At 71.9% G+C, this 114,935-nt stretch carries 102 protein-coding genes (1 of these 102 running past the window's edge); 59 read left to right on the top strand and 43 right to left on the bottom strand.

Going from position 1 to position 114,935, the window contains the following annotated elements:
• Positions 1 to 175 precede the first annotated feature (175 nt).
• A complete protein-coding gene (gene rpsT, locus AQI95_RS17480; RefSeq protein WP_067123920.1) occupies positions 176 to 442 on the bottom strand; it encodes a 30S ribosomal protein S20 in 267 nt (88 codons plus the stop codon).
• Positions 443 to 668: 226 nt separating this feature from the next.
• Between rpsT and lepA the strand changes: the two genes are divergently transcribed.
• The 4 genes from lepA to hemW all read left to right on the top strand — a co-directional run bounded on the left by lepA (position 669) and on the right by hemW (position 7,972).
• The gene (gene lepA, locus AQI95_RS17475; RefSeq protein ID WP_067123918.1) at positions 669 to 2,543 is read left to right on the top strand and encodes a translation elongation factor 4; all 1,875 of its coding nucleotides are present in this window, start codon (positions 669 to 671) and stop codon (positions 2,541 to 2,543) included.
• A gap of 260 nt (positions 2,544 to 2,803) precedes the next feature.
• Entirely contained in the window at positions 2,804 to 4,678 is a 1,875-nt protein-coding gene (locus AQI95_RS17470) for an AMP-dependent synthetase/ligase (RefSeq protein WP_067123912.1), read from the top strand.
• A gap of 176 nt (positions 4,679 to 4,854) precedes the next feature.
• A complete protein-coding gene (locus AQI95_RS17465; RefSeq protein WP_208614205.1) occupies positions 4,855 to 6,675 on the top strand; it encodes a SpoIIE family protein phosphatase in 1,821 nt (606 codons plus the stop codon).
• Between the two features lie 64 nt (positions 6,676 to 6,739).
• Positions 6,740 to 7,972 (top strand): radical SAM family heme chaperone HemW, encoded by a 1,233-nt coding sequence (hemW, locus tag AQI95_RS17460; protein WP_067123910.1) that lies wholly within the window; start codon positions 6,740 to 6,742, stop codon positions 7,970 to 7,972.
• 28 nt (positions 7,973 to 8,000) lie between these two features.
• Here the strand turns inward: hemW and AQI95_RS17455 are convergent, their stop codons facing one another.
• Both AQI95_RS17455 and AQI95_RS17450 read right to left on the bottom strand, forming a co-directional pair.
• Positions 8,001 to 8,870, bottom strand: a complete 870-nt coding sequence (locus AQI95_RS17455) for a DUF3097 domain-containing protein (protein ID WP_425264882.1) — start codon at positions 8,868 to 8,870, stop codon at positions 8,001 to 8,003.
• Positions 8,871 to 8,904: 34 nt separating this feature from the next.
• Positions 8,905 to 9,627 (bottom strand): MBL fold metallo-hydrolase, encoded by a 723-nt coding sequence (locus AQI95_RS17450; protein ID WP_067123906.1) that lies wholly within the window; start codon positions 9,625 to 9,627, stop codon positions 8,905 to 8,907.
• A 162-nt stretch (positions 9,628 to 9,789) separates the two neighbouring features.
• On the opposite strand from AQI95_RS17450, the gene hrcA reads away from it, so the two are divergent.
• From hrcA to AQI95_RS17365, 17 genes are all read left to right on the top strand, one after another.
• On the top strand, positions 9,790 to 10,806 hold the full coding sequence (gene hrcA, locus AQI95_RS17445; protein ID WP_067123904.1) for a heat-inducible transcriptional repressor HrcA: 1,017 nt from the start codon (positions 9,790 to 9,792) through the stop codon (positions 10,804 to 10,806).
• Positions 10,807 to 11,943, top strand: a complete 1,137-nt coding sequence (gene dnaJ, locus AQI95_RS17440) for a molecular chaperone DnaJ (protein ID WP_067123900.1) — start codon at positions 10,807 to 10,809, stop codon at positions 11,941 to 11,943. It begins immediately after the preceding gene.
• Between the two features lie 112 nt (positions 11,944 to 12,055).
• Positions 12,056 to 13,132 carry a nitronate monooxygenase gene (locus AQI95_RS17435; protein WP_067123898.1) on the top strand — a complete coding sequence of 359 codons (1,077 nt, stop codon included), beginning with the start codon at positions 12,056 to 12,058 and terminating at the stop codon, positions 13,130 to 13,132.
• Positions 13,129 to 13,881, top strand: a complete 753-nt coding sequence (locus AQI95_RS17430) for a 16S rRNA (uracil(1498)-N(3))-methyltransferase (RefSeq protein WP_067123896.1) — start codon at positions 13,129 to 13,131, stop codon at positions 13,879 to 13,881. Before AQI95_RS17435 ends, AQI95_RS17430 begins: the two co-directional genes overlap by 4 nt.
• A gap of 15 nt (positions 13,882 to 13,896) precedes the next feature.
• Positions 13,897 to 14,289: a VOC family protein gene (locus AQI95_RS17425; RefSeq protein ID WP_067123893.1), complete on the top strand. Its 393-nt coding sequence runs from the start codon at positions 13,897 to 13,899 to the stop codon at positions 14,287 to 14,289.
• A gap of 102 nt (positions 14,290 to 14,391) precedes the next feature.
• A complete protein-coding gene (locus tag AQI95_RS17420) occupies positions 14,392 to 14,949 on the top strand; it encodes a hypothetical protein (RefSeq protein ID WP_067123891.1) in 558 nt (185 codons plus the stop codon).
• A gap of 59 nt (positions 14,950 to 15,008) precedes the next feature.
• On the top strand, positions 15,009 to 18,245 hold the full coding sequence (locus AQI95_RS17415; RefSeq protein ID WP_244188762.1) for a S41 family peptidase: 3,237 nt from the start codon (positions 15,009 to 15,011) through the stop codon (positions 18,243 to 18,245).
• Positions 18,246 to 18,369: 124 nt separating this feature from the next.
• Entirely contained in the window at positions 18,370 to 18,723 is a 354-nt protein-coding gene (locus AQI95_RS17410; protein WP_067123887.1) for a histidine triad nucleotide-binding protein, read from the top strand.
• Positions 18,724 to 18,729: 6 nt separating this feature from the next.
• A complete protein-coding gene (locus AQI95_RS17405; protein ID WP_067123885.1) occupies positions 18,730 to 19,635 on the top strand; it encodes a ribonuclease Z in 906 nt (301 codons plus the stop codon).
• A 20-nt stretch (positions 19,636 to 19,655) separates the two neighbouring features.
• Positions 19,656 to 20,660 (top strand): adenosine deaminase, encoded by a 1,005-nt coding sequence (locus tag AQI95_RS17400; protein WP_067123883.1) that lies wholly within the window; start codon positions 19,656 to 19,658, stop codon positions 20,658 to 20,660.
• Between the two features lie 131 nt (positions 20,661 to 20,791).
• Positions 20,792 to 21,745, top strand: coding sequence for a 5-dehydro-4-deoxyglucarate dehydratase (locus AQI95_RS17395; RefSeq protein WP_107121667.1), 954 nt, complete (start codon positions 20,792 to 20,794; stop codon positions 21,743 to 21,745).
• A complete protein-coding gene (locus AQI95_RS17390) occupies positions 21,742 to 23,031 on the top strand; it encodes a glucarate dehydratase family protein (protein ID WP_067123879.1) in 1,290 nt (429 codons plus the stop codon). The genes AQI95_RS17395 and AQI95_RS17390 overlap by 4 nt, the downstream gene beginning before the upstream one ends.
• A gap of 64 nt (positions 23,032 to 23,095) precedes the next feature.
• Positions 23,096 to 24,253, top strand: a complete 1,158-nt coding sequence (locus AQI95_RS17385) for a carbohydrate kinase family protein (RefSeq protein ID WP_067123877.1) — start codon at positions 23,096 to 23,098, stop codon at positions 24,251 to 24,253.
• A 133-nt stretch (positions 24,254 to 24,386) separates the two neighbouring features.
• Entirely contained in the window at positions 24,387 to 25,469 is a 1,083-nt protein-coding gene (locus AQI95_RS17380) for a PhoH family protein (RefSeq protein WP_067123875.1), read from the top strand.
• 12 nt (positions 25,470 to 25,481) lie between these two features.
• Positions 25,482 to 25,979, top strand: a complete 498-nt coding sequence (gene ybeY / locus AQI95_RS17375; RefSeq protein WP_067123873.1) for an rRNA maturation RNase YbeY — start codon at positions 25,482 to 25,484, stop codon at positions 25,977 to 25,979.
• A gap of 9 nt (positions 25,980 to 25,988) precedes the next feature.
• Positions 25,989 to 27,275 carry a hemolysin family protein gene (locus AQI95_RS17370; RefSeq protein WP_067123871.1) on the top strand — a complete coding sequence of 429 codons (1,287 nt, stop codon included), beginning with the start codon at positions 25,989 to 25,991 and terminating at the stop codon, positions 27,273 to 27,275.
• A complete protein-coding gene (locus AQI95_RS17365; RefSeq protein ID WP_067123869.1) occupies positions 27,272 to 27,631 on the top strand; it encodes an MmcQ/YjbR family DNA-binding protein in 360 nt (119 codons plus the stop codon). The genes AQI95_RS17370 and AQI95_RS17365 overlap by 4 nt, the downstream gene beginning before the upstream one ends.
• 58 nt (positions 27,632 to 27,689) lie before the next feature.
• On the opposite strand, the gene AQI95_RS17360 is transcribed toward AQI95_RS17365, so the two are convergent.
• Entirely contained in the window at positions 27,690 to 29,111 is a 1,422-nt protein-coding gene (locus AQI95_RS17360; RefSeq protein WP_067123867.1) for an MFS transporter, read from the bottom strand.
• A 110-nt stretch (positions 29,112 to 29,221) separates the two neighbouring features.
• On the opposite strand from AQI95_RS17360, the gene AQI95_RS17355 reads away from it, so the two are divergent.
• The 6 genes from AQI95_RS17355 (at position 29,222) to era (ending at position 34,866) form a co-directional block, all read left to right on the top strand.
• Positions 29,222 to 30,082: a helix-turn-helix transcriptional regulator gene (locus AQI95_RS17355; protein WP_067123866.1), complete on the top strand. Its 861-nt coding sequence runs from the start codon at positions 29,222 to 29,224 to the stop codon at positions 30,080 to 30,082.
• Positions 30,083 to 30,110: 28 nt separating this feature from the next.
• Positions 30,111 to 30,464 (top strand): cytidine deaminase, encoded by a 354-nt coding sequence (locus tag AQI95_RS17350; protein ID WP_067123864.1) that lies wholly within the window; start codon positions 30,111 to 30,113, stop codon positions 30,462 to 30,464.
• A gap of 231 nt (positions 30,465 to 30,695) precedes the next feature.
• Entirely contained in the window at positions 30,696 to 31,172 is a 477-nt protein-coding gene (locus AQI95_RS17345) for a hypothetical protein (protein WP_067123862.1), read from the top strand.
• A 189-nt stretch (positions 31,173 to 31,361) separates the two neighbouring features.
• Positions 31,362 to 32,690: a beta-xylosidase gene (locus tag AQI95_RS17340; protein WP_067123860.1), complete on the top strand. Its 1,329-nt coding sequence runs from the start codon at positions 31,362 to 31,364 to the stop codon at positions 32,688 to 32,690.
• 60 nt (positions 32,691 to 32,750) lie between these two features.
• Positions 32,751 to 33,761 (top strand): WxL protein peptidoglycan domain-containing protein, encoded by a 1,011-nt coding sequence (locus AQI95_RS50135; RefSeq protein WP_067123858.1) that lies wholly within the window; start codon positions 32,751 to 32,753, stop codon positions 33,759 to 33,761.
• Between the two features lie 151 nt (positions 33,762 to 33,912).
• Complete coding sequence (era, locus tag AQI95_RS17330; RefSeq protein ID WP_067124109.1) at positions 33,913 to 34,866, top strand: GTPase Era; 954 nt, start codon at positions 33,913 to 33,915, stop codon at positions 34,864 to 34,866.
• A gap of 239 nt (positions 34,867 to 35,105) precedes the next feature.
• On the opposite strand, the gene AQI95_RS17325 is transcribed toward era, so the two are convergent.
• On the bottom strand, positions 35,106 to 35,951 hold the full coding sequence (locus AQI95_RS17325) for a helix-turn-helix transcriptional regulator (protein ID WP_067123856.1): 846 nt from the start codon (positions 35,949 to 35,951) through the stop codon (positions 35,106 to 35,108).
• A gap of 123 nt (positions 35,952 to 36,074) precedes the next feature.
• Between AQI95_RS17325 and AQI95_RS17320 the strand changes: the two genes are divergently transcribed.
• Entirely contained in the window at positions 36,075 to 36,932 is an 858-nt protein-coding gene (locus AQI95_RS17320) for an NAD-dependent epimerase/dehydratase family protein (protein WP_067123854.1), read from the top strand.
• 12 nt (positions 36,933 to 36,944) lie between these two features.
• Here AQI95_RS17320 and AQI95_RS17315 read toward each other — a convergent pair whose 3' ends face one another.
• From AQI95_RS17315 to AQI95_RS17300, 4 genes are read right to left on the bottom strand one after another with little or no spacing between them, the layout of a single operon-like run.
• Complete coding sequence (locus AQI95_RS17315; protein WP_067123853.1) at positions 36,945 to 38,201, bottom strand: MFS transporter; 1,257 nt, start codon at positions 38,199 to 38,201, stop codon at positions 36,945 to 36,947.
• A 10-nt stretch (positions 38,202 to 38,211) separates the two neighbouring features.
• A complete protein-coding gene (locus AQI95_RS17310) occupies positions 38,212 to 39,525 on the bottom strand; it encodes a GH1 family beta-glucosidase (protein WP_067123851.1) in 1,314 nt (437 codons plus the stop codon).
• 58 nt (positions 39,526 to 39,583) lie between these two features.
• Positions 39,584 to 39,850 carry a protealysin inhibitor emfourin gene (locus AQI95_RS17305; protein ID WP_067123849.1) on the bottom strand — a complete coding sequence of 89 codons (267 nt, stop codon included), beginning with the start codon at positions 39,848 to 39,850 and terminating at the stop codon, positions 39,584 to 39,586.
• Positions 39,851 to 39,871: 21 nt separating this feature from the next.
• Positions 39,872 to 40,933 carry a M4 family metallopeptidase gene (locus AQI95_RS17300; protein WP_067123847.1) on the bottom strand — a complete coding sequence of 354 codons (1,062 nt, stop codon included), beginning with the start codon at positions 40,931 to 40,933 and terminating at the stop codon, positions 39,872 to 39,874.
• Positions 40,934 to 41,280: 347 nt separating this feature from the next.
• Here AQI95_RS17300 and leuA point away from each other — a divergent pair, with 347 nt between their 5' ends.
• Positions 41,281 to 43,002, top strand: a complete 1,722-nt coding sequence (gene leuA / locus AQI95_RS17295) for a 2-isopropylmalate synthase (protein WP_067123845.1) — start codon at positions 41,281 to 41,283, stop codon at positions 43,000 to 43,002.
• Positions 43,003 to 43,186: 184 nt separating this feature from the next.
• Positions 43,187 to 43,882: a TerB family tellurite resistance protein gene (locus AQI95_RS17290; RefSeq protein ID WP_067123843.1), complete on the top strand. Its 696-nt coding sequence runs from the start codon at positions 43,187 to 43,189 to the stop codon at positions 43,880 to 43,882.
• 60 nt (positions 43,883 to 43,942) lie between these two features.
• On the opposite strand, the gene AQI95_RS17285 is transcribed toward AQI95_RS17290, so the two are convergent.
• A complete protein-coding gene (locus AQI95_RS17285) occupies positions 43,943 to 44,578 on the bottom strand; it encodes a response regulator (RefSeq protein WP_067123840.1) in 636 nt (211 codons plus the stop codon).
• The gene (locus tag AQI95_RS17280) at positions 44,575 to 45,849 is read right to left on the bottom strand and encodes a sensor histidine kinase (protein WP_067123838.1); all 1,275 of its coding nucleotides are present in this window, start codon (positions 45,847 to 45,849) and stop codon (positions 44,575 to 44,577) included. Before AQI95_RS17280 ends, AQI95_RS17285 begins: the two co-directional genes overlap by 4 nt.
• A 202-nt stretch (positions 45,850 to 46,051) precedes the next feature.
• Here AQI95_RS17280 and AQI95_RS17275 point away from each other — a divergent pair, with 202 nt between their 5' ends.
• The 3 genes from AQI95_RS17275 to AQI95_RS17265 all read left to right on the top strand — a co-directional run bounded on the left by AQI95_RS17275 (position 46,052) and on the right by AQI95_RS17265 (position 49,226).
• Entirely contained in the window at positions 46,052 to 47,140 is a 1,089-nt protein-coding gene (locus AQI95_RS17275; RefSeq protein WP_067123836.1) for an ABC transporter permease, read from the top strand.
• Positions 47,137 to 47,820, top strand: a complete 684-nt coding sequence (locus AQI95_RS17270; RefSeq protein ID WP_067123834.1) for an ABC transporter ATP-binding protein — start codon at positions 47,137 to 47,139, stop codon at positions 47,818 to 47,820. Before AQI95_RS17275 ends, AQI95_RS17270 begins: the two co-directional genes overlap by 4 nt.
• A gap of 98 nt (positions 47,821 to 47,918) precedes the next feature.
• The gene (locus AQI95_RS17265; RefSeq protein WP_244188761.1) at positions 47,919 to 49,226 is read left to right on the top strand and encodes a sialidase family protein; all 1,308 of its coding nucleotides are present in this window, start codon (positions 47,919 to 47,921) and stop codon (positions 49,224 to 49,226) included.
• An 18-nt stretch (positions 49,227 to 49,244) separates the two neighbouring features.
• On the opposite strand, the gene AQI95_RS17260 is transcribed toward AQI95_RS17265, so the two are convergent.
• From AQI95_RS17260 to AQI95_RS17235, 6 genes are all read right to left on the bottom strand, one after another.
• Positions 49,245 to 50,171 (bottom strand): dihydrodipicolinate synthase family protein, encoded by a 927-nt coding sequence (locus AQI95_RS17260; protein WP_067123832.1) that lies wholly within the window; start codon positions 50,169 to 50,171, stop codon positions 49,245 to 49,247.
• A complete protein-coding gene (locus AQI95_RS17255) occupies positions 50,172 to 51,176 on the bottom strand; it encodes an oligopeptide/dipeptide ABC transporter ATP-binding protein (protein ID WP_067123830.1) in 1,005 nt (334 codons plus the stop codon).
• Entirely contained in the window at positions 51,173 to 53,143 is a 1,971-nt protein-coding gene (locus AQI95_RS17250) for a dipeptide/oligopeptide/nickel ABC transporter permease/ATP-binding protein (RefSeq protein WP_067123828.1), read from the bottom strand. Before AQI95_RS17250 ends, AQI95_RS17255 begins: the two co-directional genes overlap by 4 nt.
• Complete coding sequence (locus tag AQI95_RS17245; RefSeq protein WP_067123826.1) at positions 53,143 to 54,099, bottom strand: ABC transporter permease; 957 nt, start codon at positions 54,097 to 54,099, stop codon at positions 53,143 to 53,145. Before AQI95_RS17245 ends, AQI95_RS17250 begins: the two co-directional genes overlap by 1 nt.
• A 4-nt stretch (positions 54,100 to 54,103) precedes the next feature.
• Positions 54,104 to 55,738, bottom strand: a complete 1,635-nt coding sequence (locus tag AQI95_RS17240) for an ABC transporter substrate-binding protein (protein WP_067123824.1) — start codon at positions 55,736 to 55,738, stop codon at positions 54,104 to 54,106.
• Between the two features lie 167 nt (positions 55,739 to 55,905).
• The gene (locus tag AQI95_RS17235) at positions 55,906 to 57,273 is read right to left on the bottom strand and encodes an AMP-binding protein (protein ID WP_067123822.1); all 1,368 of its coding nucleotides are present in this window, start codon (positions 57,271 to 57,273) and stop codon (positions 55,906 to 55,908) included.
• A 293-nt stretch (positions 57,274 to 57,566) separates the two neighbouring features.
• Between AQI95_RS17235 and AQI95_RS17230 the strand changes: the two genes are divergently transcribed.
• From AQI95_RS17230 to AQI95_RS17215, 4 genes are all read left to right on the top strand, one after another.
• Positions 57,567 to 57,782: a hypothetical protein gene (locus tag AQI95_RS17230; protein WP_067123821.1), complete on the top strand. Its 216-nt coding sequence runs from the start codon at positions 57,567 to 57,569 to the stop codon at positions 57,780 to 57,782.
• A gap of 30 nt (positions 57,783 to 57,812) precedes the next feature.
• On the top strand, positions 57,813 to 58,559 hold the full coding sequence (gene recO, locus AQI95_RS17225; RefSeq protein WP_067124107.1) for a DNA repair protein RecO: 747 nt from the start codon (positions 57,813 to 57,815) through the stop codon (positions 58,557 to 58,559).
• A gap of 24 nt (positions 58,560 to 58,583) precedes the next feature.
• Entirely contained in the window at positions 58,584 to 59,432 is an 849-nt protein-coding gene (locus AQI95_RS17220) for an isoprenyl transferase (protein WP_067123819.1), read from the top strand.
• 63 nt (positions 59,433 to 59,495) lie between these two features.
• Positions 59,496 to 60,821: a histidine-type phosphatase gene (locus tag AQI95_RS17215; protein ID WP_067123817.1), complete on the top strand. Its 1,326-nt coding sequence runs from the start codon at positions 59,496 to 59,498 to the stop codon at positions 60,819 to 60,821.
• A gap of 17 nt (positions 60,822 to 60,838) precedes the next feature.
• On the opposite strand, the gene AQI95_RS17210 is transcribed toward AQI95_RS17215, so the two are convergent.
• From AQI95_RS17210 to AQI95_RS17195, 4 genes are read right to left on the bottom strand one after another with little or no spacing between them, the layout of a single operon-like run.
• Positions 60,839 to 61,249 (bottom strand): Fur family transcriptional regulator, encoded by a 411-nt coding sequence (locus tag AQI95_RS17210; RefSeq protein ID WP_067123815.1) that lies wholly within the window; start codon positions 61,247 to 61,249, stop codon positions 60,839 to 60,841.
• A 60-nt stretch (positions 61,250 to 61,309) separates the two neighbouring features.
• Positions 61,310 to 62,212, bottom strand: a complete 903-nt coding sequence (locus AQI95_RS17205; RefSeq protein WP_067123813.1) for a metal ABC transporter permease — start codon at positions 62,210 to 62,212, stop codon at positions 61,310 to 61,312.
• On the bottom strand, positions 62,212 to 62,982 hold the full coding sequence (locus AQI95_RS17200; protein ID WP_067123811.1) for a metal ABC transporter ATP-binding protein: 771 nt from the start codon (positions 62,980 to 62,982) through the stop codon (positions 62,212 to 62,214). Before AQI95_RS17200 ends, AQI95_RS17205 begins: the two co-directional genes overlap by 1 nt.
• A gap of 17 nt (positions 62,983 to 62,999) precedes the next feature.
• Complete coding sequence (locus AQI95_RS17195) at positions 63,000 to 63,959, bottom strand: metal ABC transporter substrate-binding protein (RefSeq protein WP_067123809.1); 960 nt, start codon at positions 63,957 to 63,959, stop codon at positions 63,000 to 63,002.
• Between the two features lie 149 nt (positions 63,960 to 64,108).
• Here AQI95_RS17195 and AQI95_RS17190 point away from each other — a divergent pair, with 149 nt between their 5' ends.
• Positions 64,109 to 65,491: a glycine--tRNA ligase gene (locus tag AQI95_RS17190; protein ID WP_067123807.1), complete on the top strand. Its 1,383-nt coding sequence runs from the start codon at positions 64,109 to 64,111 to the stop codon at positions 65,489 to 65,491.
• A 57-nt stretch (positions 65,492 to 65,548) separates the two neighbouring features.
• Here AQI95_RS17190 and AQI95_RS17185 read toward each other — a convergent pair whose 3' ends face one another.
• Complete coding sequence (locus AQI95_RS17185; RefSeq protein WP_067123805.1) at positions 65,549 to 66,592, bottom strand: chitinase; 1,044 nt, start codon at positions 66,590 to 66,592, stop codon at positions 65,549 to 65,551.
• A 170-nt stretch (positions 66,593 to 66,762) separates the two neighbouring features.
• Here AQI95_RS17185 and AQI95_RS17180 point away from each other — a divergent pair, with 170 nt between their 5' ends.
• Both AQI95_RS17180 and AQI95_RS17175 read left to right on the top strand, forming a co-directional pair.
• Positions 66,763 to 67,779 (top strand): aldo/keto reductase, encoded by a 1,017-nt coding sequence (locus AQI95_RS17180; RefSeq protein ID WP_067123803.1) that lies wholly within the window; start codon positions 66,763 to 66,765, stop codon positions 67,777 to 67,779.
• Between the two features lie 20 nt (positions 67,780 to 67,799).
• Positions 67,800 to 68,396, top strand: coding sequence for a TetR/AcrR family transcriptional regulator (locus AQI95_RS17175; RefSeq protein ID WP_067123801.1), 597 nt, complete (start codon positions 67,800 to 67,802; stop codon positions 68,394 to 68,396).
• Here the strand turns inward: AQI95_RS17175 and AQI95_RS17170 are convergent.
• The 4 genes from AQI95_RS17170 to AQI95_RS17155 all read right to left on the bottom strand — a co-directional run bounded on the left by AQI95_RS17170 (position 68,377) and on the right by AQI95_RS17155 (position 71,322).
• Positions 68,377 to 68,811 (bottom strand): hypothetical protein, encoded by a 435-nt coding sequence (locus tag AQI95_RS17170; RefSeq protein ID WP_067123799.1) that lies wholly within the window; start codon positions 68,809 to 68,811, stop codon positions 68,377 to 68,379. The genes AQI95_RS17175 and AQI95_RS17170 overlap by 20 nt on opposite strands.
• A gap of 136 nt (positions 68,812 to 68,947) precedes the next feature.
• Entirely contained in the window at positions 68,948 to 69,172 is a 225-nt protein-coding gene (locus tag AQI95_RS17165; RefSeq protein WP_067123797.1) for a hypothetical protein, read from the bottom strand.
• A 113-nt stretch (positions 69,173 to 69,285) separates the two neighbouring features.
• Complete coding sequence (locus AQI95_RS17160; protein ID WP_067123795.1) at positions 69,286 to 70,713, bottom strand: MFS transporter; 1,428 nt, start codon at positions 70,711 to 70,713, stop codon at positions 69,286 to 69,288.
• A gap of 105 nt (positions 70,714 to 70,818) precedes the next feature.
• Positions 70,819 to 71,322, bottom strand: a complete 504-nt coding sequence (locus tag AQI95_RS17155) for a hypothetical protein (RefSeq protein WP_159056534.1) — start codon at positions 71,320 to 71,322, stop codon at positions 70,819 to 70,821.
• A gap of 149 nt (positions 71,323 to 71,471) precedes the next feature.
• Here AQI95_RS17155 and AQI95_RS17150 point away from each other — a divergent pair, with 149 nt between their 5' ends.
• Complete coding sequence (locus AQI95_RS17150) at positions 71,472 to 72,359, top strand: helix-turn-helix transcriptional regulator (RefSeq protein WP_067123789.1); 888 nt, start codon at positions 71,472 to 71,474, stop codon at positions 72,357 to 72,359.
• A gap of 89 nt (positions 72,360 to 72,448) precedes the next feature.
• Positions 72,449 to 73,012 carry a DUF4232 domain-containing protein gene (locus AQI95_RS17145; RefSeq protein ID WP_067123787.1) on the top strand — a complete coding sequence of 188 codons (564 nt, stop codon included), beginning with the start codon at positions 72,449 to 72,451 and terminating at the stop codon, positions 73,010 to 73,012.
• A gap of 21 nt (positions 73,013 to 73,033) precedes the next feature.
• Here the strand turns inward: AQI95_RS17145 and AQI95_RS17140 are convergent, their stop codons facing one another.
• Entirely contained in the window at positions 73,034 to 74,485 is a 1,452-nt protein-coding gene (locus tag AQI95_RS17140) for an MFS transporter (RefSeq protein ID WP_067123785.1), read from the bottom strand.
• Positions 74,486 to 74,672: 187 nt separating this feature from the next.
• On the opposite strand from AQI95_RS17140, the gene dusB reads away from it, so the two are divergent.
• Positions 74,673 to 75,806, top strand: a complete 1,134-nt coding sequence (gene dusB / locus AQI95_RS17135; RefSeq protein WP_067123783.1) for a tRNA dihydrouridine synthase DusB — start codon at positions 74,673 to 74,675, stop codon at positions 75,804 to 75,806.
• Here the strand turns inward: dusB and AQI95_RS17130 are convergent, their stop codons facing one another.
• From AQI95_RS17130 to AQI95_RS17120, 3 genes are all read right to left on the bottom strand, one after another.
• A complete protein-coding gene (locus AQI95_RS17130) occupies positions 75,807 to 77,630 on the bottom strand; it encodes an alkaline phosphatase family protein (RefSeq protein WP_425264881.1) in 1,824 nt (607 codons plus the stop codon).
• Between the two features lie 163 nt (positions 77,631 to 77,793).
• Complete coding sequence (locus tag AQI95_RS17125) at positions 77,794 to 79,731, bottom strand: amylo-alpha-1,6-glucosidase (RefSeq protein ID WP_067123780.1); 1,938 nt, start codon at positions 79,729 to 79,731, stop codon at positions 77,794 to 77,796.
• Entirely contained in the window at positions 79,728 to 81,239 is a 1,512-nt protein-coding gene (locus AQI95_RS17120; protein WP_079071297.1) for an MGH1-like glycoside hydrolase domain-containing protein, read from the bottom strand. The genes AQI95_RS17125 and AQI95_RS17120 overlap by 4 nt, the downstream gene beginning before the upstream one ends.
• 131 nt (positions 81,240 to 81,370) lie before the next feature.
• Between AQI95_RS17120 and AQI95_RS17115 the strand changes: the two genes are divergently transcribed.
• The 10 genes from AQI95_RS17115 (at position 81,371) to AQI95_RS17070 (ending at position 94,216) form a co-directional block, all read left to right on the top strand.
• Positions 81,371 to 82,591 carry an ROK family protein gene (locus tag AQI95_RS17115; protein ID WP_208614197.1) on the top strand — a complete coding sequence of 407 codons (1,221 nt, stop codon included), beginning with the start codon at positions 81,371 to 81,373 and terminating at the stop codon, positions 82,589 to 82,591.
• A 438-nt stretch (positions 82,592 to 83,029) separates the two neighbouring features.
• Positions 83,030 to 85,750 (top strand): pyruvate, phosphate dikinase, encoded by a 2,721-nt coding sequence (ppdK, locus tag AQI95_RS17110; protein ID WP_067123776.1) that lies wholly within the window; start codon positions 83,030 to 83,032, stop codon positions 85,748 to 85,750.
• Positions 85,751 to 86,138: 388 nt separating this feature from the next.
• On the top strand, positions 86,139 to 86,450 hold the full coding sequence (locus tag AQI95_RS49005; protein ID WP_244188760.1) for a hypothetical protein: 312 nt from the start codon (positions 86,139 to 86,141) through the stop codon (positions 86,448 to 86,450).
• An 11-nt stretch (positions 86,451 to 86,461) separates the two neighbouring features.
• Complete coding sequence (locus tag AQI95_RS17100) at positions 86,462 to 87,142, top strand: ABC transporter ATP-binding protein (RefSeq protein ID WP_067123774.1); 681 nt, start codon at positions 86,462 to 86,464, stop codon at positions 87,140 to 87,142.
• A gap of 209 nt (positions 87,143 to 87,351) precedes the next feature.
• Positions 87,352 to 89,418 carry an FtsX-like permease family protein gene (locus AQI95_RS17095; protein WP_341849468.1) on the top strand — a complete coding sequence of 689 codons (2,067 nt, stop codon included), beginning with the start codon at positions 87,352 to 87,354 and terminating at the stop codon, positions 89,416 to 89,418.
• Between the two features lie 507 nt (positions 89,419 to 89,925).
• The gene (locus AQI95_RS17090; RefSeq protein WP_067123770.1) at positions 89,926 to 90,585 is read left to right on the top strand and encodes a hypothetical protein; all 660 of its coding nucleotides are present in this window, start codon (positions 89,926 to 89,928) and stop codon (positions 90,583 to 90,585) included.
• A 61-nt stretch (positions 90,586 to 90,646) separates the two neighbouring features.
• Positions 90,647 to 91,102, top strand: coding sequence for a hypothetical protein (locus tag AQI95_RS17085; RefSeq protein ID WP_067123768.1), 456 nt, complete (start codon positions 90,647 to 90,649; stop codon positions 91,100 to 91,102).
• A gap of 117 nt (positions 91,103 to 91,219) precedes the next feature.
• Positions 91,220 to 92,491: an ABC transporter substrate-binding protein gene (locus AQI95_RS17080; RefSeq protein WP_208614196.1), complete on the top strand. Its 1,272-nt coding sequence runs from the start codon at positions 91,220 to 91,222 to the stop codon at positions 92,489 to 92,491.
• Positions 92,488 to 93,390: a carbohydrate ABC transporter permease gene (locus AQI95_RS17075; RefSeq protein ID WP_067123766.1), complete on the top strand. Its 903-nt coding sequence runs from the start codon at positions 92,488 to 92,490 to the stop codon at positions 93,388 to 93,390. The genes AQI95_RS17080 and AQI95_RS17075 overlap by 4 nt, the downstream gene beginning before the upstream one ends.
• Positions 93,383 to 94,216, top strand: coding sequence for a carbohydrate ABC transporter permease (locus AQI95_RS17070; RefSeq protein ID WP_067123764.1), 834 nt, complete (start codon positions 93,383 to 93,385; stop codon positions 94,214 to 94,216). The genes AQI95_RS17075 and AQI95_RS17070 overlap by 8 nt, the downstream gene beginning before the upstream one ends.
• A 6-nt stretch (positions 94,217 to 94,222) precedes the next feature.
• Here the strand turns inward: AQI95_RS17070 and AQI95_RS17065 are convergent, their stop codons facing one another.
• From AQI95_RS17065 to AQI95_RS17020, 10 genes are all read right to left on the bottom strand, one after another.
• Entirely contained in the window at positions 94,223 to 95,005 is a 783-nt protein-coding gene (locus AQI95_RS17065) for an SDR family NAD(P)-dependent oxidoreductase (RefSeq protein ID WP_067123762.1), read from the bottom strand.
• Between the two features lie 70 nt (positions 95,006 to 95,075).
• Positions 95,076 to 95,660: a TetR/AcrR family transcriptional regulator gene (locus AQI95_RS17060; protein ID WP_067123760.1), complete on the bottom strand. Its 585-nt coding sequence runs from the start codon at positions 95,658 to 95,660 to the stop codon at positions 95,076 to 95,078.
• 50 nt (positions 95,661 to 95,710) lie between these two features.
• Complete coding sequence (gene nirD, locus AQI95_RS17055; protein ID WP_067123757.1) at positions 95,711 to 96,061, bottom strand: nitrite reductase small subunit NirD; 351 nt, start codon at positions 96,059 to 96,061, stop codon at positions 95,711 to 95,713.
• Positions 96,058 to 98,667, bottom strand: coding sequence for a nitrite reductase large subunit NirB (nirB, locus tag AQI95_RS17050; RefSeq protein WP_067123755.1), 2,610 nt, complete (start codon positions 98,665 to 98,667; stop codon positions 96,058 to 96,060). The genes nirD and nirB overlap by 4 nt, the downstream gene beginning before the upstream one ends.
• On the bottom strand, positions 98,667 to 98,912 hold the full coding sequence (locus AQI95_RS17045; protein ID WP_107121666.1) for a hypothetical protein: 246 nt from the start codon (positions 98,910 to 98,912) through the stop codon (positions 98,667 to 98,669). Before AQI95_RS17045 ends, nirB begins: the two co-directional genes overlap by 1 nt.
• Before the next feature lie 123 nt (positions 98,913 to 99,035).
• Positions 99,036 to 99,686 (bottom strand): class F sortase, encoded by a 651-nt coding sequence (locus AQI95_RS17040; protein WP_067123751.1) that lies wholly within the window; start codon positions 99,684 to 99,686, stop codon positions 99,036 to 99,038.
• Positions 99,687 to 99,830: 144 nt separating this feature from the next.
• Positions 99,831 to 100,340 carry a hypothetical protein gene (locus tag AQI95_RS17035; protein ID WP_067123749.1) on the bottom strand — a complete coding sequence of 170 codons (510 nt, stop codon included), beginning with the start codon at positions 100,338 to 100,340 and terminating at the stop codon, positions 99,831 to 99,833.
• 291 nt (positions 100,341 to 100,631) lie between these two features.
• Positions 100,632 to 102,023 (bottom strand): ATP-binding protein, encoded by a 1,392-nt coding sequence (locus AQI95_RS17030; protein WP_079071296.1) that lies wholly within the window; start codon positions 102,021 to 102,023, stop codon positions 100,632 to 100,634.
• Positions 102,020 to 102,766, bottom strand: a complete 747-nt coding sequence (locus AQI95_RS17025) for a hypothetical protein (protein WP_067123746.1) — start codon at positions 102,764 to 102,766, stop codon at positions 102,020 to 102,022. The genes AQI95_RS17030 and AQI95_RS17025 overlap by 4 nt, the downstream gene beginning before the upstream one ends.
• Before the next feature lie 133 nt (positions 102,767 to 102,899).
• Entirely contained in the window at positions 102,900 to 104,555 is a 1,656-nt protein-coding gene (locus AQI95_RS17020) for a M4 family metallopeptidase (RefSeq protein ID WP_067123744.1), read from the bottom strand.
• Positions 104,556 to 104,697: 142 nt separating this feature from the next.
• Here AQI95_RS17020 and AQI95_RS17015 point away from each other — a divergent pair, with 142 nt between their 5' ends.
• On the top strand, positions 104,698 to 105,129 hold the full coding sequence (locus AQI95_RS17015; protein ID WP_067124097.1) for a gamma-glutamylcyclotransferase family protein: 432 nt from the start codon (positions 104,698 to 104,700) through the stop codon (positions 105,127 to 105,129).
• 39 nt (positions 105,130 to 105,168) lie between these two features.
• Here the strand turns inward: AQI95_RS17015 and AQI95_RS17010 are convergent, their stop codons facing one another.
• Both AQI95_RS17010 and AQI95_RS17005 read right to left on the bottom strand, forming a co-directional pair.
• The gene (locus tag AQI95_RS17010) at positions 105,169 to 105,993 is read right to left on the bottom strand and encodes an arylamine N-acetyltransferase family protein (RefSeq protein WP_067123742.1); all 825 of its coding nucleotides are present in this window, start codon (positions 105,991 to 105,993) and stop codon (positions 105,169 to 105,171) included.
• Positions 105,994 to 106,137: 144 nt separating this feature from the next.
• The gene (locus tag AQI95_RS17005; RefSeq protein WP_079071295.1) at positions 106,138 to 106,815 is read right to left on the bottom strand and encodes a SanA/YdcF family protein; all 678 of its coding nucleotides are present in this window, start codon (positions 106,813 to 106,815) and stop codon (positions 106,138 to 106,140) included.
• Positions 106,816 to 106,968: 153 nt separating this feature from the next.
• On the opposite strand from AQI95_RS17005, the gene AQI95_RS17000 reads away from it, so the two are divergent.
• From AQI95_RS17000 to AQI95_RS16980, 5 genes are all read left to right on the top strand, one after another.
• Positions 106,969 to 107,823 carry a sirohydrochlorin chelatase gene (locus AQI95_RS17000; RefSeq protein WP_067123738.1) on the top strand — a complete coding sequence of 285 codons (855 nt, stop codon included), beginning with the start codon at positions 106,969 to 106,971 and terminating at the stop codon, positions 107,821 to 107,823.
• An 87-nt stretch (positions 107,824 to 107,910) separates the two neighbouring features.
• Positions 107,911 to 109,188, top strand: coding sequence for a deoxyguanosinetriphosphate triphosphohydrolase (locus AQI95_RS16995; RefSeq protein WP_067123736.1), 1,278 nt, complete (start codon positions 107,911 to 107,913; stop codon positions 109,186 to 109,188).
• 104 nt (positions 109,189 to 109,292) lie between these two features.
• Positions 109,293 to 110,555 carry an NAD(P)/FAD-dependent oxidoreductase gene (locus AQI95_RS16990; protein ID WP_067123734.1) on the top strand — a complete coding sequence of 421 codons (1,263 nt, stop codon included), beginning with the start codon at positions 109,293 to 109,295 and terminating at the stop codon, positions 110,553 to 110,555.
• Positions 110,556 to 110,593: 38 nt separating this feature from the next.
• Positions 110,594 to 112,504: a DNA primase gene (gene dnaG / locus AQI95_RS16985; RefSeq protein WP_067123732.1), complete on the top strand. Its 1,911-nt coding sequence runs from the start codon at positions 110,594 to 110,596 to the stop codon at positions 112,502 to 112,504.
• A gap of 135 nt (positions 112,505 to 112,639) precedes the next feature.
• Positions 112,640 to 113,947: an RNA polymerase sigma factor gene (locus AQI95_RS16980; protein WP_244188759.1), complete on the top strand. Its 1,308-nt coding sequence runs from the start codon at positions 112,640 to 112,642 to the stop codon at positions 113,945 to 113,947.
• Positions 113,948 to 114,005: 58 nt separating this feature from the next.
• On the opposite strand, the gene AQI95_RS16975 is transcribed toward AQI95_RS16980, so the two are convergent.
• Positions 114,006 to 114,935: the 3' portion of an ABC transporter ATP-binding protein gene (locus AQI95_RS16975; protein ID WP_067123730.1), read on the bottom strand. 999 nt of this gene lie beyond the right edge of the window; the window shows 930 of its 1,929 coding nt (coding positions 1,000–1,929); the start codon falls outside the window, past its right edge; it ends in the stop codon at positions 114,006 to 114,008.

Here is a 114,935-nt window from a genome sequence, read left to right as displayed (position 1 = left end):
AGACCCCGGTGTCCGCCCTGGGGAAGGGTGGGACACCGGGGTCTTCGGTTCAAGACGGGCGGAGTCACACCCGCGTGGCGAACGCAGGCCGCGTGTGACTCCTGGGGTGCCGGGCGGGAGCGGATGAGAGAGGGCCCGCTCTGGGTCCGTCCGGCGGTCAGATCAGAAAGGGGGTTCAGCCCTGGAGGGTCGCGACCTTGGAAGCAAGCGCCGACTTCTTGTTGGCGGCCTGGTTCTTGTGGATGACGCCCTTGGAGACGGCCTTGTCGAGCTTGCGCGCGGCCTCGCGGGACAGCGCGGTGGCCTTCTCCACGTCACCCGCGGCAGCGGCCTCGCGGGCCTTGCGGATCGCGGTCTTCAGGGAGGACTTGACGGCCTTGTTGCGCAGCCGAGCCTTCTCGTTGGTCTTGATCCGCTTGATCTGGGACTTGATGTTCGCCACGAAGGAGCCTTTTCAGGTTCTGGTGCGGGGCCGTGCAGGTCCCGTACCGGTGATCCAAAATTTCTCTGACGTGCCTCGCGCTGAGAGGGCATGAGGCACAGCCATCTACAGTACCAGTGGCCCTGCGAGCGGCCCAAAACGGTCCTCGGTCCCTTCGCGTGGGACCATGGAGGCTACGTATCGATCCGACCCGAGGCATAAGGCGCCTCAAGAGACAGGACCCTGCGTGCCCGCGACCCCTAACCATGTGCCCGAGCCGAGCCGTACCGCCCCGGCTCTGATCCGCAATTTCTGCATCATCGCGCACATCGACCACGGCAAGTCCACGCTCGCCGACCGGATGCTCCAGCTGACCGGTGTGGTCGAGCAGCGGCAGATGCGTGCTCAGTACCTCGACCGGATGGACATCGAGCGCGAGCGCGGCATCACGATCAAGTCCCAGGCGGTGCGTCTGCCCTGGGCCCCGACCGAGGGCCCCGACCAGGGCACGACGCACATCCTCAACATGATCGACACCCCGGGGCACGTCGACTTCACCTACGAGGTCTCGCGGTCGCTCGCCGCCTGCGAGGGGACCATCCTCCTCGTCGACGCCGCCCAGGGCATCGAGGCGCAGACCCTCGCCAACCTCTACCTGGCGATGGAGAACGACCTCACGATCATCCCCGTGCTCAACAAGATCGACCTTCCCGCGGCCCAGCCCGAGAAGTTCGCCGAGGAGCTGGCCAACCTCGTCGGGTGCGACCCGTCCGACGTGCTGAAGGTCTCCGCCAAGACCGGTCTCGGTGTCGACGTGCTGCTGAACAAGGTCGTCAAGGAGATCCCGGCCCCGGTCGGGGTCGCCGACGCGCCGGCCCGCGCGATGATCTTCGACTCGGTCTACGACTCCTACCGCGGTGTCGTGACGTACGTCCGTGTGATCGACGGCCAGCTCAACAAGCGCGAGCGCATCAAGATGATGTCGACCGGCGCGACGCACGAGCTGCTGGAGATCGGTGTCAGCTCGCCCGAGATGCTGCCCGCCGACGGCCTCGGCGTCGGCGAGGTGGGCTACCTCATCACGGGTGTGAAGGACGTCCGCCAGTCCAAGGTCGGTGACACCGTCACCAGCCAGCAGAAGGGGGCCACGGAGGCGCTCGGGGGCTACAAGGACCCGAAGCCCATGGTCTTCTCCGGTCTGTATCCGCTCGACGGCTCCGACTACCCCGAGCTGCGCGAGGCCCTCGACAAGCTGCAGCTCAACGACGCCGCGCTGGTCTACGAGCCGGAGACCTCCGCCGCCCTCGGCTTCGGCTTCCGCGTCGGTTTCCTCGGCCTGCTGCACCTGGACGTGATCCGGGAGCGCCTGGAGCGCGAGTTCGGCCTCGACCTGATCGCCACCGCGCCGAACGTGGTCTACCGCGTGGTCATGGAGGACGGCAGGGAGCATGTCGTCACCAACCCGAGCGAGTTCCCCGAGGGGAAGATCGACGAGGTGTACGAGCCGGTCGTGCGCGCCACCATCCTGGCGCCGACCGAGTTCATCGGCTCGATCATGGAGCTGTGCCAGACCCGGCGCGGCACCCTGCTCGGCATGGACTACCTCTCCGAGGACCGCGTCGAGATCCGCTACACCCTCCCGCTCGCGGAGATCGTCTTCGACTTCTTCGACCAGCTGAAGTCCAAGACCCGCGGCTACGCGTCCCTCGACTACGAGCCCACCGGCGAGCAGACCTCCAGCCTGGTCAAGGTCGACATCCTGCTGCACGGCGACAAGGTGGACGCCTTCTCGGCGATCACCCACAAGGACGCCGCGTACGCGTACGGGGTGCGGCTCGTCGCCAAGCTGCGCGAGCTGATCCCGCGGCAGGCCTTCGAGGTGCCCATCCAGGCCGCCATCGGCTCCCGGGTGATCGCCCGCGAGACCATCCGCGCCATCCGCAAGGACGTCCTCGCCAAGTGCTACGGCGGTGACATCTCCCGTAAGCGGAAGCTGCTGGAGAAGCAGAAGGAAGGCAAGAAGCGGATGAAGATGGTGGGTTCCGTGGAGGTTCCGCAGGAGGCCTTCATCGCCGTCCTGTCCAGCGATGACAGCGCGGGGTCGGCCAAGGGCAAGAAGTAACCAGCGGTAACAGCGAGTTGCGTCCGCAACCCGGACACACGGGGGCCTGTCGTGCGAAAGCGCGGCGGGCCCCTACGCGTGGGTAGTGTCGCTCTCCGTGGAAAGTGACAGGCCGAAGCCCCTTACGCAGCGGCCGGTCGCGGCTTACCCTGATCCCTGCTCGATAGTTACTCGCGAGTTAAACAACAGCTCGAACCCCCACCGTGAGTGAACCCAGCCGCACCGAGTCAGCCGCACCGTCGCGGGCCCCGGAGGATGTCGTGAGCGACACACAGACCCTGATCGAGAACCGTCCGCCCTCCGTGGCGGCCCTCTTCCTGGAGCGCGTGGCGGCCACACCGGACGCCGAGGCCTACCGATACCCGGTGCCCCCAGCCTCCGGTCAGGGCCCCGACGAGTGGAAGTCGCTCAGCTGGGCGCAGGCGGCCGAGCGCGTGTACGCGATCGCGGCGGGGCTCGTCGAACTGGGCGTGCAGCCGGAGCAGCGGGTCGCGCTCGCCTCCTCCACCCGCGTCGAGTGGCTCCTCGCCGACCTCGGGATCATGTGCGCCGGCGGCGCGACGACGACCATCTACCCGCAGACCAACGAGGACGAGTCGGCCTTCATCCTCTCCGACTCCGAGAGCCGGGTGCTGATCGCCGAGGACGCGGCCCAGGTCGCCAAGGCGCTGCAGAAGCGCGACGAGCTGCCCGAGCTGACCAAGGTCGTCGTCATCGACCCGGCCGGCGTGGAGACCAGCGACTGGGTGACCACCCTCGCCGAGCTGGAGCAGCGCGGCGCCGCCTTCCTGGAGAAGCACCCGGAGCTGATCAAGGAGCGGGTCGGCGCGATCACCCGGGACCAGCTCGCCACCCTCATCTACACCTCCGGCACCACCGGCCGCCCCAAGGGCGTGCGCCTGCCGCACGACAACTGGTCGTACATGGCGAGGGCGATCGCCGCGACCGGCCTGGTCACCATCGACGACGTGCAGTACCTGTGGCTGCCGCTCGCGCACGTCTTCGGCAAGGTCCTCACCTCCGGGCAGATCGAGGTCGGGCACGTCACCGCCGTCGACGGCCGCGTCGACAAGATCATCGAGAATCTTCCGGTGGTGCGGCCGACGTACATGGCGGCCGTGCCGCGCATCTTCGAGAAGGTCTACAACGGCGTCGCCGCCAAGGCCCGCGAGGGCGGCCCGGCCAAGTACAAGATCTTCCAGTGGGCCGCCGACGTGGCCCGCGAGTACGCCAAGGCCACCCAGGACAACTTCCGCCGTACCGGCACCGCCTCGGCGCCGTTCGGGCTGGCCGCCAAGCACAAGGTCGCCGACACCCTCGTCTACGCCAAGCTCCGCGAGGCCTTCGGCGGCCGGCTGCGCGCCTGTGTCTCCGGCGCCTCCGCGCTCGCGCCCGAGATCGGCTACTTCTTCGCCGGCGCCGGCATCCACATCCTGGAGGGCTACGGCCTCACCGAGTCCTCCGCGGCCTCCTTCGTCAACCCCGGCGAGGCCTACCGCACCGGAACCGTGGGCAAGCCGCTGCCCGGCACGGAGGTGCGCATCGCCGACGACGGCGAGATCCTGCTGCGCGGCCCCGGCATCATGGAGGGCTACCACGGGCTGCCCGAGAAGACCGCCGAGGTGCTGGAGTCCGACGGCTGGTTCCACACCGGCGACATCGGCGAGCTGTCGCCCGACGGCTATCTGCGCATCACCGACCGCAAGAAGGACCTCATCAAGACCTCCGGCGGCAAGTACGTCGCACCGGCCGAGGTCGAGGGCCAGTTCAAGGCGGTGTGCCCGTACGTCTCCAACATCCTGGTGCACGGCGCCGACCGGAACTACTGCACCGCCCTCATCGCCCTGGACGAGATCGCGCTCCTGGACTGGGCGAAGGAGCACGGACTGGCGGGGCGGCCGTACGCGGAGATCGTCGCCGCGCCGCAGACCGTGGAGATGGTCGACGGATATGTGCGGCAGCTCAACGAGGGGCTGCAGCGGTGGCAGACGATCAAGAAGTTCCGGCTGCTGCCGCGGGACCTCGATGTGGAGCACGGGGAGATCACGCCGAGCCTGAAGCTGAAGCGGCCCGTGGTGGAGCGGGAGTACAAGCACCTCATCGATGACATGTACGCCGGGACGCGGGAGGCGTAGCGCGATCCCCCGAGGGGCGGCGGGGACCGTGGCGGCCGCGGGTCGTCCGTGGTTGCCCGCGCCGTTCCCCGCGCCCCTTTGGTGGCCACCGGTGCTCAAAAGGTTCCGTCTTCTGGCCACTTCGGTGACTCCACGCTTATGCGTACCCCCGGTCTGTCACCCTGGGCCGCATGGACATGGCGGCCATACCGACGCAGCGGGAGAGCGAGCCCCGGGCCAGGGGGGTGCGGGGGCGGGCCACGCTGCCCGGAAGCCCGCACGCGCCCGGCTCGGCCCGTGCGCTGGTGCAGGCCGCGCTGGCCGAGGCGTCCGATGTCTCGGCCCGGCTCGCCGACGACGCCCTGGCCGTCGTCAGCGAACTGGTCACCAACGCCGTCGTGCACGCCGGTACGGACGTGGAGGTCGACTGGCGCCTGGAGGAGGACGGCGCGTTCGTCGTGGAGGTCCACGACCGGCATCCCTCCCGCGCGCCGCGCGATCCCCTCGGCGGCGAGGCGGCGTACGACACCCCCGAGTACGGGCGCGGCCTGCGGCTGGTGACCACCCTCGCCGAGTCCTGGGGCGTCACCTACCGCACCGGCGCCAAGACGGTCTGGGCGCGGCTGCCCCCGGGCGGTGTCGAGGACCCGTACGCGCCCGCGCCGGACGCGGCCCTGGCGGTCGCCGAGGATCTCGCCCCGCAGCCGCACCGCTCCGTCGGCGACCGGGACTGGCTCGGCCGGGGCGCGCTGTCCTTCCTCGCCGAGGCCTCCGACCTGCTCGCCGGACAGCTCGACGAGAACCTGGTGACCGCCCTGACCGGCCAGCTCATCGTGCCCCGCCTCGCCGACTGGTGCGCGGTGTGGCTGGAGGACGAGGCGACCGTGCGCGGCGGCGCCGACGCGGGCCCCGACCGGGTCTGGCACGCCAGCGAGAACCGCATCGAGGAGCTGCGGTGCGCCCTGGAGAAGGAGCCGCCCTGCCCGCCCGACGGGATGCGCTCCGGCCCCGAGCCGTACCCGTGGCCCGGCCATGCGCTCGGCTCGCGGGGCGCCGACGGGACGGCGCTGGCGTACCGGCTGATCGCGGGCGGCCGGCCGCTCGGCACACTGGTCATCGGCCGGTGCGGGCTCGCCCGCTTCCCCGACGAGGTCACCGGGCTCGTCGAGGACCTCGGCCGCCGGGTGGCGCTCGCCATCGGCGCGGCGCGCCAGTACGCCCGCCAGGCCACCATCAGCGCCGTCCTGCAGCGCGGCCTGCTGCCCGGCGCGGTCGCCGAGATCCCCGGCCTGAGCAGCGCGCTCGTGTACGAGCCCTGCGACAAGGGCGGCCCCAGCGGCGACTTCTACGACCTCTTCCCGGCGGGCGACGGCCGCTGGTGCTTCGCCGTCGGCGACGTCCAGGGCAAGGGCCCCGAGGCGGCGGTCGTGATCGGCCTCGCCCGGCCCTGGCTGCGGCTGCTCGCCCGCGAGGGGTATCGCGTCGCCGACGTCCTCGACCGCCTCAACCAGCTCCTCCTCGACGACGCCACCGAGGCCGCCGACGCCGCCGCCCGCGCCCTGGTCGCCGCCGGCGGGCGGCCGGTGCTCCCCGGGGACGGCCCGCAGACCCGCTTCCTGTCGCTGCTCTACGGCGAGTTGACCCCGTACGACGGCGGAGTCCGCTGCACCCTCGCCTCCGCCGGGCATCCGCTGCCGCTCGTCCTCGGCCCCGACGGCACCGTGCGCACCGCCGCGGGCCCGCAGACCCTGCTCGGCGTGGTCGAGGACGAGACCTACACCAGCGAGACGCTCGACCTTCGGCCCGGCGACAGCCTGCTGTGCGTCACCGACGGGGTGACCGAGCGCCGCTCCGGCTCCCGCCAGTTCGACGACGCCGACGGGCTCGCCCTCGCCCTGTCCGGCTGCGCCGGGCTCACCGCCGAACTGATCGCGGAAAGGATCCGGCGCCTCGTGGACGACTTCGGCGACGGCCCTCTCGAGGACGATCTCGCGCTGCTGGTGCTCCAGGCGGAGTGAGCGCCGCCGTCGCGGCGGGCGTACGGGACGGTCGTACGGGCGGGCGTACGGGACAATGGAAGGCATGCCTTCCGCACTTCCCGACGGTGAGCCCGTCCCCGCCGACGGCGCGCTGCCCGCGCACGCGCTCGCCGGGGCCGCCGCCCGCCCGCTCGGCTTCTATCTGCACGTGCCGTACTGCGCGACCCGCTGCGGCTACTGCGATTTCAACACCTACACCGCGACCGAGCTGCGCGGCACGGGCGGCGTACTGGCCTCCCGCGACAACTACGCGGACACGCTGACCGACGAGGTCCGCCTCGCCCGCAAGGTGCTCGGCGACGATCCGCGTCAGGTTCGTACGGTGTTCGTCGGCGGCGGTACGCCGACCCTGCTGGCCGCGGACGACCTGGTACGGATGCTGGCCGCGATCCGGGACGAGTTCGGCCTCGCGCCCGACGCCGAGATCACCACCGAGGCGAACCCCGAGTCGGTGGACCCCGCGTATCTCGCCACGCTCCGGGAGGGCGGCTTCAACCGGATCTCCTTCGGCATGCAGAGCGCGAAGCGGCATGTGCTGCGCGTGCTCGACCGCACCCACACCCCGGGCCGCCCCGAGGCCTGCGTGGCGGAGGCGCGTGCCGCGGGCTTCGAGCACGTCAACCTCGACCTGATCTACGGCACGCCGGGGGAGAGCGACGACGACTGGCGGGCGTCGCTGGACGCGGCGATCGGAGCGGGCCCGGACCACGTCAGCGCGTACGCGCTGATCGTCGAGGAGGGCACCCAGCTCGCCCGCCGGATCCGCCGGGGCGAGGTCCCGATGACGGACGACGACGTGCACGCGGACCGCTATCTGATCGCCGAGGAGATGTTCCGCGCGGCGGGCTTCGACTGGTACGAGGTCTCCAACTGGGCCACCTCGGAGGCGGGCCGCTGCCTGCACAACGAGCTGTACTGGCGGGGCGCGGACTGGTGGGGCGCGGGCCCCGGGGCGCACTCGCACGTGGGCGGGGTGCGCTGGTGGAACGTCAAGCACCCCGGCGCGTACGCGGCGGCTCTCGCCTCCGGCCGCTCCCCGGGCGCGGGCCGCGAGCTGCTGTCCGAGGAGGACCGGCGCGTGGAGCGGATCCTGCTGGAGCTGAGGCTGCGGGAGGGCGTGCCGCTGTCGCTGCTGAAGGAGGAGGGCCTGGCGGCTTCCCGGCGGGCGCTGGCAGAGGGGCTGCTCCAGGAGGGGCCGTACGGGCAGGGGCGGGCCGTGCTGACGCTGCGGGGGCGGTTGCTGGCGGATGCGGTGGTCAGGGACCTGGTGGACTGATCCAGCGAGTTCGGCACCTTTCCCGGCGTCAGGCCCCAGCGCTGCCCGTGACGAAGTCGATCAGCTCCTCCACCCGCCCCAGCAGCTCCGGCTCCAGGTCCTTGTAGGAGCCCACCCGCTTCAGGATCGCCTGCCACACCGCCCCGGTGTTCTCCGACGGCCAGCCCAGGGCCCGGCACACGCCCGTCTTCCAGTCCTGGCCGTGCGGGACGCGCGGCCAGGACTCGATGCCCAGCGACGACGGCTTCACGGCCTCCCAGACGTCGATGTAGGGGTGGCCGACCACCAGCGCGTGTTCGCTGGTCACCGACTCGGCGATGCGCCACTCCTTCGTGCCCGGCACCAAGTGGTCCACGAGGACGCCCAGGCGTGCGTCCGGGCCCGGCGCGAAGGAGGACACGATCGAGGGGAGGTCGTCCACGCCCTCCAGGTACTCCACGACCACGCCCTCGATCCGCAGGTCGTCGCCCCACACCTTCTCGACCAGCTCGGCGTCGTGCCGGCCCTCGACGTAGATGCGGCCGGCGCGGGCCACCCGGGCGCGGGCGCCGGGGACGGCGACCGAGCCGGAGGCGGTGCGGGCGGGCCGTACCGGACCGGTGGCGGGCCGCACCAGGGTCACCACCCTGCCCTCCAGCAGGAACCCGCGAGGCTCCAGCGGGAACACCCGGTGCTTGCCGAAGCGGTCCTCCAGGGTCACCGTGCCGGCCTCGCAGCGGATCACCGCGCCGCAGAACCCGGTCCCGGGCTCCTCCACCACCAGGCCCGGCTCCGCGGTCACCTCCGGCGCGGGCTGCTGCTTCTTCCACGGCGGGGTGAGATCGGCGGAGTACACACGAGAGCGCGGGCCCGCAGGGCCCTCGTCGGAGGGGCGGTGACGGGAGACGGGTGGGCGCATTCGGACGACGATAGGAGAAGCTGCGCGGCCGTGCCTACGACACGCCGAAGCGCGTTGCCAGCTGGTCGCGTTGGCGTCGTACGAACGCCGCGTCGACCACCGCTCCGTGACCGGGCACGTACAGCGCGTCCTCGCCGCCCAGCGCGAGCAGCCGGTCGAGCGCGGCCGGCCAGCGGGTCGGGACGGCGTCGGGACCGGCTTGAGGCTCGCCGGACTCCTCGACCAGGTCGCCGCAGAAGACCACCTCCGGGGAGCCGGGGACCAGGACCGCGAGGTCGTGGGCGGTGTGCCCCGGTCCCACGTTCGCCAGCAGCGCCTGGCGGCCCGCGCCGAGGTCGAGGGTCCACTCGCCGCAGACCAGGTGCCGGGGCACGGTCAGCGCGTCCACCGCCTCGTCGGCGTCGGCGGCCGCAAGACCGTTCCTGATCGCGTCCAGGCGCAGTTCCTCGCGCTCGTGGGCGAAGACGGAGTCCAGGCCCACCGCCCCGTACGTCTCCGCGCCCGCGAAGGCCGCCGCCCCGAAGACGTGGTCGAAGTGGGAGTGGGTCAAAGCGAGATGGGTCACACGGCCGCCGGCCAGTTCCTCGGCCTGCGCCCGCAGCCGCGCGCCCTCGGCCAGGCCGGAACCGGCGTCCACGAGCAGGGCCGTGCCGTCCCCGACGACCAGCCCGGCCGTGCAGTCCCAGCCGGGCAGCCGGCACCGGCCGATCCCGGCGGCCAGCCGCTGCCACCCCAGCTCTTCCCAAGTCACCGTCATACCGCGACGCTAGCCTCACGAGCCGCCGTGACCGTACCGACCTTGCCCCGGGTGTACCGGACAGCCGTACACTGGGGCCGGGAACGCTGGCACTCGCATGCGAAGAGTGCCAGGCGGACGAATCGCGGGACAGAGGGGACGACGTGCTGGAGGTGCGCGCGAATGCTGAGTGAACGCAGGCTTCAGGTGCTGCGCGCCATCGTCCAGGACTATGTCGGCACCGAGGAGCCGGTCGGTTCGAAGGCCCTGACCGAGCGGCACAACCTCGGGGTCTCCCCGGCGACCGTCCGCAACGACATGGCGGCCCTGGAGGAGGAGGGGTTCATCGCCCAGCCGCACACGAGTGCCGGGCGCATCCCCACCGACAAGGGCTACCGCCTGTTCGTCGACAAGCTGGCGGGCGTCAAGCCGATGACCGCGCCGGAGCGGCGGGCGATCCAGAACTTCCTGGAGGGCGCCGTCGACCTCGACGACGTGGTGGCCAGGACCGTGCGGCTGCTCGCGCAGCTGACCCGGCAGGTCGCCGTCGTGCAGTACCCGTCCCTGACCCGGTCCACCGTCCGGCATGTGGAGCTGCTCTCACTCGCCCCCGCGCGTGTGATGCTCGTGCTGATCACGGACACCGGCCGGGTCGAGCAGCGGATGGTCGACTGCCCGGCGCCCTTCGGCGAGGCCTCCCTCGCCGACCTGCGCGCACGGCTGAACAGCCGGGTCGCGGGCCGCCGGTTCGCGGATGTGCCGCGGCTGGTGGAGGACCTGCCGGAGGCCTTCGAGGCCGAGGACCGCGGTACGGTCTCGATGGTGCTCTCCACTCTCCTGGAGACACTTGTCGAGGAGAACGAGGAGCGGTTGATGATCGGCGGCACCGCCAATCTCACCCGCTTCGGGCATGACTTTCCCCTCATGATCCGGCCCGTCCTGGAGGCCCTCGAGGAGCAGGTCGTGCTCCTCAAGCTCCTCGGCGAGGCGAAGGATCCGGGCGTGACGGTGCGCATCGGGCACGAGAACGCCCATGAGGGACTCAACTCCACCTCCGTCGTGTCGGTCGGCTACGGTTCGGGCGGCGAGGCGGTTGCCAAGCTCGGCGTGGTCGGACCGACCCGCATGGACTACCCGGGAACGATGGGAGCGGTACGCGCAGTGGCACGGTACGTCGGACAGATCCTGGCGGAGTCGTAAGTGGCCACGGACTACTACGCCGTTCTCGGCGTGCGCCGCGACGCGTCGCAGGATGAGATCAAGAAGGCGTTCCGTCGGCTCGCGCGCGAGCTGCACCCGGACGTCAACCCCGACCCGAAGACCCAGGAGCGGTTCAAGGAGATCAACGCCGCTTACGAGGTGCTCTCGGACCCGCAGAAGAAGCAGGTCTACGACCTCGGCGGCGATCCGCTCTCGCAGAGCGGCGGCGCGGGCGCGGGCGGCTTCGGGGCCGGTGGCTTCGGCAACTTCTCCGACATCATGGACGCGTTCTTCGGCACGGCGTCGCAGCGCGGCCCGCGCTCGCGCACCCGGCGCGGCCAGGACGCGATGATCCGCATCGAGATCGAGCTGGACGAGGCGGCCTTCGGGACGACCAAGGACATCCAGGTCGACACCGCGGTCGTCTGCAACACCTGCAACGGGGAGGGTGCCGCTCCGGGCACCACCGCCCAGACATGTGACATGTGCCGCGGTCGCGGTGAGGTCTCGCAGGTCACCCGGTCCTTCCTGGGCCAGGTCATGACCTCGCGGCCCTGCCCGCAGTGCCAGGGCTTCGGCACGGTCGTGCCGACCCCGTGCCCGGAGTGCGCCGGCGACGGCCGTGTCCGCTCCCGCCGGACGCTGACCGTGAAGATCCCGGCCGGTGTCGACAACGGCACGCGGATCCAGCTCGCCGGTGAGGGCGAGGTCGGGCCCGGTGGCGGTCCGGCCGGTGACCTCTACGTCGAGATCCACGAGCTGCCGCACTCGACCTTCCAGCGGCGCGGCGACGATCTGCACTGCACGGTCACCATCCCGATGACCGCGGCGTCCCTCGGCACCAAGGTCCCGCTGGAGACCCTGGACGGCATGGAGGAGGTCGACATCCGGCCCGGCACCCAGTCCGGCCAGTCGATCCCGCTGCACAACCGGGGTGTCACACATCTGCGCGGCGGCGGCCGGGGCGACCTGATCGTCCACGTCGAGGTGCAGACACCGACCAAGCTGGACCCGGAGCAGGAGCGGCTGCTGCGCGAGCTGGCCAAACTGCGCGGCGAAGAGCGCCCGCAGGGCCAGTTCCAGCCGGGGCAGCAGGGGTTGTTCTCCCGGCTGAAGGATGCCTTCAACGGTCGCTGAACCGATGGCGGGCAGGGGCGTACGGCGGCGCCTCGGCACCCGGTATGCCCCTGTCCTATGCCGTGGGAAGCCCCGATTCGGACTTGTTCTGAGGACGTGACAACATGCGGTCATGTCCTCCGCGCTGACCGATCTCTTCCCCCACCCGATCGTGCAGGCCCCCATGGCGGGCGGTGTCTCCGTCCCGCAGCTCGCCGCCGCTGTCTCCGAGGCCGGTGGCCTCGGGTTCCTCGCCGCCGGGTACAAGACCGCCGACGGCATGTACCAGGAGATCAAGCAGTTGCGGGGGCTCACGAGCCGTCCGTTCGGCGTGAACGTCTTCATACCGCAGCGCGAGCAGGCCGAGTCCGGTGCCGTCGAGGTCTACGCCCACCAGCTGGCCGGCGAGGCCGCCTGGTACGAGACCGAGCTGGGCGATCCGGACAGCGGCCGGGACGACGGGTACGACGCCAAGCTCGCCGTACTCCTCGACAACCCGGTGCCGGTGGTCTCCTTCCACTTCGGTGTGCCGAGCCGGGAGGTGTTCGACAAGCTGCGCCGGGCCGGCACCTTCACCCTGGTCACGGCCACGACCGCCGAGGAGGCCCGTGCGGTCGAGCAGGCCGGTGCGGACGCGGTGATCGCGCAGGGCGTGGAGGCCGGCGGACACCAGGGCACCCATCGGGACCTTCCCGAGAACGACGGCAGCGGCACGGGTCTGCTCGCGCTGGTCGCGCAGATCCGCGAGGCCGTCGGCATCCCGGTCGTCGCCGCCGGTGGCATCATGCGCGGCAGCCAGATCGCCGCCGTACTCGCGGCCGGCGCGAGCGCCGCCCAGCTGGGCACCGCCTTCCTCGCCACCCCCGAGTCCGGCGCCCACGCCCTGCACAAGCAGGCGCTGACCAACCCCCTCTTCGTCCGCACCGAGCTGACCCGCGCGTTCTCCGGCCGTCCGGCGCGCGTCCTGGTCAACCGCTTCGTGCGCGAGCACGGCCCCTACGCCCCCGCCGCCTACCCCGAGATCAACCACCTGACCTCGCCGTTGCGCAAGGCCGCCGCCAAGGCCGGGGACGCCCAGGGCATGTCGCTGTTCGCGGGGCAGGGCCACCGGATGGCCCGGGAGATCGCGGCCGGGCGCCTGGTGGAGGTCCTCGTCGGCGAACTCGACGCCGCGAGGACAGCGTTGTCGGCCCAGGGCGGTCCGCGATGACCGCGCCGGTGTTCGTCGTCGACTCGCTTCAGGGCGTGGGCCCCGGCTCGGTCGTCGACGTCGACGGCCCCGAGGGGCGGCACGCGGTCTCCGTACGGCGGCTGCAGCCCGGCGAGAACGTGGTGCTGACGGACGGCAAGGGGCGGGGCGCGGCCGGGGTCGTCGTCAGTGTCTCGGGCAAGGACCACATGGTCGTCGAGCCCTTCGAGTTTCCGGTCGAACCCGAGCCCAGCCCCAGGATCACCGTCGTCCAGGCCCTGCCCAAGGGCGACCGCGGTGAGCTGGCCGTGGAGACGATGACGGAGACCGGCGTCGACGCGATCGTGCCCTGGCAGGCCGCCCGGTGCATCACCCAGTGGAAGGGCGAGCGGGGGCTGAAGGCGCTCGCCAAGTGGCGGGCCACCGCACGCGAGGCCGGCAAGCAGTCCCGCCGGCTGCGCTTCCCCGAGATCGCGGACGCGGCGACCACCAAGCAGGTTGCCGCACTTCTCGCCAAAGCCGACTTCGCCGGCGTGCTGCACTCCGACTTCGAGCACGAGAGCCGGCCGCTGGCGAGCGCCGAACTGCCCACCGAGGGCGAGATCGTGCTGGTCGTCGGCCCCGAAGGAGGCGTCGCGCGCGACGAGTTGGCGCTCTTCGAGGAGGCCGGCGCACAGGCCTGCGTGCTCGGTCCCACCGTGCTGCGCACATCAACCGCCGGCACCGCCGCCACGGCCCTGCTGCTGGGCCGTACCGGCCGCTGGTCCTGACATCTGGGGGACATCGTGGAACTCGCCCAAGTCCGGCTCCTGGTCACCGACTTCGCCGCCTGCTACCGCTTCTACGCCGATGTCCTCGGCCTCAAGCCGCAGTCCGGGGCGACCGAGGGCCCGTACGAGAAGTTCAGCCCGCACGCCGGATCCGCCGGGATCGCGCTGCAGGACCGCGCGATGATGGCCGAGATCCTGGACGAACTGGGCGACACCGTCAACGGCCACCGCTCCCTGGTGGTGCTGCGCGTGGAGGATCTCGACGCCTACTGCGCGCAGATCACCGCCCGCGGCGCCACCCTGCTGCACGGCCCGGCCCCGATGACCGACCGGATGCGCGTGGCCCACCTCAAGGACCCCGAGGGCAATCTCGTCGAACTCCAGGAGTGGCTGCTGCTGCGCGGCTGACAGGCGCTGCGCGCCCCTTCGGGGTGCTGCCCCCTCCCCGGATCGCGTGAGTGACCGTATGCGGCCTTTCGCGCCGCCCGAGTCGGTGGCACTCTGCCCTGCATGGGGGCTTTGCGGCGGATTCGGTGCGGGACGCGCGGGACGCGGACGGTGGCCGTGGTGGGGCTGGTCGTGGCGGCCGGTGGGACCGTGGTGGCGTGCCAGCCGGGCGGTATCGGTTCCGCCACCGCCGCCTACACCACCCAGACGACCGCGACGGCCGCGCTGAAACGGCAGCATGTGGACGTCAGTTGGCTCACCTGCACCGGCACCTACGGCAACGGAGGCAGGACGGCCGGCGGGACGCCCTCGCCGGCCGAGACCACGGTCGTAACCGTCGACTGCCGGGGCGAGACCAAGGACGGGCGGAAGATCACCGTCACCGGGAAGGTGACCAAGGCCGTCGACGGCGCCTGTGTGCGCGGCGACCTGACGGCCGAGGTCGGTGGCAGGCAGGTGTTCCACGTGGACGGGCTCGGCGACTGCGCCGCCCGGCCCGGACCGACGTACCGGCCGCCCACCCACCACCCCGGCGGCGGCCGGCCGACCGTGACGGTCACCGTCACCGAGACGGTCTGGTGCAAGGGCGACCCCACCTGCTGGCCCGCCGCGGGCAAATGACGCGGGGCAAGTGATCGGAAGGGGCGCGGGGCGCACCGGTCGCTGCGTACAGTGACGGGGTGACTCAGGGTGCTTCGACGAGAACCACGACGTCCTCGGCCTATCTCCGATTCCCCCATGTGCACGGCGACTTAGTGGCCTTCGTCGCCGAGGACGACGTCTGGCTCGCGCCCCTCGACGGCGGCAGGGCCTGGCGGGTCAGCGCCGACAACATGCCGGTGACCATGCCCCGGATATCGCCGGACGGACGGTCCCTCGCCTGGACCTCCACCCGCGACGGCGCGCCCGAGGTGCATGTCGCCCCCGTCGAGGGCGGGCCCGCCGACCGGCTGACGTACTGGGGCAACCGCCGTACCGAGGTGCGCGGCTGGACCGCCGACGGGCGGGTGCTGGCGCTCGGCGCGCAGGGCCGGGCCAGCTTCCGGCACACCTGGGCACACGCCGTCCCGCTGGACGGCGGACCCGCGACGCCCCTGCCGTACGGCCCGGTCGGCGATGTGGCGTCCGGCCCGGCCACCGTGCTGCTGTCCGCGCCGATGGGCCGCGAGGCCGCCCACTGGAAGCGCTACCGGGGCGGCACCGCGGGCAAGCTGTGGATCGACCGTGCCGCCGAAGGCGCAGAAGGTGCCGGCGAGTTCGTCCGGCTGCACGAGGACATCGACGGCAACATCGAGTGCCCGGTGTGGGCCGGCGACCGGATCGCCTTCCTCAGCGACCACGAGGGCACCGGCGCCCTGTACTCCTCCCTCGCCGACGGCTCCGACCTGCGCCGGCACACCCCGACCGAGGGCGGCTTCTACGCCCGGCACGCCTCCGGTGACGGCAGCCGGGTCGTCTACGCCTGCGCCGGTGAACTGTGGCTGCTGGACGACCTGGAGGGCGCCGAGCCGCGCCGGCTGGACGTGCGCCTCGGCGGGCCGCGGGTCGATCTGCGGCCGCGTCCGGTGAACCCGGCCCACTGGTTCGGCGAGGCGTCCCCCGACCACACCGCGCGCGGCAGCGCCGTCTGCGTGCGCGGCGGGGTCCACTGGGTCACCCACCGCTCCGGGCCCGCCCGCGCCCTCGCCGCCACCTCCGGTGTGCGCGCCCGGCTGCCGCGCGCCTTCCGCGCCGAGGGCGAGGAGTGGGCGGTGTGGGTGACGGACGCGGAGGGCGAGGACGCCCTGGAGTTCGCCCCGGCGACCGGCACCGTGCCCGGTGCGCCCCCGCGCCGGCTCGCCGCCGGACAGCTCGGCCGGGTCCTGGAGCTGGCCATGGCCCCCGACGGCGGCCGGGCCGCCGTGGCCGCTCACGACGGACGCCTGCTGCTGGTCGAGCGGGAGACCGGCGAGGTCCGCGAGGTCGACCGCAGCGACGACGGCGAGGTCTGCGGCCTCGCCTTCTCACCCGACTCCGCCTGGCTCGCCTGGGCCCACCCCGGCCCCCGCCCGCTCTCGCAGCTGCGTATCGCCCACACCACCGACCTGTCGGTCACCGAGGCGACGCCCCTGCGCTTCCAGGACTACGCCCCCGCCTTCACCCTCGACGGCAGACACCTCGCGTTCCTCTCCAACCGCGCCTTCGACCCGGTCTACGACGAGCACGTCTTCGACCTCGCGTTCGTGGTCGGCGCCCGCCCGCACCTGATCACCCTGGCCGCCACCACACCCTCGCCCTTCGGCCCGCAGCGCCACGGCCGCCCCTTCGAGACCCCCGACAAGGACGAGACCCCGGACAGCGAGGGCACCCCGGCCACCCGTATCGACCTCGACGGCCTCGCCGACCGCATCCTCCCCTTCCCGGTCGAGGCCGGCCGCTACTCCGGTCTGCGCGCCGCCAAGGACGGCGTGCTCTGGCTGCGCCACCCCGTGCGCGGCGTCCTCGGCACCGCCCGCGCCCACCCCGAGGACCCCGACCCGCACACCGAGCTGGAGCGCTACGACCTCGCCCAGCGGCGGCTGGAGCATCTGGCCGCGGACGCCGACCACTTCGAGGTCAGCGGCGACGGCAAACGCGTCCTGCTGTGGGCCGACGGCCGGCTGCGGGTCGTCCCCAGCGACCGCCGCACCGGCACCGACGACGACGGCGACACCAGCGTGTCCGTCGACCTCGCCCGCATCCGGCAGACCCTCGACCCGGCCGTCGAGTGGCGGCAGATGTACGACGAGACCGGCCGCCTCATGCGCGACCACTTCTGGCGCCCCGACCTCGGCGGCGTCGACTGGGCCGGCGTCCTCGGCCGCTACCGCCCGCTCCTCGCCCGCCTCGCCACCCACAGCGACCTCGTCGACCTGCTGTGGGAGGTGCACGGCGAACTCGGCACCTCGCACGCCTATGTCATCCCCTCCGGCGGTCGCGGCGACGGACCCCGGCAAGGTCTGCTCGGCGCCGACATCTCCCGGCACCCGGACGGCAGTTGGCGCATCGACCGCATCCTGCCCGCGGAGACCTCCGACCCGGACGCCCGCTCCCCGCTCGCCGCGCCCGGCGTCGCGGTCCGCCCCGGCGACGCGATCATCGCCGTCGCCGGCCACCCCGTCGACCCGGTCACCGGCCCCGGCCCGCTCCTGGTCGGCAGTGCGGGCCACCCCGTCGAGCTGACCGTCTCCCCGGCGGGCGGTGGCGAACCCCGCCACACCGTCGTCGTCCCGCTCGCCGACGAGGAGCCCCTGCGCTACCACGCCTGGGTCGCCGGCCGCCGCGCCCATGTCCACGCCGCCTCCGAGGGTCGGCTCGGCTACCTCCACGTCCCCGACATGCAGGCCCCCGGCTGGGCCCAGATCCACCGCGACCTGCGCGTCGAGGTCGCCCGGGAGGGACTCGTGGTCGACGTCCGCGAGAACCGCGGCGGCCACACCTCCCAGCTCGTCGTCGAGAAACTGGCCCGCCGCATCATCGGCTGGGACCTCCCGCGCGGCATGCGCCCCACCAGCTACCCGCTCGACGCCCCGCGCGGCCCGGTCGTCGCCGTCGCCAACGAGTTCTCCGGCTCCGACGGCGACATCGTCAACGCCGCGATCAAGGCCCTCGGCATCGGCCCGGTGGTCGGCACCCGCACCTGGGGCGGCGTCATCGGCATCGACAGCCGCTACCACCTGGTCGACGGCACCCTGGTCACCCAGCCGAAGTACGCGATGTGGCTGGAGGGGCAGGGGTGGGACGTCGAGAACCACGGCGTGGATCCCGACGTCGAGGTCGTCCAGCGGCCGCAGGACTGGGCGGCGGGCCACGACGTCCAACTGGACGAGGCGATCAGGCTCGCACTGGAGGCATTGGGGAGCAGCGCCGCGAAGACACCGCCGGCGATGCCGACCTGAGGCGCGTTGGGGCCGTATCGCCCTGCGGCTCCGCCGCGGGATGCGAACGGCCCCCGCCGACCCGCGCCCGAACGACTACGATTGCCCCTCGTATTGATCATCGGCGAAAGCGAGCGCAGGCGACATGGCCGGAGAACCGCAGGACGACTGCCTGTTCTGCAAGATCGTCGCAGGGCACATCCCGGCGACGATCGTCCGCGAGACAGACACCACCGTGGCCTTCCGGGACATAAACCCCCAGGCACCGACCCACGTCCTGGTGATCCCCAAGGTCCACTACGAGAACGCGGCCGCCCTCGCCGCCGCGGCGCCGCAGGCCGCCGCCGACGTCCTCGCCGCGACCCAGGCCGTGGCCGACGAGGAGAAGCTGGAGAGCTACCGCGTCGTCTTCAACACCGGCTCCGGCGTCGGCCAGACCGTCTTCCACGCCCACGCCCACGTCCTCGGCGGCCGTGGCATGCAGTGGCCCCCCGGGTGACACCTCGTGTCCGTACGTGAATTGGTGGTCCTCGGCACCGCCAGCCAGGTCCCGACCCGGCACCGCAACCACAACGGCTATCTGCTGCGCTGGGACGGCGAGGGCCTGCTGTTCGACCCCGGCGAGGGCACCCAGCGGCAGATGGTGCGCGCCGGGGTCGCCGCCCACGACCTGAACCGGATCTGCGTCACGCACTTCCACGGCGACCACTGCCTCGGTCTCGCCGGTGTCATCCAGCGGATCAACCTCGACCAGGTGCCGCACGAGGTCACCGCGCACTATCCGCGCTCCGGGCAGCACTTCTTCGAGCGGCTGCGGTATGCGACCGCCTACCGGGAGACGGTCGGCGTCACCGAGGCGCCCGTCGCCGCCGACGCCGTCCTCGCGGTGACCCCGTCGTACACCCTTCAGGCGCGCAGGCTGTCCCATCCCGTGGAGTCCTACGGCTACCGGCTGATCGAGCCCGACGGCCGCCGTATGCTGCCCGACCGGCTCGCCGCGCACGGGATCAGCGGCCCGGACGTCGGACGGCTGCAACGCGCGGGCCGGCTGGGGGACGTCACCCTGGAGGACGTCAGCGAGGTGCGGCGCGGGCAGCGGTTCGCGTTCGTCATGGACACCCGGCTCTGCGACGGCGTGCACGCGCTCGCGGAGGGCTGCGACCTGCTCGTGATCGAGTCGACCTTCCTGGACGAGGACGTCGAACTGGCCGTGGAGCACGGCCACTTGACCGCAGGGCAGGCCGCGGCCGTCGCCCGGGACGCGGGCGTGCGGCATCTCGTGCTCACCCACTTCAGTCAGCGCTACGCCGAGCCGGAGGAGTTCGAGCGGCAGGCGCGGGCGGCCGGCTTCGAGGGCGAGCTGACCGTGGCACGCGATCTGCTGCGGGTGCCGGTTCCGAAACGGCGATAAAGCGCCCGTACGATGCTTTGATGTCCCTCCCGAAAGCAGAACTGCACCTCCACATCGAAGGCACCCTGGAGCCGGAGCTGGCGTTCGAGCTGGCCGCCCGCAACGGCGTGACCCTCCCGTACGCGGACACCGAGGCGCTGCGCGAGGCGTACGCCTTCAAGGATCTCCAGTCCTTTCTCAACCTGTACTACGAGCTGATGGCCGTCCTGCGCACCGAGCAGGACTTCGCGGACCTGGCGAACGCCTATCTGGCCCGTGCCGCCGCGCAGGGCGTGCGGCACGCGGAGATCTTCTTCGACCCGCAGGCCCACATCGCGCGGGGCCTGAGCCTGGGCACCGTCGTCGAGGGGCTGTGGCAGGCGCTGGGCGACAGCGAGCGCGACCACGGCATCTCCACGAAGCTCATCATGTGCTTCCTGCGCGACGAGTCCGCCGACTCGGCGCTGGAGACGCTGCAGGCCGCGACGCCCTACCTGGACCGGATCACCGGCGTCGGCCTGGACTCCGCCGAGGTCGGGCATCCGCCGCTGAAGTTCCGGGAGGTGTACGAGGCGGCAGCCCGGCTCGGGCTGCGCCGGGTCGCGCACGCCGGTGAGGAGGGGCCGCCGGAGTACATCACCGAGGCCCTGGACGTGCTCGGTGTGGAGCGCGTCGACCACGGGCTGCGCTGCATGGAGGACCCGGCACTGGTCGAGCGGCTGGTGCGGGAGCGGATCCCGCTCACCCTGTGCCCGCTGTCCAACGTCCGTCTGCGCACGGTCGACACGCTGGCCGACCACCCGCTGCCGGCCATGCTCGACGCGGGCCTCATGTGCACGGTCAACTCCGACGACCCGGCGTACTTCGGCGGATACGCCGGCGACAACTTCGCGGCCGTGCACCGGACGCTGGGCCTGACCGAGGACCGGTTGCGCGAGCTGGCCCGCAACTCGTTCCTCGCGTCCTTCCTCCAGGACGACGAGGAGCGCAGGGCCCGCTACCTCGCCGAGGTGGACGCGTACGAGTTCGGGGACGCGGTGTCGTAGGCCCGCCGCGAGGGCGAGGTGCCCGGCCGTCGCCTTGCCGGCACGGCCCTGGGCGCCCTCCCATTGACGGCTCCATGTCCACACATCTAGCCTCTGTTCTCATACATGGACGCTATTCACAAGAGGAGATGATGGCGGTGGGTGGCGACCCGAGTCCGCGGCACGTGGCACGGCGATTGCGGGACGGCATGGCGCGGGGCGTGCTCTCCTTCCCGCTCACCGCGTTCCACGACGACGGCTCCCTCGATCCCGACGGCTTGCGCGCCCATGTCGCGGACAGGCTCGCCGCCGGGCCCGGCGCCGTCTTCCCCGCCTGCGGCACCGGCGAGTTCTTCTCGCTGGACGAGGAGGAGTACCGGACCGTCGTCCGGGTCACCGTCGAGGAGGCGGCCGGGGGCGTGCCGGTCGTGGCCGGGACCGGGTACGGCTGGGCGCAGGCCGCCCGGTTCGCGCGGATCGCCGAGGAGGCCGGCGCCGACGCCCTGCTCGTGCTGCCGCACTACCTGGTCGACGCCCCGCAGGACGGCCTCGCCGCACAGCTGGAACGGCTCGCCGCCCGCACCCGGCTGCCGCTGATCGCCTACCAGCGCGGCCAGGTCGCCTACGACGCGGACACGGTGCGGCGCATCGCGCGGATCCCGAACGTCATCGGCGTCAAGGACGGCCACAGCGACCTCGACCGGCTCCAGCGCCTCACCCTGGCCGCCCCCGACGGCTTCCTCTTCTTCAACGGTGCCGCCACCGCCGAGATCCAGGCCCGCGCCTACGCCGCGGTCGGCGTCCCCGCCTACTCCTCCGCCGTGCACGCCTTCGCCCCCGAGATCGCCGGCGCCTTCTTCGCCGCGCTCCGGGACGGGCAGGAGGCGGCGGTGGACAAGCTGTTGCGGGACTTCTACGTCCCGTTCGTCGAACTCCGCGACCGCGCGCCCGGATACGCCGTGTCCCTGGTGAAGGCCGCCGCCCGGCTGCGCGGACAGCGCGTCGGCCCGGTGCGCGCCCCGCTCGCCGACCCCGCGCCCGCCGACCTCGCCGACCTCAAGGCCCTGCTCACCGCCGGACTCGACCTCGTAGGAGCCTCCCTGTGACCCGAGACCTGACCATCGCCGAGGTGCGGCTGACGCCGATCCTGGTCGCCGACCCGCCGCTGCTGAACACCCAGGGCGTGCACCAGCCGTACACCCCGCGGCTGATCGTGGAGATCGTCACCGCCGACGGTGTCACCGGGCTCGGCGAGACCTACGGCGACACCAAGTACCTGGAACTGGCCCGCCCGCTGGCCGAGCGACTGCCCGGCCGGTCGGTCATGGATGTGAACGGACTGTTCGAGATCGACCTCGGCGTCGACGCGTCGCGGATCGACGCCGGGGTGGACGCCGGCGGGCTGCGCGGTGTGCAGAACGCCGACAAGCTGCGGCTGTCGGTGCTGTCCGCCTTCGAGGTCGCCTGCCTGGACGCCCAGGGCAGGGCGCTCGGACTGCCCGTGCACGCGCTGCTCGGCGGCAAGGTGCGCGACGCCGTGGAGTACAGCGCCTACCTGTTCTACAAGTGGGCCGCCCACCCGGCGGGCGTGGCGGCCGAGCCCGACGACTGGGGTGCCGCCCTCGATCCGGCCGGGGTCGTGGCCCAGGCGCGGACGTTCAAGCAGCGCCACGGCTTCGGGTCGTTCAAGCTCAAGGGCGGAGTCTTCCCGCCCGACGAGGAGATCGCGGCCGTACGGGCCCTCGCCGAGGCCTTCCCCGGACACCCGCTGCGCCTCGACCCCAACGGCGCCTGGTCGGTCGAGACCTCGCTGAAGGTGGCCGAGGAACTCGGCGACGTCCTGGAGTACCTGGAGGACCCGACGCTGGGCACGCCCGCGATGGCCGAGGTGGCGAGCGCCGCCGGCGTCCCGCTCGCCACCAACATGTGCGTGACCACCCTCGGCGAGATCGAGGAGGCGTTCACCCGCGGCGCCGTGCAGGTCGTGCTCTGCGACCACCACTACTGGGGCGGGCTGAGCCGGACCCGGCAACTCGCCGCGATCTGCGCCGCGTTCGGGGTCGGGATCTCGATGCACTCCAACACGCATCTGGGGATCAGCCTCGCCGCGATGACCCAGGTCGCGGCCACCGTCCCCGGTCTGCACCACGCGTGCGACTCCCACTACCCCTGGCAGTCCGAGGACGTCCTGACGAAGCGGCTCGAGTTCCGGGGCGGGAGGGTCGCGGTCTCCGACGCGCCTGGCCTCGGGGTCGAGCTGGACCGGGACGAGCTGGCCCGGCTGCACCGGCGCTGGGCCGAGGACGACGGCGCGCTGCGGGACCGCGACGACGCGGCGGCGATGCGGGTGGCGGAACCGGGCCGGCGGCAACCGGTGATGCCCCGCTGGTAAGCCCTGGCACGGCACGCCGTGTGGTGCACACTGGCCAGATCCGCACCACGCCAGGGAGCGCACCGTGACCCCGTCGCACACCATCCTCGGAGAGGAACCGGAACACCTCACCCAGGCCGCGCGCTGTCAGGCCCAGGTCGACCCGCTCGCGGCGCTGCGCGAGCCCGGCGATCCGCCCTGGGACGTCCATCTGACCGGCACGGTCTTCCTCGACATCATCTTCACCGGCCTGGACTCGGCGCCCGTGCGCGGCACCGAGTCCTGGGCCCGGGGCATGGGTTCCAGTCCCGGCGGGGTCGCCAACATGGCCACGGCGCTGGCCCGGCTCGGTCTGCGGACCTCCCTCGCGGCGGCCTTCGGGGACGACCACTACGGCGAGTACTGCTGGGACGCGCTCGAACAGGGCGAGGGCATCGACCTGTCGACGTCACGGACCGTGCCCGGCTGGCACTCGCCGGTGACCGTGTCCATGGCGTACGAGGGCGAGCGGACCATGGTGTCGCACGGGCACGAACCACCGCCGCAGGCCGTGCTCCGCCGGCAGCGGGCCGCGCACCGCGTGCCCCGCGCACGAGCGGCCGTGGCCTCGCTGACGCCGGGTGCCCGCGCGCCCTGGATCGCCGAGGCCGCGCGGCAGGGCACCCGGATCTTCGCCGACGTCGGCTGGGACGACACCGGGGCGTGGGACATCGCGGGGCTCGCCGACCTGGAGCACTGCGAGGCGTTCCTGCCGAACGCGGAGGAGGCGAAGCGGTACACGGGGGCCGACTGCCCGCGGGTCGCCGCGCATGCCCTGACCGAGTTCGTGCCGGTGGCGATCGTGACGCTCGGCTCGGAGGGCGCCTACGCGGTGGACCGGCGTACGGGGGAGGCGGCGGAGGTGCCGGCGATCGCCGTCGAGGCACTGGATCCCACGGGGGCGGGGGACGTCTTCGTCGCCGGGTTCGTGACCGGGTCCCTGGCGGGGTGGCCGCTGGCGGACCGGCTGGCCTTCGCCGGGCTCACGGCGGCCCTGTCGGTGCAGGAGTTCGGGGGGTCGCTGTCGGCGCCGGGGTGGTCGGAGATCGGGGCGTGGTGGCGGCGGGTGCAGGCCCTTCCGGGGCAGGAGCCGATGGCGCTGCGGAGGTACGAGTTCCTGGAGGGGCTGGTGCCGGAGGAGCTGGACCGGCCGTGGCCGTTGCGGCGGGCCGTGCCGACCATCGGATTCCGTCGGTCCAGCTGACGCGCGCGCCGGAACATCACCCTCGGAAAAGCCCTACGGGCTTGTCTGTGCACCGTCGTACCCTGGAATCGCGAGGCCGCCCTCAGCCAGGCGGCCGTGACGAGGAGGAAGCGCAGGCCTTCAGCGCCGGCCCATGACACAGACACCCACAGCTCACGCCACCCCCGCGCAGGAGCAGGCGAGAGCGCAGTTCACCGTCCCCGCCCAGCACCCCATGGTGACCGTGCTGGGTTCCGGCGACTCCCTCCTGCGCGTGATCGAGAAGGCCTTCCCGGCGGCCGACATACACGTCCGGGGCAATGAGATCAGCGCGGTCGGCGACCCCGGCGATGTCGCCCTCATTGCGCGCGTGTTCGACGAGATGATGCTGGTGCTCCGCACCGGACAGCCGATGACGGAGGACGCAGTGGAACGCTCGATCGCCATGCTCAAGGCGAGCGAGAACGGGACGAGCGACGGGCCCGAGACCCCGGCGCAGGTGCTCACGCAGAACATCCTGTCCTCGCGGGGCCGGACCATCCGCCCCAAGACCCTCAACCAGAAGCGGTACGTCGACGCGATCGACAAGCACACGATCGTCTTCGGCATCGGCCCGGCCGGTACCGGCAAGACCTACCTGGCCATGGCCAAGGCCGTCCAGGCCCTGCAGTCCAAGCAGGTCAACCGGATCATCCTCACCCGCCCCGCCGTGGAGGCCGGTGAGCGGCTCGGCTTCCTGCCCGGCACGCTCTACGAGAAGATCGATCCCTATCTGCGCCCGCTGTACGACGCGCTGCACGACATGCTCGACCCGGACTCGATCCCGCGGCTCATGGCCGCCGGGACCATCGAGGTCGCGCCGCTCGCGTACATGCGCGGCCGTACGCTCAACGACGCCTTCATCATCCTGGACGAGGCCCAGAACACGAGCCCCGAGCAGATGAAGATGTTCCTCACCCGCCTCGGCTTCGACTCGAAGATCGTGATCACCGGTGACGTGACGCAGGTCGACCTGCCGAACGGCACCAAGAGCGGTCTGCGGCAGGTGCAGGAGATCCTCGAAGGCGTCGAGGACGTCCATTTCTCCCGGCTGTCGTCCCACGATGTCGTACGGCACAGGCTGGTGGGCCGTATCGTCGACGCGTACGAGGAGTACGACAGCAAGCACGGCACCGAGAACGGCACCCACAAGGGCGGCCGTGGCAAGTCCGGCGCCAAGGGCACCAAGGGGAAGTAGACCAGCACGGCCATGTCGATCGACGTCAACAACGAGTCCGGCACCGAGGTAGACGAGCAGGCGATCCTCGATGTCGCCCGCTATGCGCTGGCGCGGATGCGCATCCACCCGCTCTCCGAACTGTCGGTGATCGTCGTGGACGCCGACGCCATGGAGCAGTTGCACATCCAGTGGATGGACCTGCCGGGTCCGACCGATGTCATGTCCTTCCCGATGGACGAGCTGCGGCCGCCGTCGAAGGACGACGAGGAGCCCCCGCAGGGGCTCCTCGGCGACATCGTGCTGTGCCCGGAGGTCGCCGCCAAGCAGGGCGCCGAGGCGCCGACACAGCACTCCATGGACGAGGAGCTGCAGCTGCTCACCGTCCATGGCGTGCTGCACCTGCTCGGGTACGACCACGAGGAGCCCGACGAGAAGGCGGAGATGTTCGGGCTCCAGGCCGCCATCGTGGACGGCTGGCGGGCCGAGCACGGGCTGACCGGGCCCTCCCCGGCGCCGACCGTCTCGTAAGCGGGCCGTATGTCTCCGCAGATCGTGGTCGGTGCGATCGCGCTGGTCGTCGTCGCCTGGCTCGCCGCCTGCGCGGAGGCGGGCCTCGCCCGGGTCTCCAGCTTCCGCGCCGAGGAGGCCGTCAAGTCCGGCCGCCGCGGCGGCGCCAAGCTCGCCCAGATCGCCGCCGACCCCACCCGCTATCTCAACGTGGCCCTGCTGGTCCGCGTCGCCTGCGAGATGGCGGCCGCGGCGCTGGTGACGTACGCCTGCCTCCAGGAGTTCAGCGCGACCTGGCAGGCCCTGCTGGTCGCCATCGGTGTCATGGTCCTGGTGTCGTACGTCGCCGTCGGCGTCTCGCCCCGCACCATCGGCCGCCAGCACCCGCTGAACACCGCGACGGTCGCGGCGTACGTCCTGCTGCCGCTGGCCCGCGTGATGGGCCCGATCCCGTCCCTGCTCATCCTCATCGGCAACGCCCTCACGCCCGGCAAGGGCTTCAGGCGCGGTCCGTTCGCCTCCGAGGCCGAGCTGCGCGCGCTGGTCGACCTCGCCGAGAAGGAGTCGCTGATCGAGGACGAGGAGCGCCGCATGGTGCACTCGGTCTTCGAACTCGGCGACACCCTCGTGCGCGAGGTCATGGTGCCGAGGACGGATCTGGTGGTGATCGAGCGGTACAAGACCATCCGCCAGGCGCTGACCCTGGCCCTGCGCTCGGGCTTCTCGCGCATCCCCGTCACGGGCGAGAGCGAGGACGACATCGTCGGGATCGTGTACCTGAAGGACCTGGTCCGCAAGACGCACATCAGCCGGGACGCCGAGAGCGACCTGGTCTCCACCGCCATGCGCCCGGCCGTCTTCGTCCCCGACACCAAGAACGCCGGCGACCTGCTGCGCGAGATGCAGAAGGAACGCAACCACGTCGCCGTCGTCATCGACGAGTACGGCGGCACCGCCGGCATCGTCACCATCGAGGACATCCTGGAGGAGATCGTCGGCGAGATCACCGACGAGTACGACCGGGAACTCCCGCCCGTGGAGCGCCTCGGCGACGACCGCTACCGGGTCACCGCCCGCCTCGACATCACCGACCTCGGTGAGCTGTACGGCCTGGAGGAGTACGACGACGAGGACGTGGAGACCGTCGGCGGGCTGCTCGCCAAGGCCCTCGGCCGCGTCCCCATCGCGGGTGCCGCCGCCGAGGTCGAACTGCCCGACGAACGCCGGCTCACACTCACGGCGGAGGCCGCCGCCGGCCGCCGCAACAAGATCGTCACGGTCCTGGTCGAACCCGCCGGGGAGGCGAAACCCGAGTGACGCCCCAGCAGTTGCGGGCCTTCTGCCTGTCGTTCAACGCGGCCGTCGAGGAGTTCCCGTTCGGCCCGGAGGCCTCCGTCTTCAAGGTGCTGGGCAAGATGTTCGCCCTGAGCAGGCTGGACGGTCGGCCCCTGACGATCAACCTCAAGTGCGACCCCGAGGACGCCGTCCGGCTGCGCGGCGAACACGAGGGGCTGATCGTCCCCGGCTGGCACATGAACAAGCGCCACTGGAACACCGTGACGGTGGACGGCGCACTCCCCGACCGCCTGCTGGAAGAGCTGATCGAGGACTCCTACGACCTCGTCGTCGCCGGCCTCCCGAAAGCCGAACGACTGCGCCTGGACCGGCCGTAGGTGCGCGCGGCCGTGTGGTGCACACGGCCGCGCGGGGTGAGATCGTCCGGGTTGCGGATCAGCTCCGGCCCCGGCCCTGGCGCAGGCCCAGGCCGACCAGGGCGGCGGTGACGAGGACCACACCCGCGTCCAGGGCGAGGACCGTGTGGACCCCGGCCAGCAGGTCGTGGGAGGTCGTGGCCAGCACGCCCAGCAGCGGGATGCCGACCGTGATGCCGACCTGCTGGGTGGAGGTCACCAGACCGGTGGCCAGGCCCTGCTCCTCGTTGGGGACACCGGAGGTCACGGTCAGGCCGTACGAGATGATCGCGCCCAGATGGCACATGCTGGCCAGGGACACGGCCGCCGTGGCGAGCCAGACCGACCAGATGTGGGAGTTCAGCAGGAGCAGGGTCGCGATCAGCGCGCCCTGGCCGGTCAGCGAGCCGACCAGGGTGCGGCGGGCGCCGAAGCGGCCGATCACCTTCGGGGCGAGCGAGCCGGCGACGGCCGACAGCACGCCCTGCACGCCGAAGACCAGGCCCGTCTCGAAAGCCGACAGCCGCAGGATCTCCTGCAGGTACAGGGTCAGCACGAAGACCACCGTCGACATCATCGAGAAGGTGACCAGACCGCCCACATTGCCCCAGGCCACCGTGCGGCGGCGCAGCATCGGCAGCGAGACCAGGGGAGTGGCCGTACGGGACTCGACGAGGATGAACGCGGTCAGCAGGAGCAGACCGGCGACCAGGGTGGTGAGGACGTCCGCGCGGCCGAAGCCGTGGTCGGCGGCCGTGGACAGGGCGTAGATCAGGCAGAGCAGACCGGTGGTGACGGTGATCGCGCCGGGTATGTCCAGACGCGGGCGCTGCGGGGTGCGCGACTCCGGCAGCAGCCCCGGCGCCAGCGGCAGCACGATCAGCGCGAACACCGACAGCAGGGCCATCGTGGAGCGCCAGCCGAGCGCGTCGGTCAGCACACCGCCCGCGACCATGCCGACGGTGAAGCCCAGCGACAGCAGCGTGCCGGAGATGCCGAGGGCGCGGTCGCGGGCCGGACCCTCCGGGAAGGTGGTGGTGAGCAGGGACATGCCGGTCGGTACGATCGCCGCCGCGCCGAGCCCCTGAAGCGCCCGCCCGGTGAGGAAGGACGCCGGGTCCCAGGCCAGGGTCGCCAGCAGCGAGGCCGCGCCGAACAGGGCCAGACCGGACAGGAACAGTCTCCGGCGGCCGTACAGGTCGCCGATGCGGCCGAAGAGCAGCAGGAAGCCGCCGGAGGGCAGCGCGAACGCGGTGACCGCCCACTGCAGGGCCGAGCGGCTCATCCCGAGGTCGCCGCCGAGTCGGGGCAGGGCCACGTTCAGGACCGAGAAGTCCAGCGCGACCATGAACTGGGCCGCGCACAGCACGAACAGGACGAGCTTGTCACGCGTCGACAACCGAGGGGTGTCGAGCGTCGCGCCCGTGGAGGGGGTGGTCGGGGTGGTGGTGTCGATCGCCATGCGTCGAGCATCGGGCGAACGGAATACGGGTGGGGAGTCGGAACTTATGGTGGTGGTGGCACCACCAGACACGACGGGGGAGGAGCGGGTACGTGCCTGCTGCGGGGGCGATGAAGAGCGAACGGCGCAATGAGCTGCGCGAGTTCCTGATGAGCCGGCGGGCCCGGGTCAGCCCACAGGAGGCCGGACTGCCGGTCGGCGGCGGCAGGCGCCGTACGCCCGGACTGCGCCGGGAGGAGGTCGCCGTGCTCGCCGGTGTCGGCGCCTCCTGGTACCAGTGGCTGGAGCAGGGGCGGGAGATCTCCGTCTCCCCGTCGGTGCTCGACGCCGTCGCCCGGGTGCTGCGGCTGAGCGACGCCGAGCGCCGGCATCTGTACCTGCTGGCCGGGATGAACCCGCCGACGCCCGAAGTGGTGCTCGGGAAGCGGGACATGTGCGACGGGCTGCGGCGGCTGATCGACACCTGGATGCCGTATCCGGCGCACATCATGGACCTGTACTACAACTGCGTGATGTACAACGACGCCGCCGCGATCGTGCTCGGCATGCGGTCGGACTTCACACAGAACTGCCTCATCGACTTCTTCACCGATCCGCTGTACCGGTCGCGCAGCCACAGCTGGGAGCGGAACGCGCGCACGGTCGTGGCGCAGTTCCGGGCCGCGTGTGCGGCGCGGCCGGACGACGAGGGGTTCCAGGAGGTGCTCGCCGAGGTGTCCGAGCGCAGCCCCGAGTTCCTTCGGCTGTGGGCCGAGCGGGACATCGAGGACCAGGGGCAGATCCGCAAGGAGCTGGAGCATCCGCTGGCCGGGCTGCTGGTGGTGGAGTCGACGGCGATGAAGGTGCCGGCCCGGCCCGATCTGATGATCGTGCTGCACACTCCGCTGGACGAGGCGAACACGGCGGCGAAGCTGGAGTGGCTGGCGTCCCCGGAGGGACGGCGGGGCGCGATGTACCCCGTGGCGGGGTGAACGGGCGCGGGCTTCGTATGCTCTGGGCATGACCGAGAGCAACGCGCTTGATCCCGAGGACCGCAAGATCGTGACCCTGGCCCGTTCCGTGCGGGCGCGCAACGGCGTGCCGGAGGGGGCGGCCGTACGGGACGAGACGGGGCGCACGTACGCCGCCGGGTCGGTGGAGCTGGCCTCGCTGCGGCTGAGCGCGCTGCGGACGGCCGTCGCGATGGCCGTGGCGTCCGGGGCCACGTCGCTGGAGGCGGCGGCGGTGGTGAGCGAGGCGGATTCGGTGCCGGCCGAGGATCTGGACGCCGTCTCCGATCTCGGCGGGGCGGGGACGCCGGTGCTGCTCGCCGGGCCGGACGGCGTGGTGCGGCTCACCGTTTCCGCGGGCTGAACCGGCGTATGGGCCGGTGGCCCGTCGAGCGGGTACGGACCGAACAACAGGTCGGCTGGAATTCAACCTTGTTGGGTTTGTGCTCTTGCGCATCAATGGAGCCGTACGTTTCCGACGGGCCGTCAGATCCGCACCGCCGACGCAGTGTGTCCGCACCCGCCTGCCCAGGCCTCTTCGCCCGTCGGTGTCCCCCCACATGGCACTCCCCACAGGGAAGGGAAGCGGATCTCCATGAGAGGCAAGCGCACGACTACGGGTGCGGCACTGGCCGCCGGGGCCCTCGCGGTCACCGGACTCGCCTTCGCACCCTCCGCGGCCGCCGTCACCCCACAGACGGCGACCATCACCGCGAGCTGCGGTGTCTTCGGCGGCGGTTCGGCGACGCTCACCGCCACCCAGAGCGGCACCTCGGCCACCATCACCCTCACCTCGTCCGCGATCACCGCGCCGGTCGCGGTGGCCCAGGACTCCATCTCCTCCACCCTCACCATGGCCAAGGCCGGCGGCGGTTCCGTCGTGTTCAGTGGAACCAAGAACCCGGCCATGAACACCGGCGACTCGGTCAGCGTCGGCCCGCTCCCCGGCACCGTCGCCTCCGGTGACAGCCTGGACGCGAACGGCGGCTCGCTGAAGATGGTGATCTTCGGGGTCACCGTGACCTGTACCGCGAACGGCCCGCAGTCCCCCGGCCCCTTCGTCTTCGACTGAGCGCCGGGAACCCCCTGGTGAACTGAGCGATCTGTTCCGGTTCCGGCCGGAAGTCCCCTGGATGCCGCAGAAACTGATGATCCGTCAGATTTCTGCGGCATCTCCATTGACTTCTCGCCCCCGCTCCTCATCAATGCCCCCTGTCGGCGCAGACGAGCCGCTGCGCCCACAACCCTCAGGAGGGGGCCCATGGGTTCCACAGCCCGAAGATCCCGACGGTGGCGCTGGGCGTCACTGCTCGGGGCGACCGCGCTCGCGGTCACCGCGGGCGGCGCGCTGGCCTGTCCGGCCGGTGCCGCCGGCACGAACGTGGACTTCGCCACGCACTGCATCCCGCCCGCCGTGGCGGGCCTGCCGCCGATCGACGGCACCACGACCGCCAGTGTCTCGGTGGACAACGCCGCTCCGAAGGTCGGTGACACCGTCACCGTGACCTACACCGTGGTGACCGCCGCCGCGGGCAACCCCACCGATCTGGCCCTGCCGGCCGACATCATGACCCCGACCGGGAAGGTCACCCTCGGTGGCGCGCAGACGGGGGACGTGACCGTCGCGGGGCCGAAGAAGAATCCGCCGGTGCCGGGGAAGGCGGCCTTCCCGTCCTTCTCGATGACCGGCACGTTCACGGTCACCAAGGCCGGGCAGATCACCCTCTCGCCCGGCGACTACAACATCCACACCAGCTACATCCTGGAGCTGGACACCCCGTGCACGGTCACCAACCCGCCCGCCCCGGTGTCGCAGACCGTCACCGCGACCGACGGGACCCCGGCCAACACCCGTGCGATCTCGCTGGGTTCGGCCTCCGGTGACCCCGGCGCCACCGTCACGGTGGGTGGCACGAACTTCACGCCGGGCGCAACGGTCACCCTGGCCGGGCGGGCCGGAGGCGGCCAGACCGCGGACACCGCCACCGCGACCGCGAACGCACAGGGCTCCTTCAGCGGTTCCCTCGTCGTCAACGACAGGACGACCACCGGGATCGTGGCCTACGAGGGCGGCTCCTGGAGCGCGGACAAGGGGGCCGGACCCGCGGCCTACGTCGTCAACGACAACTCGCCCGTCCCGCCGGGCGGTCAGAAGCTGACGACCACTGTGAAGGCGGGCACGCTGTCCATGACCCAGGCCGGGGACTCCGTCGCGCTGTCGGCGGTCGACTTCGGCAAGGGCGGCGCCTCCACCGGATCCCTGCAGACGGTGACCGTCAAGGACTTCCGCGGCGGGCCCGCGGGCTGGTCCCTGACCGGCAAGGTCACCGACTTCACCGGCCCCGGCGCCAAGATCGACGCGGGCGGACTGAGCTGGACGCCCGCGTGTGCCACCAAGCCGGGCAGCCCGAGCACCTGCAAGGCCGGTTCGGCGGGCGCCGTGGGCACCTCGGGGGCGACCCTCGCACAGACCCCCGACGCCACGCTCACCGGCGGTGAGTTCACCGTCGACGCCGGACTCTCCCTGAACGTACCGGCGTTCACGGCCCCGGGCTCCTACTCCGGTGTGCTCACGCTGACGCTCACCTGAGCGTACGGGCGTCCGCACCCGCCCGTTCCCCTTCTCCCTCGTCCGTGGGGGTCCGCACCCATGCGCAAGCTGTACGTCCTCCTCCTCGGCCTGCTGCTGGCATGGCAGGCCACGCCCGCCCACGCCGCCGACAACGGCAGCTGGTCCGTCTACCCCGTCGCCTCGAAGATCGCCGCGCGGCCCTACTTCTACCTCTCCGCCGACCCCGGCCAGACCCTCACCGACAAGGTCGCCGTCCAGAACAGGACCGGCGCACCGCTCACCTTCCGGCTCTATGCGGCCGACGCCTACAACACCGCCCGCGACGGCGGCTTCGCCGTACGCACCGTGACGGAGCGGATGCGCGGGATCGGCGCCTGGGCGAAGCCCGCGCGGTCCCGGATCACCGTGCCCGCCCACAGGACGGTCACCGTGCCCTTCACCCTGCGCGTCCCGGACGGCGCCGAGCCCGGTGACCATCCCGGCGCCATCGTCGCCCTGGACGAGCACGTCGCCCCCGGCAGCGGCCGGGTCGCGCTCGGCGTGCAGCGCGCCGTCGGCGCCCGCGTCTACCTCAGGGTCGGGGGGCCCGCACTGCCCGCGCTCTCCGTCGGACAGGTGCACATCAGCCACCACCAGCCCCTGATCCCGGGGCTCGGCGCCGGCACGGCCACCGTCTCCTACACCCTGCACAACACCGGGAACGTCACCCTCGACCCCAGAGTGGAGCTGAAGGTGCGCGGGCTCTTCGGCCGCAGGCTGCTGGACCGTGAGCTGACCCGGGTGCCCTCCGAGCTGCTGCCGGGGCAGCGGGTCCGGCTCACCGAGACGTGGCGCGGGGCGCCCCAACTCGACCGGGCCGACGTCACGTTGACCGCGAGCGCGCCCGGCACCCGGCAGTCGGCGAGCGCGTCCTTCCTGGCGCTGCCGTGGCTCGTCGTGATGCTGGTGTCCGTCGCGGGCGTGGCGGTGGGGGCGCTGCTGGTCAGAGCGCGTCGGGGGCGCGTTCGCCGGTCCGTACGCGGACGACCGTCTGCGCGGGTGCGGCCCACACCTTCCCGTCCCCGGTCCTCCCCGTCCGCGCGGCCCTGACGGGCACGTCGGGCACGGCCTCGTGCACGGGTGTGTTTCCGTGACGGTTCACTGCCTGAGGGTCACCGAAACCCCGCAGGGCGGCCGAGGGGCGGCGCAGCGGCGACCGCACGGTGCGGCGCGGCCTCCTGGATCAGGGACAATGAACGGCATGAGCGTTCGTACCCCGTCATCCGAAGAGTCGGCCGAGACCGTCCACCGCGCCGGCTTCGCCTGCTTCGTGGGCCGCCCCAACGCGGGCAAGTCCACCCTCACGAACGCTCTGGTCGGGCAGAAGGTTGCGATCACCGCGAATCAGCCGCAGACGACGCGGCACACCGTGCGGGGCATCGTGCACCGGGAGGACGCCCAGCTCATCCTGGTCGACACCCCCGGCCTGCACAAGCCGCGCACGCTGCTGGGCGAGCGGCTGAACGACGTCGTGCGCACCACCTGGGCCGAGGTGGACGTGATCGGTTTCTGCCTCCCGGCGAACGAGAAGATCGGCCCGGGTGACCGCTTCATCGCGAAGGAGCTGGCGGGGATCCGCAAGACCCCGAAGGTCGCGATCGTCACCAAGACGGACCTGGTGGACTCCAAGACCCTCGCCGAGCAGCTGATCGCGATCGACCAGCTGGGCAGGGAGCTGGGCATCGAGTGGGCGGAGATCGTGCCGGTGTCGGCGGTCGGGGACAAGCAGGTGAACCTGCTGGCCGACCTGCTGGTCCCGCTCCTGCCCGAGGGCCCGGCGCTCTACCCCGAGGGCGACCTCACCGACGAGCCCGAGCAGGTCATGATCGCCGAGCTGATCCGCGAGGCGGCGCTGGAGGGCGTGCGCGACGAGCTGCCGCACTCCATCGCGGTCGTGGTCGAGGAGATGCTCCCGCGCGAGGACCGCCCGGCGGACAAGCCGCTGCTGGACATCCACGCCAACGTCTACATCGAGCGCCCCAGCCAGAAGGGCATCATCATCGGCCCCAAGGGCAAGCGCCTGAAGGAGGTCGGCATCAAGTCCCGCAAACAGATCGAGGCACTCCTCGGCACCCCCGTCTTCCTTGACCTGCACGTCAAGGTCGCCAAGGACTGGCAGCGGGATCCGAAGCAGTTGCGCAGGCTGGGGTTCTGATCGCTTCGCCGGTCCGCCTGCTCGGCCGGCCGGGTGGTGAGGTGATGGTCTCGGGGTGTGGTGCGGGCCGAGGGTGATGTCGGGTCCCGCGAGCAGATCGAGGTGCTCCTCGGCACTCCTGCCGCGCGGCGGTAGCCGCATGTCGATGCAGCCTTGACCTGCAGGTCAAGGTCGCCAAGGACTGGCAGCGGGATCCGAAGCAGTTGCGCAGGCTGGGGTTCTGACGACGGCGTCCGCTGTCAGGAGCCGCTGGGTGTGAGGTCCTGCAGGCCCACCACCCTGAGGAGCTGAAGTCGTTCGTACGAGTCCGTTCCCGGGCGGGCCGTGTGCAGGACGAGACGGTGGCGGTGGTCGTCGGTCAGCAGGACTTCGCAGTCCAGCTCCAGCAGCCCCACCACCGGGTGCTGGAGACGCTTGGTGGCGGACCGCCGTACGGCCACCTCGTGCGCGTCCCAGAGCCGGGCGAACTCCTCGCTGGCGGCGCGGAGTTCGGCCGCCAGGGCGGCCGGCTCGGGGTCGTCCGGGCGGGACGCCGCCACCGCGCGGAGGTTGGCCACGTGCTCACGGGCGTGCTCCGCCCGGTCCTGCGGCGGGAAGAGCGGATCCGCCGGGTCCAGGAAGAAGCGGCGGACCAGATTGCGTTCGCGCGGCGGGCGGGCCAGGACGTCTCCCGACAGCGCACGCGACAGCGCGTTCTGCGCCAGTACCTCACCGCAGTCCGTCACCACCAGCGCCGGCGCGTCGTGCAGCCGGTCCAGGACCAGCAGCAGACCGGGGCGGACATGCGCCCGGGCCGTGTCCCGGCGCGGGGGCTCCTCGCCCGTCAGATGGAAGAGATGGTCCCGCTCGTCGTCGGTCAGGCGCAGCGCGCGGGCCAGCGCGGTCAGCATCACGCGGGACGGGCGCGGGCCCCGGGACTGTTCGAGGCGGGTGTAGTAGTCCACCGACATGCCCGCGAGGGACGCCACCTCCTCCCGGCGAAGGCCCGGCGTACGGCGGCGGGAGCCCGCCGCGAGGCCCACGTCGGACGGCTCCAGACGGGCCCGGCCACGGCGCAGGAAGTCGGCGAGTTCGGTCCGGTTCACCCCTCAAGCCTGCGGCAGTTCGCCGGGCTTATCCAGGGACTGCCGATCCCCTGATCGCAAGGTCTCTCCCGGTCGGCGCGGCACCGCCCGACGCTTGGGGCATCGGACCGAGAGGAGCGGAAGATGCTGACACTGGTGACGGGCGCGACGGGACAGGTCGGCCGGCGCTTCGTGCCGAGGCTGCTGGGGCAGCGGCGGCCGGGGGAGGGGGTACGGGTCCTGGTGCGGGACGCGGCGCGCGCGGAGCGGTTCGCCGCGCTGGGCGCCGAGGTCGTGGCCGCGGATCTGCGGGACGAGGACGCGCTGCACAAGGCCGTCGCAGGGGCGGACGCCGTCGTGAACATCGCCGCCTCCTTCCGCGGCGTGCCCGACGAGGAGGCCTGGGCCGTCAACCGGGACGCGGCGGTGGCGCTCGGACGGTCCGCGGCGGCCGTCGGCGTACGGCGATTCGTGCAGGTCAGCACCGGCGTCGTCTACGGCACCGGACGCGGGCGCCCGATGACCGAGGAGGACGAGATCCGGCCCGGCGGCGCCATGTGGGGCGCCTACCCCGAGTCCAAGGCGGCGGCCGAACGGGAGCTGCTCGCCCTTCAGGGCGGCATGGAGGTGCGCATCGGCCGCCTCCCCTTCGTCTACGGCGAGGGCGACCCGCACCTCGCCGACATCCTGCGCTGGGCCGCGCACTGGGCCTCCGCCCAGCGCCTCCAGATGGCCCACCACGTCGACGTCGCCCAGGGGCTGATGCGCCTGCTGTACGCCCCTGGGGTGAGCGGCCCGATCTACAACATCGCCGACGACGCCCCCGTCACGGCCGTCGAGCTGCACCAGCTCAACGGCGTCGACGTGCCCGCCGACATGCACACCCGGACCGACCCCGACCCGTGGTTCGGGATCATGTCCACGCAGAAGATCCGCCGCGACCTCGGCTACCGGCCCGTCCACCCGAGCGTCTGGTCCGCCCGCGACGACGGCGTCCTGTGACCGGCCGCCGGTCTACTCGACTCCCCTGATCCGGCCGACCAGCACCGCCCCCGCCAGTCCGATCGCCGCCGCCACCAGGTACAGCACCCGGTAGCCGCCCAGATAGGTGACGATCGGCGCGGCGAGCGCGGGGGCCGCGACCTGGGGCAGGGCGTTGGCCACGTTGATCACGCCGAGGTCCTTGCCCCGGTCGAGCGCCTTCGGCAGGACGTCCGTCATCAGCGCGAAGTCGACGGAGGTGAACACACCGAAGCCGACACCGAGGACGGCCGACGCCACGATCGCGCCGGTCCAGGTCTGCCAGCCGGCCAGGGCCGCCGTCGCCACCGCCATCAGCACGCCCGACCAGACGACGAAGGGCTTGCGCCGGCCGGCCCGGTCCGACCACACCCCGCCCACCACGACGGTCGCCGTCAGCGTCAGGCTGTTGACGGCGGTCAGGATCAGCACGCCCTGGTCGGGGTCGTGGTGGTGGAGGCGGTCGCGCAGGTAGTAGAGGAGGTACAGCAGCACCAGCGAGTTGCTGAGGTTGATCAGGAACCGGGTCAGCCAGGCCCAGCCCAGATCCGGGTGGCGCCGCGGACTCAGCCAGAAGCCCGCCAGGAAGCCGCGCCAGGACCAGGGCGGCCGGTCCTGCGCCGCCAGCCGTAGATCCGGGTACCGCAGGACGTACGGCAGCACCCCCGCCACCGTGCACACCGCGCACGCCGCGTACCCCGCGCCGATCCCGCCCGCCGCCGTGGCCAGGCCCGTGCCGCCGACCACGCCCAGGATCTGCGCCGCCCCCAACCAGCCGCCCACCGCGCCCCGTTGGCGCCTCGGCACCCGGTCCGGGACGGCCGCCGTCACCGCCGCGAACGCCGCGTTCAGCGTGAGCTGCACCAGGCACCAGGCCGCCGCCATGGACCACACCCCGCCCGCCCGGGCGAGCAGCAGCAGGGACAGCGCGCCGCCCGCCGCCCCGGCCACGATCCACGGGGTACGGCGGCCCCGGCGGGATGTCGTCCGGTCGGACAGGGCGCCGAAGAAGGGGTTCGCGAGCAGCGAGACCATCGCGCCGGCGCCGGTCACCCAGGCCAGCATCGTCTCCTTGGACATTCCGGCGCCGGGCGCGAAGTCCTTCGCCTGGGAGGCGAGCAGGATCTGCAGCGGCCCGAACCAGCCGACCCAGATCGCCCCGTTGGCCAGCGAGAGCGCCGCCGTCCAGCCCCGGCCGACCCGTTCGACCGGTTCCGCGAGGGCGGCGGCCGGACCACCGGCCGCGCTCATCCCCGTTCCGTCATCCCTGGGCCCGGAGCATGTCCCGGAACCAGTGGTAGGAGGCCTTCGGGGTGCGCTCCAGCGTCGTGTAGTCCACGTGCACCAGGCCGAAGCGGCGCGCATAGCCCTCGGCCCACTCGAAGTTGTCCAGCAGGGACCACACGAAGTAGCCGCGCACGTCCACCCCGGACTCCAGCGCCGTGTGCAGGGCGCGGACATGGGCGTCCAGGTAGGCGATGCGGTCCTGGTCGTCGATGCCCTCGTACGAGCAGCCGTTCTCGGTGATGACGAGCGGCGGGAGCCGGTCGCCGTAGCGGTCGCGGAAGCCGGTCAGCAGCTCGGTCAGCCCCTCCGGGACGACCGGCCAGCCGAAGTCGGTCCTCGGCCTGCCCTCGATCTCCCGCACCGAGAAGGGGAGTTCCGCGGGGAGGGTCAGTCCGCCGTACTCGCTGTCCGCGCCGCCGGGCGCGCCCACCCTGGTCGGCGCGTAGTAGTTGACGCCGTACCAGTCGACGGGCTCGGCGATGACCTTGAGGTCGGCGGCCACGTCGCCGGGCATCAGCTCGGCCGTGCCGTCGGGGTATTCGCCGAGGATGACCGGTTCGGCGAACAGGCGGTTGAGCAGGAGGTCGTAGAAGCCGGCCGCCGCCACGTCCGCCGGTTCGGCGGAGGCGGGCCAGGTGGGCCCGTGGGAGTTGGCGATGCCGATGTCGCTCGCACCGGCCGCGCGCAGGGCCTGTACCGCGAGACCGTGGGCGAGGAGCTGGTGGTGGGCGACGGGAAGCGCGTCGAAGAGGAGCTGCCTGCCGGGGGCGTGGGCGCCGATGGCGTGGCCCAGGAGGGTGTGCTCGGCGGGCTCGTTGAGGGTGATCCACTTCGGTACGCGGTCGCCGAGCCGTTCGGCCACCACGGACACGTACTCGGCGAACCGGGCCGCCGTGTCCCGCCGGAGCCAGTCCAGCGGGGCGGGCAGGTCCCAGTGGAAGAGGGTGGGCACGGGCCGTACGCCCGCCGCGCACACCTCGTCCACCAGGCGGTCGTAGAAGTCCAGGCCGCCGGGGGAGTTCACCCGGGGCCAGGAGATCGAGAAGCGGTAGGCGTCCACGCCGAGGCCGGCGAGGAGGGCCACGTCCTCGCGGTAGCGGTGGTAGTGGTCGCAGGCCACCGCCGCCGTCGAACCGTCCTTCACCCGCCCCGGCTCGGCCGTGAACACGTCCCACACGGAACGCTCGCGCTCCTCGGCCGCCCCCTCGATCTGATGGGCGGAGGTCGAGACACCCCACAGGAAGCCGTCCGGGAAGCGGGGTATCGGATCGCCTGCGTCAGTCGCCATGGCCGGGATCATCCTTACCCCCGGTAACGGAAGTCAATGCCCCGGCGGCGACCGGCTTCTACGCGCCTTCCTTCAGCACCCGGGACACCAACTCCCGTTCGTCCTCGGTGAGTCGGGGATCGGCCGCGTGCACCGTGCGGCCGTCCACGCTGATCTCGTACCGGAAGCCGTCCGGGACCCCGGCCGGCGGGGTGCCTCGGCCGGACGCGAGGACGCGTTCGGCCAAGGCCTGCCATGCGGGGGCGTCGGGCCGGGCCGAGGTGTCCACCTCGGCCCGGCGCTCGATCCCCGCGAATCCGCCCGTGCGCCGCACTTGAATACGCATGGGTCCCTGTCTAGTACGGAATCAGCTCGTCGGCACCCCGACCTGCGCCCAGGCGTCGAGAACGGCCTTCGCCTCCTCGCCCTCGCCGTAACGGGACTTGGCCGCGGCGGCCGTGAGCCTGGCGAAGGCCGCGAAGTCCGCGTCGGACGCCAGCTCGCCGCCCGTGAGCGTGTCGTACCAGATCTGCCCGGCCTTCTCCCAGGAGTGCCCGCCGATCGCCGTGGCGACCAGGTAGAAGGCGTGGTTGGGGATGCCGGAGTTGATGTGCACGCCGCCGTTGTCCTGGCTGGTGCGGACGTAGTGGTCCATGGTCGCCGGCTGCGGGTCCTTGCCCAGGTTCGGGTCGTCGTACGCCGTGCCCGGGGCCTTCATCGAGCGCAGTGCGGTGCCGTGGACGCCCGGGGCGAGCAGCCCCGAGCCGATCAGCCAGTCGGCCTGATCGGTGCTCTGGCCGAGGGCGTACTGCTTGATGAGGGAGCCGAAGACGTCGGAGACCGACTCGTTGAGCGCGCCGGACTGGCCGTAGTACTCCAGGTTCGCGGTGTACTGGGTGACGCCGTGGGTCAGCTCGTGCCCGATCACGTCGACGGGGATCGTGAAGTCGAGGAACGTGGTGCCGTCGCCGTCGCCGAACACCATCTGATCGCCGTTCCAGAAGGCGTTGTCGTAGTTCTCGCCGTAGTGGACGGACGCGTTCAGCGCCAGTCCGTTGCCGTCGATGGAGTGCCGGCCGTAGGCCTTCAGGTACAGCTCGAAGGTGGCGCCGAGGCCCGCGTGCGCGCGGTTCACGGTCGCGTCCTTGGCGGGCTTGTCGTCCTCGGCGTGCACCTTCCTCCCCGGCAGGTCCTCCTGGTGCCCGGCGTCGAAGACGGTGCGGTCGGGCCGGTCCGACGGCTTGCCGGCCGGTGCGGCGGTGGTGCGGACGGCGGTGATCCTGCGCCGGGTGCGCTGGGCCGCGTCGCGCTCCAGGGTGCGCAGCGCGGGCTCGGCGACGGCGGGGTCCTCGTGCCGGGCGAGCCGGTCGAGGACGTGCGGCGGCACGATCGTGCAGAAGACGGGCTCGAAGCCCCCGTGAGTCGTCATGCCCCGCACCATCGCATTGCGTGATCTAGATGTCACTAGCTGCCACCATGATTGGTGAAATACCGGGACAGGGAGCGCAACGCTCCGTGACGGTGTGGTAGGGCAATGTGGCATGGGGCACTTTTTGTCCCATTTGTCCCTCGGTCCCGCATACTGGGACACGCCCCCGCGTCCCGGGTGGCTCGGCTAGGCTGCGGAGCATCATGCGTTACGGGCTGCTTCTCCTTAGCTGCCGCGGCGAGGGCCTGTAGGAAAGGCCGACTCCCTCCCCGCGGAGCTTGGTGTTGCGTCGTCGGCCGTCCACCGGACCCGCGTATCCGCGGAACATTCGAGGAGCCCACGCACTCATGGCGAACCGCCAGCAGCCCAGCAGCATGCCGATCCACAAGTACGGCCGGTACGAGCAGGTCGACATCCCGGACCGCACGTGGCCTCAAGCGCGCATCACCGCCGCCCCCCGCTGGCTCTCCACCGACCTGCGCGACGGCAACCAGGCCCTGATCGACCCCATGTCGCCCGAGCGCAAGCGCCGGATGTTCGACCAGCTGGTCAAGATGGGCTACAAGGAGATCGAGGTCGGCTTCCCCGCCTCCGGCCAGACCGACTTCGACTTCGTGCGCTCGATCATCGAGGAAGAGGGCGCGATCCCGGACGACGTCACGATCTCCGTGCTGACCCAGGCCCGCGAGGACCTGATCGAGCGGACCGTGGAGTCGCTGAAGGGCGCCAAGCGCGCCACCGTGCACCTCTACAACGCCACGGCCCCGGTCTTCAGGCGCGTGGTCTTCCGCGGCTCCAAGGACGACATCAAGCAGATCGCCGTCGACGGCACCCGCCTGGTGGTGGAGTACGCCGAGAAGCTGCTGGGCCCCGAGACCGAGTTCGGCTACCAGTACAGCCCCGAGATCTTCACCGACACCGAGCTGGACTTCGCGCTGGAGGTCTGCGAGGCGGTCATGGACGTCTGGCAGCCCGGACCGGGCCGCGAGATCATCCTCAACCTGCCCGCCACGGTGGAGCGTTCGACCCCGTCCACGCACGCCGACCGCTTCGAGTGGATGCACCGCAACCTGACGCGCCGCGAGCACGTCGTCCTGTCGATCCACCCGCACAACGACCGCGGTACGGCCGTGGCGGCGGCCGAGCTGGCGCTGATGGCAGGCGCCGACCGCGTCGAGGGCTGTCTGTTCGGGCAGGGCGAGCGCACCGGCAACGTCGACCTGGTCACCCTGGGCATGAACCTGTTCTCGCAGGGCGTCGACCCGCAGATCGACTTCTCCGACATCGACGAGATCCGCCGGGTGTGGGAGTACTGCAACCAGATGGAGGTCCACCCGCGCCACCCGTACGTGGGCGACCTGGTCTACACGTCCTTCTCCGGCTCCCACCAGGACGCCATCAAGAAGGGCTTCGACACCATGGAGGCCGACGCCAGGGCCAAGGGCGTCAGCGTCGACGACATCGAGTGGGCGGTGCCGTACCTGCCGATCGACCCGAAGGACGTCGGCCGCTCCTACGAGGCCGTCATCCGCGTCAACTCGCAGTCCGGCAAGGGCGGTATCTCCTACGTCCTGAAGAACGACCACAAGCTGGACCTGCCGCGCCGGATGCAGATCGAGTTCTCCCGGCTCATCCAGGCGAAGACGGACGCCGAGGGCGGCGAGATCACCCCGAAGGAGATCTGGGCGGTCTTCCAGGACGAGTACCTGCCGAACCCGGACAACCCGTGGGGCCGCATCCAGGTCAGGACGGGCCAGTCGACCACGGACACGGACGGGGTCGACACCCTGACCGTCGAGGCCACCGTCGACGGCCGGGACACCGTCCTGACCGGCTCCGGCAACGGTCCGATCTCGGCCTTCTTCGACGCACTGCAGTCCGTCGGCGTCGACGTACGCCTCCTGGACTACCAGGAGCACACGATGAGTGAGGGCGCCTCCGCGCAGGCCGCCTCCTACATCGAATGCGCGATCGACGACAAGATCCTGTGGGGGATCGGCATCGACGCGAACACGACGCGTGCGTCGCTGAAGGCGGTCGTCTCCGCGGTGAACCGCGCCGCCCGCTGACCCCCCTGACCGGGCCTTTCGGTGCCCTGACCGCTGTATACGGCGGTCAGGGCACCGTCGGTTATCGGCCACCGCGCCGCCGAGGTCACGGAAAGGTCTCGTACGAGGTACTGACTCAGCCTCCGTGATGTGGCTAACATCACGCCAGCGCGGCGATGTTGCCGTGCGGTTACGGAGGTGCGACGTGCTGCCAGTACGGGGACGAGACGGCCGTGCCGCCAAGGCTGTGCACATCCTGCGCATCCGCACCGCGTGGACTCCCGTCGGGGACGGCGAGTTCTACTGCCCGGGCTGCGGAGGCGACCGCAACTACCAGCGGCTCACCGGACGCCGCCGGCTCACCCTGCTCGGCGTGCCGCTGCTGCCGCGCGGGACCGCGGGGCCGGTCGTGGAGTGCGCCGCCTGCCGCGGGCACTACGGCACCGACGTCCTCGACCACCCCACCACCCGCCGCTTCTCGGCGATGCTCCGCGACGCCGTGCACACCGTCGCCCTCGCCGTGCTCGCCGCGGGCGGCGCCTCCTCCCGAACGGCCCTGGAGACGGCCGCCGGTGCCGTGCGCGGGGCCGGGTTCGACGGCTGCACCGAGGAGCAGCTGGCCGCCCTGGTCGAGGCGCTCGCCGCCGACACCGGCCGGGTGCTCGGCGGGGAGTGCGGCACGAGCCTGACGATAGAGCTGCACGAGGCCCTGGACCCGCTCGCCCCGCACCTCGCGCCGGCCGGCCGCGAGTCCCTGCTGCTCCAGGCCGCCCGCATCGCCCTCGCCGACGGTCCCTACACGCCCGCCGAACGCGACGCCCTCGCCACCGTCGGCGCGGCGCTGACGATCTGCGCCGACGACGTGACCCGGCTGCTGGCCGCCGCCCGCACGCCCTCCTGACCCGCCCTCCCGTCCTGAACCGCCCTCCCGTCCTGCCCCGCCGTCCCCGGCGCTCGGCCCTCAGCGGCGGATGAGCCCGAGATCCGCGGCGGTGGCGACGGCGGCGGTGCGCGAGTCGACGCCGAGCTTGGCGTAGACACGGGCCAGATGGGACTTGACCGTGCCCTCGGTGAGGTGGAGCCGCCGGCCGACGGCCTGATTGGACAGCCCCTCGGCGACCAGGGCGAGGACTTCGGTCTCGCGCCGGGTCAGCGAAGTGCCGGGCGCGCGCAGCCGGTTCATGAGCCGGTCCGCGACCGCGGGCGCGAGCGCGGTGCGTCCGGTGGCGGCCGTCCGCACGGCGGCGGCCAGCTCCTCCGGCGGGGCGTCCTTGAGGAGGTAGCCGGTGGCGCCGGCCTCGATGGCCGGGAGGGTGTCGGCGTCGGAGTCGTAGGTGGTGACGATCACGACGCGGGGGGCGCCCGGCCGCGCCGTGATCGCGGCGGTGGCCTCGGCGCCGCCCATCCCCTTGCCGAACTGCAGGTCCATCAGCACGACGTCGATGTCGCCCCGGGCGGCACGGGCGACGGCGTCCTCGGCGGTGGCGGCCTCGGCGACCACGACGAGCCCCGGCTCGGTCTCCAGAACGGCCCGCAGCCCGGCCCGCACCACGGGATGGTCATCGGCGAGCAGCAGCCGTACGGGCTGGTCGGTCATGAACGGGCCTCGGTGTCGACGGGCGGGGACGGACGGGGCGTGGCGCCGCCGGGCGGGGGCGGGTGGCTCGGGGACTCGGCGGGCAGGGGGAGGCGGGCGGTCAGGGTGGTGCCGCGGCCCGGGGCGGAGTCGACGGCCAGGGTGCCGCCGAGCGCGCGCAGGCGGGCGTGCATGGCCGCCAGCCCGAAGCCGCCCGTCTCCGGGTCGGGCACGGGCAGCCGGGTGGGGTCGAACCCGGCCCCGTCGTCGACGACGGTGAGGGTGACCCGGTCGCCCCGGCGGCCGAGCGTGATGTCCACGGTGGTGGCCCGCGCGTGCCGGACGGTGTTGGCGAGGGCGGACTGGGCGATGCGCAGCAGGGCCACCTCGTGCGCGGTCGGCAGGGGCAGATCGACCGGACGGCCGCCGAGGCGGAAGCGGGCGGTGAGCCGGTGCCGGGTGCTCGTGGTGGCGCACAGGCGTTCCAGCGCGTCCGCCAGCGTCGTGCCCTCCAGGGCGGGCGGGGCGAGCGCGGCGACGAAACGGCGGGCCTCGGCGAGGTTGTCGACCGCGGCCTGGCGGGCCTGGCCGACGAGGCGCGCGGCGTTCTCCGGGGTCCCCGGCAGGTTCCGCTCGGCGGCGCGCAGCAGCAGCTGGATGCTGGACAGCCCCTGGGCGAGCGTGTCGTGGATCTCGCGGGCCAGCCGTTCCCGCTCGGCCAGCACCCCGGCGGTGTGCTGGGCCTCGGCCAGATCCGCCCGGGTGGCGGTGAGTTCCTCGATCAGCCGGCGGCGCTGTTCGCTCTCCCGGTACAGCGCCTGGTACCCCCACACCACCGCGACCGCGACGGCGGCCCCGAGCCCCGGTCCGATCGCCATGGCCGCACTGAAGGAGCCCTGATGGGCGGCGAACGCGGTGACGGCGGCCAGCGCGGTCGCGGCCACGGCGGCCGGTCCGGCCCGGCGCGGCAGCAGATGCAGCTGGAGGAAGTAGAGCGGGAAGGCCACCCACACCCCGTCGGCGGACAGCGCCAGCAGCACCAGCCACACCGCGCCGACGGCGGCCAGCCACCAGGCGGCGGCCCGCCGGTCCGCGCGGATCCGGGGCAGCAGCGGACCCGCCGCGTACGCCAGCCCGCACCCGGCCGCCACGGCGACGATCGCCGTGGCATGGGGCAGGGGGCCGGTCACGGCCCGCACAGCGGCCAGCGCGAGCAGGCCGGCGACCAGCAGATGCAGGCACCAGGACAGGGCCCGGGTGGTCGGGATCGGGGCGGGGGCGGCGGTCGTCACAGGCTTTCCAGGGTGTCCACAGTCCTTACAGCCTAAAGAAGGCGTCCGCGGCGCGGCCTCTGCCGAAAGTTGCAATCCGTGCGCCGCCCTTCGACCCGCGAAGTGCCCTCCGCCGCCAGATGCCGAAACGGGGCACGGGCGGCCACGGTGGAGACACACCGCGTCCACCACCGTGAGACATCTCGAGAGAGCAGCCGAAGCCGTGTTCGTCGCCTGGAGAGACCTGAGGTTCGCCAAAGGCAGGTTCGCCCTGATGGGGGCCGTCATCACCCTGATCACCCTGATGGTCGGGCTGCTGTCCGGACTGACCGCCGGTCTCGGCCGGCAGAACGTCTCCGCGATCACCGGCCTGCCCGCCGACCGGATCGCCTTCGAGGCCCCGGCCGGCGGGCAGAGCCTGTCCTACGCCGACTCCACCGTCACTGCCGCGCAGTGGCGCCGGTGGGCCGAGGTGCCCGGAGTCACCCGCGCCGAGCCCCTCGGCATCACCACCACCAAGGCCGTCGCGGGCGACCGGAGCACCGGTGTCTCCGCCTTCGGCGTCCGGCCCGGCTCGCACCTGGCCCCCGACGGCGGCAGGATCCGCGGACACGCGGCCGTGCTGTCCGCCACGGCCGCCGACGACCTCGGTCTCCGGCCGGGCGGCAGCTTCACCCTGGCCGGCCGGACGATGTCGGTGGCGGCCGTCCGGGGGGACGCCTCCTTCAGCCACACCCCCGTGATCTGGACCAGCCTCGACGCCTGGCAGCAGGTGGCGCCCCCGCAGGGCGCCGACGCCGGTCCGACCGCGACCGTGATCGCCCTGGACACCACATCGGGCGCCGATGTCGCAGCCGCCGACCGGGCCGCCGGCACCAGGACGGTCGGCAGGGACGACTCGCTGTCCGCGATCGGCTCCTACCCCTCCGAGAACGGCTCCCTGCAGCTGATGCGCGGCTTCCTGTTCGCGATCTCCGCCCTGGTCGTCGGCGCCTTCTTCACCGTCTGGACCATCCAGCGCAGCGGCGACATCGCCGTCCTCAAGGCGCTCGGCGCCTCCACCGCGCACCTGATCGGGGACGCCCTCGGCCAGGCCGCCGTCCTCCTCGTCGCCGGTACCGCCCTCGGCACCGGCACCGCCGCCGCTCTCGGCGCGCTGGTCGTGCGCGGCGCGGTGCCGTTCCTGCTGACCCCCGCAACCGTCCTCGTCCCCGCCGCGGTGATGATCCTGATCGGCGCGCTCGGGGCCGCTCTGTCCGTCCGCCGCATCACCTCCGTGGACCCGCTGACCGCCCTGGGGAGCGCCCGATGAGCCTGCACCTGTCCGGCATCACCCTCACCTACCCCGACGGCGAGCACCGGCTGACCGCCCTCGACCAGGTCACCCTGGACGTGCCCAGGGGCACGCTGACCGCCGTGGTCGGCCCCTCCGGCTCCGGGAAGTCCAGCCTCCTCGCCGTCGCCGCCACCCTCGTCACCCCCGATGCCGGCACCGTCACCGTGGACGGCGTCACCACGACCGGGATGAGTCGCGGGGAGCTGACCGAACTGCGCCGCCACAGGATCGGCATCGTCTTCCAGCAGCCCCATCTGCTGCCCTCCCTCACCGCGGCCGAGCAGCTGCAGCTCATGGCCCGGATCGACGGGCGCTCACCGGCGAAGGCCCGCGGCCGGGCCAGGGAACTGCTGGACGCCGTGGGCCTCGCCGCCGAGGCCGGCCGGCGCCCCCACCAGCTCTCCGGCGGGCAGCGCCAGCGGGTCGGCATCGCCCGCGCCCTGATGAACGACCCCACCCTCCTCCTGGTCGACGAACCCACCAGCGCCCTCGACCACGAACGCGGCGCCGCCGTCATCGACCTGATCACCCGTCTGACCCATGAGCGGGCCACCGCCACCGTCCTGGTCACACACGACCGCACCCACCTGAAGGGCGCCGACCGGATCGCCGAAGTCCGCGACGGGCGGCTCACGGTGCCCGTCACGGCCCCCTGACCGGCACCTCATCGAGGGGGGCGCAGGGCGATTTCCGCGCTGTCGGCACGGGCGTGTGATTGCGAGGCTCGGCCGGTGGTTGCGGAGAACATGAGCGGATGACGCCGCGCCACCGCACCCTGCTCACCGCCCTCGCCCTCCTCACCTCGCTCACCGCCCGGATGCCCGCACACGCGGATCCCACGCGAGCGAACTCGGCCCCCACGCCCCCGGCCCACACGGGCAGCGCGAACGGTCGCGCGGCCCCGGGCAGTACCGCGACCGGCCGGGCCGGCCCGCAGCACGCGGGCGGCGCGGCCGGTCGAGCGCGCACCGGCTGCGCCTCCTCGCTGCCGTACGTCTCCGGCCAGGGCGGCTACGCCACCTACCGGATCCCGGCCGTCGTGACGACCCGGCACGGCACCGTCCTGGCCTTCGCCGAGGGGCGGCGCAATGGTGTCGACGACACCGGAGACATCGATGTCGTGCTGCGCCGCTCCTCGGACGGCGGCTGCACCTGGGGCCCGCTGACGGTGGTGGCCGCCGGGCACGGGAACACCCGGGGCAACCCGGCGCCGGTCGTGGACCCGCGCACCGGTGCCGTCGTCCTGGTCACCTGCGGCAACAGCGGCTCGGTGACCGAGACGCAGATCATGCGCGGCGAGGTCACGGCCGAGCAGGGGCGGCGGGTGTTCGTGCAGAGCAGCCGGGACGACGGCCGTCACTTCTCCCGGCCGGTGGACATCACGGCGCAGGTCAAGCGGCCCGACTGGCGCTGGTACGCGACGGGGCCCGGCCATGCGGTGGCCCTGACCCGGGGCCCGCACGCCGGCCGGCTGCTCGTCCCGGCCAACCACTCCGCCGCCCCGCGCGCCGGCTCCTCCGACAGCGGCCGGGAGTCGAAGTACTACGGCGGTCACGCCTTCTACAGCGACGACGACGGCTGCACCTGGCACCTCGGTTTCGCCGACGACCGCTACGACGGCAAGACCAGCGCCAACGAGACGAGCGCCACCCAACTCGCCGACGGCCGCGTCTACTTCAGCGCCCGCAACCAGAGCGGCAGAGCGACCGGGCACCGCATCGACGGCTACTCCTCCGACGGCGGCGCCACCCTCAACCGCCCCTACGCCGTCCAGTCCACCCTGGACGACGTCCCCGTGGTCCAGGGCAGTGTCCTGCAACTCCAGGGCGCCGGGGCCCCGTTGCTGTTCTCGGGCCCCTCCGTGCCCACCGCCCGCCGCGCCATGGCGGTCTGGTCCAGCGAGGACTTCGGGCACACCTTCACCAAGCTGCGCACCCTCTCGCGCCGCCCGGCCGCCTACTCCGACCTCGTCCAGCTCGGCCACGCCACGGTGGGCGTCCTCTACGAGACGGGCGCCCACAGCTACGACACCCTGGAATTCCGCCGGCTGAACCTGTCCTAGGGCCTCGCCGGACAGGCCCTAGAGCAGGCCCGCCGCCGCCAAGAACTTGCAGACCCTCTCGACCTCGTCGCCGGACAGCGGCACCTGGGGCTCGGCCGTCATCGGGCAGTCGATGACGCCGCGCAGATGCAGCGCGGCCTTGAACGCGCCCAGCGCCGAGGAGCTGGCGCCCATCCGCGCCGGGTCGCCGACCGCGACCATCCCGAACAGCGCGCACAGCCGCTCCTGTTCGTCCCGCGCGCCCTCCCAGTCGCCCGCCCGGCACATCCGGTACAGCCGGACGTACCCGTGCGGGTCGACGTTGGCCAGCCCCGGCACGGCCCCGTCGGCGCCCAGCGCCAGCGCGGAGTCCGTGACCAGCTCGGAGCCGGTCAGCACGCTGAACCCGGGGTGCGTACGGGCGCCGGTGACGATCTCGCGGAAGGCGCCGAGGTCCCCGCTGGAGTCCTTGACCCCGGCCAGTACCCGGTCGGCGGCCAGCCCCAGGACCAGATCGGCGGGGAGCTTGGTGTGCACGGCGACGGGGATGTCGTAGGCGATGACCGGCACCTCGCTCGCGGCGGCGATCCGGCGGTAGTGGTGCACGATCTCGGAGCGGTGGGTGCGGGCGTAGAAGGGCGCGGTGACGACGACGGCCTGCGCGCCGGCCGCCGTCACGGCCGCGACATGGTCCAGGACGCGCGGCGTGGTCATGTCGATGGCGCCGGCGATGACCGGCAGCTGCCCGGCGACGTGCGCGGTCACCGCCGCCACCACCTGGCTGCGTTGACGATCCGTCAGGAACGCCGCCTCGGACGTCGAACCGAGCAGGAACAGCCCGTGCGACCCGCCCTCCACCAGATGGTCGACCAGCCGGAGCAGCGAGGGGACGTCCACCTCGCGCTCCGGCGTCAGGGGGGTGCAGACGGGCGGGACGACACCGGTGAGCGGGGCGGGGAACGGCATTCAGGGCTCCTGGCGTGCTAGGTCGCGAGTCGGCTGGTCCTCCTCCACAGGATGGTGACAGCGGTAGCGGTGTCCGGGCCGTGACGCGGCCGAGAAGTCGGGCATCGCCTCGGCACACAGGTGATCCGCCTTCCAGCAGCGGGTGCGGAACGGGCAGCCGCTCGGCGGCCGGGTCGCCGACGGCACCGGCCCGGTCAGCGGGATCGGGTCGATGGGGTCGAGCAGGCCGGGCGTGGCGGAGAACAGGGCGCGGGTGTACGGATGCCGGGCGGCGTCGGTGACCCGGTCGGCCGGGGTCTCCTCCACGATCCGGCCCAGATACATGGTGATCACCCGGTCGCTCATCCGCCGCACCGTCTGGATGTCGTGCGAGACGAACACCAGGGCCAGGCCCAGGCGTTCCTTCAGGTCCAGCAGGAGGTTCAGGATCTGGGCGCGGACCGACACGTCCAGGGCGCTGGTCGGCTCGTCGGCGACGACCAGCGCCGGGTCCAGGGCGAGCGCGCGGGCGATCGCGACGCGCTGGCGCTGCCCGCCGGAGAGCTGGCCGGGCAGCGCGTCGGCCAGCGCCCGGGGAAGGCCGACCAGGGACATCAACTCCCGCACCCGGTCGGCGCGTTCGGCCCCGCTGCCCCGGCCGTGGACGTCCAGCGGGTCGCGCAGGATCCGGTGCACCGCGAGCCGCCGGTTCAGCGCGGTCGACGGGTCCTGGAAGATCATCCCGACGCCCGCGCCGAGCGTGGCCCGGCGTTCGCCGGGAGGCATCGCCCACAGGTCACGGCCCTGGAACGCCACCGAGCCCGACACCGGCCGCTGGATGCCCACCAGCACGCGCGCCAGCGTCGACTTCCCGCACCCCGACTCGCCGACCACGCCCACCGTCTCCCCGGCGGCCACGGCGAGATCGGCGCCGGTGAGGGCGTACACCCGGTCGCGCCTCAGCAACCCGCCGCTGCGGGCCCTGTGCACCACATGCGCGTCCCGCACCTCGACGACAGCGGTCACTGCAGCGCCTCCTCGCTCTCCACGGACACCGCGGGATGGTGGCAGGCGGCCGTGTGGGTGGCCGTACCGGTGAGGACGGGTGCGCTGTCGTGGCACACCTGGGTGGCCAGCGGGCAGCGGTCGGCGAAGCGGCAGCCCGCCGGGAAGTCGGCCGGGGACGGTACGACTCCCCTGATCTGCGTCATGCGTTCGTCGGCCGACTCCAGCGACAGCACGCTGCCGAGCAGCCCGCGCGTGTAGTGGTGGGCCGGCGCCGCCACCAGGTCGGCGGTCACCCCGCTCTCCACGATCTGCCCGCCGTACATCACCGCCACCCGGTCGGTGATGTCGGCGATCAGCGCCAGATCGTGCGAGACGAGGATCAGCGCGAAGCCCAGCTCCTCGCGCAGCCGCAGCAGCAGCTCCATCACCTGGGCCTGCACGGTCACGTCCAGGGCGGTCGTCGGCTCGTCGGCGACGATCAGCCGTGGCTCGCGGGAGAGGGCCATGGCGATGAGCACCCGCTGGCGCTGCCCGCCGGACAGTTCGTGCGGATAGCTGCGCAGGGTGCGCTCCGGGTCCAGCCCGACCAACGACAGCAGCTCGCGCGGGCTGCGGCGGCCACCGCGCCGGACGAGCTGCTTCAGCTGGGCGCGGATGGTCATCGCCGGGTTCAGCGAGGACAGGGCGTCCTGGTAGACCATCGCCATCTCGTGCCCGAGCAGCCTCCGCCGGGCCCGCATCGGCTCGGCGAGCAGCTCCCGCTGCCGGAACCGCACCTGGCCGCCGATGCGCGCGCCCCGCGGCTGGAGCCCCATCACGGTGAGCGCGGTCAGCGACTTCCCGCACCCCGACTCGCCCACCAGCCCCAGCACTTCACCGGGGTACACGTCGAAGCCGACCCCGGCGACGATGTCCACGCCCCGGTGCCGGTCCGGGAAGCCGATGGTGAGGTTCTCCACGGCGAGCACCGGCTGTCCGCCGCGGTCGGGCAGCGGCCGGGCCCGGGACCGCAGCCGCTGGGCGGCCTGTGCCAGTCCGGGCAGCGCCAGCACCTCGCCGCCGCCGGGCTCCGGCGTCTGAAGCCGGTCCTCCGGGGGAGCCTCCACCTCGCGTGCGGCCGGTGCCGCCCAGGCGTCGGACACGCCCTCGGAGAGGATGTTCAGCGACAGCACGGTCAGCAGGATCAGCAGTCCGGGGAAGACGGTCGCCCACCAGCCGCCGGTCAGCACCATGTTCTTGCCGTCGGCGATGACGCTGCCCCAGGAGGGGTCCGGCGGGCGCACCCCGGCGCCGATGAAGGACAGCGAGGCCTCGAACACGATCGCCTCGGCGACCTGCACCGTGCAGAACACCAGCACCGGGGCGGCGCAGTTGACGGCGACGTGCCGCAGCACGATGTGCGGGGTACGGGCGCCGATCACCCGTTCCGCCGTGACGTAGTCCTCGCCGTACTGGTCGAGGACGTTCGCCCGCACGACCCGGGCCACCGGCGGTGTGAACAGGAAGGCGATCGCGCAGATCAGCACCCCGATGCCGCCGCCGAACACGGCGACCAGCACGGCCGCGAGCGCGATCCCCGGGAACGCCATGACGACGTCCAGGCAGCGCATCAGCGTCTCGTCGACGCCCTTGCGGGAGGTGGCCGCGATCGCCCCGAGGACGGCGCCCACGAGAAGGGCGAGCGCGGTGGCGCCGAGCCCGATCGCGAGCGACCACCGGGCGCCGTACATCAGCCGGCTCAGGACGTCCCGGCCGAGGCTGTCCTGTCCGAGCCAGTGCGCCGTCGACGGATGCCCGCTGTCGCCGACCGGGTCCTGCTGGTCGAGCGGATCGTGCGGGGCGAGGACCGGGGCGAGTACGGCGACCAGCACCACCACGGCCAGGAAGCAGACGGCGATCTTGGACAGCAGTGGCAGCCGGCGCCAGCCGCGCAGCCGGACGCCGGGCCGGGACAGCCGCTCGACAAGGCGTGCGCGCGTGACCATCAGGCCGCCCTCAGACGTGGGTTGACCAGCAGATACAGGATGTCGATGACGAGGTTGACGATGACGAACCCGGTGGCCGTGGTCAGGACCACCCCCTGGACGACGGCCGGGTCGCCGTTCTGCACGGCGTCGATCATCAGCTTGCCCATGCCGGGCAGCGAGAAGATGGTCTCGATGACGACGGCGCCGCCGAGGAGGTAGCCGACCCGCAGTCCGAGCACCGTCAGCGGGTTGACCAGCGCGTTCCTGAGGACGTTGCGTCCGACGACCACCAGGGGCGGCAGCCCGCTGCCGATCGCGGTGCGCACGTAGTCCTTGTCCAGCTCCTCCACCACCGAGGTCCGCACGATCCGGGTGAGCTGGGCGGCCACCGGCAGGGAGAGGGCGAAGGCGGGCAGCGCCATGGTCTTCAGCCAGCCGGTGACCGAGTCGGCCGGGTTGATGTAGCCGCCGGTCGGGAACCAGCCCCGGTCCACCGCCAGGTACTGGATCATCAGCAGCGCCAGCCAGAACCCGGGCGCGGCCACCCCGATCAGCGAGACGACCCGGATGGCCTGGTCCGGGATCCGGTCCCGGTACACGGCCGCCGTGACCCCGCCGGCCAGCGCCAGCACGACCGCGACGGCGAGACCGAGAAAGGTCAGCTGGAGGGTGAGCGGCAGCGCGGTGGTGACCTGGTCGACGACCGGGGCGCGGGTCAGGGCGCTGGTGCCGAGGTCGCCGTGGAGGAGGTTGCCGACGAAGTGGACGTAGCGCAGCGGGAACGGGTCGAGCAGGCCGTTGCGCTCCCGGAAGTCGTGCAGCTGCCGCGGGGTGGGGTTCGCGCCCTGGAAGAACGCGGACGCCGGGTCGACGTCAGAGAAGCGCATCACCAGGAACACGAACAGCACGATCCCGAGCAGCAGCGGCACGAGCAGGGCGAGACGGCGGAGCAGGATCCGTACGACGGCCGTCATGCCGTCAGATCCACTTGGCCTGGAGCAGGTTGATCCCCGGGTACGGCTGTGCCCTTATCCCGGTCAGCTCGCGCGGGTCCCAGGCGGTCATCAGCTCGTTGTGCACGACCGGGTAGAGCACGGCCTGCTCGGCGACGACGTCGATGTAGTCCTGGATCATCGCCTTCTTCTTCGCCGCGTCCGGCTCCCGGGTCGCCCGGTCCATGTCCGTGAAGAGCTTTCTGGCGACGGAGTCGTCGGCCCACCGGGTGTACCCCATCCACAGGTTCTGGGGCCCGTAGTTGTAGTGCATGATCAGATCGGCGTCGAGCCCGAACTGATTGGGGTTCGAGGCCGCGGCGACGACCTGGTAGTCCTGCTTCTGGTCCATCTTGGTGAACACGGCCGTGGTCTCCTGCGGTGCCAGGGTGGTCTCCACCCCGATCGCGTCCCAGGAGGACTTGATGGTCGGCAGGCAGTCCACGATCCAACTGACGTTCACGGCAAGGATGTCGACCTTGAGGTTCGTGACGCCCGCCGCCTTCAGCAGCGCCTTCGCCTTCTCGGGGTCGTAGTCGTACACGGTCCTGGCCCGCCGGTAGCCGGGATTGCCCTCGTTGAGGAACGAGGAGGCCGGCTTGCCGTGCCCCTTCAGGGCGACCCGCACCATCTTCTCGGTGTCGATGGCGTAGTGCAGCGCCTGCCGCACCCGTACGTCGTCGAACGGCCGGTGCTTGGTGTTGAACATCAGGAACAGGTTGTTCATCCCGGCGCCGCCCGCGACCGTCATCCCGCCCTGCTCCAGCCGGGAGATGTTGGCGTACGGGATGTTGTCGGCGATCTGCGCGCCCGCGTCGCTCCCGGAGATCTTCGCGACGCGCGGTGCCGCGTCCACGATGGTCAGCCAGTTCATCTTCTTGAAGGCCGGCCTGCGGGGGCCGTTGTAGGCGGCGAACGCCTCGAAGGTGGTGTTGGACTTCGGGTGGTGCGCGGTCTGCCGGTACGGCCCCGAGCCCACGGCCAGCCCCTTGATGGCGTCGTCCCAGGCGCCGGGCCGTGCGAAGACGTGCTTGGGCATGATCTTGGCGAGGGTGAGCCGGGAAAGCCCTTCGGGGAAGGGGAACTTGAGCTTCAGCTCGACGGTGCGGGCGTCGACCTTCTTCACATCGTCCAGCCAGCTGACGAAGAAGCCCTTGGCGAGGGTCTGGGTGCCCGGGTCGAGGATCCGGTCGAAGACGAACACGACGTCGTCGGCGGTGACGGGCCTGCCGTCGTGGAAGGTGGCGCCGGAGCGCAGCGTGAACCGCCAGGCGGTGGCGTTCGGGTCCTTCGGCACCTCGGTGCCGAGCGCCGGATACGGCACCCGGGTGATCGGGTCGGTGTCCAGCAGCCCCTCGTAGACATGGTTGTTGGCGGCCATCGAGAACGCCGACGCCGTCTGCGTCGGATCCCAGCTGCCGTCGTTGCCGTACCCGATCACGGCGGTCAGTGTCCGGTTCTCGCCGCTGCCGCCGCCTCCGGTGTCGTTCGTGGACTGCGGACCGGCCGAGCAGCCCGCCAGCACGGGCGGCAGGGCGGCGGCCGCGCCCAGCGCCCCGGTGAACCTCAGGAACGACCGGCGGCGCGGGGCCGGTGCGTCGGGGGTCACGTCGTCGCGCACGGGTCCTCCAGCAAGTCGGTGGGGGGAGGGGGTGGGAGATACGACGTCCTACGTCCTACGTCCGGTCGGTAGCGCGACCATAAGAGGGGCTGTGGGGGTGGTCAAGACAGCGCACACGAATGGCCTAGCCGCCACAGGTCGCACCAATGGCGGCCCGAAATGCTGGGTCACGGGCGCGAGTTGGGCCGATCGGGGGCCTGGGAGGCGGGGGGTCGGTGCCGGTCGCCGCGGCCCTCGACCACCAGGTTGCCGTCCGCGGTCAGCCGGGCCAGGGTGCCGGTGCGGCAGTAGCCGTCGGGGGTGAAGGCACGGGCGTCGTGCCCGGGGGACCCGTGGTGGCCGCGCACGGTGTACGGGCCGCGGGCGAGGAGTTCGCCGGCCTCGCCGTCGGGCGCGTCGACGCGGATCTCGTCGGCCGGGGAGACGGGCCGTCCCCGCGTCGTGAGCACCACGTCCCGCGGGTCGTCGAGGCGGGTGACGGTGAGCACCCCCTCGGCCAGGCAGAACACCTGCTGGAGCCGGCCGCCGAGGCCGGACTCGATCCGTGCGGCGAGGCCGGGGTCGAGGCCGCGGCCGCCGATCTGCGTCACCCGCAGCGAGCCGAGGCCGGCCCCGGTGCCGTCGAGGGCGTCCAGCCACCGGGCGGCGGTCTCCGGCTCCAGCGAGGTGACGGTCACCCCTTCCTGTGCGATCGCGGCGAAGGCGGTGTCCGGCGCGGGGTCGTCGAGCAGGACGACGGTGCCGCCCGCGGCCAGGGTGCCGAGGACGCCGGGGCAGCCGAGGGCGAGGGGGGACGCCGCGGGCAGCGCCGCGAGATAGACGTCCCCGGGGCCGAGGCCGAGCGGCTCGGCGGCCGCGCGGAGCTGGTAGGCGTAGTCGTCGTGGGTGCGGCCGACGAGCCGCGCCGGCTCCGTCGTGCCGTGCGAGGGCAGGAGGAACGCCACGTCGCGGGCGTCGAGACGGCGATCCGCCACGGGTGCCTCGTCCACGGTGTGCAGCGGGAAGGTCAGACAGCCGCCCGGCAGCACCGAGAAGCCGCCCGGCCGCTCGCCGGGCGCGGCGAGGGTGAAGATCCGCCGCAGCGATGTCGACCCGGCGGCGATGCGGGCGGCGGTCGCGATGTGGTCGTGGCCGCGGTGCGTCGCCGGGCCGACGTAGCCGACGGCCTCGCTCTCGGCCACCAGGTGGGCGATCTCCGCCTCCCCCTGCCCGGTCGGCGCGAACACGGGGATCGCCCCGGCGCGCATCAGCGCGAACGCCGTGACGACGAACTCGGGGGTGTTCGGCAGCTGCACCACGACCCGCTTGCCGGGCTCGACCCCGCGCAGCCGCAGCCCCGCGGCCATCCGGCTCACCCGCCGGTCCAGCTGGAAGTACGTCAGACGGGTCGTGCCGTGCACGAGCGCGGTGCGCGGCCCGTGCGCCGCCACCCAGTCGTGCAGCAGCTCGGGCAGGCTGCGGCCCTGCCAGTAGCCGGCGCGGCGATAGGCGAGGGCGGTGTCCTCGGGCCAGGGGGTGAAACCGTTCGCTGCCATCCCCGCAACATATTGTTGACCCGACGATTCCGTAAAGCGATTCCACTTTTCCGCAATTCGAAATACCGGGACGTGGCATTCCCGTGGCCGTCCCCTCAGGGGTCGTGCAAACGGCTGAGCGGGCACGACAGCAGGCCTGGCGCAGCTGCAGGCTGTTGCAGAGTGTAGAGGCGGAGCGTCACCTCGGATGTGCAAAGCGTGAAAGTCGAAGACGCGGGGGAGCAGGTCAGGGCGCGACGCACAACTCGCGCGGCGTGCTGTGTGCCGAAGAGGCGGAGGAAGAGTTGAGGGAATTGCGGCCTGCGGTCGGCAGCCATGTGGTGGACACCCATACCGGCAGGCTCGGCATCGTCATGGGCTACGAGGGGCCCTATGTGCAGCTGAGACCGTACGGCGGAGGCCGGGAGTGGGACGCCGAACCCAAGGCGCTGCGCACCGCGACCGCAGCCGAGCGGCTGAGCGCGGCGACCGCGCACGCCAACGCCCGCAGTCGCGGAGAGACGCTCTAGCCGCTCCCCGCATGGGCGAGAATGGTGCCCATGAGCCTGTTCCGCGACGACGGCATCGTGCTGCGCACCCAGAAGCTGGGTGAGGCGGACCGGATCATCACGCTGCTCACGCGCGGTCACGGCCGGGTACGGGCCGTGGCGCGCGGGGTACGGCGCACCAAATCGAAGTTCGGGGCCCGACTGGAGCCCTTCTCCCACGTCGACGTGCAGTTCTTCGCCCGCGGCAGCGAGCTGGTCGGACGCGGGCTGCCGCTGTGCACGCAGAGCGAGACCATCGCCCCGTACGGAGGCGGGATCGTCGCCGACTATGCGCGCTACACCGCCGGTACGGCGATGCTGGAGACCGCCGAGCGGTTCACGGACCACGAGGGCGAGCCGGCTGTCCAGCAGTATCTGCTGCTGGTCGGCGCCCTGCGGACGCTCGCGCGCGGCGAGCACGCCCCCCACCTCGTCCTCGACGCCTTCCTGCTGCGCTCCCTCGCCGTCAACGGCTACGCGCCCAGCTTCGAGGCCTGCGCGAGGTGCGGCATGCCGGGCCCGAACCGCTTCTTCTCGGTCGCCTCCGGCGGCTCCGTCTGCGTCGACTGCCGGGTGCCCGGCAGCGTCGTACCCTCGCCGCAGACCCTGGTGCTGCTCGGGGCGCTGCTTACGGGAGACTGGGAGACGGCGGACGCGTGCGAGGCGCGCCACGTCCGCGAGGGCAGCGGGCTGGTGTCCGCCTACCTGCACTGGCATCTGGAGCGCGGGCTGCGCTCCCTGCGGTACGTAGAGAAGTAGTTCACGGTCGAGGAGACGAGACACATGGTCGTTCGCGGGATCCTGGGGCGCCAGCGGCGCGAGTACAAGGCGCCGGAGCCGCATCCGTCCGGTGCCCGCGCGCCCAAGCTCCCCGGCGAGCTGGTTCCGAACCACGTGGCCATCGTCATGGACGGCAACGGCCGCTGGGCCAAGGAGCGCGGGCTGCCGCGCACCGAGGGGCACAAGGTCGGCGCCGAGCGCGTGCTGGACGTGCTGCAGGGCTCGATCGAGATCGGCGTGCGCAACATCTCCCTGTACGCCTTCTCCACCGAGAACTGGAAGCGCTCGCCCGACGAGGTCCGCTTCCTGATGAACTTCAACCGCGACTTCATCCGCAAGACCCGCGACCAGCTCGACGAACTCGGCATCCGGGTGCGCTGGGTGGGCCGGATGCCCAAGCTGTGGAAGTCGGTCGCCAAGGAACTGCAGATCGCCCAGGAGCAGACCAAGGGCAACGACCTGCTCACCCTGTACTTCTGCATGAACTACGGCGGCCGGGCCGAACTCGCCGACGCGGCCAAGGCGTTGGCCGAGGACGTGCGGGCGGGCCGCCTCGACCCGGCGAAGGTCAGCGAGAAGACCATCCAGAAGTACCTGTACTACCCCGACATGCCGGACGTGGACCTCTTCCTCCGCCCGAGCGGCGAGCAGCGCACCTCCAACTACCTGCTCTGGCAGAGCGCGTACGCCGAGATGGTCTTCCAGGACGTGCTGTGGCCCGACTTCGACCGCCGCGACCTGTGGCGGGCCTGCCTCGAATTCGCCTCCCGCGACCGGCGGTTCGGCGGTGCCGTCCCGAACGAGGACCTCATCGCCATGGAGGCCGCCATGAAGGGCGAGTCCACCTCGTAGCCACCGGCGGTTCAGCCGGATCGCCGAGAGCGGTTCATCCGGGCCGCCGAGGATGCGGGACTCATGAGACCTCTCACCCCAGTCCTCGCCCTCGGCGCCCTGCTGCTCACCGCGCTGCCCGCGCACGCCGCCGAGGGCCCCGCGCACCGTGAGAGCTACGGCACCAAGGCCCCGTACCGGCCCGAGCAGAGCGAGCGCACCTACCAGCGGCCCCCGGCCGGCTTCGAGCCCGTGTTCACCGAGAACGTCTCCCGGCACGGCTCGCGCACGGCGACCGACAGCGAGGACGGCGATCTGGTCCTCGCCCTGTGGGACAAGGCCGAGGGGCAGGGCCGACTCACCCCGACCGGCGAGCAGTTCGGGCCGACGGTGCGGGCCCTCGTGGCCGCCATGGACAAGGTCGGGTACGGCGACCTCAGCGGGCGCGGCCGGCAGGAGATGCGGGACACGGCGACGCGCATGGAGCGGCGCCTGCCCACCCTGTTCGCGAAGATCGCCGACCGGGGCGAGAAGATCGACGTGGTCAGCTCCGGGCAGGGGCGGGCCGTGGACAGCGCCGGGGAGTTCACGGGCGCGCTCGCCGCGGCCGACCCGGCGCTCAAACCGCTGATCGGGGCGGTGCGCACCGACAAGGACCTGCTGTACTTCCACAAGGCGGCGGGCGGTGCGGCCTACCGCGACTACCTCGCGAACGACCAGCGCCTCAAGGACACCCTGGCCTCGATCGAGAACCAGCCCCGGACCCGGCAGGCCGCCCAGCGCGTGCTGCGCCGGCTGTTCGAGGAACCGTTCGTCGAGCAGATCACCGACCAGGTCGGTGCCGCGCGGGCCGTCTACAACCTGTACGCGATCGCCCCCGCGATGAGCGAGGAGAGCCCGGCCGGCGAGGGCTGGGGCATGGACCGCTACATCTCCCGCGCGGACGCGGCCTGGTTCGGCTACCTCGGCGACGTGGAGGACTTCTACGAGAAGGGCCCCGGCTTCTCCGACAGCGACATCACGTACAAGATGGCGGACGTCCTGCTGGACGACTTCTTCCGGCAGGCCGAGGCCGAGCGGGCCGGTATCAGCGATCTCGGGGCCGAACTGCGCTTCACCCACGCCGAGGAGATCATCCCGCTGGCCGCGCTGATGGGCCTGCCGGGCAGCACCGAACCGGCGGCGCCGGGGCAGCCGTACACCTACGGCGACAACCCCTGGCGGGGCGCGTCCGTCGCTCCCCTCGGTGCCGACATCCAGTGGGACGTGTACGAGAAGGACGGCCGCTACCTGGTCCGCATGCTCTACAACGAGAAGGAGACGGCGTTCAAGGCCGGCTGCCGGCCGATCGAGAGGGGCAGCGCCTTCTACGACCTGAACGAGCTGGAGCGCTGCTTCGGAAGAGGCTGATCCGCGACGCCCCGCGCTCAGCCCCCGGCGCAGTCAGAACACGTGCCGAAGATCTCCACCGTGTGAGCCACGTTGACGAACCCGTGCTCCGCGGCGATCGCCTCGGCCCACTTCTCGACGGCGGGTCCCTCGACCTCCACCGCCTTGCCGCAGGCACGGCAGACCAGGTGGTGGTGGTGTTCACCGGTGCTGCAGCGCCGGTAGACGGACTCGCCGTCGGAGGTGCGCAGGACGTCGACCTCGCCGGCGTCGGCGAGGGACTGCAGGGTGCGGTACACCGTGGTCAGCCCGACCGAGTCGCCCTTGTGCTTGAGCATGTCGTGCAGGTCCTGCGCGCTGCGGAACTCGTCCACCTCGTCCAGGGCCGCCGCCACGGCTGCACGCTGCCGGGTCGCGCGGCCCTTCACGGGCGGTCCAGCGGTCGTCACCGTTGCCTCCTCACGTCTCGCCTGTGCCCGGGCCATTGTGCCAGCCCGCGCTGTCGGCGGTCAGGTGCCGATCTTGTCCCCGGCTCCTCTCGTGGCCGGAATCGCGCACTCCGCCGGGTCCCCGGCCGGGTGTGCGGCGGCTGCCGCACGGGCGCGTCGACGGGCCAGCGGGGCGGCCAGCGCCGTCAGCACGACGAACGCGGCGATGGTCAGCAGGACGATGGTCGCACCGGGCGGAACGTCCTGGTAGAACGAGGTCACCGTGCCGCTGATCGTCACCGTCACGCCGAGCGCGACCGCGATCGCGAGGGTCGCCGCGAAGCTCCGGGTGAGCTGCTGCGCCGCCGCGACCGGCACCACCATCAGGGCGGAGATCAGGATCAGGCCGACGACCCGCATCGCGACGGTGACGGTGACCGCCGCGGTGACCGCGGTGAGCAGATTGAGCGCGCGCACCGGCAGGCCCGTCACCCGCGCGAACTCCTCGTCCTGGTTGACCGCGAAGAGCTGACGGCGCAGCCCCAGGGTGACCACGACCACGAACCCCGCGAGGATCGAGATGGCCGTCACGTCCGAGGGGGAGACCGTCGACAGCGAGCCGAACAGATACGAGCTGAGGTTGGCGTTGGACCCGCCCGGCGCGATGTTGACGAACATCACGCCGCCCGCCATGCCGCCGTAGAAGAGCATGGCCAGCGCGATGTCGCCCCGAGCCTTGCCGTACCAGCGGATCAGCTCCATCAGGACCGAGCCGAGCGCCGAGACGGCCGTGGCCATCCAGACCGGCGAGGCGTGCAGCAGGAAGCCCAGGCCGACGCCGGTCATCGCCACGTGGCCGATGCCGTCGCCCATCAGGGGCTGGCGCCGCTGCACCAGGTAGATGCCGATCGCGGGGGCCGTGATGCCGACCAGCACGGCGGCCAGCAGCGATCGCTGCATGAAGTCGTAGGAGAGGATGTCCATCAGCTCAGCAGTCCCGTGCGCAGGGGTTCGGTGCCCGCGGGTGCGTGCGGGTGTACGTGGTCGTGGCCGGGCAGGGCATGTTGGCCCAGGGCCTTCGGGGGCGGGCCGTCGTGGAGCACACAGCCGTCGCGCAGGACGACCGCCCGGTCGATCAGCGGCTCCAGCGGGCCCAGCTCGTGCAGGACCAGGAGGACCGTCGTACCGGCCTCGACCTGCGCCTTGAGCGTGCGGGCGAGCACCTCCTGGCTGGCCAGGTCGACGCCCGCCATCGGCTCGTCCATGATCAGCAGCTCGGGTTCGGCGACCAGCGCGCGGGCGATCAGGACGCGCTGGTGCTGTCCGCCGGACAGGGCGTCGACCGAGTCCCTGGCGCGGTCGGCCATGCCGACCAGCTCCAGGGCGTGCCGTACGGCCGCCCGGTCGGCCTTCCGGAAGACGCCGAAGCGGGTGCGCGAGAGCCGGCCCGAGGAGACGATCTCGGTGACCGTCGCCGGGACGCCGCCCGCGGCCGTCGTCCGCTGGGGCACGTAGCCCACGCGCGCCCAGTCGCGGAAGGCGCGGCGCGGGGTGCCGAACAGCTCGATCGTGCCGTCGCTGACCGGCACCTGCCCGACGATCGTGCGGATCGCCGTGGACTTGCCGGAGCCGTTGGCGCCGAGCAGGGCGACGACCTCGCCGCGGCCGACGGTGAGATCGATGCCGCGCAGCACGGGACGCGCACCGAGTTCGGCGGTGACCCCGCTGAGGGCTATGACGGGCTCCTTGGCCATCTCGTCTCCCGTGCCCTTCACTTGGCGCCCAGGGCCTGCTGGAGTGCCTTGAGGTTGGCCTCCTGGACGGAGAAGTAGTCCTTGCCGCGGGACTTGGCCGTGATGCCCTCGATCGGGTCCAGGACGTCGGTCTTCAGGCCCGCGTCGCCCGCGATGGTCCTGGCGGTCTTGTCGCTGACGAGCGTCTCGTAGAAGACGGTGGAGACGCCGTCGGCCTTGGCCATCTTCTCCAGGTCCTTCACGCGTGCGGCGCTGGGCTCCGACTCGGGGTCGAGGCCGTTGATGGCCTCCTCGGTGAGGCCGTAGCGCTCGGCGAGGTAGCCGAAGGCGGCGTGGGTGGTGACGAACACCTTGGTCCTCGTGTCCGCGAGGCCGGTCCTGAACCGGGTGTTCAGCTCGTTCAGCTGCTTGACCAGGGCCGCGGTGTTCTTCTTGTAGTCGGCCGCGTGCTTCGGGTCGGCCTTCTCGAAGGCCTTGCCGACCCCCTCGGCGACCTGGGCGTAGCGCACCGGGTCGAGCCAGATGTGCGGGTCCTTGCCGCCGGACTCCTCGCCCTGGTGCGTGTCGTGCGCGGCGGCGTGGCCGCCGACCTCGTTGCCGTGCTCCTCCAGCGCGGTCAGGGAGGCCGCGTCGATCTTCGTCCCGACCGGGGACTGGGCCACCGCGTCGTCGACGGAGGGCTGCAGGTTCTTCAGGTACAGCACCGCGTCGGAGTCCTGCAGCAGCGCGATCTGCTTGGGGCTGATCTCCAGGTCGTGAGGTTCCTGGCCCGGGGAGGTCAGACTGGTGACGTGGACGTGGCTCCCGCCGATCCGCTCGGCGAGGAAGGCCATGGGATAGAACGACGCGACGACGTCGAACTTGCCGGTGTTCGCCGCCTGCGCCGTGTCGCTGGAGCAGGCGGAGAGCGTACCGGTCCCGAGGGCGGTGACCGCGGCGAGCGCGGCGGTGGGTATGAGGCGTCGTCGTACGTTCATGACAGTCATTTTCAACAAACATGGAAACCGTTGTCAACAAGCCTGCTGAGCGATACCGATTTGGTTGATCGGGAGCCCTCGCCGGTACCCTGAATCATTCGCTGGAAGCATCTCGCTTCAACGCCCGTCGTCGTAATGAAGAGAGCACCGTGGCCGCCGACAAGATCGACACCATCGTCAGCCTGAGCAAGCGCCGTGGCTTCGTTTTCCCGTGCAGTGAGATCTACGGCGGACAGCGCGCCGCCTGGGACTACGGACCGCTGGGTGTCGAGCTCAAGGAGAACATCAAGCGCCAGTGGTGGCGCTACATGGTGACGTCGCGCGAGGACGTGGTCGGTATCGACTCGTCCGTCATCCTGGCCTCCGAGGTCTGGGTCGCGTCCGGCCACGTCGCCACCTTCACGGACCCGCTGACCGAGTGCACCGCGTGTCACAAGCGGTTCCGCGCGGACCACCTGGAAGAGGCGTACGAGGAGAAGAAGGGCAAGGCCCCCGAGAACGGCCTCGCCGACATCAACTGCCCGAACTGCGGCAACAAGGGCCAGTTCACCGAGCCCAAGCAGTTCTCGGGTCTGCTGTCGACGCACCTCGGCCCGACGCAGGACTCCGGCTCCGTCGCCTACCTGCGCCCCGAGACCGCCCAGGGCATCTTCACCAACTTCGCCCAGGTGCAGACCACCTCGCGCCGCAAGCCGCCGTTCGGCATCGCGCAGATGGGCAAGTCCTTCCGCAACGAGATCACGCCCGGCAACTTCATCTTCCGCACCCGCGAGTTCGAGCAGATGGAGATGGAGTTCTTCGTCAAGCCGGGCGAGGACGAGAAGTGGCAGGAGTACTGGATGGAGCAGCGCTGGAGCTGGTACACCGGCCTCGGTCTCCGTGAGGAGAACATGCGCTGGTTCGAGCACCCGAAGGAGAAGCTCTCCCACTACTCCAAGCGCACCGCCGACATCGAGTACCGCTTCCAGTTCGGCGGCAGCGAGTGGGGCGAGCTGGAGGGTGTCGCCAACCGTACCGACTACGACCTCGGCGCCCACTCCAAGGCCTCCGGCCAGGACCTCTCCTACTTCGACCAGGAGGCCGGCGAGCGCTGGACGCCGTACGTCATCGAGCCCGCCGCGGGTGTCGGCCGCACCATGCTGGCCTTCCTGCTCGACGCGTACGTCGAGGACGAGGCGCCGAACGCCAAGGGCAAGATGGAGAAGCGCACGGTGCTGCGCCTCGACCACCGCCTGGCCCCGGTGAAGGTCGCGGTCCTGCCCCTGTCCCGCAACCCCGAGCTGTCCCCGAAGGCCAAGGGCCTCGCCCAGGCGCTGCGGCAGAACTGGAACATCGAGTTCGACGACGCCGGCGCCATCGGCCGCCGCTACCGCCGCCAGGACGAGATCGGTACGCCGTACTGCGTGACCGTGGACTTCGACACCCTCGAGGACAACGCGGTGACCGTCCGTGAGCGGGACTCGATGAAGCAGGAGCGCGTGTCGCTGGACCAGATCGAGGGGTACCTGGCTCAGCGTCTCGTGGGCGCCTAGTCACACCGTCGCGAAGCCGGGCGGGCCGAGGTGATCGGCCCGCCCGGCTTTCGCATGTCAACGCCCCTGCAGGGACTTCACGTTGTCGCCGAACGTCCAGTTCTTCGAGCCGTCCCAGTTGATCGACCAGGTCATCAGGCCCTTGAGCGAGCCGCCGTAGTGCTGCCAGGCCTGGGAGACCAGGGACGGTGACATGTAGCCGCCGCCCGCGCCGGACTGGGCCGGCAGCCCGGGGACCTGCTTGTCGTAGGGCACCTTGACGGTCGTGCCCTGCACCACCAGGCCCTTGTCCAGGCAGTCGGTCTGCGCGGTGAAGCCCGCGACCGTGCCCGCCTCGTAGGAGTCGCCGGAGCAGCCGTACATGCTCCCGTTGTAGTACTGGACGTTCAGCCACCACAGCCGGCCGTTGTCCGCGTACTTCTTGATGATCGGCAGGTACGCGCCCCAGATCGAGCCGTAGGTGACGCTGCCGCCGGTGACGTACGCGGTCTCCGGGGCCATCGTCAGGCCGAAGCCCGACGGCATCTGGGCGAGGATGCCGTCGATGATGCGGATCAGGTTGGCCTGGGACGTGGACAGCTGGTTGATGTTGCCGCTGCCCGTCAGGCCGGTCTCGATGTCGATGTCGATGCCGTCGAAGTTGTACTTCTTCAGGATCGGGACGATCGTCGAGACGAACTTGTCGGCCACGGCGGTCGAGTTGAGGTCGATGCCGGCCGCGGCGCCGCCGATGGACAGCAGGACGGTCTGGCCGGAGGCCTTCGCCGCGCACATCTCCGCCGGCGTGGCGACCTTCACGCCGGTGTCCATGCCGTCCTCCCACAGGGCTGTCCCGTCGGAGCGGATGACGGGGAAGGCCGCGTTGATCACGTTGTAGCCGTGCGCGGCGATACGGGAGTCGGTGATCGGGGTCCAGCCGAAGGGCGGATGGACGCCGTTCGCGGAGCCGTCCCAGTTCTCCCAGTACCCCTGGAGCACCTTTCCGGCGGGCCGGGACTTCACGGCGCAGGTGTCGGCGGCGGAGGCGGTGGGGGCGGTGGCGATCCCCAGGGGGACGAGGGCGGCGGCGGTGAGCGCGGTGGCGAGCAGACGTCGGAGCATGCGAGGCCTCCCGGTGGGGGGTGCGGCGAGGTGTCGTAGGCATGACAGTGCTCGTGGTCCAGACCTCTCGTCAATAGGTCTGGACCAATTGATCGGCCGCAATCGCCCCGAGTGACAGAGTTGGAGTGACAGATATTGAAATCTGTCAGCTGTCATGGCATCGTGGAGGCATGACGATGCGAACCCGAAACCTCGGAACCACCGGCCCTCAGGTCTCCGCCCTCGGCCTCGGCTGCATGGGCATGTCCGCCCTGTACGGCGCCGCCGATCGCGCGGAGTCCGTCGCGACCGTCCACGCCGCCCTGGAAGCGGGCGTCACCCTGCTGGACACGGGCGACTTCTACGCCATGGGGCACAACGAGATGCTGCTCGGCGAGGCCCTGCGCACCGCCCCGGCCGCCCTGCGCGAAAAGGCCCTGACCAGCGTGAAGTTCGGCGCCCTGCGCGACCCGGAGGGCAACTGGATGGGCTACGACGGCCGCCCGGCCGCCGTGAAGAACTTCGCCTCCTACTCCCTGCAGCGCCTCGGCGTCGACCACATCGACGTCTACCGGATCGCCCGCCTCGACCCGGACGTGCCGATCGAGGAGACCGTCGGCGCCATCGCCGAACTGATCGAGAAGGGGTACGTCCGGCACGTCGGTCTGAGCGAGGTCGGCGCCGAGACCATCCGGCGCGCCGCCGCCACCGCCCCGATCGCCGACCTCCAGATCGAGTACTCGCTGATCAGCCGGGGCATCGAGCGGGACATCCTGCCCACCACCCGCGAGCTGGGCATCGCCGTCACCGCGTACGGCGTGCTCTCCCGCGGACTGATCTCCGGCCACTTCGGCCGGGACCGGCAGCTGGCCGCGGGCGACTTCCGCGCCCACTCGCCCCGCTTCCAGGGCGAGAACCTCCAGCACAACCTGAACCTGGTCGAGGCCCTGCGCAAGATCGCCGAGCAGAAGGGCGTGACGGTCGCGCAGATCGCCATCGCCTGGGTGCTCGCCCGCGGCGAGGACATCGTGCCGCTGATCGGCGCCCGCACCCGCGAGCGGCTGGGCGAGTCGCTGGGCGCGCTGGACGTGACCCTGGACGCGGCCGACCTGGCGGCGATCGAGAAGGCCGTACCGGCGGACGCGGCGGCCGGCGAGCGCTACCCGTCGGCGCAGATGGCACACCTCGACAGCGAGCACCGGCCCTGACGCCGGGTACGGTCTAAGGCATGGCACCGCCCACCGAGACCCTGACCGCCGAGCGCATCCTCGAAGCGACCGAGGAGGTGCTGCGCCGCCACGGCCCGGCCAAGGCCACCGTGGTCGACGTGGCCCGTGCGCTCGGCGTCAGCCATGGCAGTGTCTACCGGCACTTCCGCACCAAGGCGGCGCTGCGCGAGGCGGTCACCAAACGGTGGCTGGACCGCACGGCGCAGAAGCTGGCCGTCATCGTCGCCGGCGACGGCGCCCCCGAGGAACTGCTGCGGGCCTGGCTCGCGGCCCTGTTCGAGGCCAAGCGGCACAAGGCGGGCGACGATCCCGAACTCTTCGCCACCTACACGGTGCTGACCGACGAGAACGGCACGGTGGTCGGCGAGCACATCGCCGACCTGACCGGACAGCTGACCCGGATCATCACGGCAGGGGCCGGGTCGGGCACCTTCTCGGTGTCCGACCCGGCCGCCGCGGCCCGAGCCGTCTTCCAGGCCACCGGCCGCTTCCACGACCCCTGCTACGCCCGGGAGTGGACCGCTCCCGGCGTCGACGAGGAGTTCACGGCCGTCGTGGACCTGCTGATACGGGGTCTCAGCTCACCTTCACCGTGACGGTGGGCGAGACGACCTTGCCGTTCTTGTTCGCGCTCACGACCCGCAGTTTCTCGGTGCCCTTGGTGTTGAGCTTGGCGAGAATCGCGTACGAGTTGTTCTTCTTGACCTTTGTGCTGGCCTTCAGGGCCGTCCACTTGCCGTCCTTCTCGTGCTGGAGGAGCAGTGGGGTGTTGAATTTCAGACCCTTGGTGCGCCCGGCGAGCTTCACCATGTCACCGGCCTTCAGCGAGGTCTTCGCGGCTGTCAGGGTGATCGAGGCCATCCCGGTCGTCGGGCTGGACGAGGACTTGGTCGTGGGGGAGGGGGTGCTACTGGCGGCGAAGGCTCCGGCCGTCCCGCCGGACAGCAGTGCCACGGTCACAACACCGGCGCCCAGCGTACGGCCGTAGCGGTGGCGGAATACCGAGGTCATGTTCGTCTCCTGTCGCTCGATGGACCTTTCCCAGGCTGACCCGGGTTGGCGCGAGCGGCCACTCGAAACCGGTCCAGAACGTGTCCTCGGCGGTGCAAGAGCGCAGGTCAGACACCGAATTCAAAGTCGGGGACCTTCATCGCGACGGTTGCCGGGCCGTCGACGGATCGATCGTCGCCTGATGCTCCTCGGCCAGATGCTCCTCGGCCTTCAGCCACGGCAGGAACTGCGCGCCCCTGCGCCAGCCGCAGGTGTCGCACCGGATCGTGCGCTGCACTCCCGTGCGCTGCACCTGGACGACGTGCTCCCGGCCGTGCCGGTCCCAGCGGCTGACCTTGCTCGTGCTGTTTCCCTGCGGCATGACGCCTCACGCCTCCTCCGGTCCGGCACACCCGGACCGGGACAGGAGTGTGCAGCAAGACGAACATCAACAGGGGGAGCTTCACATGGAGTTGTCCAAGCCGTGGCCTCGGCTCAGCGGACCTGGCGGGGCAGCCGCAGGCTGAGCAGGCCGGTCAGCACGATCCCCGCCAACTGCACCAGCAGCGTGGTGACCAGCGCGTCCCGCATGCCGAGGCGTGGCACGAGGGTGAGGAACAGGGTGCCGAGCGTGGCCACGCCCAGGGCGAGCGCCGACTGCTGGGTGGTCACCATCACACCGCTGCCGACTCCGGCGCGGGCGGGCGGCACCTCGGACATCACGAGCCGCAGGACATTGGGCAGTTGGAGCGCCTGCCCGGCGCCGGCGACGGCAGCGCCCGGCAGCAGCGAGCCGATGTCCAGATGCGGCCAGTCCCGCCAGGCGGCCAGCACGATCAGCAGGATGCCCACGGCCTGGATCACCGAGCCCGCGGTGACGACCCGGGTGCCGAACCGGGCGATCAGCCGGGGACCGGCGAGGGAGGTGAACAGGAACGTCACGGCCATCGGCGCGAGCGCGAGCCCGGCCGGCACCGGACCGAGTCCGGCGCCCTGTTGCAGCGCCAGCGCGATCACGAACATGAACCCGCTGAAGCCGATCGAGAACGGCACCATCAGCACCAGACCGCGCCGCAGCGAGGCCAGAGCCAGCAGGCTCGGCGGCACCAGCGGGGTCCGCCCCGCCCGGTCGGCCTGCCGCTCCACGACCCAGAACGCTCCGGCGGCGAACGGGAACGCGGCCAGCGACAGCCATGTCCACAGCGGCCAGCCCGTGGCCCGTCCCTCGGTGAGCGGGGCGAGCAGCGTCAGCAGCGACACCGCGAGCAGGACCGTGCCGGGCCCGTCGACGGGCTCGGGATGCTGGGAGCGGGTCTCGGGCACGACGCGCACGGCGAGGACCAACCCGACCACGACGACAGGGACGTTGACGAGGAACACCGACCGCCAGCCGGTCCCCGCGACATCGGCGGCCACGAGCACCCCGCCGAGTATCTGCCCGGCCACCATGGACAGTCCGGCCGTGGCGCCGTACAGGCTCATGGCCTTCGCGCGGCGGGCGCCGTGCGTCGCGGACTGGATGGTGGCGAGCACCTGCGGCAGCATCGCGGCGGCCGAGGCGCCCTGCGCGACCCGCGCCGCGACCAGGCTCCAGGCATCGGGTGCCAGCCCGCAGGCCAGTGAGGTCAGCCCGAACGCGGCCATTCCGCCGAGGAACAGCCGGCGGCGGCCGAACAGGTCCCCGAGCCGCCCGCCGAGCACCAGCAGCACGGCGTACGCGACGCCGTACCCGGCCACGACCAGCTCCAGCACGGCCTCGCCCGCATGGAGATCGGCGCCGATGGTCGGCAGGGCGACGTTGACGATGAAGAAGTCGATCAGCGGCAGTGCCGCCGCCAGCAGAACGGTGAACAGCCCGATCCCGCCGAGCGCGGGCGGCGCGGCCGTCGTGGGGACGGCCCGGGTGGTGACGGTCTCACTCATGCCCTAGAGCCTGCGCCGTCCGTCAGAGGGGTACCAGAGTTTCCTGATCCTGGTAGAAGCAGTACCCGGCAACAGGATGAGAGGGCGGCGGCGCCGCGCGGGTCTTCAGCGGGACCGCCCCGGCCTTCGCCGGATCGCAGCGGCGAGCAGAAGGCCGCCGCCCAGCACACCGGTGCCCGCGACGAGCCCCCACTGAGGGTGGGACGTGAGACCGCGCCGGACCTCGTCGGCGACTGACGGCTCTTCAGCTGTCCAGAACCGCTTCACCCTGACGTCGCGCCCGCCGTGGCTCACCACGCGTGCGGTGGTGGAGCCCGGCCGGGCCTGCGCGCGGAGCCGGGCCTTTCCGTGGTACTGGCGTCCGGACCAGGAGAGCCGAACCGGCTGCTCGAACGCGCGCGAGGACACCTCGACCACGTCGGTGGACGTGTTCCACTCGTCCAGCCACCACACGTCCACCTCGCTGCCCGGCTTTCCGACGTCGACGGAGAGCGAGGCCGACGGCGCGCTCCGGTCGGGCGGCGAGTCGTCGGCCGCGGCGGTCGCGGTCGCCGCCGGGGCGAGGACGAGGCCGCAGGCGAGCACTGCAGAACGGATGGCGCGAGGCACCTGGTGTCCCTTCCGGACGACGTCGTATTGCCTTCACTTTATCCATTCATTCATGAGCCTTTACGGTGGTTGAGGCGGGTGGCGGAGCGCCCTGATCCTGGTGGTGGAACCACCTGGCAACAGGATGAGGAGGAAGGCACCCTGGACCCATGACGACGACCACCGCCCAAGGCGCCGCCCCGCGGCCGGCCCGGGGCGCGGAGATCCGGCGACACGAGCTGGCCGCGTTCCTGCGCAGCCGCCGCGAGCGCATCAGCCCCGAGCAGGTGGGCCTGGTGCGCGGGGCCCGGCGCCGTACACCCGGACTGCGCCGCGAGGAGGTCGCGCAGCTCTCCGCGGTCGGCGTCACCTGGTACACCTGGCTCGAACAGGCCCGTGACATCCAGGTCTCCGTCCAGGTCCTGGACGCCCTCGCCCGCACCCTGATGCTCGACACCAGCGAACGCGCCCACCTGTTCCAGCTGGCCGGCGCCACCGATCCGACGCCCGCGGCGAGTTGCACGAGCGTCACCCCGGCCCTGCGCGCGATGCTGAGCCAGCTGGAGCCGATCCCGGCCTGCATCCAGAACAGCCGGTACGACATCCTCGCCTACAACCGCACCTACAGCCGCCTCCTGTGCGATCTGGACGCGGTGCCGGCGGAGGACCGCAACTGCATGCTCCTCGTGTACACGTACAAGGAGTGGCAGGACTCGGTCGTCCATCTGGAGGAGACCCAGCGCCTGATGGCCGCCCGGCTGCGCGCCTCGCTGGCCGGCCATCTCGGCGAGCCGGCCTGGAAGATGCTTCTGAAGCGGCTGGAGGCGGAGTCCCCCGAGTTCCGCGAGAACTGGGAGCGGTACGAGGTGGTCGGCAGCCGCTCCAAGACCAAGGAGTTCCGCAACGCCCATGTGGGCCACCTCAAGCTGGAGCACACCGATCTGTGGCTGGGCCCGGAGCAGGGCGCTCGCATGGTGACGTACATCCCCGCGGACGAGGAGTCCCGCGAGCGGCTCGAGCGACTGCACGGCCTCGCGCTCGCGCTGAGCTTCGTCTGAGTCCGCGGCGGCCGAGGGAACGTCCCTGGTGGAGGCTGCATCTACTTGTCTGCGGAGGCAGGGTGCCTCGCCACGGGGGGGATGTGCGGATGACGCGGCGGACGGCGAAGGCGAGGAAGGCGGCGGTTCTCGTGCTCGGCCTCGCGGTGCTGGCGGGACTGGCCGCCTGCGGTTCGGGTCACGGCGACAGCGACAGCCGAGGCCGCGCCCGCGCCGCCGCCTGCGGGTCACCGCAACTGCGCTGGAAGTGGACGCCGACGGCCGACCGGCGCCCGGGTGCGCCGGCGGCCCAGCTCAGCGCCACGAACAAGAGGTCACAGCCCTGCACCCTCGACGGCTATCCGCAGGTCAAGGTCTGGGTGGGCAAGGCGCAGGACGTGTATTCGGAGCCGAGGAAGAACGCGAAGCCGGTCCGGCTGGTGCTGGATCCGGGCCGTACGGTCGACTTCCCGCTCTTCTACGAGGCGCAGGACGTCCCGCGCGGCAGCTGCTGGATCGCGGGCGACTACGACGCGTCCAGCGACGTGGTGCCGCCCCACCCCGCCAAGCGCGACTACGGTTCCTTCGTCCACCCGACCGATGCGAAGGGTCACCGCCTGCCCACCCAGGTGTGCAGCGACACCATCCGCCTGGACCCGCCTCGCCTGCGCTAGGGCCTGTCCGGCGGACAGGCCCTAGCCCGCCCGCCCGGCTCCCACCGCCCGGCGCACCTCCGGTGAGTGCAGGGTCTCGGCCGTGCGGTCCGCGGTGCGGCGGGCCCAGCGGCCGGTGGTGAGCAGGCCGAGGACGAGGACGGCCAGGCCGCAGACGGTGAGGATCCACCAGCCGGGGCGGGCCGCCGCGGTGAAGGTGCCGCGGTAGGCGGAGGAGTCGATGCCGGAGGCGAGGACCGCGCCGATCACCGCGACGCCGAGGGTCTGGCCCAGCTGCCTGCTCGTGGAGGCGACCGCGGCGGCGACGCCGGCCTGGGTGCGGGGCATGCCGGAGACGGCCGTGTTGGTGATCGGCGCGTTCACGAAGCCGAAGCCGATGCCGAAGAGCACGTAGCCGACCAGGCGGGTGGCGTCCGACGTCTGCGCCCCGAAGGCCGCGAAGAGGACACCGCTCGCCGTCATCGCCGTACCGGCCACCAAAAGCGGGAGACGGGAGCCGCGGCTGCCGACCAGCCGGCCGGACAGGGGCGCGCACAGGAAGGTCGGCGCGGCCATCGGCAGCATCCACAGGCCCGCGTGCAGGGCGTCGAGACCGCGGACGTTCTGCAGATACAGCGTGGACAGGAAGAGGAAGCCGCCCAGCGCCGCGAACGCGCTGATCGCGATCACGGTGGCACCGCTGAACGGAGCCGAGCGGAAGAAGCGCAGGTCGATGAGGGGTTCGGCGCGGCGGGGCTCGTACCACAGGAGGGCCAGGAGCGCGGCGAGGGCGATCGCGGCGAAGGGGGCCACCGCGGCCGGGCCCGCCTCCGGGGCCTCGATGATCGCGTACGTCAGCGAGCCGAACAGGGCGATGACCAGGATCTGGCCGACCGGGTCCGGGCGGCGTGCCTTCGGCGCCCGGGACTCGGGGACGAAGCGGAGGGTGAGCAGGAGCGCCGCGAGGCCGACCGGGAGGTTGATCCAGAAGATCGAGCGCCAGCTCACCGACTGCACCAGCAGACCGCCGACGAGCGGGCCCGCCGCCATGGATATGCCGACCACCGCGCCCCACACGCCGATGGCACGGGCCCGCTCCCGGGCGTCGGGGAAGGTGTTGGTGATGATCGACATGGCGACCGGATTGAGCATCGAGCCGCCGATCGCCTGCACCATGCGGAACACGATCAGCAGGGACAGGCTGGGCGCGAGCGAGCACAGCAGCGAGCCGACGGAGAAGACCACCAGACCGGCCATGAAGACCCGCTTGCGGCCGATGCGGTCGGCCGTGGAGCCCGCGAGCATCAGCAGCGAGGCGAGCACCAGCGTGTAGGCGTCGATCGTCCACTGCAGGCCGGAGGTGGTGGCACGCAGATCGCGTTGCATGGACGGCAGTGCCACGTTCAGCACGGTGTTGTCCAGGCTGACGATCAGCAGGCTCATGCAGCAGATCGCGAGCACGAGCAGGCGGCGACGGTGGCTCGAGTCGGGCATGCATGTCAGCCTACGCCCACTTCGATAGTGTGTCTAACTAATGATGCTCCTAAATAGTGTGCGTTACACGATCTTGGCGGGGGTCCAGCGCCCCGAACGGGTGACGGGACGGGCGACGCGCGGAGTGAGGGACAATGGTTGCTCGCCTTGTGCTGTATCCGCCGTACGCCCGCCCCGGAGCCGTCTGATGACCCACCCGCTCTCCATCGGCCCGCACGCCGTGACTCCGCCCGTCGTGCTCGCACCCATGGCGGGGATCACCAACGCGCCCTTCCGCACCCTGTGCAGGGAGTTCAGCGGCGGCAAGGGCCTGTTCGTGAGCGAGATGATCACGACCCGGGCGCTGGTCGAGCGGAACGAGAAGACCATGCAGCTGATCAGGTTCGACGCGAGCGAGCAGCCGCGGTCGATCCAGCTGTACGGCGTCGACCCGGCGACCGTCGGCAAGGCCGTCCGCATGATCGCGGAGGAGGACCTCGCCGACCACATCGACCTGAACTTCGGCTGCCCGGTCCCGAAGGTGACCCGGAAGGGCGGCGGATCCGCGCTGCCGTACAAGCGCAACCTGCTGCGGGCGATCCTGCGCGAGGCCGTCTCCGGCGCCGGCGACCTGCCGGTGACCATGAAGATGCGCAAGGGCATCGACGACGATCACATCACCTACCTCGACGCCGGCCGCATCGCCGTCGAGGAGGGCGTCACCGCCATCGCCCTGCACGGCCGCACGGCCGCCCAGCACTACGGCGGCACCGCCGACTGGGACGCCGTCGCACGTCTGAAGGAGCACGTCCCGGAGATCCCCGTCCTCGGCAACGGCGACATCTGGTCGGCCGAGGACGCGCTGCGGATGGTGCGGGAGACCGGCTGCGACGGAGTGGTCGTGGGGCGCGGGTGCCTGGGGCGGCCCTGGCTGTTCGCGGACCTGGTCGCGGCCTTCGAGGGGCGGACGGATGCCGTCGCGCGGCCGGCGCTCGGCGAGGTGGCCGACGTCATGGTCCGGCACGCCGGCCTGCTCGGCGAGTGGATCGGCGACGAGTCCAAGGGCGTCGTGGACTTCCGCAAGCACGTCGCCTGGTACCTCAAGGGTTTCGCGGTCGGCTCCGAGATGCGCAAGCGGCTCGCGATCACCTCCTCGCTGGCGGAACTCCGCGCCGGCCTGGACGAGCTGGACCTCGACCAGCCCTGGCCGCTCGGCGCCGACGGGCCCCGCGGGCGTACGTCCGGCAACAACCGGGTGGTGCTGCCGGACGGCTGGCTGAAGGACCCGTACGACTGCGCGGGCGTCGGTGAGGACGCCGAGCTGGACACCTCGGGCGGCTGATCAGCCCTTCTTCGGGTGCGGGGTCGAGCCGTACGCGGCGAGGAACCGGTCCCGGAACGCGCTCATCTTCCACACCGGCGCGTTGTGGGCGGGGCGCAGGCCGTCCGTCCAGCCCCAGCCGTCGACCTTGTCGAGGACCTTCGGATCCTTGGCGACGATCGAGATCGGCACGTCACGGCTGGCGTGGTTGCCGCTGACCCGGGCGATCGGCTGATGGTCGCCGAGGAAGACCAGGACCGTGTCCTTGGTGCCGTAGCGCGTCAGCCACTCGGTCAGGGCCGTCACCGAGTACTGGATCGTCTTGCCGTACTCCTGGCGGGACTTGGCCGTGTCGGCGATGACGTCGGCCGGGTTGTTGCCCGCCGCCTGGATGCCCTTGAAGATCGAGCCGTCGCCCAGCTGGTCCCAGCCGACCATCTTCGGGATCGGCGCCCAGGGCTGATGGCTGGAGGTGAGGATGAGCAGCGACATCCGCGCCTTTCCGGCGGCGGGCTTCTTGCTGTGCACCCGGTCCTGGTACTGCTGCAGCGCATACTGGTCGGGCATGGTCGACCAGCTGAACTTCGGCCCCTTGTAGCCGAGTTGGAAGGCGTTGTAGACCTTGTCGAGGCCGTACCACTTCTGCTCCGGCCACCCCTTCTGCACGCCCGGCATCACGCCGACCGTGTCGAACGCGCCGGTCTTCTTGAAGGCGTCCGTCAGGCTCATGTGGTCGCTCGCCATGACCGTGCGGTAGCGCTGCTGGTTGTTGATCCACAGGCCCGACATGGTGGTGGAGTGGCCGAGCCAGCTGCTGCCGCCGTACGTCGCCGAGGTCAGCCAGCCGCTCTTGGCGTGGAAGCCCGCCGCGGCCAGCGCCTTGGTGCGGGTGTCGAGGGTCCGGTCCACGCCGGGCGCCATGATCGGATCCTCGACCGCGCTACGGCCGTAGCTCTCGATGAACGTGAAGATCATGTCCTTGCCGCGCAGATCCGGGACCAGCTGGCTGCCCGGGGTGTTCCCGAAGGCGTCCACCTTGGCCACCTTCTGGAACTCCGCCTCGTCGCGCAGGGTGTTCCGCGCCTGCCGCACCTGCCACTTCAGCGCGGTGGCGGTGCGGTCGACGGCGAGCGGCACGCCGGACATCTGCAGGCCGAGGGAGGAGCAGGTGATCCAGACGACGCCGGCGATCAGCGTGCCCCGGGTCGCGGTGCCCGGGTGCCGGGCGAGCAGATTGGCGAGCCGGACGGTCGACAGCGTCAGCAGCACGAACAGCAGCAGCACGAGGACGAGCACACCCACCGTGGCGGCGAGCGTGGCCGTGCCGCCCAGTGAGTCCTTCAGGTACGACTGGGCGTCGCCGAGCAGGCTCCAGTCGAGGACGGGGTTGAAGCCGCGGCCCAGGTACTGGTTGAAGCCCATGTCGAGCAGGTTCAGCACGGTCAGCGCGGCCAGCGCGACCCCCGACACCACCGCCAGCGCCACCCGCGGCCGGCGCGGCAGCGCGATCATCACGGCGGCCCCGATCACGCCTTCCGCGGGTATCCGCACAAAGGTCGCGGGGCCCAGCCGGACCACGGAGTTCGGCATCACGAGCGCGACGACGACAAGGGCGGCGGCGAGCACCGTGACCGTGACGGACAGCGCGCGGGCGGCCGAGGGATGCCGCTCCCGCCAGCGCCGCGGACACGTCCGCAAGGCGGTCCAGGACCGGCGGAGCCAGGCGCTCCACGGGCGCCGGGACGGGGGTGGCACGGGTGAGGCGGCGGGGGACGACGATTCCTCCGGCACGGCCTCCTCGGCTGCCTCTGCGGCTGATGCGTGCGTGCTCGTGTCCTGAGACAACCCGGCGTCCTTCCTGCGAGTCCCGTGACGCCGTCTCGTACGGCCGCCCCCCGACCCCTGTTCACCGGCGCAGGGCAAACACCTGGCAAACGGTCACCGCACCGGGCCAGGGGCGCGGGGAACTGCGCGACCAGCCCCCACGCACCCGCAGCGGACAACGGCGCTACACACCACCCACCCCCGTCAGCAAAGCAAGTGGCACCGCGGCCGAGCGGGACTCCCGCACACACGCATGCGGATAGGGGACCGGCTCCGGATGCGTGTCCCTGCCGTACCCCGCCAGCACCTCCGGCAGGCGGTGCCCCGCGACCGTCGCCGCGTCGATCAGCGCATGCGCGACCGTACGGGCCTCGTCGTGCAGCCCGTACCGCGCGAGCCCCAGCGTGATCAGCGCGTTGTCGTGCGGCCACACCGAACCCCGGTGATACGAGAGGGGGTGGTACGCCGCCTGTCCCGCGGCCAGCGTCCGTACGCCCCAGCCGGAGAAGAAGTCGGGCTCCAGCAACCGCCGGCCCACCAGCTCGCCGTACTCCTTGTCCAGCAGCCCGGACCACAGCAGATGCCCGGCGTCGGAGGCGAGCGCGTCGATCTGGCGGCCCTCGCCGTCCAGCGCGAGCGCCGGGAAGGAGCGCTCCCGCATCCAGAAGTCCCGCTGGAACCGGTCCCGCAGATCGGCCGCCGCCTGCTCCAGCAGCGCCGCGTACGTCTCGTCGCCCCACACCGTGCGGGCCAGCCACGTCGTGCGGCGCAGCGCGTCGTACGCGTAGCCCTGCGCGCCCGCCGCCATGACCGCGCCGGTGGGCCGGGTGCCGTCGGCGCAGCAGATCGCGCCGGGGGAGTCCTTCCAGTTCTGGTTGGCGAGGCCGCCCTCGTCGGCGCGGTAGACGAGGTAGCCGCGCGAGGTCAGCCCGCCGTGGTCCAGCATCCAGCCGACGGCGGCACGCGCGTGCCGCTCCAGGCGCCGGGCGGGCCCGGTGTCCCCGGTCCGCTCGACGTACGCGCCGAGCAGGATCAGGAACAGCGGGGTCGCGTCGACCGAGCCGTAGTACCGCCCGAACGGCACCTGCCCGAAGTGCGCCAGCTCGCCGTGCCGTACCTCGTGCACGATCTTGCCGGGCTGGGCGACCGGGGACAGGCCGGTGGCGGTGGCCTGGGTCGCGGCGAGCGCGGGGAGCGTGGCGGCGGCCAGTTCCGGGCGGTACGGCAGCGCGAACAAAGAGGTGAGCAGGGCGTCGCGGGCGAGGAGGGCGAGGAACCAGGGGGCGCCGCCGGCCGGGACGCGCAGTTCCTCGCCGTCGACTCCGGTGGCCGGCACCTGGAGCGCGGCCAGGTCGGCGAGGCCCCGGGCGCAGGCGGCCGCCAGATCCGGCCAGCCGGTCGGGAAGGCCACGCCCTCCACGAACTCCCCTTCCGCGGTGCGGAGTTGATCGCGCACGGCCGACGGGTCGCGGGGCACGCGCAGGGCGCGATTCTCGCCGTGCGGGCGGGCGATCACCCGGAGCAGCAGCTCGGTCGTGCCGTGCGGGGCCAGGCCGAGCGTCCACACCAGGCGCCGGGCGCCGGTGCCGGTCTCCTCCACGGCGTCGGGAGCGGGATCGGCCGTGATGGTCGTACGAGAGCGCCACTCGGCGCGCCGGTAGGAGAACTCGATGCCGTCGTCGAGGACTTCGCGGGCGCGCACGGCGCCGGGCTTGGCGTAGGTGCGGTGGTCGGAGCGGAGTTCGAACTGGTCGGTGAAGTCCACGTCGGCGGTGATGGCGAGCCGGACCGTGGTCGGCTCCGGACGGTTGCTGGTCACCCGCAGCGACTCCACGAACGAGCTGTCGCCGACCGCCTGCCGGCGGAAGAGGGTGTGCGCGGCGGGCTCCTGCCGGCCTCCGCGCGGGACCAGCACACAGCGTGCCGCGTCACCGTCGGTGACCGGGGTGAGCACCTCGGGCACGGCGCCGTCGACGGTGAGCTGCCAGCGGCTCAGATGCCGGGCGTCCCGTACGAACAAGCCGTCCGGGGAGCTGTTGCCCCGGACTCCACTGATGTCGCCCCGGTCGCCCACGGCGGCGAACGTCGCCCCGTGCACGAGCAGATGATGCCGGTCGGTCATCCCCGGTCTCCTCCTTCGTCCTCTTTGTCGAACGTGCCGGTGGCCGCCTTGGACACGCCCTCACCGGGGCGTTTGGGAAGGTCTTTGTGCGGCTCCTGCCGCTGGTCCCGCCGCAGCTCCTGCCGCAGTTCCTCGTACAGGTCGAGGGCGAGGGCGGCGGTCCAGCCGAAGCCGGTCGCGCCGCAGGGCTCGCCCGTGTGCGGGTCGACGTACTCCGCGAAACCGGTGTCCTCGGCGAGGCGCAGCACGGCCGCGCGCAGCGCGTCGGCCCGCTCCCGCTCGCCGTGCAGGCGCAGGCCCCGCTCCAGCAGCCAGCCGGTGTTGAACCAGGCCGGGCCGCGCCAGTACCGGTGCGGATCGAAGGCCTCCCCGAGGAGGTCGTAGCTCGGCACGAGCAGGGTGCGGTCGCCGAGCCCGAAGTGCGCTCCGCACAGGGTGCGCACGAGCGCGGCGACGACCTCACGCGGCAGACCGGGGAGCAGGAGCGGCACGAGCCCGGAGACACCCCGCTCACGGATCAGCGCGGAGCCGTCGCCCGCGCGGACCGGCTCGGCGTGCAGGTCCCGGCACAGGAACATCTGCGCCGCCGGGTCCCACAGCCGTTCCACCAGCGCCGCCGTCAGCCGTTCGGCGCGGGTGTGCCGGGCGGTGCCGAGCGCGCCCAGCGCCCCGGCGATCCGTGCCAGCGCGTGCTCCGAGGCGATGAACAGGGCGTTGAACGCGGGGTCCTCGACGGCGAACTCCCCGCCTCCGTCGGCGTAGTGGGCGTCCCGGTAGTCCGCGGCCAGGCGCACGTACCGCCCGTAGTCCAGATCCGTCGGCCGGTCCTCGGGTGCCGTGTGGGCGAGGTCGGCGCGGCGGAAGGAACGCGCCGGGGCCGGGGTGATCCGGGCGAGCGGGGCGTCCCAGCAGGGGCTGTTGTCCATGCCCTGCTCCCAGGGGTGGACGACCGAGACCAGCCCCGCGCCGCCCAGGTCCCGGCGGTGCAGCAGATAGCGGTGCCAGGCGGCCAGCCGCGGGTACACCCGGGCCAGGAAGCCGCGCGACCGGGACAGGCCGGGGTCCGCGCAGTGGACGAGCCAGGCCGCGAGCGCGTGCACCGGTGGCTGCACGATGCCCGAGGTCTGTACGGTGCGCGGGGCGCCGGCCGTACGTCCGGCGGTGGAGGAGCGCCAGAAGTCGGGGCTCGGGAAGTAGGCGTCGAGCGGTACGGAGGGGTTGAAGACGATGTGCGGGACGCGTCCGTCGGCCCACTGGGCGGCCAGCAGCGTCTCCAGCTCGGTCTGGGCCCGCCGCGGCGAGACGTGCCGCAGGCCGATCGCGATGAACGCCGAGTCCCAGGACCACTGGTGCGGATACAGGTCCCGGGAGGGGACGGTCGAGCTGCCCGTCCAGTTCGCGTCGAGCACCCGGGCCGCCGTGATGCGCAAAGACGTGCCGGGAACCGGGGGACCGCAGGCGATCCCGCACTCCGTGGGGCGGGCAGTGAGCTGCGTGCTGCGATCCACTCGGGGCTCCCCGAAGACGAAGACACCCGGCCGGGCCGACCGGGTTCGGTTGCGACGACCGTAGAGTTACGTCTATTTAACACGCAAAACTCAATATGTTATGCAGGGTTGGGGAACACAAGGGGGTGCGCATGACCGACCGTCAGGGGAGGCCCGTCAGACGCGGCGGACAGGCCGGCGCCGGAGAGCTGCTCGAACTGGTCCGCAGCGGGCAGGCCGTGACACGCGGTGCGCTCCAGCAGGTCACCGGGCTGTCCCGGGCGACCGTCGGCCAGCGTCTGGAGCGGCTCTTCCGGGCCGGCTGGCTGCGCGAGGGCGCCGGCGGCCCGGTCGGCTCGCCGCTCGGCGGCCGCCCCTCCATCACCCTGGAGTTCGACGACGGCCACGCCGTCGTCCTCGCCGCCGACCTGGACGCCCGGCGCGCCCGCGCAGCCGTCCTCTCGCTGACCGGCGAGATCCTCGCCGAGCACTCGGGAACCCTGGTCGTCGAGGACGGCCCGGACGTGGTGCTCGCCGAACTCGGCCACTGGTTCGACCGGCTGCTGGAGAAGGCCGGGCGCCCGCCGACGGACGTCTGCGGCATCGGGCTCGCCGTGCCCGGCCCGGTCGACACCGGCCTCGGCCAGGTGGTGCAGCCGCCGATGATGCCCGGCTGGGACGGCTACGACATAACGGGCCGCCTCTCGCGCGCCTTCACCGAGCACACCGGCGCGCAAGCGGTGCCGGTCCTGGTGGACAACGACGCCAATCTCATGGCCTACGGCGAACAGCGCGCCGGACACCCCGACTGCACGGCCTTCGTCCTGGTCAAGGTGTCCACGGGCATCGGTGCTGGGGTGGTCGTGGACGGCGCGATCTACCGGGGGATCGACGGCGGCGCCGGCGACATCGGGCACATCCGGGTCGGCGCGGACGCCCTGTGCCGCTGCGGTTCGTACGGCTGTCTCGCCGCCGTGGCGAGCGGGGGTGCCGTGGCCCGGCGGCTCGCGGAGAGCGGGGTGCCGGCCGCCTCCGGCGCGGACGTGGGGGATCTGCTGGCCGCCGGGCATCCCGAGGCGGCGGCGCTGGCCCGGGAAGCCGGACGCCAGGTCGGTGATGTGCTGGCGACGGTCGTGACCCTGCTCAACCCGGGCGTGCTGATGATCGCGGGCGACCTCGCCGGAACGCCCTTCCTCACCGGGGTGCGCGAGCTGCTCTACCAGCGGGCGCTGCCCCGCTCCACCGCCCACCTGGACGTCGTCACCTCACGACTGGGGGAGCGGGCCGCGCTCATCGGAGCGGGGGCGCTGGTCGTGGAACACCTCTACGCGCCGGAGCGGGTCGAGGAGCGACTGCGGGCGCTGGGTGTGTGACGAGGATGTTTCCGAGTCGCGGAAGCGGTCGGCAGCGGTCCGCGGGGGGTCCGCGGCGGTCCGCATGGTGAAATCCGGCTCGCTGTGGCAGCGTGATTCTCGCCACCCTTGATAAGGGATGCGCTCAGATGAGCAGATCATGGGCGACTGCACTTCTCCAAGGGGTGGCACTCGGTGCCACCCCTTGATCGTTCATCGATCGAAATCAGACGTGCCAAGGCATGCTCATCTGAGCGGAATACCCGGCCTTTAGGGGTGTGTGCGTTCAAGAAGTGAAAACATCCGCCTGTCATGGCTTGCCAAGCTTTGACTTTCGATCCGCTGGCGGACGAGTGGTTACAGGCGCATGACGGGCAAGTGGACGTACCCATGTGCCTTCGATCTGGGTATGTTCCTCGCCGTCAGGGCAGCCACCGTGGCCTCAAGGAGTCGAGACCCGTGTCGGAAAACAAAGACCCCCACGCGGTGAAGTTCGTTTACGACTTCACCGAGGGAAACAAGGACCTCAAGGACCTCCTCGGCGGCAAGGGTGCCAACCTCGCCGAGATGACCAAGCTCGGTCTGCCGGTCCCTCCCGGCTTCACCATCACCACCGAGGCCTGCAAGGTCTACCTGGAGAGCGGCGCGGAGCCCGTGGCACTGCGTGACGAGGTGAGTGCGCACCTCGACGCCCTCGAGTCCCGGATGGGCAAGAAGCTCGGCCAGGCCGACAACCCCCTCCTCGTGTCGGTCCGCTCCGGCGCCAAGTTCTCCATGCCCGGCATGATGGACACGGTCCTGAACATCGGCCTGTCGGACAAGTCGGTGCTGGGCCTCGCCCAGCAGGCCGGCGACGACCGCTTCGCCTGGGACTCCTACCGCCGCCTCATCCAGATGTTCGGCAGGACCGTCCTCGGTGTCGACGGCGACCTCTTCGAGGAGGCCCTGGAGGCGGCCAAGCGGGCCAAGAAGGTCACGGTCGACACCGACCTGGAGGCCGCCGACCTGAAGAAGCTCGTCACCACCTTCAAGAAGCTCGTCAAGAAGGAGGCCGGGCGGGACTTCCCGCAGGACCCGCGCGAGCAGATGGACCTCGCCGTCAAGGCGGTCTTCGAGTCGTGGAACGGCGACCGGGCCAAGCTGTACCGCCGCCAGGAGCGCATCCCCGGCGACCTGGGCACGGCCGTCAACATCTGCTCCATGGTCTTCGGCAACCTCGGCCCGGACTCCGGCACCGGCGTCGCCTTCACGCGTGACCCCGCCTCCGGCCACCAGGGCGTCTACGGCGACTACCTGCAGAACGCCCAGGGCGAGGACGTGGTGGCGGGCATCCGCAACACCGTCGCGCTCGCGGAGCTGGAGTCGATCGACAAGAAGTCGTACGACCAGCTGATGCAGATCATGGAGACGCTGGAGAACCACTACAAGGACCTCTGCGACATCGAGTTCACCATCGAGCGCGGTCAGCTGTGGATGCTCCAGACCCGCGTGGGCAAGCGCACGGCGGGCGCGGCCTTCCGGATCGCCACCCAGCTCGTCGACCAGGGCCTGATCGACGAGACCGAGGCCCTCCAGCGCGTCACCGGCGCCCAGCTCGCCCAGCTGATGTTCCCGCGCTTCGACGAGCACGCGAAGGTCGACCAGGTCGGGCGCGGCATCGCCGCATCGCCCGGCGCCGCGGTGGGCAAGGCGGTCTTCGACTCCTACACCGCCGTGAAGTGGTCCCGCTCGGGCGAGAAGGTCATCCTGGTCCGCCGCGAGACGAACCCCGACGACCTCGACGGCATGATCGCGGCCGAGGGCATCCTCACCTCGCGCGGCGGCAAGACCTCCCACGCCGCCGTCGTGGCCCGGGGCATGGGCAAGACGTGCGTGTGCGGCGCGGAGGAACTGGAGGTCGACACCAAGCGGCGGCGGATGACGGTGCCGGGCGGCCATGTCGTCGAGGAAGGCGACCTGATCTCCATCGACGGCTCCTCGGGAAAGGTCTACCTGGGCGAGGTCCCGGTCGTCCCCTCCCCGGTGGTGGAGTACTTCGAGGGCCGGATGCACGCGGGCGCCCACGACGCCGGCGAGTTGGTCGAGGCTGTGCACCGCATCATGGCCTTCGCCGACCGCAAGCGCCGGCTGCGGGTGCGCGCCAACGCGGACAACGCCGAGGACGCCCTGCGCGCCCGCCGCTTCGGCGCCCAGGGCATCGGCCTGTGCCGCACGGAGCACATGTTCCTCGGTGACCGCCGTGAGCTGGTCGAGCGCCTCATCCTGGCCGACACGGAGGCCGAGCGCGAGGAGAGCCTGAAGGCCCTTCTCCCCCTCCAGAAGCAGGACTTCGTCGAGCTGTTCTCGGCGATGGACGGCCTGCCGGTGACGGTCCGTCTCCTGGACCCCCCGCTGCACGAGTTCCTCCCGGACATCACGGAGCTGTCGGTCCGGGTGGCCCTGGCCGAGTCCCGCCAGGAGCCGCACGAGAACGAACTGCGCCTGCTCCAGGCGGTGCACCGCCTGCACGAGCAGAACCCGATGCTGGGCCTGCGCGGCGTACGCCTCGGCCTCGTCATCCCCGGCCTGTTCACGATGCAGGTCCGCGCGATCGCGGAAGCGGCGGCCGAACGCAAGAACGCCAAGGGCGACCCGCGCGCCGAGATCATGATCCCGCTGGTCGGCACGGTCCAGGAGCTGGAGATCGTCCGCGAGGAGGCCGACCAGGTCATCGCGGAGGTCGAGGCGGCGACGGGCACCGAGCTGAAGCTGGCGATCGGCACGATGATCGAGCTGCCGCGAGCGGCCCTCACGGCGGGCCAGATCGCGGAGGCGGCGGAGTTCTTCTCCTTCGGCACGAACGACCTGACGCAGACCGTGTGGGGCTTCAGCCGCGACGACGTCGAGGCGTCCTTCTTCACCGCGTACCTGGAAAAGGGCATCTTCGGCGTCTCCCCCTTCGAGACGATCGACCGGGACGGCGTGGGCTCCCTGGTGAAGCTGGCGGCGGAAGCGGGCCGCCGCACCCGCCCCGACCTCAAGCTCGGCGTCTGCGGCGAGCACGGCGGCGACCCGGAGTCGGTCCACTTCTTCCACGAGGTCGGCCTGGACTACGTCTCCTGCTCCCCGTTCCGCATCCCGGTGGCCCGCCTGGAGGCGGGGCGGGCGGCGACGAACTCGGCGGGCAGCGACCACCGCTGACCCTCCCCGAACGCCGGAGCCGCCGCCCGTCCCCGACCCTCAACCGATGGGCGGCGGCCCCGGACCACGAAAAGGGGGCGGCACCCTGTGCGGGGGTGCCGCCCCTTTTGTCTCCCCCTGACCCTGCGCCGGGCGGCGGGTTTCGGCCTGTGTCCGGTTGCTGATCACCTGATGTGGTGGTCGGTTCCGGACGTAAGGATTCGCCATGTGATCATGACGCTACTTTCTGTGACTACGGCTGCCGGTGGGGCTGCCGGGGACACGGGAGAGATGGCGCATGAAGAGGGCTGTGGTGGGTCTGGTGGCCGCGGGGGTCTTTCTGACGGGGGCGGGGACGGCGTTTGCGTCGTCGTGGCATCGTCTGCCCATGCTGACGGTGAAGGACAGCATGACTTTCGAGGAAGGTCGCTACCGGTTCAACCCGGTTGAGCGGAATCACGGTTCCTTCGAGTGGAGCGGGTATCTGAACGACGTCGACCCCAACGACGATCACAACGGATACATGCAGGTTCGCGTCGAGGGCCACGACTGGAGTCGCTACTACGGCAAGCAGCGCAAGAGGGTGTTCCTGCACCACTCCAACTGGGACGGTGCCCAGCGGTACACGGAGGACGCGTATGTCCGCGTCTGCCTCGACAGGGGAACGCTCCGGCCGGACAACTGCTCCGGACAGCTGCACTACAAGGGACTCGACGGCTGAGTGGGTTCACGATGTTCGAAGTCCTTACTGCTCAGGGAATCCATCTCTCCTATGGCTCGTCGCAGGCTGTGAAGGGAGCAGGCATCGTGCTCCGGCGGGGTGAGATCGCCGCCGTCACGGGTGCCAGTGGATCGGGGAAGTCCTCCCTTCTGTACTGCCTCGCCGGGGTGCTGCCGGTCAGCCAAGGTGAAGTCCGCTTCGAGGGAAGAGTGTTGGGCGACCTGGATGACGGCGAACTGAGTTCATTGCGGCGTGACCGGTTCGGCTTCGTCTTCCAGTACGGTGAGCTCCTGCCCGAACTGACGGTTGAGGAGAATGCGGCGCTGCCCCTCCGGCTTGCCGGGCAGCGCAAAGCGCAGGCGTTCGCTGCCGCCCGGGATGTACTCGGGCGGCTGGGCCTCGCCGATCTGCGGGACCGGCGTCCTTCGCAGGTGTCAGGTGGGCAGAACCAGCGGATCGCCGTGGCTCGTGCACTCGTGCACCAGCCGGCGGTCGTCTTCGCCGACGAGCCGACTGGTTCGCTCGACAGCGTCAACGCAGAAGCGGTGCTTGAGGAGTTCCTCACGCTGGCCCGCTCTCAGCAATCGGCTGTCGTGCTGGTCACGCACGACGCCGATGTCGCGGCCCGGGCGGACACCAGGTACACCATGGTCGACGGCGTCCTCGCTCTGCAGGGGCGGTCGGCACGGTGAGCGAACTCCTCGTGGGGACCAGGCTGTTGTTCGGCAGCGGGCGTGGAAATCGTGTCCGCTTCGCGCTCATGGCAATCGGTGGGTCGATCGGCGTGTGCTGCCTGGCGATCGTGCTCACGATCCCCGGCATCCTCGCAGCGCAGGACGGTCGCGTCGCGGCCCGACAGCCCGTCATTCCACGGAACCTGTCCGCGGCTGAGGGAAGCGCCTTGCCGCTGTCCTTGGAACGGTCCGACCCCTACGGCTCCCGGCCCCTCACTCGCATCTTCATGGCCCGTGGCACCAGGCAGATCCAGCCGCCACCGGGACTGAAAGCCGTTCCGGCACGCGGGGAGGTCTTCGTCTCCCCACGGCTGCACGAACTTCTGCACGCCGAGCCGGGGCTGGCGCAGCGCTTGCCCGGACGGGAGACGGGGCTCATCGGGGCCGAAGGGCTCGCGCGTCCGGAGGAACTGGTCGCCTACGTGGGCATGAGTCGCGGTGATCTCCCGGACGGCACCCCCTTCTCGGGTTTCGGGGAGAAGTGGGCACCGACCGCGACCGTGGAGCCCTCCACACTCGACATTCTGCGATTCACGATGGCCGGCATCGTTCTGCTGCCCCTCGCGGTGTTTCTCTCTGTCTGCGCCCGCCTCTCCGCCGCCGAGCGGGCTCGTAGGCTGGCCGCTCTTCGGTTGTTGGGCATGAGCGCCAAGCAGGTGCAGAGGGTGAACGCCGTCGAGACGGTGGCGGCTGCCGGTGCCGGGGCCCTCCTCGGGCTGGGTGAGTACTGGGTGCTGAACAGAGTCATGTCCCGAGTGGGTCTTCCCGAATTCACGTGGTATTCGAGTGACGGCGCGCTGTCCAGCTCCACGCTCTTGGCGTGTCTGGTGGGGTGTCCGACGCTCGCCTGGTTCGTGGGCCGGGCGAGTGCTCGGAGGGCCGCGGTCAATCCGCTGGCCGTACGCAGGACGGCGATCGAGAGGCGCCCATCCGCCTGGGGCTTCTTCCCTCTGGTCGCGGGGTCGGGCATCGTCGCCGGGTACTGCCTCGCCGGTGCGACCGGACACGCGCCTCGTGACACCGGGCTGTCTTCCCTCCTCGTCCCGTCGGCTGTCGTCCTCATCGGTGTCGGCCTCGTGACGACCCTGCCGACCACGTGTCGTCACATCGCCCGGCGAGTCGCCCGATCCACCCATTCGGTCGCTCTCGGGCTCGCCATGCGGCGCAACGAGGCAGAGCCGGGCGGAGCGCTGCGGGTGGCGGCCGGACTGGTCGTGTTGGTGTTCGCGGCTTCCCTGGCCCAAGGGGTCCTGATCGAGCTGGCCCAGGTCACCAAGAACACATCACCGGTCCAGGACTACGACATGCGCTACACGCAGCTGACCACGGCTCAACGGCACTCTCTGGAACAGCTCCCGGGTGTTCGCGCCCATGTCGTCATCATGGACTCGACGCTCGCCGGCGCGTCCGAGACGGCATGGTCCCCGCGTGTTGTCCTGGCCACCTGTGCACAGCTGCGGAACATCGTGTCGTGGGTCGGTGAGTGCGTCGACCGGCAACCCCTACGGCTGTGGGACGCGAAGTTGGCGCAGGACGCACCGGTCGCTCCCGGTAAGAAGCTCCTTCTCCAGACGGGGGGCGGGCACCGTGACGTCGCGATCTCGGCGCCCGAACGGACGGTCAGATACCGGGAGTTCGATGATGCCCTGATCCTCGGCAGCCAGTCGATCCTCGCTCCACCCTCCGAACTGCCCCCTCAGGCCCGCCCTGACAGCGCCATGCTCAAGCTGATCAGCGCCTCGGACCCGGACACCGTCCGCAAAGTGCTCGACGGTATCGGACACGTCGCTCCGACCATCGATGTGATCCCCCAGGGACTGAACGTCACGGCTCTTCAGCAGATCGCCGTGGTCAAGACCCTGCTCGCCCTCGGCATGGTGCTGGGTGCCGTCATCGGTGTCGCCGCCTACGTGGTCGCCGCCACCGATCGCGCCGTGGAGCGGCGTCCCCAGGTCACCGCTCTGGCGCTGCTCGGTGCCCGCCCCCGCACCCTGAGGGCTGTGCAGGTCACGCAGGTCGTGCTGCCCTTGTCGGTGGGCCTGTTGCTGGCCGTCGTGTTGGGCAAGATGGCCGAGTCCAGCTATCTGGTCACCGGCGGTGGCACGGTGTTCTGGGACGGTACCGGTCTTCCCCTGCTGGTCGTCGGCACCCTGGGTGTCGTGGCCGTGGCCGCGCTGGGGTCACTGCCTCTCGTCGGGCGGCGGATCGATCCGGAGTTGATCCGGCGGGACTGAGAGGCGCGGCGCGCGAGAGGGGCGGCACACCCACCGGAGTGCCGCCCCTCTCGCGTGCCGCGCCCCCTCAAGTCTCTTCTGAGGGAGGAGCCCGGACGGTGCTGGACGCGTCCCCGCCCGGAAGAGCTGTGCGTCAAGCCGTGCGTCAGCGGCGATGCGCCGCTTTGGTGGTTCAGCCACCTTCGCGGCGGGAGCACGGAGTTCGCCCGGTTATTACCCGTCTCTTACGTATGTCTATAGTGGCTGAGCAGTGTCGCCACGGGAGGGGGACATGGTCATGCCGCGATGTCGGCCATCGGTGCCGTCTGTGCAGACCCGCCCGCCCGTAGGCTCCCCGCTCTGCCGCGCCGTGCGCTTCTGACCGGTCGACGGTGCCCATCAGCACACTCTTCACCGCCTCCTCGCCCTTCGGCCGGGGAGCGAGCCGTCGGCGTCGGCGTGCCCATGTGCCCCTGCACCCGCCGCGGTCGCCTCGTGCACCACACCCATGTGAAAGGCCTGACTTCCATGAGACGCCACGACACCTCGAACCGCGGAGCACCCGGCACCACCGCCGGACTCCTCGGCGACACCGCACACGCCCGCGCCGTCCCCGCGCCGGACGCCGCCGTACCGTCTCCTGCCACGGCCACGGCTCCTGCGCCCCGGACCGGCGGATCGAGCGCCAACGGTTGGGAGGTGGACGAGGGCGTCGAGGGGCGGGGGGCGATCCGGATGTTCCCCGTCGCGGGCACCGGGCTGACCGTGGCGCTGCGCCACGGCGATCCGGCCGCCGTACTACTCCATGTGGTCCGGCGTTTCCATCACGAGATCGACGCACTCGGCGGGAGTCACGAGGAGCTGTCCGTCCAGGGCTGGATCCCTCCGGCGCGGGTCCGCGACAGCGGGATGCCGGAGTCCAACCAGGCGTCGGGGACCGCCGTCGCGATCCGCCCGGCGTGGTATCCGCCGGGGCACCGCGACGCCTTCACCCCGGACCAGGTCGCGGTCGTCCGGGACATCCTCGCCGACACGGATGGCGTGGTGCGGTGGGGCGGTGACGACTGGCGCCCCTACGAAGGCCTGTTCTACCTCGCCACCGGCCCGGACGACGGCCGTATCACCCGCGTCGCGGACAGGATCCGCGTCCGGGACGAGAACGAGATCCGGAGCCCCCGCGGCCGATGAGCGGGGACGCCCGCCGGCACCCGTGAACAGGAGCAGAGCCATGTGCCGGACCCCTCCCCGAGTGCATCGGATCCCTCCCCGAGTCCACCGCACCCCTTCCGCACACCACCGCGCCCTTCTCGCGCTCCTGCTGACCGTCGTGGTGCTGCTGTCGGGCTGCACCACGGACACCTCGGCGAAGAGCGGTCCGGGCGCCTCGGGCGGCTCCCCGAGCGTCGGCGCATCGTCGCCGTCCGGCGCCGGCCGCGATCTGGCGGCGCGCTACCGCAAGGGCGGCGGGGATCCCGGCGTGTACGGGATCACGTACACGAAGGGCCGCGGCGGCTCGCCGGTCCTGACCGTGTGGACCCGCAAGAGGTCCGGCTACGGGGGCGGCTTCGACGACTTCGCCAAGACGCTGACGTCGTTCCTCGCCGGGCGGGGCGTCGACCTCGCTCAGGGCTGTGTGCTGACCGTGTACGGCCCCGACGGGACCACCTTGCACCACTACGACACCACCTTGGAGCAAGCCACCTGAGGGGCAGGCCCCCTGGCTCCGTCCCGTGACACACGGCCGCAACCCCTCTTTCGTAATCGACGTGCATGGTTGATCGTTGGGCCGTGCATCGATGACGGACGTCAGGGGGCACAGACGATGACCATGAGTCGCAGGGCGCTGCTGGCCGCGGGAGCCGGGGCAGGTGTCGGACTGCTCGCCGCGTGCGGGTCCAACACCGGTCGCGGCAGCGGGGGTTCGCGCACAGAACTGGCGCAGTGGTACCACCAGTACGGTGAGGCCGGTACCGAGCAGGCCGTCGAGCGGTACGCCGCCGCCTACAAGAAGGCGAGCGTCAAGGTGCAGTGGCGGCCCGGGAACTACGACCAGCAGACCGCGGCGGCCCTGCTCACCGACTCCGGGCCGGACGTCTTCGAGGTCAACGGGCCCACGATCGACCAGATCCAGGGCGGCCAGGTCGTCGACCTCACCGATCTCCTCAAGGGGGTCGAGGACGACTTCAATCCGGCCGTGCTCGCGCAGAAGAGGTACGACGGGAGGATCTGGGGCGTCCCGCAGGCCGTCGACATGCAGATGCTCTACTACCGCAAGAGTCTGCTGAGGGACGCCGGGGTCGAGCCGCCCACCACGCTCGACGCTCTCGTGGACGCCGCGAAGAAGCTGACCGACCGCAAGGTCAAGGGGCTGTTCCTGGGGAACGACGGGGGAGCCGGTGTGCTCGGCGGTACGCCCCTGTACGCCGCCGGGCTGCAACTCGTCACCGCGGACGGCGGGGTCGGCTTCGACGACCCCGCCGCCGCCCGCACCCTGGGCAAGCTGCACCAGCTCTACGCCGACAAGTCCCTCCTCCTCGGCGCGCCCGCCGACTGGTCCGATCCGTCCGCCTTCCTCCAGGGGCTGACCGCCATGCAGTGGTGCGGGCTGTGGGCGCTGCCGCAGGTCCAGAAGGAGCTGGGGGACGACTTCGGTGTCCTGCCGTTCCCGAAGGACGGCGGTCAGGGCAGGCCCTCCGTTCCCGTCGGGGCGTACGGTGCCGCCGTCAGCGCGCGCAGCAGGCACAAGGACGCCGCCAAGGAGTTCGTCCGCTGGCTGTGGGTCGAACGGACCGACTACCAGGAGGACTTCGCGCTGTCCTACGGCTTTCACATCCCGGCCCGGATCTCTCTCGCCAAGAAGGCCACCAGGCTCCAGAGCGGTCCCGCCGCCGACGCCGTCCGCTTCACCACCGACCACGGCTGTGCCCAGCCCCTGCTGTGGACGCCGGCCGCCCAGTCCGCCTACCAGGACGCGCTCAGCCGGATCATCAGGAGCGGGGCGGATCCGGAGGGCGAACTGCGGGCCGTCGTGGGCAAGGTGGCTGCCGAGCTCGACCGTGTGAAGAGCGCGAAGAAGGCGAAGACGGCGTCGTGAGGGGCCGCAGGGCCTTGTGGTTCTGGGTGTTCGTGGGGCCGTTCGCGCTCGGGCTCGCCCTGTTCACCTATGTTCCGCTGGTGTGGAGCGTGGGCCTCAGCTTCTTCGACGCGCGCAACACCGTCACGCCCACGCACTTCGTCGGCCTGGACAACTACACGGCGATGCTGAAGGACGACGCGTTCGTCGACAGTCTGAAGACCTTCCTCGTCTTCACCGCCTTCATCGTGCCGGCCACCTACGCCTTCTCGCTCTCGCTGGCCCTGATGGTCAACCGCGTCAGACGCGCTCGCGCGTTCTTCCGGTCGGTCTTCTTCCTTCCCGCCGCGTGCAGTTATGTCGTCGCCGCCCTGGTGTGGAAGATGTCCATCTTCAACGGGGTGCGGTTCGGGCTCGCCAACACCCTCCTCGGATGGTTCGGCGGCGATCCCGTCGCCTGGCTGTCCACCACCGACCCGCCCTGGTACTGGCTGGTCATCGTCACCGTACGGCTGTGGCTGCAGGCCGGGTTCTACATGATCCTGTTCCTCGCCGGGCTGCAGCGGATCGACCCCGCGCTGTACGAGGCGGCCGCCGTGGACGGGGCCCGGCCCGGCTGGACGGTGCTGCGGCACATCACCCTGCCCCAGTTGCGGGCCACCTCGGTCGCGGTGGTGCTGCTGCTCGTCATCAACGCCTTCCAGGCCTTCGACGAGTTCTACAACCTGCTGTCCGACGCCCGGGGCTATCCGCCGTACGCCCGGCCGCCGCTGGTCTACCTCTACTACACCGCCCTCGGGCAGGGGCAGAACCTCGGGGTCGGCAGCGCGGGCGCGGTGATCCTCGCGCTGATCGTCGCGATCGTCACGGTGGGGCAGGCGCGGTGGCTGCGGCTGGGAAGGACGGACGCCGATGGATGACGCCCTGGTACGGGCCGGACGGGCGCTCCGGCTGGTGCTGCTGATCGCGCTCGCCCTGCTCTTCCTGATCCCCTTCTATCTGCTCGTGCGCAACGGGCTCTCCAGCGAGCAGGACATCACCTCGCCCGAATGGACCTTCTTCCCGGGCGAGTTGAGGTGGGGGAACGTCCGGGAGCTGTTCGACGATCCCTCCGTGCCCTTCGCCTGCTCGCTGCTGAACTCCGCGCTGATCGCCGTCGCGACGACGCTGGGCACCCTCCTGCTCGCCTCGCTCGCCGGCTACGGCCTCGCCCGCATCCCGTACCGGCACGCGAACAAGGTCTTCTACGGCATCCTCGGCACCCTGCTGGTCCCGGCGGCCGTCACCTTCGTGCCGAGCTTCGTGCTGGTGTCGTCGCTGGGCTGGATCTCCACGCTCCGGGGGCTGATCGTCCCGACGCTGTTCTCGGCGTTCGCCTGCTTCGTCTTCCGGCAGTACTTCCTGGGGTTCCCGAGGGAGCTGGAGGACGCGGCGCAGGTCGACGGGCTGGGCTACTGGCGCACGTACTGGCTGGTGGTCGTGCCGAACGCGCGGCCGGTGTTCGCGGCGGTCGGCACGATCGTCTTCCTCGGCGCCTGGAACTCCTTCCTGTGGCCGCTGGTGATCGGGCAGGATCGCGGCGCCTGGACGGTGCAGGTGGCGCTGTCGTCGTTCACCACGTCCCAGGTGATCCGGCTGCACGAGCTGTTCGTCGCGGCCGTCGTGTCGATCCTGCCGCTGCTGCTGGTGTTCCTGTGCTTCCAGCGGTGGATCGTGGCGGGTGTGGAGCGGTCCGGGATCGACTGATCCGGGTCAGGCCGTCGAACCGCCGTCCACCACCAGGTCGGTGCCGACGACCGAGGCCGCGTCGTCCGAGGCCAGGTAGAGGACGGCGGCGGCGATCTCCTCGACGGTGGAGACCCGGCCGAGCGGGACCTCGGTGCGCATCCGGTCGGCCCGGTCGGTCTCGCTCTCGCCGGGCTTGAAGGACATGTCCGTGGCGGTGGGGCCGGGGCTGACGGCGTTGATGCGCACACCGTCGGCGATGTGGTCCAGGGCGGCGCCTCGGCTGAGCACCGACACGGCCGCCTTGGTGACGGCGTAGCCGGTGGTGCCGCGCAGCCGGCTGTGGACGCCGATCCGGGAGGCGATGTTGACGATGGCCCCGCCGTCCGGCTGGGTCCGCATCTGGGCGACCTCGGCCTGGAGGGCGAGGAGGACGCCGGTGACGTTGATGTCGAGCATCGTCCGCCAGTCCTCCTCGGGCAGGTCGGCGGTGAGCCGCCCGCGCCCGGTCAGGACGCCGGCGTTGTTCACCGCCACGTCGAGGGAGCCGAACCGGTCCACGGCCGCGCGGACCAGGGTCCTGAGGTCGTCGGCGCTGGTCACGTCCGCGGTGACGGCCAGCGCCTTGCCGCCCGCCCCCTCGATCAGCGCCACCGTCTTCGCCAGCGGCTCCTTGCGGCGTCCGGCGACGACCACGTTCGCGCCCTCGCGGGCGAACGCCAGCGCGATGCCACGCCCGATGCCGCCGCCGGCGCCGGTGACGAGGGCCGTCCGGCCGGTGAAGCGGGCGCGTGTCGAGGTGGTGGTCATGATCTCCCCTTTTATTGACCGATCGGTTCAGTATGAGGTGCCAAAAATGCGGCCCGGCGGGCCGTACGGCTCAGTCGAGCAGTGCCAGTGCGTGCTCCGCCGCGTCCCGGACCCGCGCGGGGTCCGGCGAGGCCTTGCCGACCACCCGCAGGCCCTGCATCAGCACGAGCAGCGTGCGGGCGAGGGCGAGCGGATCGCGGTCCGCGCCCAGTTCGCCCTGCGCCTGGGCGCGGACCAGGGCGGAGTGCAGCAGGGTCTCCAGGTGGTCCCAGCTCTGCTCCACCCTGCGGGTGGCCGCCCTGTCGTGCGGGGCCAGTTCGACCGCCGTGTTGGTGATCAGGCAGCCCTGCTCCCGGGTCGCGTCGGCGGAGGCCTCGTCGGCGAACCGCCGGAGCACCGCGCGCACCGCCGGCAGCACCGGGCCCGGCCGGGACAGCTCCCTGGTCAGCAGGGGGCTCTGCGCCTGTCCGTACCGGTCCAGCGTCCTCAGGTACAGCTCGTGCTTGCTGCCGAACGTCGCGTACAGGCTCGCTCTGCCGATGCCCAGGTGCTCGACCAGGTCCGCCATCGACGTCGCCTCGTAGCCGCGCCGCCAGAACAGCTCCAGGGCCGACTGCAGCGCGGCGTCCGGATCGAATTCCTTGGTCCTGGCCATATGTCGAGCCTAGGTTTTTCTGGAACGATCAGTCAAGTAGGGATCGGAGGTCATGCCGTCCGCACCTCGTACGCGGCCACCCGCACCGCCTCGTCGTCCAGGCACTCCCCGCTGATCAGGTCGAAGCGCTGCTTCAGCAGGGGCGAGGCGACGAACGGGCGGTCCCCGAGAGTGCCGATCAGACCGCGCGAGAGCACGGCCGCGCCGGTGAACGGGTCGCGGTTGTCGACGGCGTACACGCGGTCGGCGCGATCCCGGAAGAGGGCGACCTGGCGGCCGTCCGGCAGCAGAGCGGCCACGCCCCTGCCCGGGGTGAGCGCGCCGAGGTCGCACGCCGTGAACCAGCCGTCCGCCGGCCGGAGCCGGACCTTCACGGCGGTGGTCTCCAGAGCCAGGGTCATCGCGGGGCGCTTCCTTCCAGGACGTCGTCGGCGGGCCGCAGGCCGATGGACAGCAGCGGCAGGTCGGGCTTGATCTGGTCGCGCTCGGGGACGAAGGCGACGACCGGGTCCGGGGTGTCCGGGGCGTTCACGAAGGACACGAACCGGGCGAGCTTCTCGGGGTCGGCCACGGTCTGCGCCCACTCGTCGCGGTGGTGCGCGACATGCGCCCGCATCAGCTGCTCCAGTTCGTCGCAGATGCCGAGCGCGTCGTGCACCACCACGTCCCGCACATGGTCCAGGCCGCCCGGGATCCGCTCCAGCCAGGTGCTCGTGCGCTCCAGGCGGTCGGCGGTGCGGATGTAGAACATCAGGAAGCGGTCGATGAGGCGGACCAGTTCGGCGTCCGACAGGTCCTGGGCCAGCAGATCCGCATGGCGCGGGATCGCGCCGCCGTTGCCGCCGACGTACAGGTTCCAGCCGCTCGCGGTGGCGATGACACCGAAGTCCTTCGACCGGGCCTCGGCGCACTCCCGTTGGCAGCCGGAGACCGCCGACTTCAGCTTGTGCGGCGACCTGAGACCCCGGTAGCGCAGCTCCAGGTCGATCGCCATCCGGACCGAGTCCTGCACGCCGTAGCGGCACCAGGTGGAGCCGACGCAGGACTTCACCGTGCGCAGCGCCTTGCCGTAGGCGTGCCCGGACTCGAAGCCGGCGTCCACCAACCGGGACCAGATCAGGGGGAGTTGCTCGACCCGCGCGCCGAACATGTCGATCCGCTGCCCGCCGGTGATCTTCGTGTAGAGGCCGAAGTCCCGGGCGATCTCGCCGATCACGATCAGCTTCTCGGGCGCGATCTCGCCGCCGGGGATGCGCGGCACGACCGAGTACGAGCCGTTCCTCTGCAGGTTGGCGAGGAAGTGGTCGTTGGTGTCCTGCAGGGCCGCCTGCTCGCCGTCCAGGACGTAGCCGCTCGCGCCGATCGTCGGGGCGAGGGAGGCGATGATCGAGCCGACGGCCGGCTTGCAGGTCTCGCAGCCCTCGCCGCCGCGGGCGCCCTCGCGCCCGTGGCGGTCGAGCAGGTCCCGGTAGGCGGTGATGCGCAGGGCGAGGACGATCTCGTACAGCTCCTCGCGGGTCTGGGCGAAGCAGCCGCACAGCCCCTTGTCGACCTCGACGCCGGACGCCGCCAGCTCGGCGTCGACGAGCCGGCCGAGCACCTTGACGCAGGAGCCGCAGCCGGTACCGGCCTTGGTGCACTTCTTCACCTCGGGCACGGTGGTGCACCGGTGCTCGCCGACCGCGCGGCGGATCGCGCCCTTGGAGACGTTGTGGCAGGAGCAGACGATCGCCTCGTCCGGCAGCGCGGACGGGCCGAGCCGCTCCCCCGAGCCGGCCTCGGCGGGCAGGACGAGCGACTCGGGGGAGACCGGGGGCACCGAACCCGTCAGCGCGCGCAGGGTGCCGTACGCCTCCGCGTCGCCGACCAGGACGCCGCCGAGCAGCGTCCCGTCGCGGGCGACGACCAGCTTCTTGTACAGCCCGGCCCGGGCGTCGGAGTAGACGACGTCCAGGCAGTCCTCGGTGGTGCCGTGCGCGTCGCCGAAGGAGGCGACGTCGACACCGAGCAGCTTCAGCTTGGTGGACAGGTCGGCGCCGGTGAAGGACGCCTCGTCGGCGGCGATGGTCGCGGCGGCCGTCTCCGCCTGCTCGTAGCCGGGCGCCACCAGGCCGTACACCCGGCCGTCGGCGGCCAGCGCGCACTCGCCGATCGCGAAGACGTCCGGGTCGGACACGGTGCGGCAGCGCTCGTCGACCGCGATGCCGCCGCGCTCGCCGACCGTCAGGCCCGCGTCGCGGGCCAGCTGGTCGCGGGGGCGGACACCGGCGCTGAACACCACGAGGTCGGTGGCGAGTTCGGAGCCGTCGGACAGCCTCATGCCGGTCACGGCGCCCGAGGAGTCCGTCACGATCTCCTGCGTGCCCACGCCGGTGTGGACGGTCAGACCCATCTCCTCGATGGTCCGCAGCAGCGCCGCGCCACCGCCCTCGTCCACCTGCACCGGCATCAGGCGCGGCGCGAACTCCACGATGTGGGAGGTGAGTCCGAGGCCCTTGAGCGCCCCGGCCGCCTCCAGGCCGAGCAGGCCGCCGCCGACGACCGCGCCGGTCCTCGCCTTCGTCCTCGCGTACTCCTCGATGGCGAGGAGGTCCTCGATGGTCCGGTAGACGAAGCAGCCGACCGCGTCCTTGCGGGGCACGGGGGGCACGAAGGGGTACGAGCCCGTGGCCAGGACGAGGACGTCGTACCCGAGGACCCGACCGGACCGGGCCGTGACCGTCTTCGCCCCGCGGTCGATCGTCTCCGCCGGCTCGCCGACGTACAGCTCGATGCCGTGGTCGTCGATGAACCGCATGTCGGTCAGGGAGAGTTCCTCGGGCGTCCGGCCCGAGAAGTACGAGGTGAGGGCGACGCGGTCGTACGCCGGGCGCGGCTCCTCGCACAGCACGACCACGCGGTGCGTGGCGGTCAGGCCGCGCTCGGCGAGCGCTTCGAGGAAGCGCTGGCCGACCATCCCGTGGCCGACGAGCACGATCGTGGGGGTGGCCCCGGGGGCGGTGGTCATCAGGAGCCTCCGTCGTGGGTGAGCAGGCGGAGCGGGGGGCCGGCCTGCTCGGCGGGACCGGACCGCTCGGCGAGTCCGGTGCGCGGGCGCACCCCGCAGGCGTCCACCGACCGGGTCCGGATCAGGGGGAGTTGCTCGACCCGCGTGCCGGACATGCCGATCCGCCGACCGCCGGTGGTCCTCGTGCGGAGGCCGAAGTCCCGGGCGATCCTGCCGATCACCATCACACGCGTATTCGAGGTCATGTCCCCGAGCGTGCGGTCCCGAAGTTACCCGGCCGCATCACCTCTGTTTCCCATGAGGAACGCTGCCCTCAGCGGGGGCGGGCAGGGGGTGTGAGGGCGCCGTGAGGGTCTGGTGGCCGGGCGTCAGCGGCTGGCCGTCAGATGGGCGAACACCACCACGTTGCCCTGGTAGCCGGTGGCCTTGGAGTAGCCGCCGCCGCAGGTGATGACGCGCAGCTCGGGGCGGTGGGCCGCGCCGTACACCTTCTCGTCGGGGAAGTTGCTCGCCGCGTACACCTTCACCGCGTCCACGCTGAACACCGCCACGCTGCCGTCCTTGCGGTCCAGCTCGATCCGGGCCTCGCGCTTGAGCGCGCCGAGGTTGTAGAAGACGGCCGGGCCCTGGGTGTTGTCGACATGGCCGGCGACGATCGCGGTGCCCGTCTCGCCGGGCATGGTGCCGGACTCGTACCAGCCGGCCAGGTTCTTCTCCTGGGCGGGCGGCACGTCCAGGCTGCCGGAGGGGGTGAGCGCCAGGCCCATCAGCGGGGCGTCCACACGGATCGCGGGGATGCGGATCCGGGTGGGCGGGGAGGGGGCGAGCGGGGCGGGGGCCATGAGGTGCTCGCCGGTCGTGTCCGGGCGTCCCTCGGCCGCGGCCGGCTGCGGTGGGAGGTGCGTCCCCGCACCGCCGCCGAGCAGCCACACCGCGCAGCCGAGGGCCACGACGGTGACCGCGGCTATCGCGGTGTCGCCGAGCCTGGCGCCACGGCCGCGCCTGGCGCTTCTGCGCATGCGAACCCTCTCCCGGAGGCGGACCCCCGAAATCTCCCGGAGGCGGACCTCCGAAGCCCCCTTCCCCCTCCGGGTCGCGAGGGGCGTCGGACCCGGAGGGGGCGGGGATCGCGGTACCGGCGGACGGACAGCGGAGGGTGTCCGTCAGATCCCGTCGCCTCTCGCCCGGCGGTGCAGGAGCCAGGTACCGCCCGCGGCGGCGACGGCCAGCGCCGCCACACCCGCCGCGGTCTGCACGGGGTCGGTGCCGAGTGGGCCGCCGACCCCAGTCTTCAGGCTTCCCCGCGGCTGCACCTGCTCGTGCGCCGCGCTCAACGCCACCACCAGGTCGCCCGTCACCTGGCGGTCGCCCTCGCCGCACTTGGCGACGATCTCGTACGTCCCCGGCTGCGCGCTCTCCGGCACCTGGAACTGGCCGATCGCCTCGCCCTCGTGCGTGCTGGGCGCCAGGGTGAAGGTGCCGGCCCCCACCGCGCTCGCGTCCCCGGCCGCCGAGCCCTTGTCGCCGCACGCGGCGGTGTTCGCCGTGACCTGGCTGCCGGGTGCCACGGTGGAGGGGTACACGTCCAGGCTCGCGGAGTCGCCGGCGTGGGCGGGTGCCGCGGCAGCCACGACCAGCGCGGTACCGGCCAGCAGGCGGGCGGTGCGTCGCATGGTGCTCCCCAGAGCTCGGCGTCTCGACCGGTCCTTCACGGTGGCTCCGTGACGGCTCGTCCAGGAGATGGCCCCTGTCCTGTCGAGGAAAGTCGCACTTCGCGGGTTCCGCTTCCCGAGCGGCCGGGACGAATACGGTGAACGGGTGTCGCCCCCCGCCCCCCGCACGGCCTAACCCGTGCCGGGTTCCGGCAGGTCACAGCGGTGTGCGGGGCCGCACGAAGGTCCAGTACGAAGAGCACACGAATGGCGCGACGTCCGCCGTTGAACGGGTGACGGAACGACGGTGCGTCAGTGCTGAGCGGCGGTGTCCGCCGCCGGCAGCCGCACCTGCGCCTCGGCGCCGCCGTCGGCCGCGTTGCGCAGCCGGACCCGCGCCCCGATCACCTGCGCCTGCCCGAAGGCGATGGTCAGGCCCAGCCCGGTCCCCTGGCCGCGTTCGGCCGCCCCGGTCAGGAACCGCCGCGGCCCCTCCCGCAGCAGCCGCTCCGGGAAGCCGTCGCCGTGGTCCCGTACGGTCACCGCGCACCCGGCCACCCTCACCTCGACCTTGCCGCCGCCGTGCCGGCGGGCGTTGCCGATCAGATTGGCCAGCACCCGCTCCAGGCGGCGCGCGTCCGTGCGTACGGCGGTCTCCTCGTCGGCGCCGGTGAGCCCCACGTCCTCGCCGGCCCGCCGCACGATCCCGGCGACCAGCGGACCCAGCGGGCGCGTCTCCAGGTCCGGCCGTTCCACCTCCGCGTCCAGCCGGGCCACCTCCAGCAGGTCCTCGGTGAGCGTCCGCAGGGCCTGTACCCGGTCCCGGACCAGCTCGCTCGGGCGGCCCGGCGGCAGCAGTTCGGCCGCCGTGTGCAGGCCGGTCAGCGGGGTGCGCAGTTCATGGGCGACATCGGCGGTGAACCGCTGCTCGGCCTCCAGCCGGCTCTGCAGGGTCGCCGCCATCGTGTCGACGGCGGCGCCGAGTTCGGCCACCTCGTCGCGGCCGCCGACGGGCGCCGGCCCGCCGATCCGGGCGTCCAGCTCGCCCTGGCTGATCCGGCGCGCGGTCGCCGCCGCCGTACGCAGCTCGCGGCTGAGCCGCCCGGCCAGCAGGGCCCCGCCGAGCGCGGCGAGCACCACCACGCCCGCGCCGGAGACCATCAGCTGCCGGTCGAACTCGGCCATCTCCCGGCTCTCCTCGTCCAGCGGCTTGCGCACGGACAGCACATGACCGCCGACCGGCCGCGCCGCCCACACCTCGGGGTGGTCCGAGGAGAGGTCGAGGTAGGTCGTGCGGCGTCCCTCCAGCGCGGCGCGCCGCAGCGGCTCGGGTACGGCGAGGGAGTCGAGGGCCGCCTCGGCGTCGCCCTCGTCGACGCGACCGGTGAGTGCGTACACCTGCCGGACCCGGGCCAGCTGGGCCAGCGCCTCCGCTCGCGAGCCGTCCGCGACCTGCTCCAGCCGCTGCTGGTGCACGAGCAGCCCGATGGCGACGGCGACCAGCGAGCAGCCGACGGCGAGCACTACGGCGATCTTGCCGCGCAGCCCCAGCCGACGCAGGCCGAGCGGGCGCGGCCCGGGGCGGTCCGCCCCGAGGCGGTCCCCTGCGGGGCGGACCGGTGCGGGCCGGGGCAGGCCGAGGCGGCGCGGCCCGGTGCGGCGCGGGTCGACACGGCGGCGCGCGGCCTGGCCGAGGGCCGTCATCGCGGGCCGTCCCCGCCGCTGTCGCCCTCGCTGCCGCCGTCGCCGCTCGTGCCGCTCTTCCCGCTCTTGCTGTGCGTGGGGGACGGCATCGGCTGCGTGGCGGCGGATCCGTACTTCTTCTCGTCGCTGACCGTGATCATGCGGACGCCGTCCCAGTGGAAGCGCACGGCCTGCTGGGCGCCGTCCGTGCACAGGCTGCGCAGCACCAGGTCCTGGCCCAGCGTCTCCACGGCCACCTGGCGGCCCCCGGTGAGCAGCACCGTGTACACGCGCCCGGCGCGGGCGGCGAACACGGCGAGCAGGGTGCGGCCGCTCTCGGTGTCCGCGGCGACGAGCAGCTCGGGCTGCCCGTCGCCGGACAGGTCGGCGTAGCGCGGCGGGCGCAGTCCGGCCGGGCCCGGCCGGTCGGTGACCGGCTGGTCGGCGTACGGCCGGGTGCGCGGGTCGGCGCGCAGCACCGTCCGTACGTCCAGATCCCGCAGGTCCTTCACCGCGTCCGTGCCGATCCGGGGCAGCCCTTTCAGCGGCTCGGGCGGGGGCTGGTGCGTGGAGGCCTCGGCGCCGGGCGCCGAGTCGGAACCGCGGGTCCAGGCCGGCCACACCGACTCGGGGCGTGGCTGCACCGACACGGAGGGTGCCGGTTCCCCGGCGGCCAGCCCGTCCGTGGCGGCGCACCCGGTGGCGGCCCCGGCGGCGACGAGCACGGCGCAGCCGGGGAGCAGCAGGCGGAGGGACGGCTTCATGCCTTCGACCGTCGCACCGCTTCGTCACGGAAATCCGTAGATTGTGTAACAAGGATCAGCAGAAACGGACGATCGGGAGGTTAGTGACGAAGGTCCCGGAAAGCCCGGGACCAACGCCCGGCCATCGGTGGGCTCAGTTCACGTTGACGGCGCTCCAGGCCGCCGCCACCGCGTTGTACTCCGCGCTGCCCGCGCCGTACAGGTCCTTGGCCGCGTTCAGGGTGGCCGTCCGGGCCCCGGCGTAGTTCGTCGAGGACGTCATGTAGACCGTCAGCGCCCGGTACCAGATCTTGCCGACCTTGTCCCGGCCGATGCCGGTGACCGTGGAGCCGTTGTACGTGGGCGAGTCGTAGGCGACCCCGTTGATGGTCTTCGGGCCGCTGCCCTCGGACAGCAGATAGGCGAAGTGGTTGGCGACGCCGGAGGAGTAGTGGACGTCGAGGTTGCCGACCGAACTGCTCCAGTAGTCGGCCGAGTTGCCGTCCTTCGACGGCTTGTCCATGAAGCGCAGGGCCGGCTTTCCGAAGCCGGGCTTCACGATCTTCTCGCCGATGAGGTAGTCACCGGGGTCGGAGGGGCTGTTCGCGTACCACTCGACCATCGTGCCGAGGATGTCCGAGGTGGCCTCGTTGAGCCCGCCGGACTCGCCGGAGTAGGTCAGCGCGGCGGTCTTGGAGGTGACGCCGTGGGTCATCTCGTGCCCGGCGACGTCGAGGGCGACCAGCGGCCCGAAGGTGGTCCCGTCGCCGTCGCCGTACGTCATGCAGAAGCAACTGTCGTCCCAGAAGGCGTTGTTGTAGTTGCTGCCGTAGTGGACGCGGTTGTACGAGCCCTTGCCGTCGCCGGCGATGCCGTTGCGACCGTGGACGTTTTTGTAATAGTCCCAGGTCTCGTTGGTGCCGTACTGGGCGTCGACGGCGGCCGAGGCGCGGTCGGAGGCGGCGCCCGTGCCCCAGTGGTTGTCGGCGTCCGTGAACAGGTCCGCGGGGGCCCGGCTGATGCAGATGCCGAAGATGCACAGGTCGGTCTTGCCCTCGGCGTCACCGGTGTAGGTGTTGCCGCGCGTCGGGTCCTTGAGCTGGTACGACGATCCCGACTGGGTCGTCTGGAGCGGCACCGTCCCGCTGTACAGCGACTTTCCGTCGCCGGCGGCCGTCTCGATGCTGTCCCAGGCGTCGATCCGGGCGCCGGTGCGGGCGTCGGTCAGCACGGTCCGGGCGACCGGGTTGCCGAGCGAGTCCCGGCCGACGGCGTCGGTGCGCCAGGCGAGCCTCGGGGTGCCGTGCAGGGCGTCGACGATCAGTGCGGGCTTGGCCTCGACCTGCTTGAGGGCGTTGCCGAGGTGGGCGGCGCGCAGGGCGTTCACGGCCAGGTCGGCGGCCTTGCGGGCCGAGACCTCCGGGACGATCGAGGTGAGGGATATCGGGCCGCGGGTGGCCCGGTTCGCGCCGCGGTAGGCGCCGCCCGGGGTCAGGTGGACCACGAAGTCGCCGCCCAGCACGGGCAGATGGCGGTAGGTGCGGTCGTAGCGGACGTGCTGGGTGCCGTCCTTGTCCACGATCACGTCGCGGACGCTGGTGTGTTCGGCGGAGGTCAGGCCCAGGCTCGCGGCGTGCTCCAGGAGTGCCGACGCCGCGTTCTCGATCGCGTCGGCCCGGGTCGGTCTCGCGTCGGCGTGGGCGGCGGGGGTGAGGGCGACGGCCAGCAGGGCCGCGGTGGTGGCGGCGACGCCGGCGGTGGTGGTGGTGAGACGACGGGATCCTCGGACGTGCTGACGTATCCGGCTCATCTGTCTCCTTGGGGAAGCGCCCGACTAGGCGTGGGGGTGGCGCTGATGCCGACTGAGATTTAAGGGGCCATGACATGTCATGTCCATAGCCTCTTCATGGAGATGTGTGAGGAGCCGAAGGGGGTACAGAATCGCTTCCGTGATCGTTTCGGAACCCGGGCCCCCGCTGCCCTTCTTCGTCTACGGCACCCTGCGTCCCGGCGAGGCCAACCACGATCTGTTCCTGCGGGGACGCGTCGCGGCGGAGCAACCGGCCCGCCTGCCCGGCGCGGCGCTCTACGACGGCCCCGGCCACCCCTACGCGATCGAGCGGCCGGGCGGCGAGATCCAGGGCGAACTCGTCACCGCCCGGCCGGAGTCCTACGCCGAACTGCTCGCCGCCCTGGACCGGTTGGAGGAGTACGTCCCGGGCGACCCGCGGAGCCTGTACGAACGCGTCGCCCGGCACGTCCTGCGCACCGCCGACGCCACCCCCGTCCGTGCCTGGGTCTACCTGGCCGCGCCCCGCGTCGCCGCCGGGCTGCGCGCCACCGGCACCCGCATCGAGGGCGGCGACTGGCGGTCCCGGAACTGAGCCGGCCGAGCGGCGCCGCGGGAGCGGCGGCGCGCCGGGTCAGCCCAGCAGCGCGAGCCCCGCGGGCACGCTGATCCCGAACTCCTCGTCCGCGACGCGCCGCAGCTGCGCCTCGTCCGTCAGCTTCCGCTCGGTCACCGTGCCGTCGGCGCGGACCTCGACCAACAGGCGGCCGTCCAGGGAGAGATGGCGCTCGGCGGTGGTCCGCTGCAGATACGGCCGCCGGGTGAAGGGGGAGCGGGGATTGGTGCCGACGTGCCAGTTGAACACCTCGTAGTCGGGAGCGGCGAACGGCTCCAGCGTGAACGCGTACTGGCCCACCCAGCCCTTGCCGTCGTCGGCCTGCAACTCCAGCAGATCCAGCGGCCCTTCGTGCGACAGCGGCGTCAACCGGTGCCGGCGGCCGGCGCCCTCGAACTCGGTGCCGGTGACCAGCGGCACCGGTACCAGCAGCGCGCCGGCGGCGCCGAATCCCACATCCGCCAGGTACGGCTCCGGCACGCCCGGCACCTCGACCCGCAGCATCATGTGCGTGCGCGGCCGGCTCCACGGCGTCGCGGCGCCCAGCGTCGCCCGCGCGGCCAGCCCGCCGACCCGGAAGCCGAGGGCCTCGAGGGCGAGCCACATCAGCGTGTTGTGCTCGTAGCAGTAGCCGCCCCGCCGCCCGTGGACCATCTTGGCCATGAGATCGCCGGGCGCCAGCGAGGGGGCCCGGCCGCCCAGCGCGTCCAGGTTCTCGAAGGGCAGGGACAGCGCGTGCGCCAGATGGACACCCCGCAGCGTCTCCAGGTCGGCCTGCCGGCCGCCCTGCCATCCGATGCGGTCCAGATAGGCGTCGAGGTCGAACTGATCGAAGTCGGGCATGCCTCGAAACCTACGCGCCCACCCCACTCCCCGCCGCGACCTGCGGACCGATCCGCGCTACTCCGGTGGCCCTAGGTCCTCTCGTCGGACTCCCCGTCACCGCCCGCCGTGCGGCCGTGCTCGCCGCCCGGTCCGGGGGCACGCTCACCGACCGGCGGCCAGTGCCCGTGCCACCCCCGGCTCCTTCGGTCCGAGGAAGGTCGGGTCCGGGTGGAACACCGCGTCCAGCACCGCCTTGCCCGCCGCGAACACCTCGCGCGTCCCGCCGTAGTACCAGGTCGCATCGTGCTTGGCGTCGACCCCGACCCCGTACGAGTCCACGCCCGCCGCCTGGCACAGCGCCACCGCCCGCCGGATGTGGAAGCCCTGGCTGATCAGTACGGCCCGGTCCACGCCGAAGATCTTCTTGGCCCGCACACAGGAGTCCCAGGTGTCGAACCCGGCGTAGTCGCTGACGATCCGCCGGTCCGGCACCCCGTGCTTCTTCAGATAGGCGCGCATGGCGTCGGGCTCGTCGTAGTCCGTGCGGCTGTTGTCCCCGGTGACCAGGACGACCTCGACCCGCCCCGCCCGGTACAGCTTCGCCGCCGCGTCCAGCCGGTGCGCGAGATACGGCGACGGCTCGCCGTTCCACAGCCCGGCCCCGAACACCACGGCGACCTGCGCCCGCGGCGCGTCCGCCGTCGTGCGCAAGCGGTCCGCCGTGGACACGAACAGCCAGGTCGCCGGCAGCAGCGCCAGCACGCACCCGGCCACCACGGCCTGCACCAGCCGCCGCTGCCCCCGACGGGTGCGCGGCAGCCTCGGTCGACGGATCTTCATGCGGCCCCCCGGATTCGGCTGTCGACCATGGAGGACGCCCGTGACACCCATCCGGTTCGCCTCACATCGCCCATGTGTGCGACGTGAACCCGTGGAAAACGCTCGTGACGGCCAGGCAACGGCGAGGCAACCTGCGTCCGCCAGGATCCCTCCATGACGGCGTCGCACCCCTCCCACCCCGAGCCCCTCGCCCCCCTCGACAGCACGGCGCACCTCATGCACGGCATCGGCGACGAGACGGCCCGGCGGCTGCGGCTCCTCTCCCCGCTCGGCGGCCGCCGCCCGGCCCCGCCCGCCCTCGTCCTGGTCGCCCACGGCAGCCGCGACCCGCGCGCCCTGCGGACCGTACGGACCCTGTGCGAGCGCATCCGCGACCTGCGCCCCGGCCTCCCCGTCCACCTGGGCCACATCGAACTGAACGAACCCCTGCTCGCGGACACCCTCGCCGCCCTCGGCGGCACCCCCGCCGTCCTGGTCCCGCTGCTCCTCTCGCGCGGCTACCACGTCAAGCACGACATCCCCGGGGCGGCGGCCGCGGCACAGGCCCGCACCCGCGTGTCCGCCCCGCTGGGCCCGCACCCACTCCTGGTGGAAACCCTCTACGACCGCCTGCTGGAGGCCGGCTGGCCCGCGGCCATGGACCCGGCCGCGCGCCGCGCGAGCGCGGTCGTCCTCGCCGCCGCCGGTTCCCGCGACCCCGACTCGGCCGACGACACCCGCCGCACCGCCCGCCTCCTCGCGGACCGCCTGGGCGTCCCGGTCGTCCCCGCCTACGCCTCGGCGGCGGCCCCGACCGTCCCCACGGCCGTACGGGCACTGACGGCACGCGGACGGCACCGGGTGGCGATCGCCTCGTGCTTCACCGCCCCGGGCCGCTTCGCGACGCAGTGCGCGGGGGCGGCACCGTGGATCGCCTCGGCTCCCCTGGGCGCCCACCCGGCGATGGCCCGCCTGATCCTGCGGCGCTACGAGGAGAGCCGTGCGACGCGAGGGGCGACAGCCGCCTAGGAGAACGGGAAGCGTGCGAGGGGCGACGACGCACCCGCACCCGCCGTGTGGCGGAACTCGGCAGCCGGGCAGGCATAGTGTCGAGGGATGGAAGGCACCGCACCCCCCACCGGCTACGACCCGGCGTCAGCCGACCGCTACGCCCCCGAACCGGACAAACGCCCAGGACGAACCGCCTTCCAACGCGACCGCGCCCGCATCCTCCACTCCGCGGCCCTGCGACGCCTCGCCGGCAAGACCCAGGTCGTCACCCCGGGCGAGCGCGGCGCCCGCGCCTGGGACGCCAGCCCCAGAACCAGGCTCACCCACTCGCTCGAATGCGCCCAGGTCGGCCGTGAGCTGGGCGCGGCCCTCGGCTGCGACCCCGACCTGGTGGAGGCCGCCTGCCTGGCCCACGACCTCGGCCACCCGCCCTTCGGCCACAACGGCGAACAGGCGCTGAATGCCTTCGCCGACGACTGCGGGGGCTTCGAGGGCAACGCCCAGTCCCTCAGACTCCTCACCCGCATCGAGCCCAAGCGGTTCACCCCGGACGGGTCCGTCGGCCTCAACCTCACCCGCGCCGCCCTCGACGCCGCGACCAAGTACCCCTGGCCGCGCGGCGCCCACCCCACCGACCCGGCGTCGCACAAGTTCGGCGTCTACGCGGACGACCGCCCCGTGTTCGACTGGGTCAGGGCGCACGCCCCCGGCACCCGCACCTGCTTCGAGGCCCAGGTGATGGACTGGGCGGACGACGTGGCGTACTCGGTGCACGACGTCGAGGACGGTCTGCACGCCGGCCACATCGACCCCAACTGCCTGCACGCCGAGCCCGAGCGGCAGGAGGTGTTCCGGGTCGCCGTCGGCCGGTACGTCCCCGCCGGCACCGACCCGGCCGAGCTGGCCGCCGCCCTCGACCGCCTCCAGGACGCCGAGTGGTGGCCGCACGGCTACGACGGCACGGCGGTCGCCCAGGCCCGTCTGAAGGACGCCACCAGCCAGCTCATCGGCCGGTTCTGCCTGGCCGCCGAGAACGCCACACGCGCCGCGTACGGCGACGGCCGGCTCACCCGCTACGGCGCCGAACTCGTCGTACCCCGCGAGGCCCGGATGGAGTGCGCGGTGCTGAAGGCGGTCGCGGACCGGTATGTGATGCAGCGGGCCGAGCAGGAACGGCTGCGCGCGGACCAGCGGGTGATCGTGGCGGAGCTGGCGCGGGAGCTGACCGCCCGCGCGCCGGACGGTCTCGATCCGCAGTTTCGGGCACTGTTCTACGGGGCAGGCGACGACCACGCGCGCAAACGGGTGATCGTCGACCAGATCGCCTCCCTCACCGACGCCTCGGCGCTCTCGCTGCACGCGAGACTCACGGGGCATATGTGAGCGGAACGTGACCGGCGGTGGCCTGATCGGGGCACCCCCTCTTCCCGCAGCACGCCGTGTGCGGCACGCTCGCACATGGCGGCACCCTTACGAGGAGGCATCAAGTGGTCGACGCGGATCAGACATTCGTCATCGTCGGGGGCGGTCTCGCCGGTGCGAAGGCGGCCGAGACGCTGCGGGCGGAGGGCTTCACCGGCCGGGTGATACTGATCAGCGACGAGCGCGACCACCCCTACGAGCGCCCGCCGCTGTCCAAGGGCTTCCTGCTCGGCAAGGAGGACCGCGACAGCGTCTTCGTGCACGAGCCGGCCTGGTACGCACGGGCCGAGATCGAGCTGCACCTCGGGCAGACCGTCACCGCGATCGACCGGGCCGCGAAGACCGTCCGCCTCGGCGACGGCACCCTGATCCGCTACGACAAGCTGCTGCTCGTCACCGGCGCCGAACCCCGCCGCCTGGACATCCCGGGCACCGGTCTGGCGGGCGTGCACCATCTGCGCCGGCTCGCCCACGCCGAGCGGCTCAGGCAGGTGCTGACCACGCTCGGCCGGGACAACGGGCATCTGGTGATCGCGGGCGCCGGCTGGATCGGCCTGGAGGTCGCGGCGGCGGCCCGCGGATACGGCGCGGAGGTCACGGTGGTCGACCCGGAGCCGACCCCGCTGCACCATGTGCTCGGCCCCGAGCTGGGACAGCTCTTCGCCGACCTGCACGCCGAGCACGGCGTCCGCTTCCATTTCGGGGCGCGGCTCTCGGAGATCACCGGCCACGACGGCATGGTCCTCGCGGCCCGCACCGACGACGGCGAGGAGCACCCGGCGCACGCCGTGCTCGCGGCGATCGGCGCGGCACCGCGGACCGCTCTCGCGGAGGCGGCGGGGCTCGAACTGGTCGAGCGGGCGCACGGCGGCGGCATCGTCGTCGACGAGCGGCTGCGCACGTCCGACCCGGACATCTACGCGGCCGGAGACGTGGCGGCCGTCTCGCTGCCCCTGTTCGGCACCCGGGCCCGCGTCGAGCACTGGGCCAACGCCCTCAACGGCGGTCCGGCCGCCGCCCGCGCGATGCTCGGCCAGGAGATCGTCTACGACCGTGTGCCGTACTTCTTCACCGACCAGTACGACCTGGGGATGGAGTACAGCGGCTGGGCGCCGCCGGGGTCGTACGACCAGGTGGTGCTCCGGGGCGACGCCGGCCGGCGGGAGTTCATCGCGTTCTGGCTGGCGGAGGGACGCGTGCTGGCCGGGATGAACGTGAACGTGTGGGATGTCACAGAGCCGATCCAGAGGCTGATCCGGTCCCGGGGCCAGGTGGACCCGGACGCCCTGGCCGACCCGAGCGTCCCTCTGGAGAGCCTGACCTCCTGAGCACCGGGCCTGTCGGTCCGCCCCCGTAGAATCACCTCGTGGCAGGACGGATCAACGACGAGGACGTGAAGGCGGTACGGGACGCGGTCCCGATCGACGCCGTGGTCTCCGAGTACCTCCAGCTGCGGAACGCGGGCGGCGGCAACCTCAAGGGCCTGTGCCCCTTCCACGACGAGAAGTCGCCGTCCTTCCAGGTCAGCCCCGGCAAGGGGCTCTTCCACTGCTTCGGCTGCCAGGAGGGCGGCGACACCATCACTTTCGTGATGAAGGTGGACCACCTCTCCTTCTCCGAGGCGGTCGAGCGGCTCGCCGCCCAGGCCGGCATCACGCTGCGCTACGAGGAGGGCGGGTACAACCCCGCCCACCAGCGCGGCGAGCGCATCCGCCTGGTCGAGGCGCACAAGATCGCCGCGCAGTGGTACGCGGAGCAGCTCGCCACCAGTCCCGAGGCCGAGACCGGCCGGGTCTTCCTCGCCGAGCGCGGCTTCGACCAGGCCGCCGCCGTCCACTTCGGCGTCGGCTACAGCCCCCAGGGCTGGGACCACCTCACCCGCCATCTGCGCGGCAAGGGCTTCAGCGACAAGGAACTGATCCTCTCCGGGCTCTCCCAGGAGGGCCGCCGGGGGCCCATCGACCGCTTCCGGGGCCGCCTGATGTGGCCCATCCGGGACATCGGCGGCGAGGTCGTCGGCTTCGGCGCCCGCAAGCTCTACGAGGCGGACAACGGCCCGAAGTACCTGAACACCCCCGATACGGCGATCTACCGCAAGAGCCAGGTGCTGTACGGCATCGACCTGGCGAAGAAGGACATCGCCAAGGCCAGCCGGGCGGTCGTCGTGGAGGGCTACACGGACGTGATGGCCTGCCACCTCGCCGGGGTGACGACCGCCATCGCCACCTGCGGTACGGCCTTCGGCGGCGACCACATCAAGATCCTGCGCCGGCTGCTGATGGACAACGGCTCGGCTCGCGTGATCTTCACCTTCGACGGCGACGCGGCCGGGCAGAAGGCCGCCCTGCGCGCCTTCGAGGACGACCAGAAGTTCGCCGCCGAGACGTACATCGCCATCGCGCCCGACGGCATGGATCCCTGCGAACTGCGCCTCGCGAAGGGCGACGAGGCGGTCGCCGACCTGGCCGAACCCCGCACCCCGCTCTTCGAGTTCGCGCTCCGCCAGATCCTGAGCCGCTACGACCTGGACACCCCGGCAGGCCGGGCGGCGGCCCTGGACGAGGCGGCGCCCGTCGTCGCCCGCATCAAGAACAGCGGTGCCCAGCACGAGGTCGCCGTCGACCTGGCCGGCATGCTCGGCATCCTCGATACCCAGTTCGTGGTCCGCCGCGTGGGCCAGCTGGCCCGCTGGGCCCGCGAGCGCGGCGGCAAGGGCGGCCCGCAGCAGGAGCGCTCGCGCGGCGACCAGCAGTGGGCGGCGAGCGCACCCCGCCCCGCCTCCTCCGGCCCGGCCCTCACCCTGCGCAACCCCGTCTACGCCGCCGAACGCGAACTGCTCAAACTCGCCCTGCAGCGCCCCGAGCTGGTCTCCCCGGCCTTCGACGCCTACGGCGTCGACGAGTTCACCGCGCCTCCGTACGCCGCCGTGCGCCAGGCGGTCGCCGAGGTGGGCGGCGCCGAGTACGGCGTCCAGGACGCGCAGGAGTATCTGGTCCGGGTCCGCGAGGCCGCGCCCGACGACACCGTCCGCGCGATGGTCACCGAACTGGCCGTCGAGCCGATCCTGCGCCGCACGGTGGACGAGACCTATGCCGGCACGGTCCTGGTCCAGATCCGCCGCCGCGCCGTCGAGCGCCGCATCCATGACATCCAGTCCCAGTTGACCCGTCTGTCCACCGGCGGCGACCCGGCCCAACTGGCCGCCGTGCAGAACGAGATGTGGGTCCTCCAGCAGTACGACCAGGGCTTGCGCGAGCGGGGCGCGGAGGCCCTGTGAGGGTTCCGCCCGCCCGGCCGCGCCCCGGCGACCGCGGCACGGCGCCCCGCACCCCCTGAGCCACCGGCTCCTCGGTCACGGGCTTTCGGTCACGGACCGGATGCAAAAAGTCACCGCAAGCCCCTCGTGGCGGGGATGCGTCTTACTCCACACTGGGGGTCGGTGCCCGAGTCCTCGGAGCGCAGGCCGTCGACTCTCCACTTCCGAAACCGCTGCCGCACACCTTCAGCAGTGATCATCCTGGAGGTCGCCCCCGTGCAGACCCAGACCCTCACCCAGTCCGACAGCGCGACCAGCTCCACCGGTTCCACCAGCTCCACCGGACCCACCGCGGACGAGCCGGACCCGGAGACGGACGTCCTCGTGGCCGTGCCCCCGCAGGGCCCCGCCGCCCGGCATCCGGAGTCGGTGCCCGCCGAGCCGACGGAACCGCCGGCGGAGGCCCTCACGGACGAGCCCGAGGAGGCCGACGAACCACCGGTGGCCGCCGAGCCCGTCGAGACACCGGTCACGGCCCGGGCCGATACCAGCGGCCCCTCCGCCGACCTCTTCCGCCAGTACCTGCGCGAGATCGGCCGTATCCCGCTGCTCACGGCCGCCGAGGAGGTCGATCTCGCCCGCCGGGTCGAGGCCGGCCTGTTCGCCGAGGAGAAGCTGGGCAACGCCCCCGACCTGGCCAGCGAGTTGGCCCTGGACCTGGACCGGCTCGTGGTCATGGGGCGGATGGCCAAGCGACGGCTCATCGAGGCCAACCTGCGGCTCGTCGTCTCCGTGGCGAAGCGGTACGTCGGCCGCGGACTGACCATGCTCGACCTCGTCCAGGAGGGCAACCTAGGTCTGATCCGGGCCGTGGAGAAGTTCGACTACGCCCGTGGCTACAAGTTCTCGACGTACGCCACCTGGTGGATCCGCCAGGCGATGTCCCGGGCCCTGGCCGACCAGGCCCGCACCATCCGCGTCCCGGTCCATGTGGTCGAGCTGATCAACCGGGTCGTCCGCGTCCAGCGCCGCATGCTCCAGGAACGGGGCTACGAGCCGACCCCCGAAGAGGTCGCCGCCCACCTCGACCTGCTGCCCGAGCGGGTCTCCGAGGTGCTGCGCCTGGCCCAGGAGCCGGTCTCGCTGCACGCCCCGGTCGGCGAGGAGGACGATGTGGCCCTCGGCGACCTGATCGAGGACGGCGACGCCGCGAGCCCCGTCGAGTCCGCCGCGTTCCTCCTGCTCAGGGAGCACCTGGAGGCCGTCCTGTCCACGCTGGGCGAACGTGAACGCAAGGTCGTCCAGCTCCGCTACGGCCTCATCGACGGCCGCCCCCGCACGCTGGAGGAGATAGGCCGCCTGTTCGGCGTGACCCGGGAACGGATACGCCAGATCGAGTCCAAGACCCTCAACAAGCTCCGGGACCACGCGTTCGCGGACCAGCTCAGGGGCTACCTGGACTGAACGCAGCAGGGGGGCCGCCCACCGACGGCCCCCCTGCGCAAGTCCCGCCCCTGCGCGCCTAGTCCACCTCGGCCACAGCCTGCGCGAACTGGGCCTTGTACAGGCGGGCGTACGCGCCGTCCGCGGTCAGCAGCTCCGCGTGCGCGCCCTGTTCCACGATCGACCCGTTCTCCATCACGAGGATCGTGTCCGCGTCCCGGATCGTCGACAGCCGGTGCGCGATCACGAACGACGTCCGCCCCGCGGCCAGCTTCGCCATCGCCTTCTGGATCAGCACCTCGGTCCGGGTGTCGACCGAACTCGTCGCCTCGTCCAGCACCAGGATCGTCGGGTCGGACAGGAACGCCCGCGCGATGGTGATGAGCTGCTTCTCACCCGCGCTGACGCCCGTGCCCTCGTCGTCGATCACGGTGTCGTACCCGTCGGGAAGCGTACGGACGAACCGGTCGGCGTGCGCCGCCCGCGCCGCCTCCTCGACCTCGCCCCGTGTGACCTCGCGCGCGGCTCCGTAGGCGATGTTCTCGGCGATGGTGCCGCCGAACAGCCAGGTGTCCTGCAGCACCATGCCGATCCCGGAGCGGAGTTCGTCCCGGGACATCCTGCGGATGTCCACGCCGTCCAGGGCGATCCGGCCCCCCGACACGTCGTAGAACCGCATCAGCAGGTTGACCAGGGTCGTCTTGCCCGCGCCGGTCGGGCCGACGATCGCCACCGTGTGACCGGGTTCCACCGTGAGCGAGAGGTCCTCGATCAGCGGCTTCTCGGGGTCGTACCGGAAGGAGACGTGCTCCAGCTCCACGCGCCCGCGCAGCTCGGCCGGCCGCTCGCCCGGCACCGGGTCGGCCTCCTGCTCCTCCGCGTCGAGGAGTTCGAAGATCCGCTCGGCCGAGGCGACACCGGACTGCACCAGGTTCGCCATCGACGCGACCTGCGTCAGCGGCATCGAGAACTGCCGCGAGTACTGGATGAAGGCCTGCACGTCACCGAT

Origin of the sequence: Streptomyces yokosukanensis (assembly GCF_001514035.1) — a bacterium.
Lineage (GTDB): Bacteria > Actinomycetota > Actinomycetes > Streptomycetales > Streptomycetaceae > Streptomyces > Streptomyces yokosukanensis.
The sequence above is the reverse complement of the archived record's forward strand: the minus strand, read 5'-3'. Positions and strand labels throughout refer to the sequence as shown.

Bases quoted from the DNA above. Each gene is read 5' to 3' on its own strand.
- AQI95_RS17465 (WP_208614205.1), top strand. From the start codon at position 4,855: ATGGCGGCCATACCGACGCAGCGGGAGAGCGAGCCCCGGGCCAGGGGG.
- hemW (WP_067123910.1), top strand. From the start codon at position 6,740: ATGCCTTCCGCACTTCCCGACGGTGAGCCCGTCCCCGCCGACGGCGCG.
- AQI95_RS17455 (WP_425264882.1), bottom strand. From the start codon at position 8,870: ATGCGCCCACCCGTCTCCCGTCACCGCCCCTCCGACGAGGGCCCTGCG.
- AQI95_RS17450 (WP_067123906.1), bottom strand. From the start codon at position 9,627: ATGACGGTGACTTGGGAAGAGCTGGGGTGGCAGCGGCTGGCCGCCGGG.
- hrcA (WP_067123904.1), top strand. From the start codon at position 9,790: ATGCTGAGTGAACGCAGGCTTCAGGTGCTGCGCGCCATCGTCCAGGAC.
- AQI95_RS17435 (WP_067123898.1), top strand. From the start codon at position 12,056: ATGTCCTCCGCGCTGACCGATCTCTTCCCCCACCCGATCGTGCAGGCC.
- AQI95_RS17430 (WP_067123896.1), top strand. From the start codon at position 13,129: ATGACCGCGCCGGTGTTCGTCGTCGACTCGCTTCAGGGCGTGGGCCCC.
- AQI95_RS17420 (WP_067123891.1), top strand. From the start codon at position 14,392: ATGGGGGCTTTGCGGCGGATTCGGTGCGGGACGCGCGGGACGCGGACG.
- AQI95_RS17410 (WP_067123887.1), top strand. From the start codon at position 18,370: ATGGCCGGAGAACCGCAGGACGACTGCCTGTTCTGCAAGATCGTCGCA.
- AQI95_RS17400 (WP_067123883.1), top strand. From the start codon at position 19,656: ATGTCCCTCCCGAAAGCAGAACTGCACCTCCACATCGAAGGCACCCTG.
- AQI95_RS17395 (WP_107121667.1), top strand. From the start codon at position 20,792: ATGGCGGTGGGTGGCGACCCGAGTCCGCGGCACGTGGCACGGCGATTG.
- AQI95_RS17380 (WP_067123875.1), top strand. From the start codon at position 24,387: ATGACACAGACACCCACAGCTCACGCCACCCCCGCGCAGGAGCAGGCG.
- ybeY (WP_067123873.1), top strand. From the start codon at position 25,482: ATGTCGATCGACGTCAACAACGAGTCCGGCACCGAGGTAGACGAGCAG.
- AQI95_RS17370 (WP_067123871.1), top strand. From the start codon at position 25,989: ATGTCTCCGCAGATCGTGGTCGGTGCGATCGCGCTGGTCGTCGTCGCC.
- AQI95_RS17360 (WP_067123867.1), bottom strand. From the start codon at position 29,111: ATGGCGATCGACACCACCACCCCGACCACCCCCTCCACGGGCGCGACG.
- AQI95_RS17355 (WP_067123866.1), top strand. From the start codon at position 29,222: ATGAAGAGCGAACGGCGCAATGAGCTGCGCGAGTTCCTGATGAGCCGG.
- AQI95_RS17350 (WP_067123864.1), top strand. From the start codon at position 30,111: ATGACCGAGAGCAACGCGCTTGATCCCGAGGACCGCAAGATCGTGACC.
- AQI95_RS17345 (WP_067123862.1), top strand. From the start codon at position 30,696: ATGAGAGGCAAGCGCACGACTACGGGTGCGGCACTGGCCGCCGGGGCC.
- AQI95_RS17340 (WP_067123860.1), top strand. From the start codon at position 31,362: ATGGGTTCCACAGCCCGAAGATCCCGACGGTGGCGCTGGGCGTCACTG.
- AQI95_RS50135 (WP_067123858.1), top strand. From the start codon at position 32,751: ATGCGCAAGCTGTACGTCCTCCTCCTCGGCCTGCTGCTGGCATGGCAG.
- era (WP_067124109.1), top strand. From the start codon at position 33,913: ATGAGCGTTCGTACCCCGTCATCCGAAGAGTCGGCCGAGACCGTCCAC.
- AQI95_RS17320 (WP_067123854.1), top strand. From the start codon at position 36,075: ATGCTGACACTGGTGACGGGCGCGACGGGACAGGTCGGCCGGCGCTTC.
- AQI95_RS17315 (WP_067123853.1), bottom strand. From the start codon at position 38,201: ATGAGCGCGGCCGGTGGTCCGGCCGCCGCCCTCGCGGAACCGGTCGAA.
- AQI95_RS17310 (WP_067123851.1), bottom strand. From the start codon at position 39,525: ATGGCGACTGACGCAGGCGATCCGATACCCCGCTTCCCGGACGGCTTC.
- AQI95_RS17305 (WP_067123849.1), bottom strand. From the start codon at position 39,850: ATGCGTATTCAAGTGCGGCGCACGGGCGGATTCGCGGGGATCGAGCGC.
- AQI95_RS17300 (WP_067123847.1), bottom strand. From the start codon at position 40,933: ATGACGACTCACGGGGGCTTCGAGCCCGTCTTCTGCACGATCGTGCCG.
- leuA (WP_067123845.1), top strand. From the start codon at position 41,281: ATGGCGAACCGCCAGCAGCCCAGCAGCATGCCGATCCACAAGTACGGC.
- AQI95_RS17285 (WP_067123840.1), bottom strand. From the start codon at position 44,578: ATGACCGACCAGCCCGTACGGCTGCTGCTCGCCGATGACCATCCCGTG.
- AQI95_RS17270 (WP_067123834.1), top strand. From the start codon at position 47,137: ATGAGCCTGCACCTGTCCGGCATCACCCTCACCTACCCCGACGGCGAG.
- AQI95_RS17265 (WP_244188761.1), top strand. From the start codon at position 47,919: ATGACGCCGCGCCACCGCACCCTGCTCACCGCCCTCGCCCTCCTCACC.
- AQI95_RS17260 (WP_067123832.1), bottom strand. From the start codon at position 50,171: ATGCCGTTCCCCGCCCCGCTCACCGGTGTCGTCCCGCCCGTCTGCACC.
- AQI95_RS17250 (WP_067123828.1), bottom strand. From the start codon at position 53,143: ATGGTCACGCGCGCACGCCTTGTCGAGCGGCTGTCCCGGCCCGGCGTC.
- AQI95_RS17245 (WP_067123826.1), bottom strand. From the start codon at position 54,099: ATGACGGCCGTCGTACGGATCCTGCTCCGCCGTCTCGCCCTGCTCGTG.
- AQI95_RS17235 (WP_067123822.1), bottom strand. From the start codon at position 57,273: ATGGCAGCGAACGGTTTCACCCCCTGGCCCGAGGACACCGCCCTCGCC.
- recO (WP_067124107.1), top strand. From the start codon at position 57,813: ATGAGCCTGTTCCGCGACGACGGCATCGTGCTGCGCACCCAGAAGCTG.
- AQI95_RS17220 (WP_067123819.1), top strand. From the start codon at position 58,584: ATGGTCGTTCGCGGGATCCTGGGGCGCCAGCGGCGCGAGTACAAGGCG.
- AQI95_RS17215 (WP_067123817.1), top strand. From the start codon at position 59,496: ATGAGACCTCTCACCCCAGTCCTCGCCCTCGGCGCCCTGCTGCTCACC.
- AQI95_RS17205 (WP_067123813.1), bottom strand. From the start codon at position 62,212: ATGGACATCCTCTCCTACGACTTCATGCAGCGATCGCTGCTGGCCGCC.
- AQI95_RS17200 (WP_067123811.1), bottom strand. From the start codon at position 62,982: ATGGCCAAGGAGCCCGTCATAGCCCTCAGCGGGGTCACCGCCGAACTC.
- AQI95_RS17195 (WP_067123809.1), bottom strand. From the start codon at position 63,959: ATGAACGTACGACGACGCCTCATACCCACCGCCGCGCTCGCCGCGGTC.
- AQI95_RS17185 (WP_067123805.1), bottom strand. From the start codon at position 66,592: ATGCTCCGACGTCTGCTCGCCACCGCGCTCACCGCCGCCGCCCTCGTC.
- AQI95_RS17180 (WP_067123803.1), top strand. From the start codon at position 66,763: ATGACGATGCGAACCCGAAACCTCGGAACCACCGGCCCTCAGGTCTCC.
- AQI95_RS17175 (WP_067123801.1), top strand. From the start codon at position 67,800: ATGGCACCGCCCACCGAGACCCTGACCGCCGAGCGCATCCTCGAAGCG.
- AQI95_RS17170 (WP_067123799.1), bottom strand. From the start codon at position 68,811: ATGACCTCGGTATTCCGCCACCGCTACGGCCGTACGCTGGGCGCCGGT.
- AQI95_RS17165 (WP_067123797.1), bottom strand. From the start codon at position 69,172: ATGCCGCAGGGAAACAGCACGAGCAAGGTCAGCCGCTGGGACCGGCAC.
- AQI95_RS17160 (WP_067123795.1), bottom strand. From the start codon at position 70,713: ATGAGTGAGACCGTCACCACCCGGGCCGTCCCCACGACGGCCGCGCCG.
- AQI95_RS17150 (WP_067123789.1), top strand. From the start codon at position 71,472: ATGACGACGACCACCGCCCAAGGCGCCGCCCCGCGGCCGGCCCGGGGC.
- AQI95_RS17145 (WP_067123787.1), top strand. From the start codon at position 72,449: ATGACGCGGCGGACGGCGAAGGCGAGGAAGGCGGCGGTTCTCGTGCTC.
- AQI95_RS17140 (WP_067123785.1), bottom strand. From the start codon at position 74,485: ATGCCCGACTCGAGCCACCGTCGCCGCCTGCTCGTGCTCGCGATCTGC.
- dusB (WP_067123783.1), top strand. From the start codon at position 74,673: ATGACCCACCCGCTCTCCATCGGCCCGCACGCCGTGACTCCGCCCGTC.
- AQI95_RS17125 (WP_067123780.1), bottom strand. From the start codon at position 79,731: ATGACCGACCGGCATCATCTGCTCGTGCACGGGGCGACGTTCGCCGCC.
- AQI95_RS17115 (WP_208614197.1), top strand. From the start codon at position 81,371: ATGACCGACCGTCAGGGGAGGCCCGTCAGACGCGGCGGACAGGCCGGC.
- AQI95_RS49005 (WP_244188760.1), top strand. From the start codon at position 86,139: ATGACTTTCGAGGAAGGTCGCTACCGGTTCAACCCGGTTGAGCGGAAT.
- AQI95_RS17100 (WP_067123774.1), top strand. From the start codon at position 86,462: ATGTTCGAAGTCCTTACTGCTCAGGGAATCCATCTCTCCTATGGCTCG.
- AQI95_RS17090 (WP_067123770.1), top strand. From the start codon at position 89,926: ATGAGACGCCACGACACCTCGAACCGCGGAGCACCCGGCACCACCGCC.
- AQI95_RS17080 (WP_208614196.1), top strand. From the start codon at position 91,220: ATGACCATGAGTCGCAGGGCGCTGCTGGCCGCGGGAGCCGGGGCAGGT.
- AQI95_RS17070 (WP_067123764.1), top strand. From the start codon at position 93,383: ATGGATGACGCCCTGGTACGGGCCGGACGGGCGCTCCGGCTGGTGCTG.
- AQI95_RS17065 (WP_067123762.1), bottom strand. From the start codon at position 95,005: ATGACCACCACCTCGACACGCGCCCGCTTCACCGGCCGGACGGCCCTC.
- AQI95_RS17060 (WP_067123760.1), bottom strand. From the start codon at position 95,660: ATGGCCAGGACCAAGGAATTCGATCCGGACGCCGCGCTGCAGTCGGCC.
- nirD (WP_067123757.1), bottom strand. From the start codon at position 96,061: ATGACCCTGGCTCTGGAGACCACCGCCGTGAAGGTCCGGCTCCGGCCG.
- nirB (WP_067123755.1), bottom strand. From the start codon at position 98,667: ATGACCACCGCCCCCGGGGCCACCCCCACGATCGTGCTCGTCGGCCAC.
- AQI95_RS17045 (WP_107121666.1), bottom strand. From the start codon at position 98,912: ATGACCTCGAATACGCGTGTGATGGTGATCGGCAGGATCGCCCGGGAC.
- AQI95_RS17040 (WP_067123751.1), bottom strand. From the start codon at position 99,686: ATGCGCAGAAGCGCCAGGCGCGGCCGTGGCGCCAGGCTCGGCGACACC.
- AQI95_RS17035 (WP_067123749.1), bottom strand. From the start codon at position 100,340: ATGCGACGCACCGCCCGCCTGCTGGCCGGTACCGCGCTGGTCGTGGCT.
- AQI95_RS17030 (WP_079071296.1), bottom strand. From the start codon at position 102,023: ATGACGGCCCTCGGCCAGGCCGCGCGCCGCCGTGTCGACCCGCGCCGC.
- AQI95_RS17025 (WP_067123746.1), bottom strand. From the start codon at position 102,766: ATGAAGCCGTCCCTCCGCCTGCTGCTCCCCGGCTGCGCCGTGCTCGTC.
- AQI95_RS17020 (WP_067123744.1), bottom strand. From the start codon at position 104,555: ATGAGCCGGATACGTCAGCACGTCCGAGGATCCCGTCGTCTCACCACC.
- AQI95_RS17010 (WP_067123742.1), bottom strand. From the start codon at position 105,993: ATGCCCGACTTCGATCAGTTCGACCTCGACGCCTATCTGGACCGCATC.
- AQI95_RS17005 (WP_079071295.1), bottom strand. From the start codon at position 106,815: ATGAAGATCCGTCGACCGAGGCTGCCGCGCACCCGTCGGGGGCAGCGG.
- AQI95_RS17000 (WP_067123738.1), top strand. From the start codon at position 106,969: ATGACGGCGTCGCACCCCTCCCACCCCGAGCCCCTCGCCCCCCTCGAC.
- AQI95_RS16995 (WP_067123736.1), top strand. From the start codon at position 107,911: ATGGAAGGCACCGCACCCCCCACCGGCTACGACCCGGCGTCAGCCGAC.
- AQI95_RS16980 (WP_244188759.1), top strand. From the start codon at position 112,640: ATGCGTCTTACTCCACACTGGGGGTCGGTGCCCGAGTCCTCGGAGCGC.